This window comes from Streptomyces sp. NBC_00984, assembly GCF_045162475.1.
Lineage (GTDB): Bacteria > Actinomycetota > Actinomycetes > Streptomycetales > Streptomycetaceae > Streptomyces.
Genome location: NZ_CP108734.1, coordinates 8,701,750 through 8,817,092 on the forward strand (window position 1 = coordinate 8,701,750; position 115,343 = coordinate 8,817,092).

Here is a 115,343-nt window from a genome sequence, read left to right on the forward strand (position 1 = left end):
GATCCAGGTCTCCTGGACGGTGCGGTTGGCGGCGAGAGCGAGCAGACTGCGACCGGCGGTGTCGTAGAGGCAGCCGACGGGTGCGGAGGCGGGCAGGGTGCGCTCCCAGCCGGCGTCGGGGTGCCAGAAGCCCACGGCGTCGCCCAGTGGGACGTCCAGGCGCAGGGTCACGGTGCCGTCCGCCGTTGCCGTGACAAGAGCCTCGGTTCCGGCAGCGTCGTGCGACAGGGTCAGGGTGGCGCTGTCGGCGAGGGTACGCAGGCTGATTCGTGTGTCGCCCACATGGAGGGTGTTCGCGCCGTCTTCCCACTGGCCGGGGTCGAAGGCGGCCAAGTCGATGGAGTCGAGGGACGTGGTGTCCACGGAGGGGACCTCTCTGCGGGACGCGTGTGGTTGGCTGCCGCGCCTTGGGGTCGCCGGCCGACGGTTTCCGGCGGCCAGCGGTTTCCTGCCGGCGTCAGGTGGTCTGCGGCGTGAGGGAGTGGAAGGGCCGTCCGTCGAGCGTCCAGTGCAGGTCGGGCGTGATACCCAGGGCGGCGTAGACGTGGGCGGCGACATCGGCGTGGCGGAGGCTGTCCGGTGGGGTGGTGGAGGTGATGCCGGGGCCGTTCGCAGCGATCCAGGCGGTGCGCTCCAATGTGCTGCGACCGCCGTGGCCGCCTTCGTCGCGGTGGCCGTGGTCGGTCACCACGATGATGGTCCACTCCTCGGACCGGGCGTCGGGACGTTCACGTACGGCGGTGAGAAGCTGTCCGAGTTGCCGGTCGGCGGTCTCGATCGCGCTTCGGTACTCGGCTCCGCAGGCGAGGAAGTGGGCGGTCTCGTCGACAGCGCCGAGGTAGACGAAGGAGGCGTCGAGGTCTTCGCCGGAGCCGAGAACTCTTACGGCTTCGTCGGTCACGCTCTGGTCGCATTCCTCCCAGCCCTGCGGGGTGTCCTCGCGCGGGGCGATGTAGGCGAGCCTGCTCGGGGCCGCGAAGACCGGGCCGCCCTGCCGGGCCAGGAACAGGGGTTCCCAACCGCCGGCCGCGAAGGTCCGCAGCCCCTGCTCGGCGGCCAGCCGGGTGGTGAAGTCGGGGAAGACTCCAAGCCGGTTTCCGGTGAAGTTGTTGCCCCAGACTCCGTGCTTGGCCACGCCGACACCGGTGACGATCGTGGTCCAGCAGGGGCCCGACATGGTCGGTGTGTCGTCGTCGATGCGGACGGGCGCGAGGAAGCCGGCGTTCGCGAGTTCGTCGAGGTTGGGCGTTTCCAGCATCGGCAGCAGATCGAGGCGGACGCCGTCGATTCCGACGACCAGGACGCGGGGTGTGGGCATGTTCTCGGTTCCTTCGTGGGTCGGGCGGAGAAGGGGGGCGGGGGTCAGACGGTGCGGCGCAGCCGGATCAGGCGGCTGGCGTAGTCGCCGGCGGGTAGCCGCAGGTCGATGCCCCGGCGGGTCAGGACGGCGCCGCTGTGGGTGATGCCCTCGTCGATGTCGAGGTAGTGGGCCGTGGGGTCCAGGGCCGACAGGGCGAGCCCGGGGGCCGGGTGGCCGAAGCGGGTTGCCGGGCGCCAGGCGAGGACGGCGTGTTCGGTGTCGTCCTGGGCCGCGTAATGCACGGCTGTCACTCCGTCGGGGCCGTGGAGGCGGTACTGGCGGCCGTGCTGGACCAGGGGGCGGATCTGCTTGTAGCGGATGACGAGCGCGGTGGCCTCGTCGAGCTCCTCCTCGGACCAGGCGGTGAGGTCACCGCCGAGGCCGAGCACTCCGGCCATGGCGACATGGAAGCGGAACCGGAGAGGGGTGGTGCGGCCGGTGGTGACGTTGGGGTTGTCGGTCACCCAGGCGGCCATGGCCTGGGCGGGGAAGAGCTGGCTGAAGCCGTGCTGGATGCTGATCCGGTCGACGGGATCGGTGTTGTCGGAAGTCCAGGCCTGGTCGGTGCGGGCGAGGATGCCGAGGTCGGCCCGTCCGCCGCCGCCCGCGCAGGCCTCGATGCGAAGGCCGGGGTGGTCGGCGCGGAGGCGGTCCATGATCCGGTAGACGGCGCGGGTGTGGTCGATCCACAGCCGGTCGGGGTCCGGGTGGCCGGCCCATCCGGCTTCGGTGACGACCCGGTTGGCATCCCACTTGAGCCAGTCGATGTCGTGGTCGTGCACCAGCTGGTCCAGGGTCCGGCGGGCCCAGGCCTCGACGTCAGGGCGGGCGAAGTTCAGCATGAGCTGGTTGCGCAGTTCGGTCGCGTCCCGAGTCGCCGCATGGACGACCCAGTCGGGATGGGCACGGTAGAGGTCGCTGTCGCGGTTGACCATTTCCGGCTCCACCCAAAGTCCGAAGGCCATGCCCAGGCGGTGCACTTCGTCGGCCAGTGGGCGCAGCCCGTCGTGGAATGCCTCCGGCCGGGGTGTCCAGTCGCCGAGGCCCGCCCGGTCGCTGGTACGGCCGCCGAACCATCCGTCGTCGAGGACGAAGAGTTCGGCGCCCAGACGTGCGGCCAGCCGGGCCAGGTGCAGCTGGCCGGGCTGGCCGACGTCGAAGCCGGTGGCTTCCCATGAGTTGTAGACGACGGGCCGGTCGTGGTCGGGGGCGGGCAGGACGCTTGTGCGGATGTGGGTGTGCCAGGCGCGGCTGGCGGTGCCGAAGCCGTCGGGGGTGTAGAGGCCGGCGAAGACGGGTGTGTGCAGGCTCTGGCCGGGCTGGATGGCCCAGCTGAGTCCCTCGTGGCCGAAGCCGCCGGTCCAGGTGGTCCGGCCGACCGGGTCGCGGTGCACGGTGATGCGCCAGCTTCCGCTCCAGGCCAGGGCGGTGCTCCAGACCTGGCCGTGTTCCTCGTCGGCGGTGCCGTCGTCGAGGGCGAGCCAGGGGTTGGCGTGGTGGCTGGTGACGCCGCGGCGGCTGGTGAGCACGGTCTCGGCGACCGGGAGCCGGTCGCGCTGTAGCTGGAACTCGCTGTTCCAGCCGCCCACGAGGTGGCTGAGCCGGTAGTCGGGCAGTGCCGGCAGCGTCCAGGAGGCCGAGTCCAGCCGGTCGACGGTGATGGGGCCCGAGTCGTCGGCTCCGGTGTGGGTGAGTTCCACCCAGCGCTCGATGATGTCACTGCCGGGGCGGACGCGGTAGCCCAGTTCTGCGGCCAACGGGTAGCGCCGGTCGGCCAGTTGCAGACGGAGTTCGCCGTCCCGGACCGTGTGGCCGGTGAAGGACCACTGGGCGCCTCGGGTGCCGTCGGCGAACCGCACCTGGAGGCCGGCCGGCCCGAACCGCGCACCGGTCTGCGGGGCCAATTCGTCCGGGGTGGGGTCTGTCTCGAAGCTGCTCGCAGCAGGTGAGGTGGCCGCGGGCAGTCCACAGAGGGCGTCGGTGTCGAGCACTTCCCCCCAGTGCAGATGCCGGGGGCTGCCGTCGGCGCCGATGCGCACGGCGTAGACGCTGTTCGGGGTCCGCAGGACCATCAGCCCGCGTGCGGGGTCGAAGGAAACGGATGAGGGCGTGGGAGGCACAGGAGGTCCCGAGGGGTGTCGAGCGTCGGTGAGGACCCAGGCAAACGGAAACACCGAACGACGTTTGAAGTGGCCGGAGTTGGGCCAGAGCGTAGGGCCGCTCGAACGAGAAAATCAATACTGGACGAAGTTATTTATTTATCGTAGGTTGCCGCCGTGTTTCCAAACCACTCGCGACCACTGGTGACGGCACCGGCCGAAACCGCCATCCTCGCCCTGCTGTTGGCCGAAAGCCCGCTCAGTCGGGTGGAGCTGGCCCGCCGGACAGGTCTGTCCTCGACCGCTGTGACCAAGGCCGCGCGACCACTCATCGACGACGGCTACCTGCACGAACTTCCCCCGGAGCGCACCGCTCCAGGGGCCGGACGCCCCGTGAACCCACTGGCCGTCACTCCCGACCGGGAGTTCGTCGTCGGTGTGAAGATCAGTGCCGACACCCTCTACGGCGCGGTCTGCGACCTGCGGGCCCAAATGCGCACCACCGCCAGCCGGCCGCTGGGCGACCGCGACCCGGCCGCCGTGTGTGCGCTACTGGCCGACCTCGTCGCCGAACTTCTCGACGCGAGACCCGAGTACCGGGCCCGCACCCGGCACCTGGGCATCGCGGTCTCCGGCGACGTGGACCGTCCCTGCGGACGTGTCCGCTACTCTGTGCTTCCCAGTTGGCGCGACGTGCCGCTGGCCGAGACCGTCGCCGCGGCGACCGGCCTGACCGTCACCGTGGAGAACGACGTCAAGGCCATCACCGCCGCCGAGCACTGGTTCGGCGAGGGCATCGGTACCGAGTACTTCGCGCTGGTCACCATCGGAGCGGGGATCGGTTCCGGGATCGTCATCAACGGTGAGCTGGTCGCCGGCGCGTACGGCGTCGCCGGAGAGATGGGGCACATCAGCATCGACCCGGCCGGGCCACGGTGCCACTGCGGCCAGACCGGCTGCGTCGAGGCCATCGCCTCCAGCGACGCAGTCCTCGCCGCCATCCGCTGCGCCACCGACGACCCGGACCTGGACTTCGACGGCGCCGTTCAGCTCGCCCGTGGTGGAGACCCTGCCGCACAGGGCGTCTTCGCGAGGGCGGGCCACGCCATCGGCGTCGGCATCGCCACCCTTGTGAACCTCGTAGGTCCCGAGCGCGTCGTCGTCACAGGCGAGGGGCTCGACACCTACGACCTTTTCGGAATGCACATCAGGGAAGCCTACGAAGCGCACTGCTTCAAAGCAGCGGCGAAATGCCCGCTGACCCTGCGTCCGCTCCCCTGGGAGGAGTGGGCCCGCGGCGCCGCCGTCGTCGGCATCCAGGCCCTCTTCCCCTGAACGAGCGTCACCATCCCGTTCGCCGGCCCAAGCTTCCGGCGCAACCGATGTCCATCACCGTCTGCCAACTGTGAATGCCGGACACCGGCTGCGCCGGACAACAACACGTACACCCAACCCTCTCAACCTGAAGGATGCGAAGTGAGCGCACGGAGCTCCAAGCTTAGCCGCAGAGGCTTCCTCGGCGGATCCATCCTGTTCGTCGCCGGAGCGGCGGTCGGCTGCAGTACCGACCCGGCCGGCGGTGGTTCCACCGGGGCGAAGACCACCCTGAACGTCTGGTCCCATGCCTACGGCGAGGCCGGCACCCAGCAGGCCCTCACCCGTTATGCCACCGCGTTCACCAAGGCCAACCCGGACATCGCGGTCAAGGTCACCTGGACCCCGGGCGACTACAGCAGCAAGCTCAATGCGACCCTGCTCACCGACTCCGCCCCGGACGTCTTCGAGATCGGCGACTTCAGCGAGAGCCTTGCCCGGCAGGGCCAGATAGCCCAGCTGGACGACATCTACGGCAGCGCCAAGTCCGACTTCAACCCGGGCGCCCGCGAGATGGTGACCGTCGACGGCAAGCTCTACGGCGTCAAGACGCTCGACGACGTCATGATGCTCTACTTCCGCAAGAGCGTGCTGTCCAAGGCCGGCATCACCCCGCCCGACAGCTTCGACGCGCTCGCCGATGCGGCCAAGGCCCTGAGCTCCAAGAAGACCAAGGGGCTGTTCGTCGGCCAGGACGGCCTGGGCGACAGCGCCATCCTGTCCGTGTTCTCCAACGGCGGCGACCTCGTCACCGACGACGGCAAGGCGGGCTTCGGCTCTCCCCAGGCCGCCGAGGCCGTGGCCGGGCTCAAGCGCCTTCACGACGACCGGTCCCTGCTGCTCGGTTTCACCACCGACTGGTGGGATCCCGCCGCCCTCACCCAGAACGTCGTCCCGATGCAGTGGGGCGGCCTCTGGTCGATGCCCGCCATCAAGACCGCGCTCGGCGACGACTTCGGCGTCCTGCCGTGGCCCGCCTTCAAGCCCGGCGGCAAGCCCGTGGTGCGCGTCGGCGGCTGGAGTACCTGCGTCAACGCCAAGGGCAAGAACGTGGACGCGGCCAAGAAGTTCGTGCAGTGGCTCTGGATCCAGCAGACCGACCTTCAGACGGACTGGTCGCAGAGCTACGGCCTCCACATCCCGCCGCGCACGTCCGTCGCCGCCACCGCCGACAAGCTCACCCAGGGGCCCGCCAAGGAGACCGTCGAGCTGGCCGCCAAGTACGGCAGGAACAACCCCAGCACCTGGAACAGTGCTGTGAGCTCCCTCTTCACCGCGGCTGCGGCGAAGATCGTCAGCGGGAAGGGCGATGCGGAGCAGCTCCTGGCCGATGCGGCCAAGAAGGCCCAGGGCGAGATCGACAAGCAGCGCGCATGAAGAAGTCCGCACCTCCACCCACGCTTCACCACGAGCGTGTCGGGTGCCCCGCGTCCGAGCCGCGGGGCACCGCCCCCGTCCGCCGTTCCCGCCCGGACTGGCGTGCCTGGGGAGCGTTCGCACTGCTCGCCGGGCCCCTGCTGATCGGCCTGGGCCTCTTCAAGTACGTCGCCATCGGCTGGAGCTTCCTGCTCAGCCTCAGTGAGGCCCGCGGCAGCATCGCCCTGGGGCACTGGGTCGGCCTGGACAACTACCAGGCGCTGCTCTCCGATGCGGTGTTCCGCAAGTCGCTCGGCCAGATCCTGCTGTTCACGGTGTTCATCGTGCCGGTGACGTTCGCCGCCTCGCTGGGGCTGGCACTGCTGGTGCACCGGATCCGGCGCGGCCGGGCCGTGCTGCGCACCGCCTTCCTGATCCCGGCCGCCGTCTCCTACGTCGCAGCCTCCCTGCTGTGGAAGATGTGCCTGTTCAACGGGCTGCCGAGCGGCATCGCCAACACGATCGGCGGATGGTTCGGCATGGATGCCGTCCCGTGGCTGCAGACCACCTCGCCACCGCTGTACTGGGTCGTCCTCATCACCCTCCGCCTCTGGCTCCAGGTCGGCTTCTACATGGTGCTCTTCCTCGCCGGGCTCCAGGCCATCCCCAAGGAGATGTACGAGGCCGCCGCCCTCGACGGCGCCACCGGCCTGCGCCTGTTGCGCAGGATCACCCTGCCGATGCTGCGCAACACCTCGGTGGCCGTGCTGATGCTGCAGTTCATCGCCGCCTTCCAGGCGTTCGACGAGTTCTACAACCTGTTCAACAGCGGGCTTTCCGGGTCGGCCGCGGCCCCGATCCGAACCCCCCTGGGCTACCTCTACGACACCGCGATGGGCTCCCAGAACTACGGCCTCGGATCGGCCGGAGCCTTCGTACTCACCGCCCTCATCGTCGGTGTGACCCTGATCCAGGGCCGGCTCACCGGCTTCGGCAAGGGGGAGGAGTGAGCAACATGGCAACAACACGACAACTGCCGCAGGCAGTACGCCGGTCCGTGCGCGGCCTGCTGGCCGGCCTGTTGACGGCGGTGTTCCTGGCGCCCTTCTACCTGATGCTGCGCAACGCGCTGATGGACACGCAGGGCCTGACGTCACCGGACTGGACCTGGTGGCCGTCGACGATGCACTGGGAGAACTTCACCTCGCTCTTCAGCGACCCCACCCTGCACATGGGCCAGGCCCTCGGCAACTCGTTGCTGATCGCCGCGATCACCGCCCCGGTGTCGACGCTCCTCGCCTCGGCCGCCGGATACGCCCTCGCGCGCATCCCGGTACCCGGACGCGGCGTCCTGCTCGCCCTGGTGATGGCCACGCTGATGATCCCCGGCTCGGTGACGTTCGTCCCCACCTTCGTCGTCGTGGGCTCCATGGGCGGGGTCAACACTCTGTGGGGAATCATCGCACCTGGGCTGTTCAACCCCTTTGCCGTCCTGCTCTTCCGTAACTTCTACCTCCAGTTCCCCAGCGAGATCGAGGAGGCCGGACGCCTGGACGGGCTCGGCTGGCTCGGCCTCTACCGCCGGATCGCATTGCCGTCGTCCGGAGCGATGCTCGCCTCGCTCGGCGCGCTCGCCTTCATCGACAGCTGGAACGCCTTCCTGTGGCCGCTGGTCATCGGCCAGGACCCGTCCGCGTGGACGGCCCAGATCGCCCTGTCGACGTTCCTCACCTCACAGACCATCAACCTGCCCGGCCTGTTCGCCGGAGCCGTCGTGACCATCGCCCCACTGGTGGCCATGTTCCTGGTTGCCCAGCGCTACATCGTCGAAGGCATCGCCACCAGCGGCCTCAAGGGCTGAGCCGCACCTGACTCCGGACCACCGGTCCGGGCCGCACCACCTGAAGATCCAACCCCCACACCCACCCCACCCTTGGAGGGGACAAGCATGAGATCCGACAGGTCGGCTCCCGCCGTCAGGAGATTCTTCTCCCGAATCCTGCCTGCCACGGCAGCCGCGGTCACCCTCGTTCTCGCGGGAACCACCGGCTCCGTCGCAGCGGCCCCCAGCGCCCCCAGTATGACCACTCCAATGACCGGACCGCAGTTGGCAGCCTCCTGGACGGGACCGCTGAGTACCCGCGGGCGGTACATCGTCGACGCCAACGGCAACCGCTTCAAGCTGAAGGCCGGCAACTGGGCCGGTGCCCAGGGCACCTGGGAAGGCAGCGGCGACGTCAACGACCCCGCGAACCACCAGGCGGACCAGATGTCGCACAACATCCCGTTGGGCCTGGACCGCGCCCCGCTGACGCAGATCATGGCCGACTTCCACGAACTCGGGCTGAACAGCATCCGGCTGCCGTTCGCCAACGCGATGATGCGCGACACCACGGTCCTACCGGACTCCGCGGTCGCGGCCAACCCGCAGCTGAAGGGCAAGACTCCGCTGCAGGTGTTCGACGCGGTGGTGGCGGCCCTGACCGCCGAGGGGTTCGCGGTCATCCTCAACAACCACACCACCTCCTACCGCTTCTGCTGCGGCCTGGACGGTAACGAACGCTGGAACAGCGGACAGTCCGCCCAGCAGTGGCAGGACGACTGGCTCTTCCTGGTGAACCGCTACAAGGCGAACAAGCGTGTCGTCGGCGCCGACCTGCGCAACGAGATCCGCCGCGACACCTGGGACGACCCCAACTGGGGCTGGGGTGACGACCACGACACGTACGCGGCCTTCGAGCTGGCCGGCACCCGCATCCTGCAAGCCGACCCCGACATGCTGGTCATCATGGAGGGCATCAACTGGTACGGCATCCCGCTGGACGGGCTGAACTACGGCAGGCCGATGCTGACGCCGGTCCGTGAACTCTCCAACACCCTGATCACCTCGGGCAAGCTGGTCTACGCCGCGCACTTCTACGGCTACACCGGGCCGAACTACACGGGTGCCGACAGCGGGCCGGGGCACACCAACGACTGGCCGTACGAGGACTTCCCGCTCGACAAGCTGAAGCAACTGGTGCACGACGAAGCCCTGTTCGTCACCCAGTCCGGCCAGCACTTCACCGCCCCCGTCTGGATCAGCGAGTTCGGTGCCGCCGGCAGGGGGTCGGACGACACCAAGGAGAAGACCTGGTTCGACAACTTCACCGACATCCTGGTCGAGAACGACACCGACTTCGCCATCTGGCCGCTGGTCGGATGGACCGGCGCCAACGGCGCGCCGCAGGACACCTGGGCCCTGATCTCCTACGACACCGCCGGTAGACGACAGAGCCTCAATGACCCCGGTGACTGGCGGTCCGCCGACTGGAACAAGCTGGTCAACGCCCCGGGAACGACCGGTCCGGTCGCACAGGTCAACCACTGGAACATGCTCGACCTCGACTTCCGCGACCACAACGTCTCCTCCCGCATGCTCGCCCAGAGCGACTGGAGTCCCGGCTACCGCAAGGGCAACTGCCCCGACAGCCAGCGCCTGACCGGCCTCGGCCGCAGCGACAAGCGCGGCCTGTGCACCGACGCGAACCAGCCCGCCAAGGGAGCCGGTGACTGGGTGGCCGTCCATGACGAGCGCTACGTCACCCACGGCGACTGGGCCTCGGGCTACAACAAACTCCAGTGCCCCGACAACACCTTCGCCGTCGGCTACAGCGCCAACGGCAACTCCATGGCCGGCCTGCTCTGCGCGCCGTCCGCCGCACCGCTGCCGCTGAACGGCCGCAACGTCTGGTTCGACCAGGGCAACAACCGCCCGGCCACCGGCGGCTCGGTCGAAAGCGACTGGGCTCCCGGCTACTACAAGGGTCAGTGCGCCGACAACGAGTACGTCGCCGGCGTCGCCTTCACCTGGAAGTGGAACCACGGCGGAGTCCCCGACGCTCTGCTCTGCCGTCCGCTGAGCTGACCCACCTCCATCAGTTCCATCAGTTCCATCAGTTCCATCAGTTCCATCATCGAGGAGACCACGGCCATGCCACGACTCGAGGTTGCCGCAGACGGCTTCCGTCTCGACGACCGACCGCTGCGAATCATCTCCGGTGGGCTGCACTACTTCCGGATTCATCCGGAACAGTGGGCCGACCGGCTTCGCAAGGCGCGCCTGATGGGACTGAACACGATCGAGACCTACGTCCCATGGAACCTCCACTCGCCCCATCCGGGAGAGTTCCGGCTGGACGCAGGTCTCGATCTACCCCGGTTCCTCGATCTGGCCGCCGCCGAAGACCTGCACGTACTGCTCCGCCCCGGCCCGTACATCTGCGCCGAGTGGGAGGGCGGCGGCCTGCCCTCCTGGCTGCTCGCCGACGAGGACATCGAACTGCGCAGCCGCGACCCGCGCTACCTGAAGGCGGTGGACGACTACCTCGCTGCCCTGCTGCCGCCCGTCCTTCCTTACCTCTCCACTCGTGGCGGCCCGATCCTCGCCGTGCAACTGGAGAACGAATACGGCGCGTACGGCGACGACTCCGGCTATCTGGAGGATCTGGCGGAGCTGCTGCTCCGGCACGGAGCCGACGTACCGCTGTTCACCTGCGACCAGCCCTCCGACCTGGAGCGCGGCGGCCTCGACGGCGTCCTGCGCACCGTCAATCTCGGCAGCCGGGTGGACGCCGGGCTCGCCGAACTGCGCAAGCATCAGCCGTCCGGGCCGCTGATGTGCAGCGAGTTCTGGATCGGCTGGTTCGACCGCTGGGGCGGCACCCATGTCACCCGCAGCACGGCCGACGCCGCGGCGGACCTCGACCGGCTGCTCGCGGCCGGCGCCTCGGTCAACATCTACATGTTCCACGGCGGTACCAACTTCGGATTCACCAACGGCGCCAACGACAAGGGCACGTACCGCCCCACCGTCACGTCGTACGACTACGACGCGCCACTGGACGAGGCCGGCGATCCCGCCCCCAAATACGCCGCTTTCCGCGAGGTCATCGCCCGGCACGCGCCCGTCCCCGAGGAGCCGGTACCCGCCCCCGCACCCAAGCTTGCCCCGGCCGCCGCGGAACTCACCGCATGCGCCGGCCTCCTGGACCAGTGCGAGCGGCTCGGCAGCGCGGTGCACGCCGACCGCCCGCAGGCCATGGAACAGCTCGGCCAGTCCTTCGGATTCATCCTGTACGAGACGGCGCTCCCGGCGGCCGGGCCGACCGTCCTCCGCATCGCCGAGGTGCACGACCGCGCCCAGGTCTTCGTCGACGGCCAGCCGGTCGGCGTACTGGAACGCGAGAACCACGAGCACGCCCTCGCCTTCCACACCCCCCGGCGCGGTGCACAACTGGCCGTGCTGGTGGAGAACCAGGGCAGGGTCAACTACGGGCAGGGCATGCACGACCGCAAGGGACTGCTCGGCGAGGTCTCCGTCAACGCACTGGCGCCGGAGAGCTGGTACAGCCGGACGCTGCCTCTCGACGATCCGGGCCGGCTTTCCTTCACCGCGTTCGAGCCCGCCTCGCCCCCGGTCGGCCCCACGTTCCACCGTGGGCACCTGGACATCGAGCAGCCGGCCGACGGCTGGATCGCCCTGGACGGCTGGACCAAGGGCCACGTCTGGATCAACGGCTTCGCACTCGGCCGGTACTGGTCCCGAGGACCGCAGACCACTCTCTACGTCCCCGCACCGATCCTGAACGCCGGCCGGAACGAGATCACGGTCCTCGAACTGCACGGCGCCACCACCCGCACGGTGGAACTGCGGGGCACTCCCGATCTGGGCCCCGCCGAGGACTGACGTCCGTGACACCGGACAACAGGCCTCAGCCAGTTGGACCGACCGGCCACACCGACATGAACCTCCAGAAGGACCCAGAATGCCCCAGCCCCCTGCCAGCGCCCATGACATCGCCGCCCCGGCCGGGCCCCCGGCGAACTGGTGGAGAGAAGCCGTCGTCCACCAGGTGCGGGCGCACCCGGGGCTCGGCGCCGGAGACACCGTCGAATGGACCGACGCGCCTCGGGGCGTACTCGTCTTCCGCCGCCAGGGCTTCGTCTGCACGATGAACACCACCGATGAGGCGGTACACATCCCCGCACCCGGGCGTCTGCTGCTCGCCGGCTCCCCGGCCGACACCACCAACGGCTCCCAGGGCGCGAGCTTCGAGCTGGACGCGAACGCCAGGGTGTGGTGGACGGTCTGACGCCCCTGTTCGCACACCGCTCCGGTCGCCGAGCCGACCGCAAAGAGATCACCGTCCTCCACCGACGACAGAGGATTCCATGCACAGCAAGCGACGCCTCACCGAGCAGCGGCTCGACCGGGTGCTGAACCAGCGCATCCGGCCCGCGGTCCACGCCCGTACCGTCCCGGTCGAGATAGCGATCTGGAGCGTGCCGGGCGAGCCGGTCCCCGTGGCCGACGGCCTGGCCGCACCGTACGAACCCGTGGCGCTCGGGCACCGGTGGGGGCCGCCCTGGTCCACGAGTTGGTTCAGGATCAGCGGCAGGGTTCCGCAGGAGTGGGCCGGCCTGCGGGTCGAGGCGGTCATCGACCTCGGCTTCAACGTCACCGGCGCGGGCTTCTCCGCCGAGGGCCTGGTCTACCGGGCGGACGGCAGCGTGGTGAAAGCCCTCAACCCCCGCAACGCCTATGTTCCGGTCGCCGACCCGGCGGTCGGCGGCGAGGATTTCACCTACTACGTCGAGGCCGCCGCCAACCCCAACCTGGTCGACGACCACATCCCGTCGCGGACCGGGGACCAGCCCTCCTGGATGACGGGAGCCGGCTCCGAGAGCGGGCCCCTGTACCAGCTGCTCCGACTGGAGCTGGCGGTCTTCGACGCACAGGTGTGGGAACTCGCCCAGGACCTGGACGTCCTCGGGGGGCTCATGCGCGAACTGCCCGAGGCCGACCCGCGCCGCTGGCAGCTCCTGCACACCATCGAGCGGGCCCTGGACGAAGTCGACCTGCAGGACATTGCCGGCAGCGCCACCGCCGCCCGCGAGGTGCTGCGCCCGGCGTTCGCCGCCCCCGCGGCCGCGAGCGCCCACCGCATGTCCGCCGTCGGACACGCCCACATCGACACCGCCTGGCTGTGGCCGCTGCGCGAGACCATCCGCAAGGTCGCCAGGACGCTCTCCAACGTCACCCATCTCATGGACGAACACCCGGGCTTCCTCTTCGCCATGTCCCAGGCCCAGCAGCTGGCCTGGCTCAAGGAACACCGCCCCGAGGTCTACGGCAGGGTCCAGGAGAAGGCGGAGAAGGGGCAGTTCCTGCCTGTCGGCAGCCTGTGGGTGGAACCCGACACCAACATCACCGGCGGTGAGGCCCTCGTCCGGCAGCTGATCCATGGGAAGCGCTTCTATCTCGACGAGTTCGGCGTCGAGACCGAGGAGATGTGGCTGCCCGACACCTTCGGGTACAACGCGGCCATGCCGCAGCTGATGAAACTGGCGGGAATCCGGTGGTTCCTCACCCAGAAGATCTCCTGGAACACCACCAACAAGTTCCCGCACCACACCTTCTGGTGGGAGGGCATCGACGGCACCAGGATCTTCAGCCACTTCCCGCCGGTCGACACCTACAACGCCGAGATCACCGGCGCCGAACTCGCCCATGCCGTCCGCAACTTCCAGGACAAGGAGGCAGCCAACAGCTCGCTGCTCCCGTTCGGCTACGGAGACGGCGGCGGTGGCCCCACCCGGGAGATGCTGGCCCGGACCGAGCGTCTCGTCGACCTGGAGGGCTCGTCCAGGGTCGTCATCGAGAGCCCCGCGGACTTCTTCGAGCGGGCGCACGCCGAATACCCCGACGCGCCGGTGTGGCAGGGGGAGCTGTACCTGGAGTTCCACCGCGGCACACTGACCAGCCAGCTGAGGACCAAGCAGGGCAACCGGCGCAGCGAGCACTTGCTGCGAGAGGCCGAGCTGTGGTCGGCGACCGCCACCTTGCGCACCGGATTCGCGTACCCCTACGAGGCCCTGGACCGGCTGTGGAAGACGGTCCTGCTGCACCAGTTCCACGACATCCTGCCCGGCTCCTCCATCGCCTGGGTTCACCGGGAGGCGGAGCAGACCTACGCCGCCGTCACTGCCGAGCTGCGCGCGATCACGGACGCCGCCCAGCGCGCCCTGGCCGGCGAAGGCGATCTGCCCGTGGTCTTCAACGCCGCTCCGTTCGCCCGCGACGGTGTCCCCGCCCTCGGCGCCACGCTCCGCACCCGGCCGCCGGGCAGGCCCGTCGCCCCTGTCCCCTGCGGGGACGGTTTCGCGCTGGACAACGGCCTGGTCCGCGTCCGGGTCGATGCCCAGGGCCTGGTGACCTCGGCATACGACATCGCGGACGAACGCGAAGCGCTGGCCCCTGGCGCCGCCGCCAACCTTCTTCAGCTGCACCAGGACTTCCCCAACGAGTACGACGCCTGGGACATCGACGCCTTCTACCGCAACACCGTTCACAACCTCCTCGACGCCGACTCGGTCGGGGCACAGGAAGGCGGTGTCCGGATCGTGCGGACCTTCGGTGACTCCCGCATCGAACAGCTGGTCTCCCTGTCCGAAGGCTCCCGACGTCTGGACATCGACACCGAGATCGACTGGCACGAGAAGGAGAAGCTCCTCAAGGCATCCTTCCCGCTCGACGTGCGGGCCGACCACTCCAGCGCGGAGATCCCCTTCGGACACGTCCGGCGCCCCACCCACACCAACACCAGCTGGGACGCCGCCAAGTTCGAGATCTGCGCCCACCGCTTCCTGCACCTCGGCGAACGGGTGTGGGGCGCGGCCGTGGTCAACGACTCGACCTACGGGCACGAGGTCACCCGGGACGTCCGCGCAGACGGCGGCACCACCACCACCGTCCGGCTCTCCCTGCTCCGCGCTCCCCGCTTCCCCGACCCGGATGCCGACCAGGGCCACCACCGCCTGCGATACGGGTTCGTCATCGGCGCCGACATCGCCGACGCCGTCCGCGAGGGCTACGCGTTCAATCAGCCCGAGCGCAGCCTCCTCGGCTCGGCCGAGGTCGAGCCGCTCGTCACCGCGGACAACGAGACCGTTGTCATCGAAGTGGTCAAACTCGCCGACGATCGCTCCGGCGACATCGTCGTACGCCTCTACGAGGCATACGGGGGACGCACCCGAACCGTCCTGACCGCCGGATTCCCCCTGGCCTCCGCGGTCGAGACCGATCTGCTGGAGCGCGAACTCGGCCCCCGCGGGAACACGGACGCCGTACAAGCGGACGGCCGAAGAGTGCATCTGGCACTGCGCCCGTTCCAGATCCTCACTCTCCGGCTGAGGCCCCGGAAGCGTGACTGACCGAGGCTCTCCGGGAATGGAACCCCGGAGCCACCGACCTTACGAGTGATCAAGCAAGCCATGACCAAAGAAGGTAGGACCGCCGTGCCTGTACCCCCCTCCGCTGTCCTGTTCGACATGGACGGCACGCTGGTCGACACCGAGCGTCTCTGGCTCCGGACCACGGCCGATCTCGCCGCCCGTCTCGGCCACACCCTCACCGAGGAGGACCTGCCCGAGGTGCTCGGCCGCGCTGTCGACCACACCGCCGCCCACCTGTGCCGCATCGCCCGGACCAGCTTCACTGCGAACGCCTTGGCCGAGATTCTCAGGGACACGTTCAGCAGCAAGGTCGCCGCCGAGGTCGTCCCCCGGCCCGGCGCACTGGCGCTGCTCGCCGAACTGAGTGACGCCGCCGTGCCTACCGCGCTGGTCTCGGCCTCCCCTCGCCGCGTAGTGGACCTGGTCCTCGGCAGCCTCGGCGACCACTGGTTCACCGTCACTCTCGCCGCCGAGGACACCGAGCGCACCAAGCCCGACCCCGCCCCCTACCTGGCCGCCGCCGATCGACTCGGGTTGGACCCTGCGGCCTGCCTGGCCGTCGAGGACACTCCGACCGGGGTCGCCTCCGCGCGCGCGGCCGGCTGCTCGGTGCTGGCCGTCCCCTCCACTGTGCCGATCGCCAAGGCCGACCGGATCACCTTGCTGGACAGCCTCGAACAGGCCGACCTGGCATTGCTGTCCGCGCTGACCGCGCCGACGACGCCGACCGCCTGATGCCGCTTCCTCGGTTTGCTCGGCGACCTCGCAACCGCCGCCAGACCTTCGGGACTGCCGTTCCGAAGCCTTGATCCACCTTTGAGTGATCGCGCCACCGCGCGGACGCGGAAACTCGGTGGCAGCGGCGGACCTTCGGGTGGTGTAGTGGGCCGGACTGCTTCAACTCGCCTATCAGGAGTGCGAATTGTCAGGCATATTCCGATTCGGTGAGGATCTGCCGGTGCGGCGGCTCGGCCTCGGCACCATGGGACTGACGGGCCCGGGGGCGTGGGGCGAGCCCGCAGACCGGGACCGGGCGGTTCGGGTGCTGCGCCGGGCGGTGGAGCTGGGAGTCGATCTCGTAGACACCGCCGACGCGTACGGGCCGTATGTCAGCGAGGATCTGATCGCCCAGGCGCTGTACCCCTACCCGGAAGGGCTGGTGATCTCCACGAAGGGAGGCCTGACCCGGCAGGGCCCCGGCCGGTGGCAGGCAGTGGGGCGGCCGGAGTACCTGCGCCAGTGTGTCGAGATGAGCTTGCGCCGCCTGCGCCTGGAGCGCATCGACCTCTACCACCTGCACCGCATCGACCCGCAGGTGCCGCTCGCGGAACAGCTCGGTGTTCTCGGCGAGCTGCGTGCCGAGGGAAAGATCCGGCACATCGGCCTGTCGGAGGTCGAGGTGGACGACATCGTCCGCGCCCGCGAACTGGTGCCCGTCGCCAGCGTCCAGAACATCTTCAGCCTCACCCGGCAGCGCTACCGCGACACCCTCGACCACTGCACCCGTGAGGGCATCGGCTTCATCCCGTTCTTCCCGCTGGGCAGGGGCGAACTTACTTGCTCTGACGGCCCGTTGGGATCATTCGCCGCAGCCAGGGGCATGTCGCCTGCCCAACTGGCCCTCGCCTGGCTGCTGCACCAGTCGCCGAACGTGGTGCCGATCCCGGGCGCCTCCACCAGGGCCCACCTGGAGCAGAACCTCGGCGCGGCACACCTCGCTCTCACTCCTGCCGAACTCGCCGAACTCGGCGCCCAGTGCTCCGACATTCCTGCTCGACCGCCCCATGAACCGGGCGCCCGTACGTGCAAGAGGTGACAGAAAGGCCCGCCTCAAGGTGAGCCATGGCGGGGGCAGCGGCCTCGAACCCTTGCCGTTCGTACCGTCCGTGCGCGGCCAGCAGCCGATCGGCGGGGCGGCTAGGGCCTGTCCGGCGGATCATGGCCGGGGGCGTGGCGTCTGGCACGGCACCTCGCGGCGTTGCCGAAACGCCCGGACAGCTCCGCTATCAGGACGCTCCGGCGCCTTGCGATGCACCGCACCAGACGCCGCGCCCTGTCCGACCCTGATCCGCCGGACAGGCCCTAGCGCAGGACGAAGCCGGTGCCGAGGTCGTCCGCGGGATTGAGCTCGAAGCGGTGCTCGCCGGTCCGGTATGCCTTCCCCGTGACCTCCGCAACGACGGCGGCGTAGCCGTCGACGGCCAACTCCGCGACGATCCGTGCGTGGAAGCGGGTGCCGACGATCGAGTCGTGGACGAGGATCTGGCCTGGCCTGAGGCGACCGGTCGCAGCGAGCACGGCGACGCGGGAGCAGGTGCCGGAGCCGCATGGGGAACGGTCGACCTGGCCGTCGGCGAAGACGGTGACGTTGCGCTGGTGCGGGTTGCCGTCCTCGTCGATGCCGAGGTCGTCGTACAGGATGGTGCCGTAGATGCCGCTGAGGCGGTCGTCGACGGGGTGACGGGCGTACTCGCTGTCGTTCAGCGCCCATTTGACCTCGCGTCCGATCGCGATGAGGTCGGAGTAGTGCTCGGGGGTGACGGCCAGTCCCACGCCGGCTGCGTCCAGATGCGCGTAGATGGCGCCGCCGTAGGCGACATCGACGATGACGTCCCCGCAGGACGTGGCGACGGTGACGCGTTCGGCGAGCCGGTAGCTGGGGACGTTGACGAAGTCGACGCCGGTGATCTGTTCGCCGGTGGTGTGCACGCGCAGCGTGACCCGGCCTGAGGGCACGTCGATGACGACTGTGGTGATGCCGGAGGGGTCGCGGGCGACGCGGCCGGTCTGCACGGCCCAGACGGCGAGTGCGATCGAGCCGTGGCCGCAGGCTGTTGAGAAGCCGTCCTTGTGCCAGAACAGCACGCCGAAGTGAGCGCCCTCGTCGTCGGGCGGGGTGATGAATCCGCCGTACATGTCGGCGTGTCCGCGGGGCTCGAAGCACAGCAGCTTGCGCAGGTTGTCCACGTCCGGGTTGCCGATGGCGCGCATACGGCGTTCGGCGACGGTGGCACCTTCGATGGCGACCGGCGGTTCGGGAACGATGCGGAACGGTTCACCGCCGGTGTGATAGTCGGTGGTGAGTACCTGATGGGTGGTCATGAGTTCCTCCACGGAGCTGGAGAGGGCAGGGCGTGAGGCGGTCAGAATCGGCCGGCGTCGACGAACTCGGCCAGTCCGGGATCGCGTGAGGTTGAGGATCAGGGCGAGCACGGCGGAGAAGAACACAGCGAATCTGGTGCCGGTGTCAATGCTGCGAGCCCGCGAACCGGGTCATCCACGCCTCGACCTCGTCCGCCGACAGGTTCTCGTGACCGTCCTCGGTGACGATCAGGGCGCCCTCGATCCGGACGCCGATGCAGCCACCCTCGGGCGCAGTGAGGTTGTCCGGATGGGCCGGCGCCGCTCCCTCGGCGAGTCGGAGCTGGTGCTCGGTCAGCCCTGCCGGGACGTCCGTACGGCGGCCGATGACCTGACCGCCGCCTCCGGTGCGCCGACCGGGATCGTCCTCGGTCTCGACCCGTCGGTGAATCCGCGTGCGGTGGAGTCCACGGCCTTGCGGAGTTCGGCGATCTCCCAGTCGTCCTTGACGAAGCGGAGACCGCTGAGCGCCTCTTCGAGTTCGGCGTCACGTTCCTCCTCGGTGGTGACGACGGCCTCCCAGTGCAGCTCGGGTACCCTCACTGCCGCCGTTCGTCGGCGGCTCCCGGACGATATCCCGCACCGGCCGCGCTCGGCGCCCAGGAGTGCCACTGGCACAGATCGGCCACAGCCTTCACCGGAGTCGTCGACAACGAGACTTTCCGACCTGGCGGTTCGACGTCCGCCGACTGCCACCTCTGCCTGCCCGGTCCGTGCCATCGGGTCCGCTACCTCACCGAACTCGCCTCGCTGACCCACACCGTCGAAACCCTGCTGCGCCTGCTCCCTTGAACCACGCCTCGGCCGGGCGTCCGCGGAGACCCGGCCGCGTGGCGCTCGGCCTGCCCGCGGCGTGCGGTGAGCAGCACTACGTATGGGGTGCGGCCCTTGCACCCCGCACGCGGCAGGTGGGAGCCACGCCGCCGACTGCGCGGCTCCCACCCGGTCGGTTACTTCCGCACGCCGACCGCGCGGATGATCTCCTGCTTGACCGAGCCGCCCTTGTCATCGGCGGCCGAGGCCCGCACGGAGATGTACCGCGCGTCGTTCGGGACCCGCACCGAGCCGGCCCAGGCGGCGGACTTGCCGCGTACGCCTTCGAGTTCGACCGATGTCCACGTCGTGCCGTCGTCGAAGGAGACCTCCAGCGTGGAGCCGGTGATCCTCCCGGTGTCCGGCGCGCCCTTGACGTACTCGGAGAAGATCCCGAGATCGAGACGCTTTCCGGCCCGCACATCACCGTGCAGGTCGGTGTCGACGTCGAACCCGAGGTTGAGCATCGGCAGATACGTCCACCGGTCGGCCGGCGTGGCGGACGACTTGAAGGTCCATTCGGAGTGGCCCTTCGTGGAGAGCCGCCAGACGTCCGGGTCCATCGTGGTGTCGGTGACCACCTTGAAGTCCTGCTCGGTCGGCTTGACGTTCCGGGCGTACGCCCCCGAGCTTTGCCTCCGGTCGACCTGCACCCCGTCCACGTACACCTCGGTGAACTGGGTCAGCGACTTCTGGTTGAACACGTCGCCGAAGCCGGTGTGGTCCGGTCCCGAGTCGCCCCAGCCCGGCGTGTTGAACTCCAGGTCGTTGCCCGCGCGACGCTGGCCCCAGCCGAGACCGGTACCCAGCCACGGGTGCCAGACCGGCTTGAACCAGTCGGTCCCGGAGCGCGTGCCCCCGCGGTAGTGCACGATGCCGCTGCGCTCCTCCAGGGCACCCGGGCCGCTGGACATGGACTCGTGCCAGCCCTGGTCGGGGCCGGCGCTGACGTAGTCGGTGCGCTCCGCGGGGAACTTGATCTTCTCCTGGAATCCGATGCCATAGGGGAAGCTGTCGGTGATCGAGTAGCGGAACTCGCCGCCCTCGGCGGACTTCGGCGCGTGGAACTTGTTGTTGACCACGGCCAGTTCACTCTTGCCCGGCCGGTACGTCAGATCAGCGGGGATCGCCCCCGAGTACCCCTTGCTGAGGTCGTAGACATAAGGCGTGAACTCGGTGCCGGTCAGTTCCACGCCCCGGTCGAGCCGAGCGGTCTCGATCAGTCGCGCCCCGTCCTGCGCGTTCACCGTCGCGCTGTACAGGGGACGAGTCTCCCCGTCGGCCGCGCTGAAGTTGGCCATCAGCCGTCCGGGAGCCTCGTCGGTGACGAACAGAGCCTTGGCGCCCGCATCCCGTGCGTTCTGGGCCAGCTCGGCGGACGTGATCGCGTCGGTGCGACGCACGACGACCGCTTTGCCCGCCACGTCCTTGCCGGTGTAGTCGGCGGTGGATCCGGTGCCCGCGTCCATCAGGGCCATCCGCTTGTGCCCGGTGAACATGTCCGATCCGTACTGGACGGTTGTCTCGCCGAGCCGCTTGCCGCCTGCTTCGACATCGAGTTGCGGCTTGCCGAGTCGCCAGACGGTCCGGTACTCGAAGGTGCCCGTGGCGGGCTTGCGGGTCGGTGCGGCGAAGATGCTGTCGTACTTCGGCGGGACCTGCACGGCCGGCGCGAAGGACGTGCCGTTCGCGGACCGGTTGAACTTCATCAGCAGCTGACGGGTCTCGGTCCGCTGGTTCACCTCGGCCCGGATCTCCCGCAACTTCGTCCCGTCGAGGGTGACTTCGCGGTCACGGTCCATGGTGACCTCGGGCTCGGTGAGCAGACCGAGGCCGAGCGAGTCCTTGCCCTTGCTGCCACGCACGTCGAGGAAGCTACACAGGGTGTACATGCCGGGCTTCAGGCGCAGCTTGAGCGTGCCGGATTCGCCGACCGTGGCGGGGAAGGGGTCTGTGTCCTTGGCCAGCTGCTTTACGGTCAGGTTTGCGGCGGACGCCGCGCCCTCGCGGTCCTTGACGTGGACGGTGAGGGTGTGGCGCTCCTCCTCCTTGGTCAGGCCGAAGGCCGTGTGCGCCACCACTGTGTCGCCGTCCTTGGCGACGATCCGGCCGGAGGTGGAGCCGACGGGCGCGGCGGTGCCGTCACCGGTGACCGTGGTCTGCGCGGTGCCGTGTGCGGGCACGGTGAGGGTGGAGTCGGCGAGGGTGACCACGCCGGCGGGAGCGCCCTCGGCGGTCAACGCCAGGATGACCGGCCGGTCGGAGGCGTTGGTGTACGTCAGGGTCTTCGTGACCGGCTTGTTCCCCTCGTAGGGCCAGCTGATGAAGCCGAGGTCGGCGCTGCCGGTCGCGGTGATCTGCGCGGCAATGGCGGACGGGACGTCCACGCGGCCCGCACCCACCTCGTACGACGTGCCGCTGATCTGCTCGGACGTGCTCATCAGCCCGTCCTTGAGCTGCTGTCCGCTCCAGTCGGGGTGCTTCTCGGCGAGCAGCGCCGCCACGCCCGCGACGTGCGGGGTGGCCATGGACGTGCCGCTCATCGATGTGTAAGGGCCGCTGCCGCTCACGAGCTGCGAGCGCGCCGCGAGGATGTTCACGCCCGGCGCGGACAGGTCGGGCTTCAGCGCGTTGTCGCCGAAACGCGGGCCCTGGCTGGAGAAGGCGGCACGCCGGTCGGCGGAGTCGACCGCGCCGATCGTCAGTGCGGAGTCGGCTGCGCCGGGGGAGCCGATGGTGCCGGGGGAGTACGCGTTGCCGGCCGCGATCACGAACAGGGCGCCCGTGTCCTTGGAGAGGGTGTTCACCGCCTGGGCCATCGGATCGGTGCCGTCACTGCCCTGCGACGATCCGAGGCTCATGGAGACGATCTTGGCGTGGACGTCCTTGGCCGCCCACTCCATACCGGCGATGATCTGCGATTCGGATCCGGACCCCTGGTCGCTGAGAACCTTGCCGACGGCGAGCGTGGCGCCGGGCGCGACGCCCTTCTCCTTGCCGTCGGACGCGGCACCGCTGCCACCGACGGTGGAGGAGACATGGGTGCCGTGCCCGTTCCGGTCGGCGGCCTCCTGGCCGTCGATGAAGCTCCTGGTCTCGCTCACCCGGTCCTTGAGATCGGGATGGGTCAGGTCCACGCCCGTGTCGAGGACGGCGACCTTGACACCCTTGCCGGTCAGCCCGGCCTCCCAGGCCGCGGAGGTGCCTATCTGGGCGTTGCTGGTCTCCATCGCGGCGTCGACGCGTGCGTCCAGCCAGATCTTTTCGACGCCGCCCGACAGACGCACACGGCCCGAAGTCGCGTTGCGCGCCCCGGAGGTGAGATCCGGTGCGACCGCGCGCCAGAACTCCCCGGACGTCGACGTTTTCAGGGCCGCACCGCCCACGCTCGGCAGCCCACGGACCTGGCGGGCCCCATGGGGCGTCGCGCTGCGGGCGTTCTTCGTGTACGTCACGATGAGCGGGAGGCCGTCGGACGACGGGTCACCGAGCCCCTGCTCGATCAGAGCGGTGACGTCGAAGAGTTCGGCGTCGAGGACGCCCGCCTGGAGGTAGGGCCGGGCCTCGTCGGGAATGACGGTGATCCGGCCGTCGGACATCTCGCTGTGAACCGCTCCGGTCGCGCCCTTGGGACGCTCCACGGCGACCGACTTCCGGCCCGCGCCGAGGTCGGTCACGGTCACCTGGTCACCGGTGATCAGGGTGACGGTTTTCGCGGTGCCGGGTGCGTGCACGGGTGACGTGGCACGGTCGGTGCCCGCCCCCGCCGTGCCCAGCGCCCCGGCTGCGACGGCCTGCCCTGCCGGCAGCAGTACGAGCGACAGCCCCGCTGCGAGCAGCCGGGATCTCCGCCTCGCGGATGATCTGGTCATGGATGACTCTCCTCCACGCACTCGGTGAACGGGTGGTTCCGGGTGCTGCGAAGAGTTTTCGCGGCGGCAAGTTGCGTGTCGACCGTTCTGCGCTGGCGGATATCTGCCTTGGCAGAAACCCGTCAGTGACGGCCGCGGAGGACGGGACTCGCCCTACGCCCAGCCGTGGCAGCGGGCGTACCAGCCGAGTTGGACGCGGGTGGTCGCCCCGGCCCGGACCAAGCCCCTGGATGCGCTGCTGCACGGTGTGCGCCGGCATTTCCACCTGCGCGGCCACCGCGTGGTCGGTGAGACCGGCAACCAGAAGACGCAGCATGCAGGTGCCCGGGACATCGATCGTGTGGCGCGGTTCGCCGTACGGGCGGGCCCGTTCCCACGCGGCGTCGACGAGCGCCTGGGCGACATTGGCGAGCCCCCCGCAGGACGAGGCTGGGGGCGACCCTCGCCGCCGGAGCCCCGCAGCGGAAGCCTCGCCGTCTCGCCTTCGCAGTGCAGCTCTATGGGCTGTGGCCTCGTCGTTTGTGGGTCTGCTACCTCGCGACCGTCATCGATCTGTGTTCACGACGTCTGGCCGGATGGGCGATCGCCGACCACATGCGCACAGAGCTCGTCACCGACGCCCTGGCGGCTGCGATCCGGACCCGCGGCAGCCTCGCCGGAGCGGTGATGCAAACCGATCACGGGGCCCAGGGCGGATTCAATCGATCGTCGCAACACCGGCTTGTTGGAGTGATCGTAGTTGCTCGTTGAGTGCCTCCGCCGGTGTCTTCCAACCGAGTGTCTTGCGGGGCCGGTTGTTGACCGCTTCGGCGACGGCCTGGATCTCCTCGCGGCTCCACCTCGACAGATCGGTGCCCTTGGGGAAGTACTGGCGCAACAGCCCGTTTGTGTTCTCGTTGGTGCCGCGCTGCCAGGGGCTGTGGGGGTCGGCGAAGTAGACGGGGATGCCGGTTTCGACCTTGAACGCCGCGTGTGCGGATTTACGGCTCCTACCTGGGTGCCCTCTCCGTCGAGATACCCGACCTCGACACCCCGGAGGCCAAGGCCGCCCTCAAGGACGCCTCCGAAGCCGCTGCTGGCGCCGTCGCCTACGCCGCATACCACCCGCACTGCCGCTTCCAGGTCTTCCTGGAATACGTGAACTTCGGCATGAGCTACGACCCGGGCGAGGATGCTCCCAAGGAGAGCGTCACGCCGGGGGAGTGGATCGACGCGCTGTGCCTGTCGGTCCTCAGGGACAAAGCGAGGTGGCACGGCGAGGCCTTCCACTTCGCCCGGAAGAAGTTCGCCGAGCAGGCGCAGGGAACGCCTGTCGGCGAACTGGCCACGGGATTGATGGCCGTGGTCCTGGACGACACCGGCGACGACGAGGAGTGCCCGCCGAGCGCGCAGGCCAAGCTCGCCGCCATCGACGCGGCCCTGGACCGCATCCGTACCCGCGCCGGGGAGACCGGTGAGCCCTTCCTGGACCGGACGGACAGCGTGGCGCTGCGCACGCTGCGCGCCCTGGCCGCCGAGGACCGGGAGGCCTTCGATGTCGCGCTGGCCGATCTCCTGGTCAGGCATGCCACCCTGCATGGCCCTTCGGCCTCCCCGAGTACTCTCCTCCCGCTTGTCCCCATCGCCCTCGCCGCGCTCGCCTACCAGACCCTGGGCTGGGCACCGGCCGTCCGCACTGGCTACCTCCCGCACGCTCTGATCACCGGCTTCGAGAGCCGCGGCCCCCGGGTGGCGGGCTTCGGCAGGGATCGGCGGCCGGACGCCGTGGCCGCGCTTGCAGCGGGCCCGCTGGTGGTGGAGCGGCCAGCCTGCGAGCGGACGGTGACCCCGCAGGTGGAGGCCTTGTACGAGAAGCACGTCCAGGAGGCGTTCACCGCCGTCGACGGAGAACCCCTTGCCGTCTGGCAGCTCAGAAGCGTGATGAGCGACCAGGAGCGACTCTTCAAGTGGCGCGCGGAGGACTCCGGCCACGTGACGGACGCCCAGCTCGCGAACCTCAAGCTGGCCTCCCGGACGGGGGCGGCCCAGTTCCGCATCGCCCTCGCGGAGCCGGGTACCGAGGCCGAGGTGACCGTCGACGGCCGCGCACTGCGCTACCGGGCCGAGCGCGGCGAGAAGGCCGACGCCAGCAGTTGGCAGAACGCCACAGCCTTCGCCCTCATCACCGGCACACGTGAGGACCTCGCCCCGCTGGTCCTCACCGGCCCCGCCTTCGCCCGCCCGGACGGCTCCGCCTTCTCCGCGTACCGGGAGGCCCTCCACGCCTACCTGAAGGGCGCCGATCCTGAACCGGCCGCGCAGCGGGCGTTGCAGCAGGCTGAGAAGGCCAAGGACTGGGGCTTCGCCATGCCGCCGGCCGTGCTGCTGTCGCAGCTCGTGGAGGGCGACGAGGAGAGCTTCAACCTGGCCCTGGCCGACGCGCTCGAAGCCCACCGCGACTACTACCAGGTCGCCGACCGCGCCGACGATCCGGACGCCTCCGTCAACCTCGACATCCTCGCCCTGGCCTGCCACGCTCGCCGTCGCGGCTGGCGCATCCGCGTGGAATCCCCCTATCTTCCGCAGGGTCTCCTCAGGGCCGCGGAACCCTTCTAGGGACCCGGCAGCGGGTAGGTGTGGCTGTTCGGGCAGGTCCGCGTGATTACGGCCGCCTCGACCCGGCCGCCGCCGATCTGGCCGGCCCGTGGTTGGCCTGGGCGAAGTACCTCGCCTACCAACTCGCCGAGGTGCGGGGCTGGAAACGGGGCATCCGCGTCGCCGTCAACCGCGGTCTGGCCATCGAGGCTCACCGAGTACGTCGAGGGCGACGTCATCCGCCACAGCGAGATCTTCACCTCGCTCAGGGCCTCGACCTGAGATTCGGACAGACCTCCACAGCCCTTGAGGCGGTCCGGCCTGGTCTTCCGCAACCCCACCAGCCGCATCAAGGTCGGCCAGAACGAGTACAGCGTGCTCCAACCGCTCGCGCCCGGCCAGATCGACCGCTCCGTCGCAGCCGCCGCCACCCCCGCCGCGCGGTTGATCCTCGCCCTCGCCGCAGTTCACGCCGCCCCGGGTCGCCCGAATAGGCACCCTCATGCTCGACGACCTCGAAATCGGCAACCGCCAGCTGACCATCGCCGGACACACACGCCCGCTCGACGACCTCACCATGAAACTGCTGCTGGACTGGCTCGAACACCGGCGACAACGGTGGCCGAACACAGCAAACCTCCACCTGCTGATCAACAACCAGACCGCTACGAAGGTCGGCCGCGCCCGCAACCACTGGATCACTGCGACCCTGCGTGGACAGGACGCGACACTGGAGCGGCTCCGCGTCGACCGGCAACTCGAAGAGCCCCTGACCCACAGGCCCGGCCCGCTCCACCTCGCCGAGGTGTTCGGGCTCGACGAGAAGACCGCGATGCGCTGAGCGGACTGCGCACGGGCGCTGCTGCGCCAGGTCGCTGAACAGCCACTTCAGTGAAGTCTGCTTGACCGGTCCACGCTTTTGCTGAGGATAATCACGCCAGGCAGAGTCAGCATCCGGGGCCGATCGGCGGAGACACTGTCAGGGCGAGGGCAGCGTTCCGCAGCTGGGCCGCCCACGTCTGCTGGTCAAGCCCCAACGTGTACTCGATGCAGCAATCGCATTGCGGGATCAGCGCCACGAACGATTGCTCCGCCGCGGTCCCGACCGCCGTCTCCCACCAGTCGTCCGTCGCCAGGTCAGCGGGAGTTATCTCTCCATCGATGAGTCTCGCCGCCATCCGGCGCAGAGCGTGGCGCCGTGCCAGGCCCCGATCCGGCAACCCGATCCCGGACTCGGCAAGTGCTTGCTCGAACACGTCGCGAATATCGCGGGTATCCGCGTTGCGAGGCCAACCGGCGAGCTCGCGCAATGGTGTGCCGTGCGGTATCTGGCTGGATCGTCGCACGCGGCCCGCGCGAGGCGCACGAACGGGTTCCCTTTTCCGCTCACTGGCCCGTCTGGGGAGAGGGGAGCGGGATCCGGGGCGTGCACTCGAAGGCGTGGTGTCCGCTGGACAGCCGTGTGACCGAGAGCAGTTCGAGGTCCGCCTCGGCGAGCAGTCGCCGCATGTCCTCGGGTGTTTCGAAGTCACCGGCCCCGCTTCCGGAGACCACCGTCCGGAAGAGGGCGTGGACGGAATCGGCTTCCTGGTCCAGGAGGGGTTCCAGCACGATCAGGCGGGGTGGGGCGGCGCCGGGCACGTGGGAAGCCGCGGTGCGTGTCATCGCGTTTCGCGCGGACGCGAGAACGCGCAGGCAAAGGTGCCAGGGCCAGTCGTGCAAAACGTTCTTCAACAGGTACAGGTCACCGCCGTCGGCGACCGCCTCGAAGATGTTCGCGGGGTGGAAGGTGAGTCGCCCGCCGAGGGGATGACCGGCCGCCGCCATCCGGGCGGCCGACCGTGCGCACACACTGGGCCGGTCGACGCATAGGCCTTCCAGGTGCGGGTTCCCGGCCAGGATCGCGCTGAGCACCGTGCCGTTGCCCCCACCGATATCGACCACACGCCGCACCGGGGAGAAGTCGAACTCCTCGGCGACCGCCTCGGCCGCTGACCGCGCCAGCTCGGCCATCGCCGCGTCGAAGACCTGTTCCGCGTCCGGGGCGCCTTCGAGGTACTCGTACAGGGGGGCGCCGAAGACCTCGTCGAATCCGGGACGGCCGGTCCGCGCGGTGCTCAGGAGTGCGCCGAAGGCGTCGTCGTAGGTCTCCGCCAGCAGGATGCAGCGATTGCGTACGGAGTGCGGGTGATCTCTCCTGAGCGCGGCGAACTCCTCCGCCAGGGCGAAGGTCCCGTCCGGTCCGCGTTCGAAGATCTCGTACTGGGCCAGCACTTGGAGGATGCGGAACAGTACGTCCCGGTCGGTCCCGGTGCGCCTCGCGAGGTCGTCCGGCGTCATGAAGCCGCCGTTCAGGATGTCCGCGAGGCCCAGCCTGGCCGTCACCGCCAGCACGCGGGAGATGCAGCCGCCCGAGGCCAGCGCCGCGAGCCGGGGTCCGCCCAACGTGTCGTGCGTCTGATGCAATGCCTTATTCCTCACAAGTACTGATGCCCCTTTGTGCGGCACGGTCGTGGGCACGGTGACCGGCCGTCGTGTCAGCGGGTGCCCGCGGACGTGGTCCCACCGCTCGGTGGGTGAATGAACAACGAGATCGGGTCCGCCGCGGGAACGGGCCGTGGAGCCGATCCGGCGGCGAACACATGATCAGGAGCGCCACATTGGGATGAACGTGAGTGTTTCGGGTGGCTTCGCGGGCCGATGATCGGCACTCTGTTGGCGGGTCCCTCCGGCGGGCCGCGGGATGCCGACAGGACACCGCCACGACGGTGGGTCCGGGCCCCGCGCTCCCACCGTGTACCGGATCCGTGACCGGTCCGGCATGCGGTCCGGCAGAGGGCGAGGAAGATCGTGACAGTTACCCCGCAGGACACCGACCCGGCTCCCGCCTACCCGATGGACCGGACCTGCCCCTACCGGATGCCGCCCGGATACGCCTCGCTGCGGGAGCGGAGGCCGCTCTCACGTGTGACCCTGGACGACGGCCGCGAGGTGTGGCTCATCTCCGGGAACGCCGAGGGCCGGGCCCTGTTGCGTGATCCCCGGCTCTCCTCCAACACCAGCCGCCTGGGCTTTCCGTGCCTGGCCGGGCAGCAGGTGCCCGAACTCCCGCTGATCGGTACGGACGACCCCGAACACGCCAGGCAGCGCAGGCTGTTGGCCTCGGGCTTCGGTATCCGCCGGATCGCCGCCCTGCGCCCGCAGATCGAGCGCACCGCGGAAGAACTGATCGACGCCATGCTCGCCCAGGGCAACAGCGCCGAACTCGTCCGGGCCTACTCGCTGCCGCTGGCGTGCGACGCGTCCTTCGCGTTTCTCGGCGTGCCACGCGAGGAGCGGCACCTGCTCAAAGACCTGGTCCGGAGCACCCTTCTAGGCTCCCCGGAGGAGGAGACGCACGCCTCCGGGCATGCCTTCACCGGCATCCAGGACTATCTGCGGGAGCTGATCGCGCGCAAGGAGCGGACCCCCGGTGACGGGCTGATCGACGAGCTCCTCGCCGGTCACCCGGTCCGCGACGAGGCGGACCGGGACCAACTGGTGCTGCTCTGCACGGTTCTGGCGACCGGCGGAAACGAGACCACCTCGGCGACCATTGCCACCTCCGTCTTCGCCCTGCTCGAACACCCCGAGCAGGCAGGGATGCTGAGGACGGATTCCACGCTGACGGCGGGCGCTGTCGAGGAACTGACCCGGTTCATCTCGGCCGGTGACGCGCTTTTGCGAGCGGCGGTCGCGGACATCGAGATCGCCGGGCACACCATCAGGGCCGGAGACGGTGTGATCATCTCCACGATGCTGATGAACCGGGACCCCGGCGCCTGGGACGATCCCGATGTCCTGGACATCCGCCGCAGGGCCAGCCGCCATGTCGCCTTCGGCTACGGCATCCACCAGTGCGTGGGTCAGAATCTGGCCCGCGCGGAGATGGAGATCGCGCTGAACACCCTGCTGCGGCGTGTCCCCACACTGCGCCTGGCCGTCCCCGCCGGGCAGGTGCGGAGCACCCCCGCGGCCACGCAGGAAGGCGTGGCCGAACTGCCGGTCACCTGGTAGCGCGGGAGGCGGGGGAAGGAGAGGCGGGAGCGGATGAGTATCGACATCGACACCGATCGGTGCATTGGGGCGGCCATGTGCGTGCTGCACGCTCCCGGCGTCTTTACGCAGGACGACGACGGCGTGGTCGAGCTGCTGGCGGACGGCGGCGAACGGGAGGAAGACCCACGGACCCGGGAAGCCGCACTCGCCTGCCCGGTGCAGGCCATCACGGTGAGGCAGACCTGAAAGAGCGTTTTGTCCTGGCGGTCGTTCTGTTGGCGGGTAGGTGAGTTGAGGTGTTGGGTGTGGTGTGAGCTGAGGTGTTGCAGATCGGGTGAGAGCGGGTCGTGGTGTCCGTTCGTCCGGTGACGGGCTGACTGACCTGGGGTTGTGTCAACTTCGTTGAGAGTGCGAGGGCTTGTCGCATATAGCTTCTGCGCTCTAATGGCACCGACTGTGTTTTTGCTGTTCAGAGACCGCTACTGAACTTGAATGTGTGATGTCGGCCTGATCGTGTCAGCTGGTCAAGGTCAGGCCGGTGCCTATGAGGCAGCCGTCGATGAGGTGCGGTCGGTACTGGGTCTTCTTGAGGCTGCGCTTCACGGCGGCGGCGAGCTGGTCGAGGTTCGCGGCGGCGAGGTTGCCGATCGCCTGCGGCATGAGATGGGTGCGCAGGTTGTCCCGGACCAGGACGATGGGGCCTTTGAGCTGGTTGTGCGCCCGCACGATGAGGTCGCGGTTGTCCTGCCAGGTGAATCCCTTGGGCTCGCCCTTGCGGCCCCGGTGGACGCGAAAGCTGTAGATCAGCCTCGACCGGTCTCCGCGTCGGAAGCAGACCATTCCCGCCATCGAAACCCGTCCGGAACCCCTGCCCCGGACGCGGACGACCGGCGTCTGGCCGATTTGGCCCCAGGACCTCGCGCGTGGCGGCCTCAGCGACTGGCTTGCCTCGTCCTCACAGACGATCCAGGCCCCGCGGGCCGCCGCCGTACTTTTACCTGCGGCCACACCTTCTTCCTCCACAACTCCACAGCTCCGTCGTCACGTTCGATCGCCCGTCGGGCCGGCTGCTGCCACGACCAGCCACTGCTGTTGGCCGATTCCACAAGGCTTCGGAGGAACTTCTGAAATCGCGTCCAACGAAGACGCGTACCCACCGGTCCAGACTTTCCCCGTGGCAGCGACTGCACCTGCCGCGCCCCGCGGCCGGTGCCGCTTCCGGACATCAGCACCGCATACACGGCAACACGCAGCCGCAAGGCCATCGGACCCGATCCGCACTACCTGGACAGGGTGATCTCGCTATGAAGTCCATGTCCCATCCGCCGGCACCATCGCCCCTCAAGGCCGTCGAGACCGCCGAGCGTGCATTGCGCGAAGCGCCGTTTGCCGCCGGGCTGTCGATGGCCGTGACCGACCGCACCGGCGTCATGTCGTCGAGCGTGCACGGGCTCGCCGACATCGCCGCCGGGCGGCCGGTCACCGCCGACACGCTCTTCGAGATCGGCTCGGTCTCGAAAGGATTCACCTGCGCGCTGCTGCTGCAAGCCCAGGACGCGGGGCTGATCGACCTCGATCAACCGGTGGCCCGGTACCTGCCGTGGTTCCGGGTGCGCTCGCGCTTCGCCCCCATCACCGTACGGCACCTGATGACGCACACCGCGGGGATCATCGAGGGCTCGGACTTCTCGGGGGAAGCGGCGTTCGAGGTCTGGTCGCTGCGCGAAACTGAGGCGACGTCTCCACCGGGGACCTGGTTTCACTACTCCAACGTCGGCTACAAGGCGCTGGGCCTTGTCCTGGAAGCCGTCCACGAGCGGCCCTACCACCAGATTCTGCGAGAGCTCCTGCTGGCTCCGCTGGGCATGACGTCCGCGGTACCCGCGATCACCGACGGGGTGCGGCCCCGGCTGGCGGTGGGGTACGAACCGCGCTCCGGCGGCAGTGCCCCGATCGCAACCGAGGGTCTGATACCCGCGACCTGGCTCGAAACCGCCACCGCGGACGGCAGCATCGCCGCCACTGCGCTGGACATGACGGCTTGGCTGAGACTGCTGCTCGGGACGGGCACCGGCCGCCTGCTGCCGGACCACGGTCGAGAGGAGATGTTCCTCCCCGCAATCGCCCTCGACGACGACCACTCCGGCTCCTCCTACGGCCTGGGCATCAGGACGGGCGAGATCGACGGGCGCCATCATGTCTGGCATTCCGGCGGCATGATCGGCTACTACTCGGCAGTCGCCTGCGACCTCGACTCGGGGATCGGAGCCGTCGTTCTTGCCAACGGGCCCGGGCCCTGGCAGGAAGCAGCCCTGCACGCTCTCGCCGCCGCACGCGCCGAAGCTGCGGGAGCGCCGGTCCCCGAACTCACCGTTCTGCCGCACGACGAGGAGCCTCCCCGCGCCGATCCCCCGCCTCCGGCGTGGGCGCCGTTCGTCGGCCACTACCGCTGTCACAACCCCTGGCTGACCGACCTGCGCGTCATCGCGCGCGACGGCAGGCTGTGGGCCTTGCTGGGCGACGGTGACGAGCAGGTGCTCACCCATCTGCCGGACGGCAGCTTCCGGATCGGCGCGGACGAACGGTCACCAGAGCGTCTGCGGTTCGACACCGTGATCGGCGGCACCGCGACCCGCGCCACACACTCCGGGTGCGCTCTCTACAGGTCGTTCACCCCCTGAGGACGGAACCGGACGACCCCTCCGACGCAACGAGCGTCACCGGATTGCCGAGCACCGATCACCGCAGCGGTCGCGTTCCCCTCCCCGCAGGGCCACAGGATCTCCACTCCCACCCCGTACCCGAGGTGATGTCCCCATGAGACTCAGACGCATCCTCGCTCCTTGCCCTGCCCGGTCACGTGGACCGAGCCGCTTGCGGCGAAGTGGCGTTGCTGTCGCCGTCGTGGTGGCTCTCTGCTTCAGTGCCGCCTGCGACAGTGCCGCCACCCGGAACGTCTTCCGGCTCGGCGGCACCGAGCCGATCGACTCGATGAACCCGTTCGTGGCCGTGAACTCGTCGTCGTACTCGGTCTTCGAGAACATCTATCCGTCCCTGGTCCAGGTCGACCCCGCGCTGAAGACCGTGCCGGACTTCGCCGGCAACTGGCAGATGTCGCCGGACGGAAAGACCTGGACTTTCCACACCAAGCCCGGCTCGAAATGGTCCGACGGCGAACCACTGACAGCCGCGGACGCGGCCTGGACCTTCGAAACGGTCATCAAGCACCAGGAAGGGCCCACGGGCAGCCTGGCCGGCTACGTCGCCTATATGAAGAGCGCCACCGCGCCCGATCCCAACACCCTGGTGCTGAAGTACTCCCGGCCGGTCGCCAACGTCCTCGCTCAGATGTCGGGCATACAAATCCTGCCCGAGCATATATGGGCGAGATACGCGGTCGGCAACGGCAAGGGCCTGCTCACCTTCACCAATCCGGCACCGGTCGTTTCCGGCGGCCCGTTCACCCTGGTCAAGTACGCCCAGGGCCGCATCGCACTGCTGAAGCGCAACCCGCGGTACTACGGCCCCGCGCCGCACATCGACGGACTCGGCCTGCAATTCTTCGACACCGACGACGCGATGATCACCGCACTGAAAAGCGGCCGGCTCGACGGGGTGCAGTCGGTGGCGCCGACTTCGGTGGCCGCGCTGAAAGAGGCGGGCCTCGTCGTGGCGTCAGCTGCCGGAGCGGCGTTCGACGACCTCATCGTCAACGCGAACCCGAAGCAGGCAGCCGACCATCGTGAGCTGGTCAACCCGCTGGTCAGGGAGGCTTTCGACCGAGCGATCGACAGGAACGCGATCGTCAAGACGGCACTGCTCGGCTTCGGCCGGCCCGGTGCGTCGATCATCCCGCCGTCGACCGGGCACTGGAGTGACCCGACGATCAAGCCGACCCCGTACGACCCGGCCGCGGCGAACCGTTTCCTGGACGAAGCCGGTTACCGCATGGGGCCCAACAAGATCCGGATCGCGAACGGCCACCCGATGTCGTACACCGTGATCATGCCCTCCAGCATCACCAACGGGTACGGGGCCCGCTCGTTCCAGATCATTCAGGCCGGCTTCAAGAAGATCGGCGTCCAGCTCGTCCCGAAGCACATGGATGCCTCGGCTGCCAACGAGGCTCTCTTCGCCAAGAAGTACCAGAGTTTCGAGGCCGCGATGTGGGGCTTCTCGCTCACGACCGACCCGGACGGGATGCTCTCCTATCTGACCTGCCGGTCCCGGTACAGCCTCAACGACACCGGGTACTGCGCCAAGTCCTGGGACGGGCTGTACGCGAAGCAGGCCACGGCGATGAACCCGGCGGTCCGGCAGCGGATCGTCCATCAGATGCAACAGGCCGCCGTCCGGGAGCATTTGTACCTGGTGCTGGACTATCCGGATTCGATCGAGGCGCACTCCCCGTCCTGGACCGACCTGCCAATGATCGAGGGCGGTTCGTTCTCGGCAACCTCGAAGATCCCGTTCCAGACCGTCCACCGGGTCGGGTGAGCGATGAGCCACGAAATGCGGAGTCGGCCCGCCCACTCCCCGGCTGAAGGGGGAGGCTCGTGAACCGCACGGAACATCTGTTGAAGCGAGCGGCGTTCGCGCTGACCACGATCTTTGTGGCGGTTACGACCAATTTCTTCCTCTTTCGCGTGCTGCCGGGTGACGCGGTGACGAACATGGCCCGGGTGCCGCACGCCAGCCCCCAGCTCAAGCACGCGCTGACCGCGGAGTTCGGGCTGGACAAGTCGAAATGGGAGCAGTACCTGATCTATTTGCGCAACCTCTGCCACGGGGACATGGGTATTTCGTTCGCCCATCGGCAGCCGGTGCGCGAGTTGCTGTTCGCGGACCTGATGAACACGGTGCCGATGGTGCTGGCCGGTACCGTTGCCGCGATCGTCGCGGGCGTCCTCTCGGGAGTCATTTCTGCCTGGCGGCGCGCGTCAGTAGCCGATCACCTGAGCACGAACCTGGCGATCTTCGCGTACGCGCTGCCCAGCCAGTGGCTCGGTCTGGTGCTCCTGATCCTGTTCGCCGGGGTCCTCCCGTCGGGCGGGATGATGAACGAATTCCTCTTCGAGCCCGCGCCGTTCTGGCAACACCTGGGTGACATCGGTACACACGCGATCCTGCCGGTCGTCACACTGATGCTGACCGCCTACGGCGGCTACACGCTGGTCGTGCGCTCGTCGATGCTGGAGATCCTCGGAGAGGACTACGTCCTGACCGCGCGGGCCAAGGGCCTGCCGGCCCGGCGCATCATCTGGAGGCATGCGGTGCGCAACGCGATGCTGCCGATGGTCACGCTGATCGCTCTGGACCTCGGATACATAGTCGGCGGCGCCGTGCTGATCGAGGTGCTCTTCAGCTGGCCCGGTATCGGCCTGGCCATGTACACCGCGATCAGCCAGCGGGACTACCCCATGCTGCAAGGCGGATTCCTGATCCTGACCGTCTCGGTGATCCTGCTGAACTTCCTCGCCGACCTGGTCTATGCCCGACTCGACCCAAGGATCCAGCGATGAGTGTGCAGATCAGCAAAGCGTCACCCAGCGCGGAGGTCGTCGGTCCACACCGGTGCGGTTTCCTTCGCACCGCGTTGCGTGAGCACAAGGCCGCGGTCGCGGGCCTTGCCGTCATCGTGTTCTTCGTTGTTCTGTCCGTGATCGGGCCCTACATATCGCCGTACAGCGCGACAGCACAGACCTGCGCGGTCTACGCCCCGCCGTCGGCGCAGCACTGGCTCGGTTGTGACGACGGTGGCATCGACATGTTGTCGGAACTCATACAGGGCGGGCGTGTCTCGCTGCTGGTCGGCTTCGCCGCCACCCTGATCTCCATGGTGATCGGTGGCGGATTCGGGATCCTGTCCGGTTACTTCGGCGGCTGGGTCGATACCTCGCTGATGCGGATCACGGACTATCTGCTGGTCATTCCCGACCTGGTGCTCGCCATGGTGATCGCCGAAGTGTGGGGGGCGAGTCTGCTCCACGTGATCATGGTGATCGGCATCCTCGAGTGGACCTCCACGGCCCGGATCATCCGAGCCCAGGTCATGTCGATTCGCGAGCATGTCTACATCAAACGCACGCGCGGACTGGGCGCCGGCAACGCCCGCATCATCGGACGGCACATCCTGCCGCAGGTCGGCCCGCTCCTGGTCGCAAACACCGTGCTGACCGTGGCCGTGGCGATCTACCTGGAGACAGCACTGGCGTTCCTGGGCCTGGAGGATCCCGGCGTGACGACCTGGGGGACCATCCTGAACAACGCGTTCCAGCGCACCGCGATCAGTTCCGGCGCCTGGTGGGCGATCGTCCCGGACGGATTCGTGATCGCCGCGGTGATCGTCGGCTGCTTCCTGCTCGGCCAGGCCATCGAAGACACCCTCAATCCCCGGTTGAAGGTTGCCCATCTCTCAGTACGCCGCTGGCGGCTGCGCCCGCTGATCGGAAGAGGCGAGGACGCGATATGAGCCTTCTGGAGTGCAGGGACCTGCATGTCTGGTTCGACCAGCCGCACGGCGGCCAGGTACACGCCGTCAACGGGGTGAGCTTCGACCTGGACGCGGGGCAACGGTTCGGCCTCGTGGGTGAGTCCGGGTGCGGCAAGACCACGACGATCCTGGCGCTGATGGGACTGTTGCCGCCGACGGCCTCGGTGGCGGGCGAGGTCCGTATCAACGGCACCGACATTCTGTGCGGCGGCGAGGAATCGGTCCGCCCGTTCCGCTGGCGGGACATCGCCATGGTGTTCCAGGGCGCGATGAACGCCTTCAACCCGATGAAGACCGTCGCCTGGCAAATCGCCGAACCGATGATCTACCACGGCGTCGCGGACCGGGCAGAGGCCCGCAGCCGTGCCAGTGAACTACTGGAGCTGGTCGGAATCCCCGCAGCGGCCGGGAAACGCTATCCGCACGAGTTCTCCGGCGGCATGCGCCAACGTGCGGCGATCGCGATGGCTCTCGCCTGTGAGCCGAAGATCCTGCTCGCCGACGAGCCGACCACCGCGCTGGACGTGATGGTCCAGGCGCAGGTGCTGGAACTGCTGACCCGTCTTTCCGACGAGCTGGGCCTCGCGCTGATTCTGGTGACGCACGATCTGCCGGTGGTCGCCCAGACCTGTGAGCGGGCCGCCGTCATGTACGGCGGCGAGATCGTGGAGGACGGGCCGGTCGCCGATCTCTACCATGCCGCCCGTCATCCCTACACCCGGCTGCTGTTCGCCGCCACACCCGACCTCTACGGGGAGGAGAGGACCACCACGATCCCCGGGGGGCCACCTCGGCTGGACTCCGTCATCGCCGGCTGCCCGTTCCGGCCACGGTGCGACGTGCCGATGGAGCGGTGCGGCGGCGAGCACCCAACGCTGAGCATCACCGGCCCGGACCACCGTGCCGCTTGTCACCGCAACGAACTCCAGGGGGCGAAATGAGCACGCCACACGCGGCGGCACCAGCGGCGGAATCACTGCTGGAAGTGGAGGGACTGGCGGCACGCTACCCGGTGCGTCGTGGACTGACCCAAGTACTGGCACGCCAAACAAGGCGCTGGGTGCATGCAGTCGACGGAGTCAGCCTCAGCCTGGCCCGCGGCGAGATGATCGCCCTGGTGGGCGAGTCCGGCTGCGGGAAGACCACGACTGTCCAGACGATCAGCGGCATGGTCACGCCGTCCTCCGGCTCGATTCAGCTGGATGGGGCCGAGATCGTCGGCCTGTCCGAACGCAGGCTGCGCCCCCTGCGCAGACGGATGCAGATGATCTATCAGGATCCCTATGAATCACTGGATCCACGGTTCCAGGTCAGTCGGACGCTGGTGGAACCGATGCTCATCCACGGTATCGGCGGTTCTCGGAGCGACCGGGCCAGGCTTGCCGCCGAGGCCCTGGAAAGGGCGGGCCTCGCGCCGGCGGGGGCCTTCCTCGACCGCTACCCGCACGAGCTGTCCGGCGGGCAGCGTCAGCGGGTGGCGATCGCCGCGGCACTGGTCCTCGGCCCTGATCTGCTGCTCGCCGACGAACCGGTGTCCATGCTCGACGTCTCGGTCCGTGCCGGAGTGCTCGCCCTCCTCGACGCGCTGCGCCGCGACCCCGGGATGGGAATCCTGATGATCACTCACGACCTCTCCACCGCAGCCCACTTCGCGGACCGCATCGCGGTCATGTACCTGGGCCGCATCGTCGAGCAGGGGCCGGCGCAGACGGTGGTCCGCGCCCCGCGCCACCCTTACACCCGGGCCCTGCTGTCGGTGGTTCCCGACCGGGACCCCCGCAAGGCCGGGACGCCACAGATTCTGACCGGCGAGGCCCCCGACCCGGCCAACGTGCCGTCCGGCTGCCGGTTCCGCACCCGCTGCCCCGTCGCCGAAGCGCAGTGCACGACGGCCGATCCACACCTGCGATTCCCGCTGGACGCGACAGACCCGGCCCACGAGGTCGCCTGCCATCTCGCCTAAGGGCTGTCCGAGTACTGGATGTATTCGGGCGTTCCGACAACGCGGCGAGGTGCCGTAGCCGTCGTCGCACGCCCGCCAGGGATTACGGGACAGCCCTGAGGCCCTCACGCCGTAGGAACAACTGCTGATCTCGAAGATCCCCGGCATACCCTCCGACCGAGAAGAAGCCCATGACACTGACCAAGCCCTTGCGCGCGCCACGCCGCCAGCGCATCGACGACCTGACCACGTTCGCCGTTCCGGAGCAGCCGGCACTGTCGCCGGACGGCAACGAGTGCCTCTACGTGCTGCGCACCTGCGATGCGGAAGCCGACCGGAACGTGCGCGCCATCTGGCGCGTCGGCACCCGCACCGGCCGGCCGCGGCAACTGACCCACGGCACGGCCGACACCTCACCCGCATGGTCACCGGACGGCGGACGCATCGCCTTCCTGCGCACGCGGGACGAGGCACCGCAGATATGGCTGCTCCCCGCCGACGGCGGGGAGGCCGAGCAACTGACCACACTGCCACTCGGGGCCGGTGCGCCCGTGTGGAGCCCGGACGGCTCGAAGATCGCCTTCATGGCAGCGGTGGATCCGCTCGCGGCCGACTCGGACGGCATGTCGCCCGCGGCCCGTGCGAGCGCGCCGCTCGTCGCAGACCGGCTCACCTATCAGGAGGACGGCGCGGGTCTGCTGGGCGTCGTGCGCCGTCACCTGCACGTCCTCGACCTGGCCACCGGGCGGTGCCGCCAGGTGACCGAGGGGGACTGGCATGCCAACTATCCTGCCTGGTCACCGGACTCGACACGGCTGGCGTTCGCCGCGGCGACGGCTCCGGACGCGGATCTGCGGGCCCGCATGCCCGTGTACGTCCTCGACGTGACCGGCGAGCCGGCGAGGCCGGAGCCGGCCGGGCTGTCCGACGGGTTCGCCGGTCCCGTCCTGTGGACGCCGGACGGTACGGCACTCCTCGTCGTGGGGACGGTCGGCGAACCGGCAGGCCACGCCCGCCTCCTGCGCGTTCCGCTCGACGGCGGTACACCGGTCGAGCCGGCCGCCGCGCTGGACCGCAACGTGATGCCAGGTGCCCCGAGCTACCCCGGGGCCCTGCCGCAGTTCGGCGACGGCGGTCGCACGATCCTGTTCTGCGTCCGCGATCGTGGCTGTACCCACCTGTACGCGGTGTCCGCCGACGGTGGCACACCCCGCCCACTCGTCGCGGGCACCGGGCGGAACGTCCACGGCCTGTCGGTGGCGGGTGACACGGCCGTCATCGTGCTCGGCACGCCGACCTCGCTCGGCGAGATCGTCACCGTGGACCTCGCGACGGGCGCGGAAACAGTCCGGACCGAACACGGAGCGGGCCTGGCGGACATCGAACTGTTCCCGCGCGAGGAACGGGAGTTCACCGTCTCCGACGGCACGGTCGTCCACGGCTGGCTCATCCACGATCCGGCCGCGGAAGGACCACGCCCCCTGCTCCTGGACATCCATGGCGGACCGCACAACGCATGGAACGGTGCCGCCAACGAGGTGGAGCTCTACCACCAGGAACTCGTGGCGCGCGGCTGGGCCGTTCTGCTGCTGAACCCGCGTGGCAGCGACGGGTACGGCGAGCAGTACTGGAATGCCGCGCTCGGTGCCTGGGGCGAGGCCGATGCGAAGGACCTCCTGGAACCCATCGACGATCTCGTGGCAGCGGGGATCGCGGACCCTGCCAGGCTGGCCGTCTCCGGCTACAGCTACGGCGGATATCTGACCTGCTACCTCACCAGCCGGGACGACCGGTTCGCGGCCGCGGTGACGGGCGGAGTGATCAGCGACCTCGTCAGCCTGGCCGGCACCGCCGATGACGCCCACCTGTTCGGCCTGTCCGAACTCGGCGCCCTTCCGTGGACCGCCCCGGACCGCTACGCGGCGATGTCACCGCTGACCCGGGTCGACCAGGTCAGGACGCCGACCCTGATCCTGCACGGCGCGGCAGACCTGGGCTGCCCGGTCGGCCAGGCCCAGCAGTGGCACACGGCGCTGCGGGGGCGCGGCGTACCCACCCGGCTCGTGCTCTACCCGGAGGCATCGCACCTGTTCGTCCTCGACGGGCCGCCGTCGCAGCGGATCGACTTCAACCGTCGCATCGTGGACTGGGTCGAGCAGTACGCCGGGAGTAGCTCCGGACCTGTACGGCCCCGCCTCGACGCCGCGCACTGGCAGCGCCGGCTGACCACGCTGGCCGAGCACCACCACGTACCCGGAGCCACGCTCGGCATCCTGCGGATGGGTTCCGGCAGGGAGGACGAGCTCGTCGAAGCCGCGTACGGCGTGCTCAACAAGGACACCGGTGTCGAGACGACGACCGACTCCGTATTCCAGATCGGCTCGATCACCAAGGTCTGGACGGCGACGGTCGTCATGCAGCTCGTCGACGAGGGTCTGCTGCACCTCGACACCCCGATCGCCGAAGTCCTGCCCGAACTGCGGCTTTCCGAGCCGGATGTCGCCAAGCGCGTGACCACGCGGCAACTGCTCACGCACACGAGCGGCATCGACGGCGACGTCTTCACCGACACGGGACGAGGAGACGACTGCCTGGAGAAGTACGTGGCACTGCTGGCCGACGTGGAGCAGAATCATCCGCTGGCCGCGACCTGGTCCTACTGCAACGCCGGTTTCTCGCTGGCCGGCCGGGTGATCGAGAAGCTGACCGGCGACACGTGGGACGAGGCCATATGGAAGCGGCTCTTCACCCCGCTGGGCCTTGAGCGCACGGTGACGCTGCCCGAGGAGGCGTTGCTGCACCGCACCGCCGTTGGGCACGTGACCGACGGCGCGACCGAGCCAGTGCGTGCACCGGTGTGGGGACTGCCACGAGCGGTGGCGCCCGCCGGCCTGATCAGCTCGACCGTCGCCGACGTGCTCACGTTCGCGCGAATGCACCTCGCCGGCGGGCTGGCGCACGATGGCACCCGGCTGCTCGCCGAGGCGAGCGCCGCGGCAATGGCCGATTCCCAGGTGGAACTGCCGGACCACTGCGACCTCGCCGACTCATGGGGCCTCGGCTGGTCCCGTATCGGCTGGGACGGTCGCCGGCTCCTCGGGCACGACGGCTCGACGATCGGACAGGACGCCTACCTGCGCCTGCTGCCCGACGAGCGTCTTGCGGTCGCTCTGCTCACCAACGGCGGCAACACGACGGGGCTGTACGAGGACCTGTTCGGCGAGATCTTTGCCGAGCTTGCCGACGTCGCGATGCCGCCACCGCTCGGCCCACCGGCCCTGCCCGTGCCGCAGGACGTACGACCCCATCTGGGTACGTACGAGCGGGCGGGCGTCCGGATGGAGGTGTTCGACGGGGACGATGGTCCGATCCTGCGGACGACGGTCACCGGCCCGCTGGCCGAGCTGACGCCCGGTCCGCAGACCGAGCAGGCGATGGTGCCGGTCGAGGAGAACCTGTTCGTCGTCCACGAGCCCGAGGAGCAGTCCTGGGTTCCGGTGACCTTCTACGCCCTGCCGACCGGCGAGCGGTATCTGCACGTCGCCTCGCGCGCTACCCCGAAGGCGGACTGACATGGACCTCACTAATTTCTACGCCGACATGACCGCCGCGCTGCCGGAGATGCTCGCCGACATCGAGGCGCTCGTGACATGCGAGTCGCCGTCCAGCGACCTGGCCGCGCTCGCCAGAAGCGCGGACACGGTGGCACGGATCGGCGTACGGCGGCTCGGAGTGGCCCCGGAACGCATCGTCCTGGACGGGCGTACGCACCTGCGCTGGCGTCTTGGCGACGGGCCGCCCCGCGTGCTACTGCTCGGGCACCACGACACCGTATGGCCGATCGGGACGCTGACGACGCATCCGTTCGAGGTCGACGACGGCGTGCTGAGCGGCCCGGGCTGCTTCGACATGAAGGCGGGCCTGGTGTTGGCGATGCACGCCGCGGCCCGCCTTCCCGACCCCTCGGGCGTGACGATTCTGATCACCGCCGACGAGGAGATCGGCGCGCCCAGTTCGCGGACGCTCATCGAGACCGAGGCCACCGGCCTGGCCGCGGCTCTGGTGCTTGAAGCGGCAGCCGACGGCGGCGCGCTCAAGACCGAGCGCAAGGGCGTCTCGCAGTACGAGGTGGCCGTCTCGGGCCGGGCCGCCCACGCCGGTCTGGAACCCGAGCGCGGTGTCAACGCCACCGTCGAGACAGCTCATCAGGTGCTGGCAGTGACCGCGCTCGCCGCCCCGGACCGGGGCACGACGGTCACACCGACGCTGATGTCGGCGGGTCTCACGTCGAACACCGTGCCGGCCGCCGGAGAGTTCACGGTCGACGTGAGGGTCCGCGACGTAGCCGAGCAGCACCGGATCGACGCCGCGATGCGCGCCCTGCAGCCGACGCTGGACGGTGCGCGCGTGGAGATCACGGGCGGCCCGAACTGTCCGCCGCTGGCCGCGGAGGCGTCAGCAGCCCTGTACGCGCGCGCCGTGGCCGTGGCCGCCGACCTCGGACTGCCGCCACCAATCCGTGCCGCGGTGGGTGGCGGCTCGGACGGCAACTTCACCGCCGGCGTTGGCACACCCACGCTGGACGGGCTCGGCGCGGTGGGCGGCGGCGCCCACGCCGACGACGAGCATGTGCTGGTTGCCGAGTTACCCGCATGTGCCGCCCTGGTCGCTGCGCTCGTCGCGGGGTTGCTCGACGAGGTGTCGGCCGGTCCCTCCCCAGCGGGCCGATCACGACGTTCCCGGACGAGGTCACGAGAATGAGAATGGAGCGGGTGGTGGATTCGTACAGTCTCCGCGCCGGTGCGGATCCGGGCGCTGATGCCGCGGTGAACGCCGCAGACCTGGCCGCGCGCGCAGCGGGCGTTCACGTCCGGGAGGTCGTCGAACTCGGTGAACTCGAAGCGGTGCACAGGCTTTACGACACGATCTGGCGCCCCGACCCGTCGAGCCCGCCAGTGACGTCCGAACTCCTGCGAGCCCTGGCCAAGGCTGGGAACTACGTCACCGGCGCGTTCGACGGCCCCCAGCTGGTGGGCGCGTGTGTCGGCTTCTTCCGCCCACCTGCGGAGGAGGCGATGCACAGCCACATCGCCGGGGTGTCCGCGGCGGCACACGGCCGGAGCGTCGGCTTCGCCCTCAAGCTGCACCAGCGCGCCTGGGCGATGACGCGTGGCGTCTCGGAGATCGCGTGGACCTTCGACCCACTCGTCAGCCGTAACGCGTACTTCAATCTGGCCAAACTCGCCGCCGGGGCCCCGGAGTACCTGACCAACTTCTACGGCGGCGTGCACGACGGCATCAACGGAGACGACGACACCGACCGGCTGTTCGTCCGGTGGTCTTTGCGCACGCCCGAAGTGGCGGCCGCCTGCGCCGGAACAGTCCGGCCGTGCGACGCGGAGTCCGAGCAGCGACGCGGAGCCGTGGTGGCACTCGCCTGCTCCGACGACGGGTCGCCGGTGCCCGGCGTGCCGGATGGCGACACGCTGCTGATGGCCGTGCCGCCGGACATCGCGTCGCTGCGTGCGGCAGAGCCCGAACGCGGCCGGGCGTGGCGCACCGCGGTACGTGAGGTGCTCACGGCGGCGATGGCGGAGGGCCTCCACATCGCCGGATTCGACAAATCCGGTTGGTACGTCCTCAAGCGCGGCACAACAGAAGGGCAGCACGCATGAAACTGACCGGAGTGGAACTCCGCCGGATCCGCCTGCCACTCGTGGCACCGTTCCGTACCTCATTCGGCACCGAGACGGAGCGCGAAGCCCTGCTCCTGCGTGTGGTTGCCGACGAGGCGGAGGGCTGGGGAGAATGCGTTGCCGCGGTCGATCCGCTGTACTCCTCCGAGTACGCCGACGCCGCGGCGGATGTACTGAGCCGCTTCCTCATTCCCGCCCTCGCGGCGCACGATCGGCTGAGCGCCAACGCCGTCGCACCCGCACTGGCCCGGTTTAAGGGACACCGGATGGCCAAGGCGGCGCTCGAGATGGGCGTGCTCGACGCCGAACTGCGCGCCCTGGGCCGGCCGCTGGCGCAGGAGCTGGGTGCCGCACATGACCGTGTCCCCTGCGGGGTCTCGGTCGGCATCATGTCCTCCATCGGCGAGCTCCTCGACGCCGTCGGAGGCTACCTCGATGAGGGATACGTCCGCATCAAGCTGAAGATCGAACCCGGATGGGACATCGAACCGGTACGCGCGGTACGCGAGCGGTTCGGCGACGACGTGCTGCTGCAGGTCGACGCGAACACGGCGTACACACGCGCCGATGCACGCCATCTCGCAAGGCTCGACCCCTTCGACCTGCTGCTGATCGAGCAGCCGCTCGACGAAGAAGACATCCTCGGCCACGCCGAGCTGACCAAAGCTGTTCGCACGCCCATCTGCCTGGACGAGTCCATCACATCGGCCCGCGCAGCTGCTGACGCGATCAGGCTTGGCGCGTGTTCGATCGTCAACGTCAAGCCCGGACGCGTCGGTGGGTACCTCGAGGCCCGCCGCATCCACGACGTCTGCGTCGCTCACGGCGTGCCGGTGTGGTGCGGTGGGATGCTGGAGACCGGTCTGGGTCGGGCGGCGAACATTGCGCTGGCAGCACTGCCCGGCTTCACACTGCCCGGCGACACATCCGCCTCGGACCGCTACTACCGAACGGACATCACTACCCCGTTCGTCCTGGGCGACGGCCACCTTCCGGTGCCGACAGGCCCCGGTATCGGCGTCATGCCCCTCCCCGAGGAACTGAAGGCAGTCACCACCAGTACCCAGTGGCTGCCTCTGTAGGCCGCTGGACGCGATCTGGCCGTTCGCTGGGCAGTAGTTGGAGCCGCTGAAGCCCACGGATCGTCCGAGATCTGAACTCTGAATGTAGACCGGCTCAGCGGTTCCAAGATGCCGGGAAGGGCTGGGCGTACTCGTCGTGGGTTCCCGGGGCCTGGCCCCCTGAATGCTGAGGCCGGCCGCTGCTCCTCCCGCCGTCGCGGCCAGGTTGCCGAGCGTCGACGTCAGCACAACGCCCTCTGTTGATCCGGGCTTCGCCCCTGGAAAAAGACTGGCGGGTGCTGACGCTCGCGCTCGGCAACGTGACCGAGCACCTGATCCGACCGTTGACGCTTGTGGTCCGAGCCACCCGCAGGAACCACTGAGCCTGTTCCGCTTTGAAGGACACCGTTGGTGTGGTGGTCAGGCCGCGAGTGAAGTCCTTGATGGCGTCCCGGTTGTTCAGGTGGCCCGGGAAGCTGGGGCTCCTCGGTAGTCGGTGTACTCCTGGACCGAGCGCCGGCACACCGCCGTTACCAGAGAGAAGATCACCGCGCAGGTGCTCCGTACCCTGGCGAAGGAGGTGATGGTCCTCAACGAGTACATCGCAGAGGTAGACAAGCTCAGTGCGGCCCGGTTTCGCGAGCTGGAACTCGCCGAAGTGATCTCCAGCATGCCCAGCATCGGCCCGCTGCTGGGCGCGGAGTTCCTCGCCGCCACCGTCGGCGTCATGAGCCGATACGGCACCGCCGACCGCCGCCGGCACTACCGCCGCGGCCTGCAACGCGTCTCTACGCTCCGCGATCATCAGCATCCGCAACTGCGGCGCTTCTACAAGCGCGCCAAGGTACGCGGCGCACCCAGGCTCATCTCGCGCTGGCTCGGCGACGGGTGATCGTCCTGTGGGACCTGATCCGCGTCGGATGGTGCCCCCATCGTGAACTCCCGGCCACAGGTGCGGCTTGACAGCGTCATTGTGTGGCGAACCGGTCGCTGACCCGGAGCTGGATCCAGAGCAGGAGGCGCTCATCCTGGTCGGCAAGGCTGAATCGGAAGATTTCCTCGGCGCGCGTGATCCGGTATCGGCATGTGTTCGGATGCACGTTGAGCCGGCGGGAGGCGGCGGCGATGTCGCTGTTGGCGTCCAGGTACGTGAGCAGCGTTCTGGCGTAGGCCGTAGCGTGCTCGCGGTCGTAGACACGAATGGCAGGTCCCAGCCCTTGCATCATCCGGGGATTGCCGGCGAGGTCCTCGGTCAGCTCCAGAAGGGTCGCGCTCGCCCGGACCTCGTCGATCGTGGCGACGGAGGGCATGTCAGGCTCGGCCGGCCGCTCGGCGAGGACCTTTAGCACCACATCGGCATCCTGGCGTGAGCGGGCCGCAAGGTGCAGCCCGGCGACGTGGGAACCGAGTGCGGCATGGATGGGAATGCGAAGGGCCGACATCGCCCGCCGGGCGATGTTGGCCACGAAGTCGTGGTACGACTGCCCGGCAGGCCCCGTTGGCAACAGCGCGTAGACGGTGCCTTCGATCAGCGCGCACCCGTGCCGCCCGTAATGCGCCTCGACGTACACGCTGACGAGGTCCGCCAGCCGCGTGGCCGCCTGCGCGGTGGCGATGCCATCGCCGTCGCGGGGCACCACGACGAAGGCGGCCACGGCCACGGAGACGTCCGGGTTCAGGCTGAGCTGCGGCGCCACGATGTTGACGGCAGCCGGGTCGGCCAGCAGCCGTCGGAGCACATCGGCGCGCTGGCGGCGGGCGACATCAGCGGCTGTACGCGCCGCCAGCAGGTGCAACGCGGCAGTCGCCGCGGCCTGCGAGAGCGCTTGCACGGCATCGTGGTCGAGAGTGCCGGCGTCGACCACCCAGATCGACCCGAGCAGTTCGCTCCCGGCGTGCACACTGACGGCCAGGCGAGGCAGGCCACTCGGGTCGGTGAACCTCTGAACCAACGTGGTGCCGTGCACCTCGCGGTATAGTGCACCGTTCGCCGGGAGTTCGGGTACCTGCAGGCCGAGAATGCCCTGTCGTCGGTCTTCATCGATCGGCTGGTCGGGCAGAGTGGAGTACGCCAGGATTCGCTGGCGCGGGTCTTCTATGGTCGTCGCGCCGCCAACCATGGCCGCGATCGCGTTGGCCAGGGCGAACAGGTCCCCGACGGCTGGCGCACCAGCCCCAAGAACGGTGCGCCCGGTTTCCGCCAGAACGGAGGAGACCAGGGCATCAAGATGGTGCCAGGCGATGTCCTCGTCCGCTGCCAGAAGCGAGATCCCTGTCTCCGATGCGGTGGCCACCAGCTGGTCGGCTGACTCGCCATAGCGCTTGATGACCAAACATGTGTAACCTGCCAGCGCCGCTTGCCCGAGCAACTCGCCAGCTTCGAGGCTCGTCGGCCGCACGCCCACAGCGAAGAGCATGGCGTTTCGCATCGGTGGCAGCGGCGCACGCGGTTCGTGGATCAGCGCGCCGGACACCGGTACATCGGCTCCGTCCTGCGCAGTCAGAAGGTGCAGCGGCGCCGGTCCCAGCGCGTCGAGGATTTGTCTGAGCACCGATACCGTCATCCGAAGATGCACCCCCTATTTGGCTTGCTTCCCAGTATTCGTCCGGAACCTCTGGCTGCGGCCCGGCCGGAGCCAGACGCTCCCGCTTGGCTGACCCCAGTTGAAGCAGGGCAGTACCTTGCCGGCTGCGGCCCAAGACACCTTCGCGCTCACCTGAACCGCCCGTGACGCGCCACTACTTGAACGGTGCGCAAGAGGCTCACCGTACCCGTCGGCGGCGAGCGAGCTGGGGCCCAGCCGACGGGGGCGCCATTGTCCGCAGAGAGATGGGCATTCGCTGCGGCGGCAGACCGGCCCTCGCGCCGTGATCAAGAACCCTGCAAGCCTTCTTGGCTTAAGGCGGTGTGCCGCAACAACCGCTGAGCTGGCTGGCGTTGTGAGTATCTCGGCGGTGTCCAGGGCTGGATCGGTATCGAAGGGGACCTGTTGGGTTGCTTTCCGCGGAGCAGGTTCGATCGCTGCTCAAGTGCCAATCCCCTCGAACCGTGGAGATCTTCTGAGCGGACAGCTCCAAGGCGGGGTTGGCCCGGTGGTCGTGCTGGATGACCGCGCCCATTCGCAGGTCCGCCGCCACGTGGGCGAACCGGTGTACCGCCGCGACGGCGTCGTCGTCCGCTGCGTGGCTTCTTCGGTGGTGCTCTTCAGCCGAGTTAGATGCCGGAATTACCGCGAGAGGATCCCGGTGGACTGGTGTGGACTTTTTGTCTGACCTGGATGTACTGTCCAATTGTGGAGAACGTGGAAGAGGGCCGGGACCCTCGTGTGCGGATGTGGGCGCCGGTGTGCCGGGCCGTCGCGCTGTTGCTTGGCCCGTACGCCGAGGTCGTTCTGCACGATCCCGAGACCGACCGAGTCCTGGAGATCTGGAACCCGATGACTTCCCGCCGCCCGGGGGATCCTTCGCTGCTCGGCGAACTGGACGAGCTCGACCCGTCGGCGCGGGACGTGTACGGGCCGTACGAGAAGCTGCTCGCGGACGGCCGCCGTCTGTCATCGGTCAGCGCGGTCCTGCGGGATGCGCGGGACGAGCCGTCTGCGGTGCTGTGCATCAATCTCGACCGCACCCCGCTGGAACAGGCCGCGGCGGTCCTGTCGGCCTTCGGCGCGCCGACCGCGCAGAGCCCCGAGCCGCTGTTCGAGCAGGACTGGTCCGAGCGCATCCAGCATGTGATCGGCACCTACGTCCGCGAAACGGGCCGCCCCGTCGAGCGCATGACCCGCCAGGACCGCCTGGCCGTCCTCGGCCGCCTCGACGAGGCCCGGGTGTTCGCGGTGCGCCGCGCCACCCCTGCCGTCGCCGGGGCGCTGCGGGTGTCCCGGTCCACCGTCTACGGCCTGCTGGCCGAACTCAGAGCACCCAGCGCAAAGGACCGACAACCATGACCCGGCTGCCCGACTTCCGCCTGGAAACGTACTTCTCCCGCTGGGAATTCACCGCCCGCCACCACCTGACCGCCTCCGACGTCCAGACCATGACACTCAGCGAACTGCTCGCCCTGGCCGAGGACAAGGATCGCGAGGCCTTCGAGAACCTGTCCCTGGGCTACACCGAGACCTTCGGCGACCCGGCCCTGCGCGAGGTGATCGCCCAGGGCTACGAGCACGCCGACGCGGACGACGTCATCTGCTTCGCGGGTGCAGAGGAAGCCCTCTACCTGGCGATGAACGTCCTGCTCGACGCGGGCGACCACGCGGTGGTGGTGACCCCGAACTACCAGGCCGCCGAGACCGTGCCTCTGGCGCTGTGCGAGGTCACCGGCGTGGCCCTCGATCCGGACCGGGACTGGGCCCTGGACCTCGACATGGTGGCGGCGGCCATCCGGCCCAACACCCGGGTCGTGTCGGTGAACTTCCCCAACAACCCCACCGGCAAGGTCATCGACACCGCCGACTTCACCGCCCTCGCGGCCCTGTGCGACGAGCGCGGCATCTACCTGTTCAGCGACGAGGTCTACCGCGGACTCGAACGCGACCCCGCCCGCACCCTGCCGCAGGCCGCAGACCTGTCCGAGCGCGCACTGTCATTGAACGTGACCTCGAAGTCGTTGGGGCTGCCCGGGCTGCGCATCGGCTGGATCACCTGCCGTGACCGCACCCTGCGCTCGCGCCTGGAGCGGGCCAAGCACTACACCACCATCTGCAACTCCGCGCCCAGCGAGGTCCTGGCTCGCATCGCACTGAAGGCCCGCGAGACGATCCTGGCCCGCAACGGGGCCCTGATCACGGCCAACCTGCCGGCCTTCGAGGCGTTCTTCGCCGAGTTCGCGGACGACTTCGAGTGGCAGGCGCCGGACGGCGGATGCGTCGCCTACCCCCGCTACCTCGGCGCCGACGGGGTAACGGAGTTCTGCACCCGCCTGGTGGAGGAAGCCGGTGTCCTGCTGCTGCCCGCGAGTATCTACCGCTCCGAACTCACCGCCACCCCCGCCGACCGGTTCCGCATCGGCATCGGCCGCCGCAACCCGGAAGCAGGCCTGGCCGCCTTCGCCGAGTGGATGCGAGCACGCCGATGACCCTCCCCGTCTTCGGCACGGCCGCCGTCAAGAAGACCGCCACCTTACGACTGGTCCTCGACACCGTCCGCGACGCGCTGGTCGCGCACGCCGAGGGCCGCACCAGCGTGCCGCCGCCGCTGCACATGGACTTCCCCGAAACCGACGGGGACTGCCACGTCAAAGCCGGCTGGATCACCGGCGCCACCGACTTCACCGTCAAGATCGCCACCGGCTTCTACCGCAACCCCGCCCTCGGCCTTCCGGCCAACCACGGACTGGTCTGCGTCGTCAGCGCCCGCACCGGACAGGTACGCGCGCTCCTGGACGACCGCGGTCTGCTGACCGCCTGGCGTACCGCCGCCGCGGGCGCGCTCATCACCCATGCCATGGCCCGGCCCGACGCCGTCACCCTGGCCGTCTTCGGCACCGGCGAACAGGCCCGCCTCCAGGCGATCTGGCTGGCCGAACTCCGCCCGGTCAGCGCGGTGCTCGTCCACGGCCGCAACCCGCACAAAGCCGCCGCCCTGTGCAACGACCTCAAAGCGCGCGGCCTGCCTGCCCGGCCGGCTTCGGCACAACAAGCGGTCACCGCCGACATGGTCATCACCACGACTCCGGCGACAGTCCCCGTCCTGGATGCCGCCCAGGTACGCGAGGGAGCACACGTGACCGGCATCGGTACGGACATGCCGCACAAGAACGAGCTCCCGCCAGCGCTCTTCCACCGCGCTGAGCTCATCGCCACCGACGACCATGCCCAGTGCCTCGACCACGGCGACTTCGGCCACGCCGTCCGCGCCGGTGCCACCGCCCCGGACGGGGACATCGCGGCCGGCCTGCTGCTCAAAACACCCGTCGACCGGCCCGACACCGCGATCACGGTCGCCGACCTCACCGGCGTCGGAGCACTCGACGCGGCACTCGCCTCAGCCGTCCTCGACCAACTCCTGCTCTGAAAGCCCAACTGGATGGGAACGTGTGATTTTGACGGTATGAGACTTATGCGGAACAGGTCGAAGAGATCCCCCTTTGGCAGGTGTCAACCGGACCGTTCCCCAATACCTTTGGCCACCGCGGCGGCCGGTGCGGCGGTGCCGTACCCACAGGGAAAGCGGCGCATACGTAGGTACTCCCGACCTCAACACCCAGCATCTCAAGGAGACTTCGTGATCACCCCCAGTCCCGCCATGCGCCGCACCTCGGCCGTGGGCCTCGCCCTCGCCGCCTGCCTCGGCGCCGCCCCCACCGCTACGGCAACGGCGGCCCCCACCGCGCCGAAGTACGCAGCCGGGCTCGACCGTTACTACGATCAGCGCTTGGGCTGGGGCAACTGTGCCAAGGGTCCGGGCGACACCAAGGGCCGCGATCTGGACAAGGCAGACGTGCAGTGCGCGGACGTCGCCGTGCCGCTCGACTACGCCGACCCCCGGGGCCGTACGATCACGGTCGCGATATCCCGGCTCAAGGCCACCGACACCCGGCACCGCATCGGCTCGATCCTGCTCAACAACGGCGGTCCCGGTGGCACCGCTCTTGAGTCCCCGCCGGAATTCCACGCGCGGATGAAGGAGACCGGCCCGCGATACGACGTCGTCGGCTTCGACCCGCGCTTCGTCGGCCGCAGCACCCCGCTGGACTGTGGCTGGTCCGGCGGCACCAATCTCTTCTCGGCCGGTCTCAGCCGGGCGAGCTTCGAGCGCCAGGTCGCCCTCCAGAAGGATCTGGCCGACAAGTGCCGGGCCACCAACGCCTCCGTGCTGCCGCACGTCAGCACCCGCAACACGGCTCGCGACATGGACGTCATCCGCGGCGCGCTCGGCGAGAAGAAGATCTCCTACTTCGGCTACTCGTAAGGCACCTACCTGGGCACCGTGTACACCCAGATGTTCCCCGACCGCACCGACCGCATGATCCTGGACGGTGCCCTCGACCCACGCCGGTACGGCCCCCGGTTGCTCAAGGACGCCGTCGGCGAGAACGAGCAGGTGCTAGCCGACTGGGCCACTTGGGCTGCCGTCCGCAACGACACCTACGGCCTCGGCCGCACCCGCGCCCAGGTCCTCGCCACCATCGACCGCGTCATCGAGGCATCCGCGCGCGGCCCGCTGACCGTCGGCACCGCCCCGGAGAGCTTCCAACTCGACGACTCCCAGATCCCGTTGGTCCTACTCGTCGGGGGCGACAGCGACACCGACACCTCCCGGGCATCCCTCGCTGAGCAGGTGTCCGTGCTGAACAAGGCCGCGGCCGGGCAGCTGACCCGGCTGTCGCCGCAGTTCGCCGCGACCCTGCGGTTCACGATGACCGCCGAACAGTCGCACCACGGCAGCGTGCAGTCCGCGATCATCTGCGGGGACAGGGCGGCCCCGCGCGACCCCGAGGTCTACTGGCGGGACATCGAGCGCAGCCGTGCCGCGTACCCGCGCTTCGGCGCGCTGACCAACAACATCAGCCCGTGCGCCTTCTGGGACAGGCCCCGCGAGGAACCCACCGAGGTGAAGCTCGACGCCAAAATGCTGATCGTGTCCGCCACCGGCGACCCGCGCACCCCGCACAAGGGTGCCGTTTCCCTGCACGGCCTGTTGCCGAGCTCCAAGCTGGTCACCCTCAAGGGCGCCAACCGGCACGCGATCTACGGCGTCTACGAGAATCGCTGCGTCGACAACAAGGTCAACCGGTACCTGGCCACCGGCAAGCTGCCCACCAATGACCAGATCTGCTCCAAGCAGGCCGGATAGTGCTGTGACTGCATAGGTTCGCCGGGTTTTTTAGGACGCCGTTTCAAGAGGGCGTCCAAGGTCCCCGCATCCCCGAGTGGGCAGGGACGGAGGATGGGCGTGAACACCCGTCGCAGTCAGGGCCGTTGTCGTGTCGTCTGGCATGCAGACTGCGTGCACGTCGTGGCATGGGGCGGGCCGGGTGTTCTTGCGGTCGGGTGGTCGTCTCGTGCCGGGGCGGGAGGAAGGAGCACGCCTGCTCACACCGGTCACGGTCCGGAAGGTCGGGGTGCGGCCGTGGGGGTTCTTCCGACCGGGTAGACGCCGTGTTCGGGATGGAAAGCTCACGGCGGCCGTGAAGCCTCTTCGCGGGTCTGGCCGAGATTCCCGGTCGTGCAGAGTCACGCGACGTCACGATTGACGGTGAGCGTCGGCACGTCCGCGGCCCTCGATCGCAACAGGGTGATCCGGGTTTCATTTCTGTGCCGCCTGTATCGGAGCTCTATTGCGTCGGCAAACACCGCGAGCGCACGACGAGACAGTGCGTCTGGGAACAAAGCGAGGATTCACCGGACGCGCGCTCGGACGGAAACAGACGACCGCGGTTGGCGGGCACTGTCAGGTGGTGTGTGCGGCCCAGTCGCGCAGTGAGAATCCGTCCTCCGCCGCCTCATCGGGGCAAGGTGTGTTGCCGGATGCGAGGACGCGACAGGCGGCGAAGCTGTAGATCGTGATCTTCATGTCTGGGATGCGGCTTGTCGCTGGTATAGCTGGTGCGTGATCGCTGCCGATGGCGGCGTCGCCAGTCGGACCAGCCGAGTCGGTGGGCGATGTCGTGGAGGGGCTGGACGACGAGCGTGATGAACAGGCGCCGGATCTCGTTGCAGGAAAGCGGGACCAGCCCGTCCGGGGCGGAGTTGCGGGCGTGTTCGTCGGCGCGGACGACGGCCAGGAAGGCGTGGGCGAGCATCGCGAGGGTAACCCAGCGGGTCCAGGAGGGGTAGCGGCGGACTTGGTGCTCATCGAGTCCGGCCAGCCCTTTCTCGGTCTGAAAGGCCTCTTCCCCACGCCATCTGCATCCGGCGACCCGCACCAGCTCGGTCAGCGGCACCGGCTGGGGTGAGGAGCAGCGGTAGTAGGCGAGTTCGCCGGTGGTGCGGTTGCGGCGGATCAGGCGCTGGCGGCTGCCCGGCGCCGCCTCGGTGAGATCGATGACGGCCCAGTCGTAGAACCGCTGTCCCTTCGCACCGCGCCCATCCGAGAGCTTCTGCCAGGCCCGCTTCGGCACCTTCTTCACCAGGGCATCGGCGCGGAACGTGCCGGCTCCGGTGGCCACTTCGGCCGAACAGGCCACCGCGAGGACATAGCCGATGCCGCGTTCCTCGTTCCTCCAGAGCCGTGCGCAGTTTCGGGTTGCCGCCGTAGACCTCGTCACCGGTGACCCAGCCCACGTGGTGTCCGGCGCCCAGGAAGCGTTCGATCATCGTGCGGGCCAGTTCCGGCTTGGTGGCCACCTCGAACGCCTCCCGCCATTGGGCGGGATCTATGCTGTGGCCTGCGGCCACCGTCTCATCGTTAGTGTTAGTCCACACAACTCACGATGATCAGCGGTGGCCGCACCCCTTCGGTGTCCCCTGTCAGTCCCGGACGAGACAGAACGGGTGTCCTGCCGGATCCGCAAAGATGCGCCAACTCCGTTTTCCGTCACCCTCGTCGAGCAGTGTGGCGCCCCGATTGAAAACGTCTTCCTGGGCTCGTTCCAGGTCCTTGACCCCCAGGTCAAGGTGGAATTGCTGGGGGTGAGCGGAGTCCGGCCACCGCGGCGGCCGATGGTCTTCCACGCGTTGGAAGGCCAGCACGAACCCACCGTCGGTGTGGAGCGTCGCCCAGCCCTCGCCGAGCGACCACCGCGGATCCGGCTGGTTCACTATGCCGCCGAGAAGCGACTGGTAGAACCGGGACAGCTCAACGACATCGGCACAGTCCAACACCACACACTGCAGCTTGGCGATCACGAAGGGCAGCGTCTCACGACGCCTGATCACTATCTACAGCTGGAGTATTGGGCACGTTGGCTACGTCTGCTGTCCTGCATCGACACTACCGAGCTGAGCCGGGCAGATCGGGGTCCTGATCCGGCACGCCCTGGGCATTGTGTGGGCAGCGCTGCTCGATGTCGCCCTCGGCCGCCCGGCCGCGCTCGCCCTCACCGCCCGCGGATACGCACCCGTGCGGTTCGTGACCAGCCCGTGCACCGGACGACTGACGTCTCTCTGCGGCTTCCCGGTGATGGGGGTCCCCGTAGCACAGCCGACCGGCTCGACCAGAACGTTGCCTGCTGCGGGAGAACTACCGGGACGCCCCACCCGTGGACGGGTCGGCGACCAGGCGGAAGAGGTCGCGCATCGGGTGCACGTCGACCGGTATGCTCGTCCCGACTTCGATGATCTCCTCCCCGGAGACGAGGTGGCTCGTGGTAAACGGCGGCCGGCCCGGCACGGTGACCAGCATCCGGACCCTGGTGCAGCGGTCGTCCTCGCCGCACCACACGCGCTGTGCGGACGTGACCTTGCCCATGACGCGCACACCGGCCGTGTCCAGGTCGCGCCACACGCGCTGGTCCCGCACAGTGCCGACGATGGCCAGGACCAGGACGACCACGGTGAGAGGGGTCCAGACGAGGCCGGTCAGGACGACACCCAGCCTGTCGTCGTCGGGGACGTACCCGCTGATACCGGCCAGCAGGATCAGGGGACCGGCACAGACGACCAGGAGCCCGAGCCCGGTCCAGATCGGCTGCTCGAAAAAGCCCGGCGGACGATTCACCGGACCTTCGGCCTCGGGTACTCCACCGCTCGTAAAGCTGATGGCCATGACGCAACGCCCTTCCTGGCTCTGGTCAGATGGTCAGTCGCCGCCGTCGGCGTCGTCCGCACGGTGAAGGCCTTGTTCCCGTATAGCTACCGCCAGGTGGCGTGTAGCCCAGTGTCACTGCCGTGGTCCTCGTTTCTCAACTGGCCGTCGGAGCCTCGGCTTCGACCTGCCGGGCGCGCACGCCGGCGCTGCGGCCTGCCCGCTGCCGGGATCACGCACCACGGCACGCACTGCACCCCGGCCTCCAGCAGCGCGGCGACCGTGCCGCCTGACCGCCGGTCGCGCCCAGCACCGCCTACGGGCAGCCGTCCGGCGTCCGGCACGGACAGGCGTGGCGCGTCGCGCGGACCCGATGCCGTTGTCTCTTCCGGCTCGGCGTTCACGAAGCCGGGCCGTCGACTCATGACGGCGACGGTCTGAACATCCCTGGCTGTATTTGACCGTTGAAGACTCTGATCGAACCGCCCCTTCGGTTAAAACTGGCCGTTTCATGGGCGGGCAACAACTCATACACGTATCGGCGCCACACTGATGAACCATGCCCCACTCAAGCACCACAGCCAACAGCATCAGCCGCCGGTATCTGCTGGCCGCCTCGGGCGCACTCGCACTCACCGCCGCCTGCGGTTCCAACACCGGCCGTGCCGGCGGAGCGGGCGATCGCCCCGCCCTCGACCAGTGGTACCACCAGTACGGCGAGGCCGGGACCGAACAGGCGGTGAAACGATATGCGGCCGCCTACCGCAAGGCGGAGATCACGATCGAATGGCGGCCCGGCAACTATGACCAGCAGACGGCCGCGGCACTGCTGACCAAGAACGCACCGGACGTCTTCGAGGGCAGTCCGACCCTGGACCAGATCCGGAGTGGGCAGGTCGCCGATCTCACCGATCTCCTGGACGGCGTACGTGATGACTTCAACCCCGCGGTCCTCACTCCCAAGACGTACAAGGGCAAGGTCTACGGGATCCCCCAGGCCATCGACATGCAGATGCTCTATTACCGAAAGAGCCTGCTGGCCGCGGCCGGAGTCAGGCCACCGCAAACCCTTGACGAACTGGTCGACGCGGCAAGGGCCCTGACGACCAAGGATGTCAAAGGCCTCTTCCTCGGCAACGACGGGGGAGCCGGCGTGCTCGGCGCCACCCCGCTTCGCGCCGCAGGCCTGGAACTGGTGACCTCCGAGGGAGCGGTCGGATTCGACGATCCGCAAGCCGCCAGGACCCTCGGCAAACTGCATCGATTCCACAAGGAAGATTCCCTGCTGCTCGGAGCCCCCACCGACTGGTCCGACCCGTCCGCGTTCCTCCAGGGCCTGACCGCCATGCAGTGGACGGGACTGTGGGCTCTCCCACAGATCGAGAAGGCGCTGGGCGACGACTTCGGCGTCCTGCCCTTTCCCCGCGACGGGGCACAGGGCAGGCCTTCGGTACCGGTCGGTGCCTATGGGGCGGCCGTCAGCGCGCACAGCAGCCACATCGACGCGGCGAAGGCATATGTGAAGTGGCTATGGGTGGAACGGACCGACTACCAGGAAGACTTCGCGCTGTCCTACGGCTTCCACATTCCCGCCCGGATCTCGCTGGTGAAGAAGGCAGCCGGACTCGCCAAGGGCGCGGCGGCCGAAGCCGTCCGCTTCACGACCGAACACGGCTACGCACAACCCCTGTTGTGGACCGCCCGGAGCCAGACCGCCTACCAGGACGCCCTGAGCCGGATCATCACCGAAGGCGCCGACCCGGACGCCCAGATCAGGGCGGTCGTCGCGACGGCGAACGCCGAGCTGAAGCGGGTGCGGTCATAGCCACGCAGACAACTGAAGGCGCCAAAAGGCCGCTGGGACGGCGACTGCTGGGTCCCCAGAACCGCTACCTGTGGTTCTGGGTCTTCGTCGGCCCCTTCGCCGCCGGGCTCGCCCTCTTCACGTACGTACCGCTGCTGTGGAGCGTGTGGCTCAGCTTCTTCGACGCCCACAACACGGTGACACCGACCGACTTCGTGGGCCTGGACAACTACTCCGAGATCCTTGGCGACCCGTCCTTCATCTCCAGCCTCGTCACTTTCGTCGTCTTTTCGCTCTTCATCGTTCCGGCAACCTACGGGCTATCGCTCGCCCTCGCTCTGATGGTCGCCGGATTGCGCTTCGCCCAGGCGTTCTTCCGGTCGGTCTTCTTCCTGCCGACCGCCTGCTCGTACGTCGTCGCCGCGATGGTCTGGAAGCTGTCGATCTTCAACGGGGTACGGTTCGGGCTGGCGAACACGGTGCTGGGATGGTTCGGCGGCTCGGACATCGCCTGGCTGTCGACCACCAGCCCGCCCTGGTACTGGCTGGTCATCGTGACCGTACGCCTGTGGCTCCAGGCAGGCTTCTACATGGTGATCCTGCTGGCCGGACTCCAGCGAATCCCACGTACCCTCTACGAGGCGGCGGCCGTCGACGGCGCCCGCCCCGGCTGGCAGGTCTTCAGATACATCACCTTCCCGCAACTGCGTGCGACCTCCGTCGCGGTCGTCCTGCTCCTGGTGATCAACGCCTTCCAGGCATTCGACGAGTTCTACAACCTGCTGTCGACGGCACGCGGCTACCCGCCCTACGCCAGGCCGCCCCTGGTCTACCTGTACTACGTGGCGCTGGGGCAGGGACAGAACCTGGGCCTCGGCAGCGCCGGCGCGGTGATCCTCGCACTGATCATCGCGGTCGTGGCGGTGGTACAGGCGCGCTGGTTCGGTCTCGGACGCCAGGAGGACTGACGTATGCGACAGCACTCGACGGATCAGCCAACGGGGCTCTCCACGGCCCATAACTTCCGGCGGCTCGCGCGCGGACTGCGGCTCGTACTGCTCATCGCGCTCGCCGTGCTCTTCCTCGTCCCGTTCTACCTGCTGTTGCGCAACGGCCTGGCCACCGAAGCGGACATCACCGGGGCGGACTGGACGTTCTTCCCGCACAGCCTCCAGTGGGGCAACTTGCGGGAACTGTTCAACGACAGCAGTGTCCCCATGCTGCACGCCCTGTGGAATTCGGCTGTGATCGCCGTCCTCACGACCATCGGCACCCTGCTGCTCGCCTCGATGGCCGGATACGGGCTGGCCCGCATCGAGTATCCCTATGCGAGCCAGGTCTTCTACGCGTTCCTGGTCACCCTGATGATCCCGTCCGCCGTCACTTTCGTCCCGAGCTTCGTCCTCGTTTCGTCGCTCGGCTGGATCTCCACCCTGCGCGGACTGATCGTCCCCACCCTCTTCAGCGCGTTCGCAGCCTTCCTCTTCCGGCAGTACTTCCTCGGCTTTCCCCGGGAGCTGGAGGACGCGGCCAGGGTGGATGGGCTCGGCAACTGGCGTACGTACTGGCGGATCGTCGTCCCCAACACACGGCCGGTCTTCGCCGCCGTGGGGGCGATCGTCTTCATCGGCTCGTGGAACTCGTTCCTCTGGCCACTGGTAATCGGCCAGCAGCGCGACGCCTGGACCGTGCAGGTCGCTCTCGCAACCTTCACCACGGCTCAGACGGTCAACCTGCACGAGCTGTTCATCGCAGCCGCCGTGTCGATCCTGCCCCTGCTGGTGATCTTCCTGGTACTCCAGCGCCACATCGTTGCGGGCGCGGAGCGCTCCGGCATCGATGAATGATCAAGAGCCCGGGGCGCTGGCCCGGACCAGCGCCCGCACCGGGGTCAACGGTCGGCGATGTCCTCGCGGAGGCCGTCGGAGAATTCCCACCACGACAGTGGTAGCCAGTCGCCGTTGATGAAGGCATCGACAGTTGCACCGCGACCGCGGACAGTCACCGTCGTTCCCGGCGGGTACGTCGTGCCGGACAGGCCAGGCACTGGGACGAGCAGGGTCCCGAGGCGTTGTGCAGCCACTTTGCGCCCTCCCTTTTCGATTTCGGTGCGATGCCAGGGCAGTGGATACTCATCTATTCATCGCGATATTACCGGGTTGTCCATCGGTTCAAGCCGGAGAATCATGAGAGATGAGTCACGCGAAATGCAGCAGTCGGGGGCGGGTGAAAAGTGTGCATCGCCGAGCGGAGGTGGCAGCCATGAAGGCCGTCGTATACAAAGAACCGTTCACCGTGGCGGTCGAAGACGTCGAAAAGCCCAGGATCCAGCACCCGAACGACGTGATCGTAAAGATCACGTCCACCGCGATATGCGGCTCGGACCTGCACATGTACGAGGGTCGAACCGCAGCCGAACCAGGCATCGTCTTCGGCCACGAGAACATGGGGATCATCGAGGAAATCGGTCAGGGCATCACCTCGCTCAAGGCGGGCGACCGCGTGGTCATGCCCTTCAACGTCGCCTGCGGATTCTGCGCCAATTGCGTCGAGGGATTCACCGGATTCTGTCAGACCGTCAATCCTGGCTTTGCGGGAGGTGCATACGGATATGTCGCCATGGGGCCCTGGCCAGGCGGCCAGGCGGAATACCTGCGCGTTCCGTACGCCGACTTCAACTGTCTGAAGCTGCCGCCAGGAGAGGAGCACGAGACCGACTTCATGCTGCTTGCCGACATCTTCCCCACCGGCTACCACGGCTGTGAACTCGCCGGGGTCCGCCCAGGTGAGAGCGTCGCCATGTACGGCGGCGGGCCGGTCGGGCTCATGGCCGCCTACTCGGCCCTGTTGCGCGGCGCGAAGAAGGTCTTCGTCGTGGACCGCGTCTTCGAGCGGCTGGAAAAGGCCCGGGAGATCGGTGCGATTCCGGTCAACTTCGCCGAGGGCGACCCCGTGGAGCAGATCAAGGAGCAGACCCAAGGCATCGGCACGGACAAGGGCGTCGACGCCGTCGGCTACCAGGCGGCGGCGCGCGGCTCCGACCACGAGGAACCGGCGACAGTCCTGAACTCGCTCATCGGTACGGTCCGGGCCACCGGGGTGCTCGGCGTGCCAGGCCTCTACGTTCCGTCCGACCCCGGAGGCCCCGACGAGCAGGCCAAGCACGGCATGCTGCTCGTCTCGATCGGCAAACTCTTCGAGAAGGGCCTACGCATGGGGACGGGGCAGTGCAACGTGAAGCGCTACAACCGGTACCTGCGCGACATGATCATTGAGGGCCGGGCGCAGCCGAACTTCGTCGTCTCGCATGAACTGCCCCTGGACCAGGCGCCCTCGGCATACGACAAGTTCGACAAGCGGATCGAGGGCTACACGAAGGTCGTGCTGCACCCGTAGCGGGAGATCCGGCGGTGAGCCATCGACCAGCTCCAGTGCCGCATCACCACACTGGAACAGGAGCTCGCGGACGAGCAGGGCTCGCAGACAAGCAGGGCTCGCAGACAAGCAGGGCATACTCGACGAGCGAACCGAGGAAGTCGAAGCGTCCCGGGCAGCCAACCGCGAACTCACCCGAGCCCTGAACCACTGCGGATGATCGGCACCTCCACGGCGGTGACCGTCCGGCTCTCCGCCCTACCGTTCACGCCAGGTGTAGGGGGCGACGGCGGCGGTGTCGATGTCGGTGTCGGGCCAGCGGCGGCGCAGCAGGGCTGCCGTGGACCGGCACCAGGCCGCCAGGTGGGGGAGTACCCGGTGCGCCTCGGCGGTGCGGGCTCCGGATTCCAGCAGGGCCACCATCTGGGTGCGGGAATCGTCCTCGGCCTCGGGGACCGTCCGGGCAAGGGCTCGGCGGAACGCCTCGACCTGGCCCGGCCCCGACACTCCCAACCAGTCCGGGCCGGGGACTGTGAAGCTGGTCGTGGCGGTGAGGGCATGGCGGAAGCCCGCCCCCTCGAAGTCGATCAGCCGGCCGCCGCCGCTCGGCCCGGTCAGGAAGTTGTATGACTCGGTGTCGCCGTTGGTCAGGGCCAGGAATGGGCCGGGATCTGCCAGTTCGGCCACGGCCGCTTCCAGATCGCGTTCCGCGGCGGCGGGCAGCGGGACGCCGAAGGCGGCGGCCCGGGTGAGCCCGTTCCGCCAGAGGCCGGTGTAGGCGTGTTCCCAGTCGCCCAGTCGCCCAGTCGCCCAGTCGCCCAGTCGGTCAGCGCCGGTGCCCAGTGCCGTGCGGCGGGCGTTGAACAGCGCGGCGCAGGTCGGCGGATGCAGCGGCCAGCTCGCCCATCGAGGAGGCGAAGGCGGTCAGTTCGGCGTCCAGGGCCGGGGTGTGGCCGTCGCGGTGCAGCAGTTCGGCCAGTTCGGTGCGCGGGTGCAGGTCCTCCAGCACGAGCAGGCGGGAGTCCGGTGAGGCGGCGTGCAGGCCTGGTGCGAGGTCGAGGCGGAGGTCGTCGGCGATGAAGGCGAGCGCGGCGTGCTCGCACCGCGTCAGCTCCTCGGCGGAGCGGAGGCCGTATCCCTCGGGGCGGAGGCATTTCACGATGACCGTTTCAGGGAGCCCGGTCGCCTCCGACAGGTGGGCGCGCAGCACCCAGGGATGGTGCAGCGGCTCGATGCGCTCGATGGTGGTCCGGGCACCGACGGGGGCCGTGAGCAATGCCTTCGGGCTGATCACGGGCCAGCTGTCGTTTTTGGCACCCGACACCGTGGGCTACCTGTCGGCGCACCTCACTCAGGACTCACCCAACCCAGCTCGATCCCCGCGGGCATCCCACCCGCCTGGGACGACCTCGTGCTCACCCTGTTGCACAAAGCCCCCGGCAAGCGGTACCCGAACGGCCGGCCTCGCTCAGGTGCTACGACGACTCGACCACACCCAAGTCCCCGCAACCGTCTGGGAACGAGTGGAAGACCAGAGTGGGTTGGTGATCTGATGTCCGTTTGCGTCCGTTCACGTCCGGGCATGTCCGCGCAGGTCACAGCGCTGAAAAACCGGCTGAATTCCATGGACACGAGGACGGATTCGACCCTTACGAAGGCGGTGCTGTGCACGACGAAGAGCGGCCAACCCATCGGCTGAGGGCCCGGCATAGCCCGGGAGCGGGGGACACACCGCAGGCGGATGAGCTCGCGGAGTGACTACGTGCCCGGGGAGCCGGGCGGACTTTGCGGCAGTTGAATACGCGAGGTCGCCAGTTCGATACCCCCACTACGACGGAGTTGCGATCCTCGGTCGCTCTGAACTCTGAAGGGCGACCGCCACCCAGCCGTTCGGCTGCGCGGTGGTGAAACGGCGGATGTTGCGATCCTCGGTCGCCCCGGAGGGCGACCCCAGGGCCGCCACGTACCCGGGCCCGGGACTGCCGGACGCGGCCCGACGGCACGATCAGACTGCGGCAGGACCCGGGCTCCTACCTCACAGCCGCCGACGAGGGCGCCACGCTCGAGCCTAGCCCGACGAGGAAGCGCACGGCTCGGAGCACCGAGGCCAGCGCTGCCTGTGCAAGGACGACTCAGAGCTGCCCACCCGCTGGAACAAGGACCGACCCAGCCAGCCCTGGCCGGTCCGCGCCGGCTGCACCCACCGACCCGCCCCGAGCGGTCTGGCGGTTCGGCAAGGGAGCCGGACGACCGAACACATACTGCGCCGCCAGGACAGACTCGCGCCGGAGGGGGATTGCGGCGAAGTCCCGTACGAGCGGCAGCGAACCGTGGCACACTGCGCGCGACCGGCCTCATTCCAGCCGCGTCCGCGCGGCCGGTGCGCCTCCGAACAGCACATTGGGGCCGGTGTGTCCGGGCGACGGGCCCGGACGCTGCTGTTCATCCGCCGTTCGCCGACGAGCCCGCACCATCGGGCCCGCTGGTCGCGCCGCTCTCAAGGAGGATCCCATGTCCTCTCCCGCCGCCGGGAGACGAACGGTCGCGGCGGTCCATGCCGCGCCAGTGTTCATGGACACCGAGGCGACGGTCGACAAGGCCGTCGCCCTCATCGAACAGGCCGGCCGGGAAGGCGTCGACCTGCTGGTGTTCCCGGAGGCCTTCGTGCCCGGCTACCCGTACTGGATCGAGGCGTACGCCCCGCTGGACCAGCAGGCCGTCAACGCCGCCTACGCCGGGGCGTCCGTCGAGGTGCCGGGACCTCAGATCGCCCGGATCCAGTCGGCCTGCCGACGGGCCGGCGCCGGGGCGGTCCTCGGCGTCAGCGAACGCCTCGAAGGTACCCGCACCTGCTTCAACAGCCAGGTCTTCGTGGACCCCGACGGGACCCTGCTCGGAGTGCACCGCAAGCTCCAGCCCACCTACGCGGAACGGATCGTGTGGGCCCAGGGCGGCGGAGCCACGCTCCGGGTCTTCGACAGCGCGCTTGGCCGGATCGGCGGACTGGCATGCTGGGAGCACACCATGAACCTGGCCCGGCAGGCCCTGATCGCCCAGGGGCAGGAGATCCACGCGGCGGCCTGGCCCGGGCTGTCCACCATGGCCGGCTTCGAGACCGTGGCCGACGTACAGATCGACGCGATGATGAAGGCCCACGCTCTCACCGCCCAGGCGTTCGTGGTCTCCGCAGGCAACCCGGTCGACCAGACATGTCTGCGCTGGATGGCGTCCGCCCTCGGCCCGCAGGAGCACATCACCGCGGGCGGCGGCTGGTCGGCGGTGATTCATCCCTTCACCCAGTATCTCGCAGGCCCGCACACCGGCCCCGAGGAACGGCTCGTCACCGCCGCGATCAACCTCGACGACCTCGACACCGTCAAGGTCTGGGTCGACTCGCGCGGCCACTACGCGCGACCGGAGATCCTCGGCCTGCGTGTCGACCACCGGCCGCTCTGGCACGACGAGGGCGACCGCCGGTGGCCCGCCTCCCCGGGCGACGGGCCCGAGACCGCGGACGGCCGGCCGCTCGCAGGCGGACCTTGGCATCCCGAGCTGGACTGTCCGCGCGCATGAACTTGCGGACGGTTTTGGGCTCCAGGCGGAGCTCGGCGACGATGCCGGTGTGGTTGATGCCCTTGGCCATGAGCGCGTGCACGGCGGCATGCCGCTCACGGGTCTGCCGGGTGCGTGGGCCCTCGGGTTTCTCGGGCAGCGTGGCCGGCTGCTTCTCCGGTGACGGTGAGGTCCAGTGCGGACGGAGCCGTTTGACCAGGCGCTCGGTGGCGTCGCCGAGGTTCTTGCAGAGGTGAAAGCGGTCTGCGACTTGTGTTGCGGTGCCAGCACCGCGGTCGGCGTCCTCGGCGTAATAGCGGGCGCGGTCATGGCAAATGATCTCGGCACCGGGGTGTGCGGTGAGCCAGTCGGCCAGGGATTCGGCGGAGCGTTCGGGCAGGACATCGACTGGGCGTCGGCCCTCGATGTCGACCAGGACGGTGCCGTAGACGCTGCCCCTTTTCAGCGCGAAGTCGTCAACACCGAGCACCCGCACGGGTGCCGGTTTTGGGTCGGGCAGGGCCTGTATCAGGCGGAGCGGGGCGTCCTTGCCCAGGCCGATGGCCTGGGTCTCGGTCAGCCGAGCGGCCGCCCGGCCACCGAGCGCGAGCGCGATGGCCTCACGGACGGTCCGCAGCAGCACGGTCGACCTTCCGTAGCAGAAGGTCAGATTGGGGATCTGCTCGGCGAACGACGCCCTTGCACAGGCCCCTGTGTCGCAGAAGAACCGGCGTTCGCGGCTGGGGGGTGGCAGCGGCTGGCTCGGAGAGTGTCGGGGGGTTCCATGTGGCGGTGACCGTGAGGTGGGCCTGGCCGTTGCCGTTGACGATGCCCAACTTCAGGTCCTGGCTCAGCTGTACGCCGAACGTGACGCTGATCTCGGAAGGGGGTGACGGTACGGACCTCAGCGCGTCGTGGACCTCCTGGACCAGGGGGCCGAGAGGCCTGAGGGTGCCGCGCAGTGCGTTCGAGGCGACGCTCGCGATGGCCTCTCGGCGTCGGCCGACGGGCACGACGGGCCCCAGCCTGTCCGGGCTCCGGCCCCGCCCACTCCGACCACGACCTCGTCGTCTTCCTCGAAGCCGCCGGCATCCACGACCCCGACACCACGCTCGACGACCCCCACGAGTGGAACGCCAAATAGGAGGAATCGCATCTCGCGGCCCCGTACAGGCGAACTCCGCCGCTCTTTCTACGGGTGGCGACCGCCTTTCCCTACTCTGTGGGCATGCCAGACCTGACTGAGCAGCAAGCGAATGACCTGGCTCTCGCCGCCGAAACTGCCGCCGTGCTGCCATCGCAACGCGCCGTGATCCCGGACCTTTGGGCCTACGCCGACACCGTTGAACAGCCAAGGACTGCTCATGCTCCTCGACCCTGACGCGACGCTCGAAGCCGTCGCATCAAGCCTGCAGGACCTGCCGTTCCCGTGGAGTGGGGATCCCGTCGGAATCGTGGGCTGGGGCTTCTCGAACGTCGTGCTCCGGGTCGGCACCGACGTCCTCATCAGGGTGCCGCGCACTCCCGAGGCCAAGGACAGAAGCAAGCACACTGCCGAGGTCCTGCGGCGACTGCCGCCCCTGCCGCTGGCCGTCCCCGAGGTGCTCGGAATGCTTCCGACCGGGCCGCGGCTGCCCTTCGGCGCCGTGCTTCTCAGGAGGCTGCCAGGCGCTGTCGTGGACGACGACGTCGCTCGCGCGGATCGTGAAGCGTTCGCCGGCGACCTGACCGCTTTCGTCTCGGTGCTGCACAACTGCGGCGACGAACCGCTGCTGGGCATCCTCGGGGCGGACGGGGCCGGACGCGCGATCGACGCCCTCGATGCCGAGACGGCCGCAGCCACCGCGGACCGGCTGGCCGGTCGCGAGCGGCAGGTGTTCGAACGGTGGGCCACAGCCTATCGGCGGTGGCTCGCCGGTGCCGAGGTCGTGCCGATCCACGGCGATGTCTGGCCCGGCAACCTCCTGCACACCTCCGGGAGGCTGTCCGGCGTCCTGGACTGGGACGAGGCGAGGGTCGGCCCGCGGGCGGTCGATCTGTGCGGCGTCTGGTACCTGGGCCGCGGCTTCGCCGAGGAGATGATGAGTGCCTATGCGGCCCGGAACTCCTGTGACTACGAGGTATTGCACGAAGAGACCAGGCTCGCCGGAGTCCGACGTGAACTGCGGGGCGTCACCTGGTCCCTACGCCACGACGACCCCGAGGAACTCGAGGAGTCCCTGGACAAGGTGCGGCGGTCCCTGCATGAGTTCCTGCTCCCGCCCGCCTAATCCCTTGTTACTGACTTCGGCTCGTCAGGGTGAACTTTTCCCAAGTCCCTGACGGGCTTGGTGTGGTGGCTGTATTCGATGGTGTGTGAGGTATTCGGATGGGGGCGGGCTGACCGTTGCGGGACGGGTGCGTCGGGAGTCGGTGCGGATGCAGGCGGCCGAGCTGTTCGAGCAGGAGGTCAAGCCGCCGGAAGTGGCACGGCGTCTGCGGGTGAGTCTGAAGTCGGCTTATCAGTGGCACCAGTTGTGGCGCGAGGGCGGGGTCGGGGCGCTGGCGTCACGCGGTCCGAGTGGGTCGCGGTGCCGGCTGTCTCCGCGCTGCTTGGAGAAGCTGGCCGCGTATCTGGAGCAGGGTCCGGCCGCGCACGGCTGGGTGGAGGACCAGGTGTGGACCGCGGCGAGGGTGGCCATGCTGATCGGGCGGAAGTTCCACGTCTCGTACAGCGTCTCGGGCGCCACGAGGCTGATGCACCGGCTCGGCTTCAGCCCGCAGGTCCCCGCGCGCAGGGTGGCCGAGCGGGACGAGCAGGCCGTCACCGCGTGGAAGGAGGCGACCTGGGCGGAGGTAAAAGGGCCCGGGCGGCCTGCGGGGGCTACATCTGCTTCGAGGACGAAGCAGGCTTCACCCGCCGACCGCCCCGAGGCCGGACCTGGGGACGACGCGGACACACCCCGGTCGTGACGGTGAGCGGACGCCGCTCGGGGCGGCTGTCGGTGGCCGGGCTGATTGCGATGCGGCCCGGCTCACGGACCCGGCTGTGCCACCGCCTGCGCACCCACCCCTCGGGCAAGGGCAAGCGCCGCAGCATGAGCGAGCGCGACTTCATCGCTCTGGTCGACGGCGTGCACCAGCTCGTCAAGGCGCCCATCGTGCTGGTCTGGGACCGCCTGAACACCCACGTCTCCCACGCCATGCGCGAGTTGATCGCCGAGCGAGCCTGGCTGACGGTGTTCCTGCTGCCCGCCTACTCGCCCGACCTCAACCCCGTCGAGTGGGTATGGGCGCACGTCAAACGCAGCCTGGCCAACCTCGCCGTCATGGCCCTCGACCGACTCGAGGCCCTCGTCCGCAACCGGCTCAAGCGCCTGCAGTACCGCCCCGACACCCTCGACGGCTTCATAGCCGGCACCGGCCTGACCCTCGACACCCTGACCTCACCCTGACGAGCCGAAGTCAGTAAGGGCAGTGCTGGAGGAGATCGATTCCTTCAGTCTGTTCGAGTACAGGGTTGTGACATCTTTCGATTCCCGGGCTGCAGAAAGCCTGGGACTGCTGCACGGATAGGTGACAGTGGGGTTTCATGCCGCGAGGGCTGCGGCGGGTTTCACGCCGAGTCCTCAATGATGAGACGGCTCTGCTGGAGCTGATTTCAGACGTTCTGGCGCTTTCCGGCGAGACGCTGTGGGCGGTGGACATCAACCATGGTGGCGCCGCGTTGCTGATCGGCCTGCTACTCAGCCACGACCAGCCGATGGTCTATATCACTGGCCTGGCGGTGCACCAGGCGTCGACCGCGTATCGGGGCCAGGGCAAGACGGATGAGAAGGACGCCTTCGTCATCGCCGATCAGGCCCGCATGCGCAAGGATCTCGGTCCGTTGCGGCCCGGCGACGAGATAGCCGTCGACCTGCGCACTCTCACCGTCCGTCGCACTGACCTGGTCAACGCTCGCACCCGGCAGATCAACCGGCTCCGAGCTCAACTTCACGAGATCTTCCCGGCGTTGGAACGGGCGCTGAACTTGAGCAAGAAAGGCCCGGTCGTCCTGCTGGTCGGCTACCAGACACCGGCCGCGATCCGCCGCATCGGTGCCCGCCGGATCGGGACCTGGCTGAAGAACCGCAAGGTCAAGAACGCGGACGCTCTCGCAGAGACCGTTGTCGAGGCAGCCCATTCTCAGCACACCTCACTGCCCGGCGAGAAGCTGGCGGCTGCCATGGTGGCTCGCCTGGCGAAAGGGGTGACGGCGCTCGACGCGGAGATCGCCGAGCTCGACGCACTCATCGAGGCTCGGTTTCACGAACATCCGCATTCCACAGTGATCCGCAGTCTGCCCGGCATAGGGGCCCTGCTCGGCGCCGAGTTCATTGCCACCGCCGGGGGAGACATGGCAGCTTTTGGCACCCCCGACCGCCTGGCCTCCTTCGCCGGCCTTGCCCCCGTTCCTCGTGACTCCGGCCGTGTCAGCGGCAACATGCGCAGGCCCCGCCGCTACCACCGCGGCCTGCTTCGGGCCTTCTGCCTCTCCTCGATGGCCAGCCCGAGATCGTGCCCCGCATCGCACCGCTACTACTGGCGCGAGCGGAACGAAGGGAAGTAACACAAGCAGGCTCTGCTTGCCCTTGCCCTTGCCCTTGCCCTTGCCCGTCGCAGAGCCAACGTTCTGTGGGCAATGATCCGCGACGGAGCGTGCTACCAAGCACGACCGAACATCACAACTACGGCTTGACATCGTCATTGGGAAGTTCTTTATCTACCAAGATCTTCCGGGTTTGCGGATGGCCTTGAGAGTCTCGGGGTGTTTGACGGTCTTGCCTCTGGCCTGGGACTATAGGCGGTCCACCACTGTCGCCAGCAGGGGCCGGGACGGCCCCGGTGCCACGGCTGCGGTCCCGCTCGCTCTGCTGTTCCTCAGCCCAGTGACAGGCCGCCCTGATCGTCCTTGATCTTCACCTTGACCCAGGCATGGCCGCTTCTGCTGCCGTCGCCGACGCCGTCGACCTTGCACTCGAACTCCCGGCCCGCCTCGACGGGGATGGAAGCGGGGCAGCTGACATCGTCGATGGTCGGGGGCTTGGCGAAGTCGGCGGAATTGACGTTGTTGAGCACGGCCCGCGCCAGCGCGTCCTGATCCAGGACGCGCTGCGGCTGCACGGCGGGACTCCCGGCCAGCAGCATGATGATGAAAGTGAGCGCACAACAGGCGATCACGGCCAGGGAGAGCGCAATGACGGTACGGGCGAAGCTGCGTTGATCAGTCACGCGGACAGTCCTATCCGGCTGTCCGTGCTCATACAACCCCCTGTGGTGACGTGAAGTCGCCTCTCGGTCCCTGCGGAGTGCTCCCGCACCACTGCCTGCGCGGCAGGAGAGGAGCTTGTGCACCCCTGCAGGACGAGGAGTGGGGCGGGCGCCGCTTCTTGTTCGTTATCTTCCGGCATCGAGCCCCACTGCCGCCCCTGCCTGGACCCCCGCGTCCCGCTCGGTGGGCTGGGACCGACAGGAGGCTGCTGCGTGGTGGGGCCGCTGCTGCTGGAGTGCTCGCTGTGCGGCGCCACTGGGCCGCTGCACGTCCTGGGCGACGACCTGGACGAATTGGCCGTCGACGGAGCCGGCGGCAGCCGGCGAGCCAGGTCATGGTGCGTTCGACGGTCCAGCGGTGGCGGCCCAGTCGCTGTGAGGACTCGACTCCTTTCCTCGCGGTGCGGTGCTGAATGCCACGCTGGTGTAACCATCGTCGCAGGTGGGAGTAGTCGTAACCCTTGTCTGCGTGGAGCTTTCCGGGCTTGCGTCGTCGGCGTCCGCGGCGGGAGCGGATCGGGGGTATCCCTTGCACGAGGGGGATCAAGGCTGGCTGTCGTGCAGGTTCGCCCCCGAGATTCCGACGGAGAGGGGCAGACCGGTGCGCTCTGTGATCAGGTGGATCTTCGACCCCGTACTTGCCCCGGTCGACAGGATTCGGACCTGGACCTGTCAGGTCCCCCTTTTCAGGGCGCGCATGTTCACCGAGTCGATCGCGCACCGGGACCAATCCAACTGGCCGCGGGCGCCGAGCTCGTCGAGGACCAGGCGGTGGAGCTTGGCCCACACCCTGGCCTTCGTCCACTCGGAGAAACGCCGATGAGCCGTTGCCCCCGATGGCCCGAAGGAAGCAGTGGGCAGCTGCTGCCACGTGCAGCCTGACGTGGCCACAAACACGATCGCCGATGTGTCTTCCGGTAGTTCGCGAAGTGCGCCACCCACAGATCACTGCGAGCCGAAGCGGACAGCGCGCCGTAAATGGCGCGCCGATAGTCCGCGGGGTAGGAGGCGAACTCGGAGTAGCCGGAGGGCAGCCGGCCGAGGTTGGCCTTCACCCATCGCGACGCCTTACTGCCCTTGGCGCGGGTCACAGCCTGCGCGGGTGAGGCTGCCAGGCCGCCGGTGACCAGAAATGTTCCCAGGGCCAGCCCCGGCACGGCCTTGAGGATTCCTCGGCGGCTCGGGGGCCGCAGCACATCGAGGTCGCGGAGCGCACGCACCACCCGCAGCGAGTCCGACGGCCCCAACAGCCGCGCCAGGCATAGGGACAGTGCGGTTCCAGTCCAGGCCCGCACCTGGTCGCCGTTGACCGCCAACAGGGTCGGGACCACTCGGCCCCTTCCCCACAGGTCCCCGTGCGGCAGGTCGCCGAACGCGACGAGGAGGCGGTGAAGGTGTGGAAGGAGGCGACCTGGGCGGAGGTAAAAGGGCCCGGGCGGCCTGCGGGGGCTACATCTGCTTCGAGGACGAAGCAGGCTTCACCCGCCGACCGCCCCGAGGCCGGAGCTGGGGACGACGCGGACACACCCCGGTCGTGACGGTGAGTGGACGCCGCTCGGGGCGGCTGTCGGTGGCCGGGCTGATTGCGATGCGGCCCGGCTCACGGGCTCGGCTGTGCCATCGGCTGATCGCCCACCCGGCGGGCAAGGGCAAGCGCCGCAGCATGATCGAGCGCGACTTCATCGTTCTGCCCGACGGCACCCACCAGCTCATCAAGGCACCGATCATGTTGGTCTGGGACCGGCTCAACACCCATGTCTCCCGCACGATGCGAGAGTTGATCGACGCACGGGAATGGCTGACGGTGTTCCTGCTGCCGCCTACTCGCCCGACCTGAACCCGGTCGAGGGCGTGTGGGCCCACGTCAGGCGCAGCCTGGCCAACCTCGCTGTCGTCGCCCTGGACCGCTTGGAGGTCCTCGTCCGCAACCGGCTCAAACGACTCCAGCACCGGCCCGAAACCCTCGACGGCTTCACAGCCGGCACCGGCCTCACCCTCGGCAACCCGACCTCACCCTGACGAGCCGAAGTCAGTAACCTCACGGCCCGGCCGGGCGGCCTCCCGCGACGGGTGGCTCGCCCGACCGGTCAGGGCCTTCCTGCCGATGTGCTTGCTCGTGCGTGTGTCCAAGATTCTGGTGAACTCCGGCACGTCGCGCTGATGCCTCGTCACCCCTCCGAGTGTGTGCCCTTCCGTCCGCCGGGTGGGGTGCGGGTCTCACATGGTTGCGATGCCCGGGTCACTCACACCGGCTTGACCGTTCTCGACGTGCCCGGCCAGGCGCCGCAGGTATCCGGCGTTGCCCTCGACGACGACCGTCAGGTCGTACCAGCGCTTGGTTGCGCGCAGGTCGACGTTCTGCACGGCTGTGGCGCCGGCGCGGACCGTGTAAGTTTGGCGCTCGCCGCCGTACGCGTTGGTCACGGTGAGGTGCGCGTCGGCGGTCGACGGGTTGGTCAGGGTGAGCTTCAGGTTGCCGGCGTCGTGGCGTGCCGTCACCTCCGGCTCGGCGGCTTTGTTGTTGCCCTTGAAGGTGCGCAGGAAGCCGTTCGGACCGTGGGCCGTGAGGTCGTAACTGCCGCCGGAGTACACCGAGTTCCAGCTGTCGAAAACGGGCTTTCCGGCTGCCGCAGTGTACGTCCACGGGCCGTCGGTGCGCTTCTGCGAGCGCACCTGGAAGGCGGCGCCCGCCTGGTCCCCTGCGCTGAACGTCAGCTTGTACTTGCCGGTCGTGAGGTCTGCGGCCCCGTCGACGTAGGGAGCGTAGGAGAGCGGGCGGCTCGGCCGCGCCCCGGCCTCTTGCCTGGGCAGGGTGCCCAGGGCGGGTGGCCTCGGTACGTAGCTGTTGTGGCGGTCGCGGTCCGGAGGGGCGTAGCCCGCGGTGTCCGGCAGGTCAGCCGGGTCTGTGATCTTGAGGGAGAAGTCGAAGGCGGATGTGAGGTCACCGCAGATGGCCCGCCGCCATGGCGAGATGTTGGCCTCCTTCACTCCGAACCGGTTCTCCATGAAGCGCAGGATCGAGGTGTGGTCGAAGGTCTCGGAGCAGACGTATCCGCCGGTGGACCATGGCGAGACAACGATCATCGGGACGCGCTGTCCGAGGCCGTAGGGGCCCGCGGCGTATCCGATACTGCCCTTGTAGTGGTCGAGTGTGGTGTCGACGGTGGACAGGCCTTGGCCGGCGGAGGCCGGCGGGTAGGGCGGTACGACATGGTCGAAGTAGCCGTCGTTCTCGTCGTATGTGATGAACAGGGCGGTCCTGCTCCATACGTCGGGGTTCGACGTGAGTGCGTCAAGGACGTGTGAGATGTACCAAGCGCCGTAGTTTGCAGGCCAGTTGGGGTGTTCGGAGAACGCTTCGGGGGCGGCGATCCAGGAGATCTGCGGGAGCCTGGCGGCCTTGACATCGGCTTTGAGGATGTCGAAGTATCCGTCTCCCGCCTTGGCGTTCGTGCCGGTGCGGGCTTTTTCGTACAGGGGGTCGCCGGGCTTGGCGTTCCGGTAGTTGTTGAAGTACAGCAGGGAGTTGTCGCCGTAGTTGCCGCGGTATGCGTCGTTGATCCAGCCCCAGCCGCCGGCCGCGTCGAGGCCGTCACCGATGTCCTGGTACACCTTCCAGGAGATGCCTGCCTTCTCGAGGCGTTCGGCGTATGTCGTCCAGCCGTAGCCCGCTTCCTGGTTGCCGAGGACCGGGCCGCCGCCGGTGCCGTCGTTGCCGACGTGTCCGGAGAGCATGTAGTAGCGGTTCGGGTCGGTCGCACCCATGAACGAGCAGTGGTAGTCGTCGCAGATGGTGAATTTGTCGGCGAGGGCGTAGTGGAACGGGATGTCGTCCCGTGTCAGGTACGCCATGGTGCCGGTGCCTTTGGCGGGGATCCAGTTGTCGTACTTGCCGTTGTTGAACGCGCTGTGGCCGCCGGCCCAGTCGTGGTCGAGACCTGCGATGAACTGCATGCCCAGGTCGTCGGCATCCGGGTGGTAGGGCAGGGTTTCCTTACCGCCGCTTGTCTGGTGCCATACCGGTTTGCCGCTGGGCAGTGCCACCGGGCGGGGGTCGCCGAAGCCCCGGACACCCTTCAGCGACCCGAAGTAATGATCGAAGGAACGGTTCTCCTGCATGAGGACGACGATGTGTTCGATGTCCTGGACGGTTCCGCTCCGGCGCGCCGCGGGGATGGCTGCGGCGCGGTCGATGGAGCCGGACAGGGCGGCGAACCCCGTGGTGGCTCCGGCGATTTGAAGGAAGCGACGCCGATTGATTTCGGTCATGGCTGTGGGGATCCTCCTGTTGCTTCGGTGATGTCCGTCCACGAAGAGGGGCAGACGGAGTATTCAAGAGGACCCGGGCCTGAGGAAAGTGGGCTGAGGTGACGGTCGCGCAAAATGTGGGTGGATGGTGTGCGGGACGTCAGCGCGTCGCCGCGCGTCGTGTCAAAAGTCCCGTTCCACTGCCCTCGGATCGGCCTTCGTTCGGTGGGCCCAGGCGTCGCACACCGTCGCGGTCTGCATTCTTTTCCGGATGTGTGTCGGTTGATGGTCCGCTCGACCTCGTTGCGGCGACGGTTGCACTCACGGTCGAAGCCGGTGGGTGTAGGACTTTCTCCAGCTCAGCCGGCAGCAGAGCCGTGCAGAGGGCCCGCAGGACGTCGACCGGGCGCACCTGGCCGGTCTGCTGAACAAGGCGGCGCCCGCCGGCAGTGAGGAGATCGGGGTGGTACGGACGCTGTACGGCCGTGGCAGCGCCGGCTGGAGCGGGCGCTGTGTTCATTCCTGCGGTCGCGGGACGGCTTGGGGGCCCATCGGTTCCCGGGCAACCGGGAGGGCCGCTGTGAGGCGATCGAGCCGCGCGCAGAGGGCCCGCACGAGCCGGGCGCGGTTCTGGGCCCAGCGGGCGGCGCCTTCCAGGGATGCGGTCAGGCATCACGAAGTGATGTTGGTCACGATTGCTTCGATCGCGGCTCTGATCAGGGCGCGGGCCGGGGCTCCGAAGACGGCCAGTTGCTGGAGTTCGGCGAACGCCTTGGCGTACACGGCGATCTCAGAGGGGCGGGTGATGGCGATCTCGGCGGACAGGGGTCTCGACCAGCACACGGTCGGTGTCAAAGACCATGAACGTCTCCAGCAGCCAGATGGCGCGCTGGGCGACGACCACGGCAGGCTGCTCTGCATGGACTTCCCACACTCGGGTGGGCGGACCACCGACGACGAGGACCCGATGCCGGTGGCGCTGTTTCGTCGGGATGTCCTGTACTCACCTCTGGTGGCGTCGGCGTAGGCGCGCGGCCCGCCACGGGGTCGGTCGGCCGCCGGAGTACTGCCGTGTGCGGCGCCGGACCGGTGGCTGCTTCGGGGTCGGGTACAGCGCCGTTCGCAACCGGGACGCGTCAGCAAACTACTGAAGGCGCACTGGCGAGCGGTGCGGCGGAATCGAGTCAACCATGTGGGTCTTCGCGCTCAAGGGACCGGTCCCCGCACCCTCGCCTCCCGAACGGCTCCGGGGCCGGGCGGCCGGTCGCGCCGCGGCGTCTGGAGCGGTGACTTCCTCCCCGTCCCCCAGCGGTGCTTCCGCCTCACCCGGAGCCTGATCCAGAACGGAGGGGCCCTGCCGGTGGTTCCCAAGGTGATCGTGCAGGGCGAAGACCTCGGACGATGGGTCACGGCGCAGCGGCTTGGGTGGGCGCAGCTGCTGCCCGTGCAGCAGTCACGCCCGTCCTCGCAGGTGCCTACGTACGCACCCGTCACGTCCGAGGCGCCCATACGCTCCGTGATCTCGACAGCAGGCGTGGGAGCACCCCTTTCCGGTGGGGTGCTCCTCCCCATTTCCCGGCGATGGCCCCGTCAGGGGGTTGGCGTTGCGGGCTCGTGTCCCTAAGTTATGAGCAGAACATGAGTCCCGCTCATATTTAAGGATCTATGCGATGACCATGGTTCAACCTCCGCGCCGCAGACTCAGATCCCTCACGGTGGTGTCATTGCTCCTCGCCGTGATGGCCCTGGCACTCGGCCCGATACCCAGCTCCGCGGCGGAGCCCAACTGGTGGGATCCGACCGCCCGGCCCACCCCCGACGCGCAGATCGACGTCACGGGCGAGCCTTTCAAGGGCACCGACACCCAGGGACGTGTAAGGGGCTTCGTCGACGCCCACGACCACATCATGTCCAACGAGGGCTTCGGCGGTCGGCTGATCTGCGGCAAGCCGTTCTCGGAGCAGGGCGTCGCCGACGCGCTCAAGGACTGCCCCGAGCACTACCCCGACGGCACGGGCGCCGTCTTCGACTTCATCACCAAGGGCGACGGGAAGCACGACCCCAACGGGTGGCCCACGTTCAAGGACTGGCCCGCCCACGACTCGCTGACCCACCAACAGAACTACTACGCCTGGATCGAGCGGGCCTGGCGCGGCGGCCAGCGGGTGCTGGTCAACGACCTGGTCACCAACGGCGTGATCTGCTCGGTCTACTTCTTCAAGGACCGCAGCTGCGACGAGATGACCGCCATCCGTCTTGAGGCGCAGAAGACGTACGACATGCAGGCCTTCATCGACAAGATGTACGGCGGCCCGGGCAAGGGCTGGTTCCGGATCGTCACCGACAGCGCGCAGGCCCGCGAGGTCATCAAGCAGGGCAAGCTGGCCGTCGTCCTGGGGGTCGAGACCTCCGAGCCGTTCGGCTGCAAGCAGATCCTGGACGTCGCGCAGTGCAGCAAGGAGGACATCGACCGCGGCCTGGACGAGCTGCACCAACTGGGCGTGCGCAGCATGTTCCTGTGTCACAAGTTCGACAACGCCCTGTGCGGGGTGCGCTACGACTCCGGCGCCCTCGGTACGGCCATCAACGTGGGCCAGTTCCTGTCGACCGGCACCTTCTGGAAGACGGAGACCTGCCGCGGCCCGCAGCACGACAACCCCATCGGCAACGCGAAGGCACCCGGGGCGGAGAAGCAGCTGCCGGCGGGGGTGGCCGTCCCCTCGTACGCCTCGGACGCGCAGTGCAACACCCGCGGGCTGACCGGCCTGGGTGCGTACGCGGTGCGCGGCATGATGGAACGTCACATGATGCTGGAGCTCGACCACATGAGTGTCAAGGCCGCGGATCAGGCCTTCGACATCCTGGAGTCCGAGTCGTACCCGGGCGCCATCTCCTCGCACAGCTGGATGGACCTGGGCTGGACCGAGCGGCTCTACAAGCTCGGCGGGTTCGCCGCCCAGTACATGAGCGGCTCCGAGGCGTTCAGCGCGGAGGCCGAGCGCACGGACGCGCTGCGCGAGAAGTACAAGGTCGGCTACGGCTACGGCACCGACATGAACGGTGTCGGCGGCTGGCCCGCCCCGCGGGGCGGGGACACCCCGAACCCGGTCAAGTACCCCTTCCGCAGCACGGACGGCGGCTCGGTGATCGACAAGCAGACCGCCGGCGAACGCACATGGGACTTCAACACCGATGGTGCCGCGCACTACGGCATGGTCCCGGACTGGATCGAGGACATCCGGATCGTCGGCGGCCAGGGGGTCGTGGACGACCTCCTCTCGGGCGCCGAGTCCTACCTCCGCACCTGGGGCAACACCGAGCAGCACACGTCCGGGGCGAATCTGGCCTCGGGCGCCACCGCCTCGGCGTCCTCGTCGGAATGGTGGAACCCGTTCGTCAGCTTCGCGCCCGGCAAGGCCGTGGACGGCGACAACGGCACCCGCTGGGCCAGCGAGTGGAACAACGACCAGTGGCTGCGGATCGACCTCGGATCCTCGAAGCCGGTCGAGCGTGTCACCCTCGACTGGGAGGCGGCGTACGCGAAGTCGTACCGCGTCGAGCTGTCGGATGACGGCACGGCCTGGAAGACGGTCTGGTCCACGACCGCCGGTGACGGTGGCCTGGACACGGCGCGTTTCGCCGGAACTCCGGCGCGCTACATACGGATCAAGGGGCTGGAGCGCGGCACCCAGTGGGGCTACTCACTTCGCGAGGTCGGCGTCTACGCCAACTGACGCACCCGTGAGGCGGTGTCCAGGGCCGGGGCCGGCCGAATCAGCTCTCCTGATCCGGCCGGCCCCGGCTGACTTTCCGGCGCGTTCGCCGACCGAGCCGCGCAGAGCGCAGGGAACCACACGCCGCGAAATTCGATAGCCCCCGTCAGGGGCTTGGCGTTGCGGGCTCGCATGCCTAACGTATGAGCAGAACATGAGCCCTACTCACGTTTGAGGATTTTCGTGATCACTCACCACTCCGAAGCCCGCCTCTGGCTCCTGAGCACCCCTGGCACCTCGTACGCCTTCCGGCTGGACGCCGACGACGTCCCCCGGCACGTGCACTGGGGCCGGCCGCTGACCCCGGAGCAGGCCGTCGCGATCGCGGCCGACCTGCCCGACGAGGACCCCGGCAGCGACGACCCCGGGGGTGAGGAGTACGTGGTCGAGGGCGGCCTGCGGTTCGGGGCGCCGTCGCTGACCGTCCGATTCGACGACGGTGTCCGCGGCTTCGAGTGGCGGTTCCTCTCGCACACGGTCGAGAACGACCTGCTCACGCTCTCCTTCACCGACCGTGTCCGCTCCCTCGGTCTCGACCTGCATTACCGGCTCCGGGACGGCCATGACCAAATCGAGCGCTGGGCCGTCCTCACCGCGGACGAGCCGGTGGACGTCCTGCGGTTCGACTCCGCCGCCTGGACGCTGCCCGCCCGCGACGACTACCGGGTCAGTCATGTGGTGGGGGAATGGGGCCGGGAATTCCAACTCCAGCGCGACCGGGTGCCCGTCGGGGAGACCATGTTCACCAGCCGCCTCGGCATCACGGGACAGCACGCCGGGCCGTGGCTGATGCTCGACGCGCAGGACGCCGCCGAGGAGCACGGCGAAGTCTGGAGCGCGGCCCTGGCCTGGAGCGGAAGCCGCCGGATCACCCTGCGCCGCGACGCCTACGGCCGCGCCTCCTGGACGGGCGGGTTCGGCCACGAGGGCCTGGTCTGGAAGCTTGCCGCCGGCGAGCGTCTGGAGACCCCCGTCTTCACCGGGCTGTATGCCCCCGACGGCTTCGGCGGCACCAGCCGCCGCTGGCACGCCTACGTCGAACGTCAGGTGCTGCCCGCCCGCCCTGCCGAACGCCCTTTGGTCTTCAACTCCTGGGAGGCGACCGAGTTCGACATCAGCGAGAAGCAGCAGACCGAGCTGGCCGACCTGGCCGCGGGTCTCGGCGTCGAGGTCTACGTCGTGGACGACGCCTGGTTCGGCGCCCGCACCAGCGACATGGCCGGGCTCGGCGACTGGTGGCCCAACCCCGACCGCTTTCCGAACGGCCTGGGCCCACTCGCCGACCACGTTCGCGCGCTGGGCATGGGCTTCGGCCTGTGGGTCGAGCCCGAGGCAGTCAACCCCGACAGCAACCTCTTCCGTGCGCACCCCGACTGGATCCTCTGCCAGGAAGGCCGTACCCGCACCCAGCGCCGCCACCAGCACGTCCTGAACTTCGCCCGCCGCGACGTCCGGGAATGGGCGGTCGACTGGCTGGTCAGGACCGTCACCGAGCTGGACGTGGTCTTCCTCAAATGGGACATGAACCGGCCCTTCAGCGAGGCAGGGCAGCCTGGGGCCGCCGACCCCGACCGGGTCTGGATCGAGCACACGCGCGGGGTCTACGAGGTGATGGACCGGCTGCGCGCCGCCCGTCCCGGCCTGTACCTGGAATCGTGCGCGGGCGGCGGCGGCCGGGCCGACCTGGGCGTGCTGGCCCGCGCCGACCAGATCTGGACATCGGACAACACCGACGCCGCCGACCGGGTCGCGATCCAGCACGGCCACAGCCAGCTACTGCCCGCCCGGACCATGGGCGCCTGGGTCACCGACAGCCCGCACAGCTTCACCGCCCGCCCGACCTCAGTCCGGTACCGCTTCCATGTCTCGATGGCTGGGGCGATGGGCATCGGCGGCAACCTGCGGAACTGGAGCGAGGAGGATCTGGGTTGGGCCCGGATGCTGGTCGAACAGTACAAGCGGATCCGGCCCGTGGTGCACGGTGGCGTCCTGTACCGCCTGGAGCACGACGCCGTGCAGTACCTCACGGAGGACGAGGTCGTCGTCTTCCAGTTCCAGCCGTCCGCGCTGACCCGCTCGGTCGCCCGCACCCGGCTGAAGGGCCTCGACCCCGAAGCCCGCTACCGGGATGAGACCACCGGCGCCGTCCACGAGGGCGCTGTCCTGCTCAGCCACGGTCTCCCGCCGCTGCTGTCCTTCGACTGGACGAGCGAGCTTGTCCACCTCAAGAGAGTGCCCCGATGAGCCTCGCCCCGGAGCGACCCGAGGCCCTCGCCGAGCCGACCCGCAAGGTCGGCCCTGGCTGGGTCGCCCTGTACGTCCTGGCCAACGTCGGGATGTTCATTCCCATGCAGGCGCCGACCACGTTCCTGATGCCCGAGCAGATCGCCCAGATCGACCCGGCGGGGAAGGTCGGCAGCTACGCCTGGGTCAGCATGATGGGCGCGATCTCGGGAATCGTCCTCGCGCCGCTGACCGGCGCACTCAGCGACCGCACCACCAGCAGGTTCGGCCGCCGCCGACCGTGGATGATCGGGGGCTCGCTGGTCTGCATGGCGACACTGGTCTGCATCGGCATCCAGACGACCGTCGCCGGGGTCGCGCTCGGCTCCCTCGTGCTGTCCGCCGGCTTCATGATCATCGGTGCCGGACTCTCCCCAGTGGTGCCCGACCAGGTCCCGGTCGCCCAGCGCGGAGCAGTGCTGGGCTGGGCCATGGTCCCGCAGGCCGGCAGCATGATCGCGGGTGGGCTACTGCTCGGGCTGGTCACGGGCTTCTCCGCGCAGTACATCCTGATGGCCGCTTTCCCGCTGCTGATATTGCTGTTCGCGACCACCATGAAGGATCCACCGCTTCCCAGCCGGCACCGCGAGCCGTTCTCGCTGCATACCTTCCTGGACGGCTACCGAATCAGCCCGCGCAAGCACCCCGACTTCGCCTGGGCGATGAGCTCCCGGTTCATCATGGGGCTGGGCTACGGGATGGGCACGCTCTACTTGCCGTACTTCCTGGACGACGTACTGCACTACGAGCAGTTGTTCCCTGGCCAGTCGACCGAGGACGGCCTGCTCATCGTGATCGGCGTCAACTGCCTGGCCACGATCTCGACGGTCGTCCTCAGCGGCTGGCTCTCCGACAAGCTGGGCAAGCGGCGCATGCTGGTCTTCCTCGGCGGCGTCACGATGGCCGTCGCCGCGGTCCCACTCGCGCTGTCGCCCACGTGGGCCATGACGCTGGTCGCAGCCGTCATCCTGGGCCTGGGCTACGGCGTGTACCTGGCCGTCGACACCGCCCTGGTCACCGAGGTGCTCCCCGCCTCTGCGGACCGCGGCAAGGACATGGCCCTGGCCAACCTGATGACCTCCCTGCCCTACGTTCTCGTTCCTCCGATCGCCTCAGTCGTGCTCGGCGGTCCGGGGGGCTATCGCTCACTGTTCCTCTGCTCCGCGGCCATGTCCGCGCTGGGCGCGGTATTGGTCTGGAAGGTCAAGGCCGTCCGATAGGGCCTGTCGTCAAACTGCCGTCGTCGCCCGGAACAGACGGCAGTTTGACGACAGGGCCTAGCACTCAGGAGGACGGCGGCGTCCTCCGGCAGATCCAGGGCATCACCCGACGTGGCCCGCAACAGCGCCCGGGCGGCTCCAGCCATTCGCACCTCCGGCCGCGAAGCACGCCTTGACCACTACTACTTGCCAGTCACCGGCGTCGATCGTTCAGATAGTTGTTGAGGACTCGCTTGCACTCAGCGATCAACTGGGCGTCGCCCTGCGGATCGATACGGAAGGCGAGTTTCAGCACGCTGTCCGCGCACTCCAGGGCCACCCGCACCGCGATCTCAAATTCGGCGTTGTCCTGGGCCCCGATCAAGGAGGCGGTCAGTGAGCGCAGCCTTCCGGCGACCGCAGTGTTGTTGTCCAGAGTCGGCTCCAGGATGTGGTCCTGTCCCGCCGCGCCGAAGTCGACCACACCGAAACCGGTGATCGTCCGGCGCATGGTGACGAACTCGTCGACGGTCACATCCACGATGCCCGAGATGCCTTCGGGCTCCTCTCGCTCCAGCCGGTCCGCGACCCGCCCCAAGAAGGACTCCAGATTGCGGGCGGCGAGCGCACCGATCAGCCCCTCCTTGTCGGAGAAGAACTGGTAAAGGGTACCGATGGGCACCTCGGCCCTGCGGGCCACCTCCTTGGTGGTCAGTCCTGCATAGCCGACCTCGTCCAGGAGTTCGGCGCAAGCGTCCAGCAGCCGTTCGAAGCGCTCGGCGCTGCGCTTCTGGACTGGCAGTCGGCGCAGCGTCCCTGCGATGCGATCTTGATTCACGCTTCCATCATCCCATCGAACAGGTTAACGTGAGCCCTGCTCATGTTTCAGGAGGTTAGACGTGACACTGGACCATCTCCCTGCGGACTTCATCTGGGGCGCCTCGACGGCGTCGTATCAGATCGAGGGCGCCACCAAGGAGGACGGCCGCGGACCCTCGGTATGGGACACCTTCACCGCCCGGCCCGGCACAGTCCGCGACGGGCACACCGGCGACGTGGCCTGCGACCACTACCACCGGTACGAGGAGGACATCGCGCTGATGGCCGAGGCGGGTCTCACCGGCTACCGCTTCTCCATCGCCTGGCCCCGGATCCAGCCGACCGGCACAGGTGAGGTCAATCTTCGGGGGCTGGATTTCTATGACCGGCTGGTCGACGGCCTACTCGCACACAGCATCGAACCTGTCCCGACCCTGTTCCACTGGGACCTCCCGCAGGGCCTCGAAGACAGCGGCGGCTGGCTGAACCGCGACACCGCGCACCGCTTCGCCGAGTACGCCGCCATCATGGCCGACAGGCTGGGCGACCGCGTCCAGAAGTGGATCACACTCAACGAGCCGTTCATCCACATGGTCTGGGGCTATGGTCTCGGCACTCATGCGCCGGGCCGCACCCTGTTCCTGGACTGCCTGCCGGTCGCCCACCATCAGCTGCTCGGCCATGGCCTGGCGCTGAGGGAGCTGCGGGCACACGGCCTCCAGGTGATGATCGCCAACAACTGCACCCCGGTCTGGCCCGCTTCGGACGCCCCCGCCGACCGCGCCGCCGCGCGAGCCTATGACAACCTGCACAACCGCCTGTTCAACGACCCGATCCTCACGGGCACCTACCCGGACCTGTCGGACTTCGGCGCGGACGCAACCCTTGGCGGCTCCGTCCGGGACGGCGATCTCGAACTGATCTCGGCCCCCTTGAGCGCGCTCGGCATCAACTACTACAACCCGACCCGGATCCAGGCGCCGACGTCCGAGGGGCTGCCGTTCGAAGAGGTCCCCATCGAGGGCTACCGCCGCACCGCCTTCGACTGGCCCGTCGTCCCCGACGGCCTACGGGAACTGCTCGTCGACCTCAAGGAGCGTTACCCGGCACTCCCGCCGGTTTACATCACGGAGAACGGCTGCTCGGTCGAGGACGTCGTCAACGCGGACGGCATCGTCCTCGACCTCGACCGCATCGACTACTTGGACACCCACCTCCAGGCCGTCGACGCCTCCGTGGCCCAGGGAGTGGACGTGCGCGGCTACTTCACCTGGACCCTGATGGACAACTTCGAATGGGCCGAGGGCTTCCACCAGCGCTTCGGTCTCGTCCACGTCGACCACGACACCCAGGTCCGCACCCCGAAGGCGTCCTTCGCCTGGTACCGCGACCTCATCCGCGCTCAGCGCGGATGAATCGGCAGGAACATCACATCCCTCCGCCTCAAGGCGACGTCAGGTGGGAGTTGTCAGCCGGGACGTCGAAGACTCCGTCGGGTTGGTTGGCCAGCGAGTGACGGGTGCGGGCCGAGCCGGTGGTGTGCCGCCCCGCCTCCATTCGCTCGAACAGGCAGTAGAAGGTCGCCCGCACGGGCATCACCACCGACGGACCCTCCAGTTTCCTGGCCTCCTGGCCGACGCGCGTGAAGTCGGGCTGTCCCTGTCCTGGCCCATCAGCGTCCGCAGGATCTCCAACACCCACGTATCCACCGGGCCCTGGACGGGGCGTCACGGGCCTTGAGCCGTCCGCGCTGGTGAACCGCTGCCAGTTCATCGCGGATCACCAGCGCCGTTTCGGCGTCACGCGGTTGTGCTCGTTGCTGGGGCTCTCCCGCTCGAACTTCTACCACTGGCGCCGCACCGCGGCCGCGCGGACGGCCCGGCAGGCCGCCGATTCCGAGCTCGCGGCCCGGATACGCAGGAAGGAGACCGCCGGCAAGCTCACCGAGCAACGCCGCGCGGACCTCGACCGACTCGGCATTCGCTGGTAACCGATGAGAGGGAGGAGCAGCGTGAGTATCGATCTGCACGACGCGTGCGGAAAAGAGCTGGCCCGGGTCAGCAAGCATCGGAGTGATGCGGTGACCGCGGACTTCAAGGTGTCGGTCCCCCATGTCCCGAAGTGCCGGGCGACGGGGACGTCCCTGGCGCTTGATGCGAAGGAGGTCCTGGCGGCGGCGCTGCGGTGCACGTGGGCCTGTGCCACCCGGGCGGCTTCCTTGTTCCCGGTGCCGCTCCGACCAGTCTGGGTGGCCGGTACAGCGAGAGGGGTTCAGGTATCTGATGTCGGCGGGGCTGTCCATGGCAACGGTCCTGTGTCAGGGGTCTTCCGTGTTGCTCCCCTTGCCGGGGAGACGACGTCGTCGCTGATTGAACGCATCGCGGTCCGCCACGGGATGCAGCCGAAGGCCCTGTGGTCGCTTTGGCGGCGGCGTGGTTCGCGGCCCCGGCAGGAGGGCGGGGGGTGCGGGCGGATGGCGAGGTTGTGCTGAACGCGGCGGGGCGGGAGGTTCTGGCCCGGTTGTGCGGGGCCGGGCAGGTGGTGCTGGGGTGGGCCTTGCCCCCGCCCAGTTCTGCGTGACCATCGGTAGTTGACTGCTTCAATGATGAGTAGCGACGTCAGATGACCGCGAGCCGCGGAAGGAGATTCACCGCGCTGTAGACGTCCTCAGTGAGCGAGCGATCTTCGAGATCTGCGGGCAGCTGTTCTGCGGCCAGCTCGTACGCTGCCCGTGCGGGAATGTCGGGCAGTTCGGCGGCGCGCATACGCAGCGCGCGTACGGCAACCACGAGTATGCAGGCGAGCACCTGCCGGAATGCCTCCACCGTGGTCTCGGTCAGCCGGGCTGCGTGTGATGCGAAGCCCGCGTGGTCCTCCAGCCCACGGGAGACGACGGCGCTGGCGAGGCCCGACGGCGGGCCGAAGCGGCGCCACCACTCCACCCAGTACACGGTCCGGGCCACGATCCCCATCAGGGAACGCTCCGGCATCCTCGCCTTGATCTCCTGCTCCAGCCGCTTCGCCGAGGGCCGCTGGCCGTCAGCCCTGAACGCCTTCAGCGACGGGATGCCCGTCTCCGGATCGATCACCAGGCCGTCGTTCTCCGGGTACCCGGCATCCGCCGCGGCGGCGGCGCTCCGCAGCTTGTCCTCCAGCTGCAGGCGGAAGAACTTGGCGTCGAACTCGGCACTCTCGCCCGGCTCGGCGAGGCCGACCTCCACCAGGTAGGACCCCAGCGTCTCCTGGACGACCTCCCAGACCAGCAGCTGCTCGGACCAGTCGGCGTACTCCTCCGAGCCGACCACCGCGATGTCGCCGGTGCGCAGTTCCTCGGCGAGCGCGGTGAAGACCATCGCCTCGAAGTGCTTACGCACGAACAGCCCGGCCCGGGTCTTGTCGACCACCGCCTTGCGCCAGTTCTGGGTGGCGAAGGAGATGTCGACCTCCTCGCCCTCCTCGTTGAAGGTGGTGATGTACTCGCCGTGGGCCGCATGGTACCGCTGGGCGTGCGCAAGGGCATCCAGTATCCGGCTGTCCTCGCTGGTCGCGGTGAACTTCAGCTTGTCGTTGCCGGCCAGGTCGAACATCACCGCCCGGTCCCGGCCGATCTGCCCGTACAGCAGCACTTCCCAGAAGTTGCCGTGGTGAGCGGAGACCTTCTCGATCTGCTCGTACTGCTTCGCGAAGCCACCGAAGCCCTCCACCGCGCGGGTGACCGTGCCGAACCCGCCGGCCTGCACCACCTGGGCCTTCACCAGGGAGAGGACCGCCGGGGAGACCCTGCCCTCCAGCCGCGTCGCGACCTCGTCCACCGACGCCTCCTCGTCCAGGCCCTCCAGGGCCTGGCGGGCTTCGGCGGTCATGGCCGCGGCCTTCGTGAGCGCCTCCTGGGCCGGGCCGCCCTCGTCGATGTGCTTGAGCACCGTGCACCGTGCGGTAGTTCCCAATCAGGGACTCGACGATCTCCCGCTCGGCGAGCCGGATCTCCTCCAGCTCCGCCTTGGCCTTCTTGATCTTCGTCGCCACACGCTTGCAGAACATCGTCGCCAGGTCGTCCCGCACCCGCATCCGCGCCTTGTGCGTCAGGGCCGCGACCAGCGCGATGCGCTTGACGGGGACGAAGTCCCGTAGCTCCGAGGCATCCGCCGCGTCCGCCTCCCCGGCGAAGAGGGTCCGCACTCACGTAGCCGGCACGCGAGCATTCCAGGTGGTGAACGGCAGCGAGGTGGTTACGGATGACGTCCTCGTAGTGGCGTCGGGGAAGCGTGTGCTGTGCCCGGCAGACCGTGCACTCCAGCAGGTGCTCGACACTTCCCGGCCGGTTCACGAAGACCATGCCGTTTCCCTCGAAGGTGTTGCAGCTTGCGCATACCGGCCCCCGGACAAGACCGTGATCGTGGCAATGGTCCCAGTAGTAGGCCCGTTGAGGCGTGGTGCACAGCCAGCACAGATAGTCGTCGGCCCCGCCGGGTACGGCGGACGGACTCGTACGCAGCACCCCGCAGGTGTCCGGCGTACGGGCGGAACTCCGCGGCGGTGCACTCGGAGCACAGGGTCACCCAGCCGCCGGACCCGGAGCTGCGACGCTCCCAGCGCTCGCCTGACTTCCCGCAGCCCGCACAGATGCCCGCCTTCTCGTTCTTCTCCCGGACGGCTTCTTCCCATTGATCGAGCAGGACGGCGTAAGCGCGTGGCACGAGCCACTTCTTCCCGTCCCAAATGAGCGCGGCGAAGGGAAGGGTGCCCGCGATGACGAGTCGGCCGCACGTCTCCCGGAAGGCGTCCCCCGTCAGGCCGCACGGCAGCCCGTTCTCCAGCAGTCCGCTGCTGCGCCGGCAGGTGTCCGGCGGCCCGCAGGGGCAGCCGTCCCGGTCCCTGGCACTGAGAGCATTGCTGGGCATCGTGCCGCCGGCGATCGCACGCCAGTCGGGCCACTCCTCCTGGCCGGTGAACAGCCGGGCATCCACCAGATCGTCAGGATTCCACTTCACCTGGACAAGAGCCCGGGCGGCCTGCCGCACTTCCCGCTCGTCGAACCGCCACTTCGCGGCGGAGGTCGAGGTTCTCGCCGTGGGCCTGTTCGAGCGCGTCCCGCAGTGCCTGTACTTCTTCTCGGTGCCGCTTCTTGAGGCGGGTGATCTGGCCGGTCAGCGCGAGGACGAGGGTGCTTTGCTCGTCGGCCGGAGAGGCCGGTGCGGGGGCAAGACGGGCTTGGGCCCGGAGTCGTTCGATGCGTCCTCGCAGGTCGGGGTGGCTATAGAGGAAGGCGTGGGAAACACCGGCCTCGCGCTGGACGGCCTGGAAGGTGATCGGCTCACTGCGTTTGACCAGGTTGCGGTAGATCACCACAGCTCCGGGACCCTCTTCGGCCGGCACTCGGAACGCCGGCCAGCGTTCGGGATCGAAGAGGACCTCGGACATGGCATCGGCATCGGCGCCGTCATCGCCGAACCACTCCGGAGCCGGCCGCTCGGCACATGCCCCGTCACTGCACATCGCCAAAAGGTAGTTCGACCAGAAGCCCCGGCGGGCCAGCAGCGACTCGCCCGCCACCAGCGGGCCGTCGTCGTATCCCTTGATCAGCACCCTCGGATCCTGTCACCAGGCACTGACATGGTCCGATCCGGGATCGGTACGGGCGCCACCCTGTTACGGGACAAGTCTCGGGCAGCCACCGGACGCCCACCCAAGCTGGACGACACCCAGGTCGAGACGGTCCGGGCTGCGTTGGAGCAAGGTGCCCAGGCTCATGGTTTCGAGGCCGACCTGTGGACCCTGGAACGAGTCGGCGCGGTCGTCACCCGGGCAATGGGGGTGGTGTTGTCGAGGGCGTCGGGCGAGAATCGCTCCGGCTTCCTCGCGGCGCTTCTTGACCAGGGTGCTGATCTCGGTCAGGTCGTCCTCAGCCAGGCCGCACAGTTCGGTGACGGCCGTGCTGGTCGCCTCGCGGTCCTGGGCGGCCAGGGCGGTGAGTTCGGCGACCTGGCCGCGGGCGCCGGAGACGAGGCGTTCGGCGTGGCCGCGGGCGTCGGCCAGGAGCCGGTCGGCCTCTCCGCGCGCTGGGGGCGGCTTCCTTGTCGGCACCGGCGGTGGTCTGCAAGGCGCGTGTCTGCGCGTCGGACAGCATCGCGGTGATCCGGTCGTGGGTGGTGGTGACGGTGCGGGCGGCCGCGTCCTCGATGCGCCGTGGGCACGGCCGCCGACGACCGGTCGGCCGGTGGGCCTCTATGCCTGGTAGGCCGCGGAGATCTGGCCGACCAGGACGGCGAACGGCATGTCGAGGGCAGCGTAGAGGTCACCGGCCTCGGGGCGCGCGTTGTCGGCCAGGGCCTCGACCATGAAGGTGGCGTAGTCGCCGACGACGACGCCCGCCTGCTGCATGCGCAGCAGTCCGGCCTCCCGCTTGGCCTGGCTGAAGGTGCCGGAAGCGTCCACGGCGATGTACGCGTCGTACCCGGCGGCCGTCGCGGAGATCGCGGGCAGTGCCGCGCACACCTCCAGGGACACCCCGGCCAAGATCAGCTTCTGTCGCCCGGTGGCCTCGATGGCCTCGCGAACCCGGTCGTCGTGCCAGGCGTTGACCGTACTCCGGTCGATGATCTTCTGTCCGTCGGGCAGCGCCTGGACCAGCTCGGGGATGGTCGGCCCCCACATGCTGTCGGCCGCGGTGGTCGTGGCGACCAGCGGGATGCCCAGCACGGTCGCCGCCCGTGCCAGCGCCACCACGTTGTGCTTCAGCTCGCCGACCGGGATGTCCCGCACGCCGGACAGAAGGCCCACCTGGTGGTCGACCAGCACCACGGCGGCGTTCTCTCGAGTGATCGACTCAAGGAACTTGCTGCGCTCGATCATCTTCCGCTCCTTTGGGAATGAACCACAGCGCCATTGGTCGTCAGACTTGATAGTCAATTTTGATGACAACTTGAAGCTAAAACTCGGAGGATTGCCCCGCGAGCGGGTTCTGGTTGCCGTCCGTGGGCCATACGGGTCATGGATTGCCGCCGTTCGATGGATGCGGCGGTCGGGTCCGATGCGGCTTCCTGCCGGCTGGGACACCTTCTTTGCGGGCGTACTGGGGGATACGCCCCGGCCTGAAGAGGAACCCGGTGTCGTGCGGGTTCCGAACCGCTTGCCCGTCGTTCACCCGGGTGGTTGCAGGAAGGATCCTTGACGTGTCTGATCCCGTTGTCCTCATCACGGGCGCGCTTACCGGTATCGGCCGCGCCACCGCCTTCGCTTACGCCCGTCAAGGTGCGAACCTTGTGGTCTCCGGCCGCCAGGAGGACGTGGGTGAGCAGTTTGCCGGGGAGCTCTCCGACCTCGGCGCCCCGGCCGAGTTCGTGCGTGCCGACGTCCGCTTCGACGCCGATGTGAAGGACCTCGTCGACCGTGCGGTGGCACGGTTCGGGCAGATCGATGTTGCCTTCAACAACGCCGGCACCGAGGGAACACCCGGCCCTGTCACCGAGGTGACCGACGAGGCTTACCAGGCCACCTTCGATACCAACGTCAAGGGAACGCTGCTGTGCCTGAAGCACGAGTTCCGGGTCATGAGGGAACAGGGCGGCGGCAGCATCGTCAACGTCAGCTCCAACTTCGGCCTGATGGGTTATCCCGGGGCGACCTTGTACGTCGGGAGCAAGCACGCCGTCGTCGGTATCACCAAGGCGGCCGCGCTCGAAGGCGCCGCTCACGGCATCCGGGTGAACGCGGTCGCGCCCGGCTACACCCGGACCGCTATGTACGAGCGGTTCACCGGCGACGACACGGCTCGTGCCGCGGTCGATTCGGTGCTGCCCATGCACCGGGCGGGTACCCCGGAGGAGATCGCCGAGGTCGTCCAGTTCCTGGGTTCGGACAAGGCGAGCTACGTCACCGGGCACATTCTCCTGGCAGACGGTGGCCTCATGGCGGGTGGGCCCCTGTTCCCGAGCTCTTGAACCGCGAGGCCAGCGGTGGCAAGCGGTCGGTCTGGCCGGGCCGCAGGTCCATCTGGCTGACGCGCACGGCAGCGACGAGTGAACCTGTGGGGCTCGAAAAGTCGTCGTTGCAGGTCACGCGGCGTATCGATACTCGTTGATGAGGCCGCCGAGGGCCCTGGTGCGGAACAGGCTTCGGTCGTCGAGGTCGTGCACGATTGCGGGCTGCTCGGTCGCGCTGGGCGGTAGCTGTTGCCGGGATCGGTGCGGCCGGTGTCCGTTGTAGTGGTCCTGGTAGTCGGTCAGGACCTTCCTGGCGTGGCTCTCGCCCAGGATCAGGACGTGGTCAAGGGCTTCGCGGCGGATGGTGCCGATCACGCGTTCGCAATGCGCGTTCATGCGCGGTGCCCGGGGCGCGCTGAGTAGCACCTCCGTGTCCTGGGCGGTGAAGACGGCATCGAAGGCGTCGGTGTACTTGCTGTCGCGGTCGCGTAGCAGGAACCGTGGCACGGCGCCCCGCTCGCCGAGGTCGGCAGCGATGTTCCGGGCCTGTTGTACCGCCCACTGCGCGGTGGGGTGCGCGGTCACCCCGGTGATGTGCAGTCTCCGGGTGCCGTGCTCGATGAACGCCATCGCGTACAGGCGTTTGCCCCGGGCCGTGTCGATAGGGAAGAAGTCCGCGGCAAGGATCCCCTGAGCCTGCGCCGTGAGGAAGTCGCGCCAGGTGAGGCCGGAGCGGCGCAGGGCCGGGTCGATGCCTGCTGCGTGCAGGATCTCCCAGACCGTGGAGGCCGCGATGGGGTGCCCGAGTCGGGCCGGTTCGCCCTGGATGCGGCGGTGACCCCAGCGGGGACTTTCATCGGCCAGGCGCAGCACGAGACTCTTGAGCGCGGCCGCCGTCGGCGGCCGTCCGGTGCGAGAGCCGCGGTAGTCCCACTTCCTGGCGATCAGTTTGCGGTGCCAGGCCAGCAAAGTGCCGGGGGTGACGGAGAAGGCGGCGGCCCAGCGGCCACGCGGTATCAGCGAGCTGAGGACGGCGAGCCAGAATCGATCGGCCGGCTCATAGCGCACCCTGCCCCTCACATGCCTGCGCAGGATGGCATTCTCGTGCCGCAGTTCGGCATCCTTGGCAGTGTCTCGGCACAGTAGGACCGCGGGGACGGACAACAGCGCGCAGGCGGTGCGGTAGAGCAGGGACACGATCATCAGAGCAGCATTACAAGTCCCCACCAACAACCCTGGAGGCGGGTGCTGACCAGCAGCAATGACTTTACGAGCCCCACAGGCTCACCTGCGGGCGGCCCGCCGCCGGGGCATCCGCCCCTTCCCGCCGCCGGGTCATCCGCCCCTTCGCCGAATGGTCCGTGCTCCGTGAGGCACGTCGGGAGGCCTCGCAAGGCCGATACAGCGCCAACTCGGCTTCCGCCAACCGCAACGACGTCCGACCGCGCAGTGACCGCTCCTGTTAGCCTCCGTTTCCGGTGCTGACTGTACCCACGGCATGGCTCAGCACGAAGTCGCGCGCCAGGCGTGCGGCCTGCTCACGGGCCTCGATGGTGATGCCGTGCCGAGTACGCGGCAGGATCACCAGACGTGCGCCAGAGATCTCCGATGCCATGAGTTCGGCGACCTGAGCGCGGACGATGGGGTCCTCCGCGCCATGCAGCACGAGAGTAGGAGCCGTGATTTCATGCAGCCGGGCAGTGCAGTCGTGGTTCTGAATCGCTGTCATGCGGCGTGCGTCGGCGTCTACGGGACGCCCCTGCAGGGCGCGCTTGGCGTCGGCGACGAGCTGCGGGTCGTTCGCCTGCCCCTCGGGTGTGAGGAGCAGGTCCAGCACGAACTGCGCCCGCGCGTCCGGCCCCATGGCGGCGATGCGGTCACCAAGGCTCTCGGTCATGGTCCAGCTCGGGGTGGCGCCTGACAGTATGAGAGACGCGACCCGCTGGGGGTAGTGGATCGCCAGGTGCATGGCGATCGCTCCGCCGTACGACACTCCCATAACATGCGCGCGCTCAAATCCCAGCGCGGCAAGGAAGTCGGCGCAGTCAGCGGCTTGCCGAACGATGTCGTACGGCTCGGGCCCGTTGAGTGTGTCGCCGGTGTCACGCTGGTCGAAGCTGATGGCCAGGATTCCAGCGCCTAACAGGGGGCGGAAGGCATCAAACTGCCCCCTATGGCTCTCCCCGCCATGCAACAGAACCAGCGGTTCACCCTGGCCGGACTCAACGTAGGCAATATCGATGTCGCCGACTTTGACGTGCTGAAACCCCTCAGAACTCACGCGCTCACCTCCACAGGCGTGCATCCATCGCCTCGGCGAAGACAGGATCGGCACAGGACGGCGGGCTCGCTGCCACCGAGCGGTGGGAACGCTCGATCATCTGGTCACTCACTCTCCGATCGCCTCAAAGCTGAGTACAGCATGGGAACCGGGTATCGCCCGGTCGCTGGTTCACCTCTGCCCCGACCACTACTCCACAAACGAAGGCACTCTCAAGTGATCAACGCACCACCCCCCCCGGGTGATCACGTGGTCGTGGAGGCACAGGTGCGTGACTACGGGTTCTCGCCGGCTCAACAGGATGAGATCTGGCGACGCTGGCGCGAGGGGCAGTCGTTCAGCTTGATGGGGCGGGCGCTTGGTGCGCCGATGCACCATGTCCGCCCGGTTTCTGTACCAGAGCGGCGGGGTTCGCCTCGCTCCGCAGCAGCGGTCAGAGCTCCATCTGACCAGCAGCGAGCGCGAGGAGATATCCCGAGGTATCGCGGCGGGTGAGTCCGCCCGGCAGCTGGCGCGACGGCTTTGTCAGGTTGAGCGAGTGCTCGAGGGTGTGAGCCGGTTCGACGCGTTTCGGCTTCGGTGGTGACAGCGCCGTATCAGGTGGTGTGCGTCGACATCAGCGACCCCGAGTTCCACCAACTGCGCCAGGAAGCCGGGCTCGGATCAGACGCCGCACGCGGAGCACGGCTCGCGGCGTTGCAGACCGGTCTGGTGACCGCGGCCGCCGAGGAGAGCCTGCGGAAGGTGTTGACGTTCCACAGCCGGGTCAGTGAAGCCGAAGCCATGGCCGCAGGCGTCGTCGACGCGGCCAGGAAGCTGTGGGAAGACGATCCGCGACACTACCCGGAGCCGGGGCGGGTATGGGCGGACTGGCTGTACGGCGAACACTCACCCGCCCACGGACGCGCCGTCCTGGAGGAATTCGCCTCCGACACCATCACAAACCAGGCCCAGGCCCAGGGCCAGGTCCAGGGTCAGGCGCAGCTGGTCGAGGGTGGCGTCGGGAGGCGCACCGGGGATGGCAGGGGTGGCGGGCGCGGCAAGGGTGAGCGGCGGTCGGGGAAGAGCCTGGTGCCGGCGGCGTTGCGGGTGCTCAGCTCGGTGAAGGTGCTGGGCGAGGGCGTCGATACAGCGAATTATGATTCCGTCGCATTCTGCGATTCGCGAGGGTCGATGATCGATATCGTGCAAATGGCCGGACGCGCCCTGCGAATCAAGCCCGGTGAAGGAAAGATTGCTTCTCTGGTCGTTCCGGTATTCCTTGCTCCGGGGGAAAGCGCGGACGAAATGCTGACCTCACCGGCATACGGAACCCTCGCGAAGATCCTCGGAGCGCTGCGGGCGCACGACACCGAAACGATCGAGAGCCTCGCTGATCCCCGTATCCGCAGCGGCAGTTGGGGGCCTGAGGAGGGCGCGGAAGGCGAGATAGTGGAGCCGACTGGTGAACGGAAGCCGAGTGCGCCCGCGCGGGAGCTGCTGAAGTTCAGCACACCCAGGGATCCGGCGTTGCTGGCGCAGTTCGTGAAGCTGCGGGTCATCGAGCCCGAGAACACGTTCTGGCGCCGGGGCATCCAGGCATGCGTGCGGTATGTGAAGGAGACCGGGGCAGGGCAGTTGCGGGTGCCGTACGACTACGTCACCCCCGATACCTGGGCGCCGGCCGGGTTCCCCCCTGGGGACCTGGCTCGCCGACCAGCGGAAATCCCACAAGGCAGGGCGCCTGGATGCGGGGTGGGTGGAACAGCTCGATGGGCTGGGCATGGTGTGGTCGCACCAGGACGTCGCGTTCGAGGAAGGCCTCACAGCCGCCCGCGCCTGGGCGGCCGTGCACGGTCACCTGCTGCCACCCGCGACCGCGGTCTGGGACGGGTATCCGGTCGGGGCCTGGGCCAAGAACCAGCGATACGCCGCCCGGGCAGCAGACACAAACGCGCGGCGGCGGGACGCCGGCCTCCTCGTCCCTTCCAGTGCGGGTGCCTTGACCGAGGCGCGGCGCGCGGCGCTGGAAGAGATCGACCCGGGATGGTGCCCGGTATGGGACACGGGGTGGCAACGGTGCTTCCGCCTCGTCCAGAACCTTCTCCAGGACGGCGGGGTCTTGCCGGTGGTGGTCGGCAAGGTGATCGTGCAGGGCGAGGACCTCGGGAGGTGGGTCGCGGCGCAGCGGCTCGGGTGGGAGCAGCTCCTGCCCGCGCAGCAGTGGCTGCTGGAGAACGTCCTCGGGATCGAACCCGCCGAAGAGGCAGAGCGGCCGGTACGGCGCACGCAAGACGATATGTGGGCACTCAACCTCACGGCCGCACGGCAGTTCCATGGCCGTGAGGGGCACTTGCGGGTACCTCGCAAGCACGCCGAGCACTTGGAGATGGAAGAGGGCCCGGGAGGTCGTCAGGGCGGCGCTGAAGGGGTCGTGGTGGTCAAGCTCGGCATGTGGCTCGACAACGTCCGCAAACGCGCCGACAGGCTCACCGAACAGCGCCGGGCCGACCTCGACCAGCTCGGCATGCGCTGGTAGAGGAGGATGCTGCCGTTGGACGAGCAAGGTCTCCGAGGCGGTGGGCACGACAGTGATCTCCGCCAAGGCCTTGGTGGAACCTTTCACCCACGTGGGGAGGAAGACTTCGCGGGAGTTCGTGTTCCAGGCGCTGGAAGCCGGTTGATCAGATGATGCGGGGGATGGTCTCGTTGCGCTTGGTGGACCAGTTGGTGACGATGGGCTTGTCCACGGTGGCCATGTCGGGAAGTTCGAGCTCGGCGGGGTTGGGGTCGTCCTCGGTGGTGGCGATGATGACGTTCCCGAACTCCGTGCCGCCTTCGCCGTCGGTGGTCTTGGGGTTGATACCGGTGTACGCGACGGCAGAGCCGGAGAGCTTGATGGGGTCTTCGCCGCCCTGCCCGACGGGGGAGGCAACGCCGTCGGCGTTGGAGCCGAAGGAGACGCTGGGGGTGTTGACGTCCAGATAGCAGGTCATACCGGACTTGGCCTTGGCGGTGACGAGGTAGTAGCTGATGGGCTGAGCCTCCCAGGTGACCGTGAAGTCCAGGTCGTTGGTGCCGCAGGACTGCCCGTAGGCGCTCTTCCCGCCGTCGCCGGAGTCGGTCTTGACGGTGGAGCCGCGGGAGCTGGAGCTGCCGGTGGAAGGGCTGTCGCTGGAGGAGCTGTCGCTCCCGCCGCTGCCGGTGGAGGCGACGGCGGAGGGTGCCGCAGGGCTGCCGGTGTCCGCGACGTCGTCGGGGTCGCAGGCGGTGGTGGTGGCCGCGAGGGCCGTCACGGCCGCGGCGGCAAGGACGAGACGGGCGGCGAGACGCGAGCGCATCATGATCTCCAGCGGCTTTCGGTTGCGGTGTTTCCTGCTGACACCGACGACACTAGGGGCGCGTCGATCCTGAAATGATCTCGCGAGTGTCCAGGTTCTGTCTCAGCGATTCGGTTCCATGAAACGGCATTGGGTTTCACGAACCCAGCTCAAGAAGCCCGTACCTGACTACTAGTCAGGAACACCGGTCGGCGCCGGCAAGGAGAAGACAACACCGCGATCACCGCGCCACCAAGATGACTGGCGCCCCGGAGAAAGGCCTCCGCCGCCGTCGGCACCGCGAAGCTGGAGGCCGGCGGCAACTACTCGTTCTTCTGCACCTTCCCCGGCCACATCTCGATGGAGAAGGGCAAGGTCATCGTGAAGTGACGACCTCCTACATGAGCGCCAGCGCCCTGAGCCGGATGCTGGACAGCGCACCCGACCGCCGCGAGCACCGCCCGGTTCCCTCACCCGGCACCCGGCGCCGGGCCCGCCCCGGGGGGCGATACCTCAAGGGCAGCACCAGAGACACCGACCGTGCCGCCCCTGGGCACCTCTGTGGCGGACCAAGGACCTCGTACCTCGCCGGTCCGCGAGTGCAGCAACGGCGAGCCGCCCCGGCGCCGAACCGACTCCTCCGCCTTGCTATACGAGCAGCACCCGTGTGCCGACTGAACCGCTTCGGGCGCCGTGCCCGGATACACCGCCGCGGGTCCGGCCCGATCGCGCCTTCCGGAGAGGCCGGAGCCATCTTTGACAACAAGGAGGAGATCCGGCGACAACTCGTCCCCAGGAAGGACGCCATCACGAACATGATCGATCAGGATGACCTGGATATATTCGGACACGAAGGAAGGGACTCCCCTTGCGCCTCCTCCGGATAACCGGAACCGTCATCGCCACCACCCTGTTACTGACCGCTGCCGCACCCGTGGCCTCAGCCGGTGCCAGACCCAGTGCGGCCGCCGCGTCCGCGCCGTCGTCCCCGCCCGGGAAGGCCCTGGACCCGGCAGCGCTCGGCAGCTCCCTGCTCGCCGTCCACGAGGCGGGCATGTACGGCGTCTACTCCAGCGTCCGCGACGGCGCCCAGAGCTGGACCGGCGCCTCAGGGGTCGCCGACGTGGACACGGGCCGCCCAGTGAAGCCGGGGATGCGACAGCGAGTGGGCAGCATCAGCAAGACCTTCGCCGCGGTCGCCGTGCTCCAACAGGTCGAACGCGGCCGTATCCGCCTGAACGCCCCCATCGGCGACTACCTGCCGGACCTGATACCCGGGCAGCGCGGCCGCCAGATCACCGTCCGGATGTTACTGAACCACACCAGCGGCATCGGCGACTACATCACCGGCGCCTTCCCGTCCCTGGCGCGCGGCTCGACGGCCAGCCTCGACGAGGAGCGCTTCCGCTTCGTCAGCCCTCAGGAACTGGTCCGTCTGGGGCTCACGGCCCCGGCCACCGGAACGCCCGGGGCCCAGCCCGGCCACTACTCCAACACCAACTACATCATCGCCGGCCTGCTCCTCGCCAAGGTCACGGGCCAGAACCCAGAGACGTACATCACCCAGCACGTCATCGACCGCGCCGGACTGCACCACACCTCCTACCCGAGCAGCCCCGACATCCAAGGCCCGCACGCCCGGATGTACGAGAACTTCTACGGCCTGATCGACCCGCCCCGCGACTACAGCGTCTACGACATGTCCTGGGCCTACACGGCGGGCGCAGTCGTCTCCACCACCGGCGACCTGAACCACTTCTACCGCGCCCTGCTGACCGGCCGGCTGATCGGCCCAGCGGCACTCAAGGAGATGCAGCGCACGGTGTCGGTGAACGGCATGGACTACGGCCTCGGCCTGTACGCCGTCGACATCCCCGGCTGCGGCCGCTTCTGGGGCCACGACGGCGCGGTGTTCGGTGCCGGCACCATCGCGCTGGCCAGTCCAGACGGCAGGCGCCAGGTGGCCGCAGGCTGGAATCTGATGAAGTACCAACGGATCGACGCGGACGGCACCGGCTTCGAGTCGAGCCCGATCGACGACGCCCTCAACCGCTACGTCATCGGCTCTCTGTGCCCGGCGTACGCCACAGCCCCGTCAGCGGCTCTGTCGGCTACACCAACCCCCACGGTACTCACCGGCGCCGACCTCTCCCCGGAGTCCTGGGCGGCGGTCCTGCGCTGAACCGATCAGCTCAGTGAGACTCAGTTCGCCGGGCTGAAACGGGAGTTGGATCGCGGCCCGCCGGCCCACGGCCGGCGGGACGTGGACCCCGCGCAAGGTGACGATCAGGTCCGGGAAGCAGTCCTCGCGGCGGGCCGAGCGAGGTGGACGGGTGCCGGTACATCGACGGAGTGTGCGGCAGCACCGCCTCGGAGGCCAGGCGGTACATGACCTGGCGCAGCATGACTCCACTCTCGTAGCCCTCCACGACCTCCCGGGCCCGGTCCACGACAGCCGGACACCGGATCCGCTGACGCGTCATACCGGTACTTGCACTTGTACTCATCACGTCGGCGCCGACCCTACGGGAAGCTGCCTTTCCCACGGCCATCACGGGGAAAGGCACCTCATGCGGCCAACGGGTCAAGTTGACCTTGTCCTGCGTGGGGTCGGCCACCGCGAATGCGGACAGCAGGGTGTCTGCCCGGAGCCCCAGCACCAGACGATGAGATCCGCAGTCGCGAGGAGTTGGTTGCGCTCGTCTGCTCGCCGGGCTCGCCGCCGCCCGCGAGTACGCCGCCACCCACGGCCACTTCCTCCCTCCGACCACCGCGGTGTGTGGGGGGGCATCCGATCGGGGTGGGGGCGAAGAACGCCCGCGCGGCGGCGCGTAGGGCGCGGGAGAACGAGGAGCTGCGCGCGGCCGGCCTCCCCGTGCGGTCGGCGGCCGGGGCGATGACCGAGGCGCGGCAGGATGAACTGGACGCGATCGACCCGGGGTGGTGCCCGGCCTGGGACACCGCGTGGCAGCGCTGCTACCGGCTCGTCCAGAACCACGTCCAGGCCGGCGGTACGCTCCCGGAGGCTGCGGGCGACGTCGTGGTCCAGGGCGAGGACCTCGGACGGTGGGTGAACGCGCAGCGGTTCGGGTGGGAGCAGCTGCTGCCGGTACAGCAGTGGCTGCTGGAGAACACCCTCAAGGTCACACCGGCTGGGGAAGAGGAGCGGCCTGTGAAACGGACGCAGGACACCATATGGGCCCTCAACCTCACGGCAGCACGACAGTTCCACTCCCGTGAAGGGCACCTGCGAGTCCCCCGGAAGCACGTCGAGCACCTGGAGACCGAGGACGTGCTGTCGGGCCGTCAGGGCGGCGCTGACGGGCCCGTGGTGGTCAAGCTCGGGACGTGGCTCGACAACGTCCGCGAACGCACCGCGAAGCTGCCCGAGCAGCGCCGTGCGGACCTCGATCAGCTCGGGATGCGCTGGTAGACGCTGCGGAGCGTGACGTAGGGCCGTCATACGCGCCGGTAGAGGCCGATTCCGTGGCGGCTGGACGTCACGCTGTCCCCCTCGCCGGACTCGCGCCGGGGTGAGGCGTCCCGGTGCAGCGGCCCTTTCCCAGGGACGGCGGAGGTCGGCGGCGAGCGGTCGGGCGAGACGAAGCTGGGTGTGGGCCGCGCTCACGAGCCATGTCCAGCGGTCTCGCCGCTCGTGACATATAGCGGTGCCGTGAACTGTGGTTTCTCCGGTTGTCTCACGACTTGACCGGAAGGTGCTGTCTCACGATCGTGTCATTTCCTCAGGAGCCTTCAGCCTACGCGTTGTTCGGCGAGGTCCAGCCAGTGCTCCACGTCCGCTGGGGTGAAGTGTCTGGTGGTCTAATCGAAGGCTCATGTGAGCCCATGCGGGCCGCAGAATGTCCTCGGGCAGCGTTTTGAGGACAGCGTCGAGACGTAACGCTTCGGTATCGGCGAGTGGTCCTGCCTGCATGCCCGCCGCCTGGCTATGTGGTGGGACGAAGCGGTGATCGTCTGGCCAGCGCACATAGGCTGCACCTACTTGCCCGCCTGGGCAGGGGCCGTCCAGAGCAAGCGGACACCGGTCTGGGTATGAAGGGCGTCGACCGTCCGCGCGGCATCGAGCTGCTCAGCACGCGCCCAACTCTGAAGTAGAGAAGTCACTGGGCCGACTGTCGCTGCCCGCCTCGCAGCCGTCAGTGGCCGAGGTGATGTCAGGCGGCGCGCTTCACGTGGCGGACCAGCCACATCAGCAGGGCGTCCAGGTCAGCGGCGGCTGAGAGGACCCGGTCGACCGCCTCGGGGGTGTGCAGCCACTCCTCGCAGCCGAGGGGACGGGCGGCGATCAGCGAACGGTGGCGCAGCAGGTTCGTACGGGAGTGGTCCGTCGGATAGCCGCGCGGCGGGCGTTTCATCACGTCCCCGGAGATGTCGTAGCCCTTCTTCCGCACGTCCTCGACGATGGCGCACAGTTCGTGGCCGCTTCCCTCGGAGGCCACGGCTTTACGGAACATGTCCACCTGGCCGGGATCGGGGTACCACCAGGCGCCTTGGATCCGCAGGCCGTCCAGGGAGAACCGGAGACCGATCTCGATCTTGCGGCCGAGTCGGATCACCGCGCCCTGGTGCTGCCACCACCAGGAGTTGGTGCGGTAGTGCCAGACGGAGAAGTCCTCGTACCGGTGGTCGGCGTCCGCGACCTCGTTGAGCAGGGCGATCATCGGCTGCCGGACCAGGCGTTCGCGGTCCGCGCGGTAGCGCTCGCGAGTCGCGCGGGTCGGTTCGCCCTGGAGCTGCCACAACACGTCCATGGCCTGCTCCGGCCAGCCGGTGAACTGTTCACGCATGCGCGGAGGGTAGCTCACCGCCGCTGCCCCGGAGCACGACGGCGGCGATGCCTGGGACGGGCGTTGTCACGTTGGTGCGGTGTTGATCGATTGAGGGCGCGTCAGGGTGTGTAGGGGTCGGGTGGGGGCCTGGCTTACGCTGCGATGGGCTGGTCGGTGGCGCCGGCGATCTCGTCCCAGATGGCGAAGCGGGTGGTCATCTCGGTGCGGTATTGGGTGGCGGTCATCAGGTGGCGGCGTGGTCGGAAGTGGGGTGAGATGCCGCTGAACGCGGCCAGGAACCACTGGGCCCCGCCGAGGGCTTGTAAAGAATCAACGCGTTGCTTTGGGGGCTCTGGCGCGTTGGTCTGGTATGCGCATACCGAGTGAGGTTCGTGATCAACTCGCCCTGAGGTTCGGGTGAACCAGAGGCGGAAACCAAGCCCAGCACACCCCCGCACACCCTCAAGTAACCGCACACCAACAAGTTGACAATGCCCGCCGGGGTGTTGAGCTGTTGTCGCGGTCTCAATGCAGGGCCGTGGACGATCCGTTACTGGGGATGGCCGCACCGGGATTGGGGGGACAGCCGTAGTGAGTGGGGCTACTGCTGCGCATAGCGTCTACGGTGTGGAACATATACGGAACGGGGCAAAGAGATCCCCCTTCGACGGGCACCGACCGGCCCGGTCTGCAGCGGTGTCGGCTGTCCCGTCGGGCGTGGTGGCGGTTGCCGTACCCACGGCGGACGCAGCGCATACGACTGGCACTTCCGACCACAACACCCAGCGCCCCAAGGAAGCTTCGTGATCACCTCCAGCCCCGTCGTGCGCCGCACCTCGGCCGTGGGCCTCGCCCTCGCCGCCTGCCTCGGCGCGGTCCCCACCGCCGCGGCCGCGCCGGCCCCCACCATGTCGAAGTCCGAGGCCCGGCTCGACCATTATTACGATCAGCGCCTGGGCTGGGGCAGTTGCGCCAAGAGCTCGGGCGACACCATGGGCCGTGATCTGGACAAGGCCGGCGTGCAGTGCGCGGACGTCACTGTGCCGCTTGACTACGCCGACCCCCGGGGCCGTACGATCACGGTCGCGATATCCCGGCTCAAGGCCACTGACACCCGCCACCGCATCGGCTCGATCCTGCTCAACAACGGCGGCCCCGGCGGCACCGCCCTCGAATCCCCGCCGGAATTCCACGCGTGGATGAAGAAGGTCGGCCCGCGTTACGACGTCGTCGGCTTCGACCCGCGCTTCGTCGGCCGCAGCACCCCGCTGGACTGCGGCTGGTCCGTCGGCACCAATCTCTTCTCGGCCGGTCTCAGCCGGGCGAGCTTCGAGCGCCAGGTCGCCCTCCAGAAGGATCTGGCCGCCAAGTGCCGGGCCACCAACGCCTCCGTGCTGCCGCACGTCAGCACCCGCAACACGGCTCGCGACATGGACGTCATCCGCGGCGCGCTCGGCGAGAAGAAGATCTCCTACTTCGGCTACTCGTACGGCACCTACCTGGGCACCGTGTACACCCAGATGTTCCCCGACCGCACCGACCGCATGGTCCTGGACGGCGCCATCGACCCACGCAAGTTCGGCCCCCGGCTGCTCCGGGAGGTCGTCGGTGAGAACGAGCAGGCGCTCGCCGACTGGGCCTCTTGGGCTGCCGTCCGCAATGACACCTACGGCCTCGGCCGCACCCGCGCCCAGGTCCTTGCCACCATCGACCGCGTCATCAGGGCATCCGCGCGCGCACCGCTGACCGTCGGCAGCGCCCCGGATGCCTTCCAACTTGACGACACCCAGACCCCGTTCCTTCTGCTCGCCGGCCTCGACAGCGACACCGACGCGTCCCGCGCGGCCCTCGGCGAGCAGGTGTCCGTGCTGAACGAGGCCGTGGCCGGGCAGCCGACCCGGCTGTCACCGCAGTTCGCCGGGCTGCTGCGGTTCGCACTGACCGGCGAGCAGTCACACCACGGCAGTGTGCAGTCCGCGGTCATCTGCGGGGACGTGGCGGCCCCGCGCGACCCCGAGGTCTACTGGCGGGCCATCGAGCGCAGCCGCGCCGCGTACCCGCGCTTCGGCGCGCTGGCCAACAACATCGGCCCGTGCGCCTTCTGGGACCGGCCCCGCGAGAAGCCCACCCAGGTGAAGCACGACACCAAGGCGCTGATCGTGTCCGCCACCGGCGACACCCGCACCGCCCACAAGGGTGCCGTTGGCCTGCACGGCTTGTTGCCGAGCTCCAAGCTGATCACCCTCAAGGGTGCGAACCGGCACGCGATCTACGGACTGTACGAGAACGCATGCGTCGACAACAAGGTCAACCAGTACCTGGCCACCGGCCGGCTACCTGCCAACGACCGGACCTGCTCCAAGCAAGCCGGGCTTCAGCCCAGGTGAGCAGCACACATTCCTTGATCAGGAACTTCCTTCAAGAGAAGCCACACCCATCTTGAGCGGGCCCTCGAGCGACTTTCTGACCCAGTGTCCGGGTTCGGGGGCCCGCAGCAGCACAGTGCGGATGAATATCGATCGGGGCGAACCTGTCTGGGCCGGGCGCGATTTCCAGTGGGCTTCCAGGGTGTTTCTGACGGCTCTTGAAACATCTGGTGGCTGTCACGGGTGCGCGCGCTCAACCATACGAGGCCGTGCCGGACAGGTGAGGTGCTCACGGGTCACCTGAGCCGTTCGGTCAGTCCGCCATCATGACCCGGTCGGGTTCCGGGGCAGGTGTGTTCGCACGGTGCTGCGGGTGGCTGCGCTTGGTGGGCCGTGGGCGGACCGGCCACCAGATGCTCCGTCCGAGGAGTGCGGTGAGGGCGGGGACCAGCACCAGCGAGAGGACGAGCGCGGAGAGCAGGATTCCGAGCGTCGTTGCGAAGGCGATCTGCTCGTTGCCCGGGGTCGTGGCGAGGGTAGCGAAGGAGCCGGCAAGGACCAGGCCTGCGGTCGCGATGGCCGGTGTCGTGTGCTGCGCCGCGCGGGCCACGGCGGCGCGGGCCGGGCCCGGTCGCTGCATTTCCTCCCGGATCCGGTCGCTGATCAGGATGTTGTAGTCGGTGCCCAGTGCCACGACGAACAGAAACAGCACGAGCGGGAGGGAGAAGTTGACGCCCGGCTTGCCGAGGACGTGCTGGAAGAGCAGGGTGGCGGCGCCGAGGGTGGCGGCGAAGCCGAGCCCGACGGAGAGCATCAGGATCACCGGTGCGAGCAGGCTGCGCAGGAGCAGCAGGAGGATCAGCGCGATCAGTACGGCCGCGACCGGGAACACGATCTTCAGGTCGTGGTCGACGGCGGTGGAGATGTCGGCGTAGATCGCCGCCGTTCCGCCCACGTGTGCCGTCGTTCCGGCGGGTGTGTGCTGGGCGACCGCTGCCCGTACGGGTCCGGAGGCCAGGTCGCGGGCCTGCTGGCTCTGCGGGTCCGCGGTCGGGTAGAGGTCGATCCGGGCGGCGCGGTGGTCCTTGTTCAGGACGGTTGGTGCGACCTGGCCCACGCCCTTGACCTGGGTGAGAGCACGGGAGAGGCCGTCGAGCCGGCCTGCGGTGAGGGTGCCGCCATCAGTGGCGGTGACGAAGACGCTCGTCGGGTCCGACACTCCGGCCGGCAGCGCACGGGATATCTCGGTCTCGGTGGCCGCCGCAGGGGTCTTGGCAGCGGCGTTGCCCTGGCCGTAGTCCATGCGGATCCCGATCAGTCCGGCGGCAAGCGCGGCAAGCAGGGCGACGGAGGCGAACGTCATCGTCATCGGTCGTCGTGCGACCTGCGCCGCGAAGCGGGCGGCACGGCCCTCGCCGGGCTTGTGGCCAAGGGCCTTGGAGGGCCAGAACATCTTGCGCCCGGCGGCCGCGAGCAGCGCCGGCAGCAGGGTGAGGCTGCCGAGCAGCATCACCAGGACCGCGATGGCGATGGCGGGGCCCAGCGAGCGGAACTGGCCGAAGGTGGCCACGCCCAGCGTGGCGAACCCGGCCACGATGGTCAGCGCCGCCGAGGTGATCGCGGTGCCCACCCGTCCCGAGACCTGCCCGGCCGCCTCGCGGGCGGACTGCTCCGGCCGGGCGCGCAGTTGCTCGCGGAAGCGGAACAGCAGGAACAGCAGGTAGTCGATACCGATGCCGAGCAGGACCACGCTGATCAGATCAGGAGTGCCCGCGTCGAGCTTGCGCCCGGTGAGTATCGCGGCACCCGCGACGGCTCCCCCCGCCACGCCGATGATCATGGCGACCGCGACCAGCGGCAGCAGGGCCGCCAGCACGCTGCGGAACACCAGTACGTTGATCAGCAGGATGAGCCCCATGAGGAGGGCGCCCCCGACCTTCGCGGCGGTCTCGTGGGAATCGGTGGTGTCGACGGTGTCAGCGAGCCTTCCGGTGAAGCCGGTACGCATCCCCGCCTCGGAGAACTGCGTCCGGGCGGCGTCCCGGAAGGCCCGGTAGACGCCCTGGACCCCCTTGTCCGTACGGTTCCCGATCAGCTCGACGGAGAGCAGTTCAAAACTCCGGTCGGGTGCCACCATCGCCGGGGCTATCCGGGGTGTCTGGGAGCGGTCCGGGACCAGGAATTTCGGCCTGTCGTCCTCCCTGGGCATGATCACCCGGCGCTGCGCCAGCTTCGCCGCCTCGGCCTCGACCCGCTTCTGGTCGGCGGCGCCGAGAGCCTTGCCGTCGGACCGGGCGACCAGCATCGTCACGGTGGTGGCGTCGGGGTTCACCCCGAACTGTTCCTCGGCGATCTCCAGGGCGGCGGCCGAGTCGTAGCTCTTGGGCAGGAAATCCCCGGTCTGGTTCTGGGTGACGCGGCCGATCAGTGTCGGGGCCAAGGCGCTCAGCACGACACCCAGCACCGCCCAGAGGGCGATGACTTTCCACGGGTGTCTGGTGGAGTATCCGGTCAGGGCGCGGATCACGATGTCCTCCGGCGGACGGACTTGCATGCGGACGTCTGCCGGGGGCTCCCGGCCGGTATCCAGACCATCACCCCGAGGGGCCGGGAAGCGTCCTGGCAGCGGATGATCCTGGCCGGGGCCCTGGGTCCTGCCCCGGCCAGGGACCAGGACCCAGGTCCTGGTCCCCATCCTGGTCGCGGGCCGCGAGCTGCAGCTGCTGTGCAACTCTGTACCGGAGGCCGTAGGGCCGGACACAGGGAGAACAGACATGCGCAGGCGCCGACACATCGGGCCCGGCGATGCCCGGGAGCCGCTGCACATCGACAGCGCCGGGCCGCCGTGGTCCCGCAACGACGCGCTCGTGACCGGCGGGGCCTGCGCGATGAACCTGCTCAGTTACGTGTTCTTCGACGACCCCGGCGGCCGATACGCCGTGAGCGTGGCCGGGTTCCTCCTCGTCGCGCTGGCAGCCCTGCCGCTGCTCGTCCGGCGCAGTCACCCGGTGGTGGCGCTCGCTGCCGTACTGGCACTCGACACGACAGCCACCCTGACCGCGCCGCTGCCCAGACACTTCGGTGCCGTCCTGCTGGTCGCCCTGTACTCAGTCGCCAGGGCCTGCACCGGCCGGGTGACAGCGATCGCGGCCGTCGCGACGGTGTCGCTGACGTTGCTGAGCCAGAGCCATGGCCGGATTCCGCCCTGGCAGGACGCCGCTTTCACGCCCCTCTCCGCCCTGATCGTCGTCGGCACCGCCATGGCGGTCAACCGCTGGCAGCGGGAGGTGGCGGCGAACCGCAGACTGCTCGCCGACCGTGCGGTGGCCGACGAACGCCGCCGCATCGCACGGGAGCTGCACGACATCGTGGCCCACCACATCACCACCATGCAGCTGATGGCCGGCGGAGCCCGGGCCAACCTCGCCCGACCGGAGGTGGTCCGGGACGCCCTGGTCACCCTGGAATCCTCCGGGCGGCTCGCCCTGCGCGAGATGCGCCAACTCCTCGATGTGCTGCGGGCCGGTGACGAACCGGAGTCCGCGCCGTCGCAGCCCCAGCCGGGCGTCGACGACCTCGACCGTCTGGTGGCCGAATCCCGCCTTGCCGGACTGCCGACCGAGTTCAGCGTCCACGGGCCGCAGCGCCCACTGCCGCCGACCGTCGGCCTCACGGTGTTCAGGGTCACCCAGGAAGCCCTCACCAACGCCCGCAAATACGCGGGGACCGCCCACGCGTCCGTACGGCTGACGTATGGCCAGGATCGGGTCACCGTCGAAGTGCGGGACGAAGGTGGGAGCACACCGCCGCAGGAGGGGGCGTCGTCGGTGGGTTCGGGCGGTTACGGCCTGATCGGCATGCGCGAGCGCGTCGCCCTGCACGGCGGCACCCTCGCCGTCGGCCCGCAGGCCGACGGTGGGTTCGCGGTGGTTGCCGACCTGCCGCTGACCACGGACGAGGCGGCCGAAGCAGCCGTTCAGCACGAGGGGGCACACCGATGACCAGGACCCGGCCGAACACATCGAGGATCAGAGTGCTGATCGCGGACGACCAGCCGCTGGTCCGGCGCGGCCTGTCACTGATCCTCTCCCCCGACCCGTCCTTCGAGGTCGTGGGAGAGGCCGAGGACGGCGCGCAGGCTGTCGCCCTCGCCCGCCGGCTGCGCCCCGACATCGTGGTGATGGACATCCGGATGCCCGTCCTCGACGGTGTCGGCGCGACCGGGGAACTCGCCGCTACCGTGCCCGGCTGCCGGGTCCTGGCCCTCAGCACCTTCGACATGGACGAGTACGTCGTGGGTGCCCTGCGCGCCGGAGCCTGCGGGTTCCTGCCCAAGGACAGCTCGCCGGAGGACCTGAGCGCGGCGATCCGCACCGTCCACGCAGGGGAGGCCGTCGTCGCGCCGCGTCTGCTCACCCGGCTGATCTCCACCTACGTACGGGCCCCTCACGGCGCGTCGCGGCCACTCCCCACCGACCTGGGCGAACTCACACCCCGGGAGGTCGAGGTGTGGCGTCTGATGGCCACCGGTCTCGACAACGCCGAGATCGCCCACGACCTGCACATCAGCGTCTCCACAGTCAAGAACTACATCACCAGCATCTTCTGCAAGCTCGACGTCCGTGACCGTGCCCAGGCGGTCATCGCGGCCTACGAATCGGGGCTGGTCACCGCCCGCACGGCAACCGGCGACCCGCGCGGAGACGGAAACACCGCATAGCCGGGCCGACCTGTGCGCTCACTGCTTGCACAGGGTGGTGTCGAGGAGGGCCGGGCCATCGGCAGTGCCTCCCGAAACCCCTACGCGGCCGACTGCTCCCGCCGCGAGGGCGGGTAACTCCCCAAGTTCCCATAGCTGGGCCTGCCTTGGGGTCGGGAGGGCACTGTCGCGTTGGCGGGCGGCGTGGGAGGATCCTCGACGTTGATCATGCTGGAGGGGGATCGTCCGTGGTGAGCGCGTTGCCGTCGTATAAGGGGCACCGGTACCCGGTCGAGGTCATCTCCCCCCTGCGTGTGGCTGTACTTCCGCTTTCCGCTCAGCTTCCGTGAGGTGGAGGAGCTGGTGCTCCGGCGCGGTGTCACCGTCTCGTACGAGACGGTCCGCCGGTGGTGTGTGAAGTTCGGGCAGGCCTACGCCGACGGACTGCGCCGCCGACGGCCCCGGCCCGGGGACAAAAGGGCATCTGGACGAGGTCTTCATCAAGATCAACGGCGAGCGGAAGTACCTGTGGCGGGCCGTCGACCAGGACGGCAACGTGCTCGGCATCCTCGTCCAGGGGAAGCGGGACAAGGCCGCGGCCAGGCGCTTCTTTCGCAGGCTGATGAAGAAGACCGGTGCGGTACCGTGGGTGGTCGTCACGGACAAGCTTCGCTCCTACGGTGCCGCTCACCGCGAGGTCATGCCCTCCGTCGAGCATCGCTCCCACAAGGGCCTGAACAACCGGGCCGAGAACAGTCACCAGCCCACCAGACAGCGTGAACGCGCGATGAGAGGCTTCCGCTCCGCCGGCGGAGCACAACGCTTCCTGTCCGCGTTCAGCGGCATCTCACCCCACTTCCGACCCCGCCGCCACCTCATGGCCGCACCCGACTACTGCGCGGAAATGACCGTCCGCTTCACCATCTGGGAGCAGATCACCGGCGCCACCGGCCTGCCCACCACACCCTGAACACACAGCCGGAACCCGGCCGCACCACACCCTGTCACGCCGTCAGACGCCCACCCAACAACGTGACAGTGCCCTTCCCTCGCCTGGGCGGCCGTGCACGGGCATCTCCTGCCTCCGGCAACTGCGACCGCCGGGTGACGGAGGGGACCAATGCGCCGCCGCGTCGGGTGCCGGCACACGAGCGGGCCCTGCGCGCACAGGAACGGGTACTCGAATCGGGCCATCGGCGAACAGCGGGTGACCATGCCCGCGTCTTCGAGGGAAAAATATGAGCCTAAGAGGCGACCGATGACCGTTTCACCGAGCGTCGGAGTCCACCGTGCCGAGGGCACGGACGAGCGGTTGGACTCCGACGCCTCGGTGATCGAACGGTCCTGGGACGAGCCCGATGCCTTCGCCGTGCTGTTCGACCGCTACGCCGACGACATCCACCAGTACGCGGCCCGGCGGCTGGGTGCCGACGTGGCGGACGATCTGATGGCGGAGACCTTCGTGATCGCCTTCCAGCGACGGCGCCGCTACGACCTGTCGAGGGCTCAGGCGCGCCCGTGGCTGTACGGGATCGTCACCAATCTCGTCGGTGAGCACCGGAGGGCCGAGGCGCGCCATCTCCGGGCGCTGGCGCGGGTCGCCGCCGGCGTCCCGGACGAGGGAGGCGGCGAGCCGATGGCCGAGCGGGTGGCCGACCGGGTCACCGCCGAGAGCGCCCGAGGTGCGCTGGCGGGCTGCATCGCCAAGCTGCCGCCCCGCTATCGGGACGTGCTGCTGGTGATCGCCTGGGGTGATCTCGACTACGTGGAGGCCGCGGAGGCCCTGGGGGTGCCGGTGGGCACCGTCCGCTCACGGCTGCACCGGGCTCGAAGGAGACTGCGCGACGCATTGGGCGGGTCCGATCCCACAGCCCTGCAAGAGTTCCAGGAGGAGCCCGATCATGGATGACCTCACCTCCGTGAAGGAGTTGGAGGCGGACACGCCTCCCCTGACCGCCGAGGCCCGTGCCGCCGCCCGCACCCGGCTGATGACCGCCATCGGCCGGGAGAGCCGCAGGGGGGTGCCTCTATGTTCTTCGTCAAGGCGGTGCTGCCGCATTTGTGCTGTGTGTCTTGGTTATGCGGCGAGGGTGATGGTGGGGGTTCGGGATTCGTAGAAGGTGCCGTCTCGGAGCATGGCGAACAGGACGCTGGTGCGTTGGCGGGCGAGGCGGAGGAGGGCCTGGGTGTGGGTTTTGCCGCGGGCGCGTTGCTTGTCGTAGTAGGCGCGGGAGGCGGGATCGGCGTTCATGCAGGCGAAGGCGGAGAGGAACATGGCGCGTTTGAGCTGCCGGTTTCCGCCTCGGGGTGCGTGCTCGCCGTGGATCGATGTGCCGGAGGATTTCGTGGTGGGGGCGAGGCCGGCGTAGGAAGCGAGGTGGGCGGCGGTGGGGAAGTTGGTGCCGTCGCCGACGGTGACCAGCAGGACTGCGGCGGTCCTGACTCCGACGCCGGGCATCGACGTCAGGACCGGGGAAAGAGGGTGAGCCTCCAAAAGGGTGTTGATCTGGGCTTCCAGGGCCCGGCGCTGTTCCTGGACGGCCGCGAGCGAGCGGGCCAGGGAGGGCACAACGATGTCGAGGGTGCCGGTCCCTGGCACGACGACGGTCTGCTCGTCGAGTGCGTCGAAGACGTCGTCGATCAGCCGGGTGGCCATGCGTGGGGCCTTGGGCCGGATGAGTTCGACGAGGCGGCGGCGTCCGGCCTTTCGCAGTGCGGCCGGGGATCCGTGGCGTTCGAGCAGCCAGGTGACGGCCTGGTGGTCCAGGCGTGGTCCCAGGACGCGTTCGAGGCTGGGGTGGAACTGGGTGAGCAGGCCGCGTATCCGGTTGGATGTGCGGGTGGCCTCGGCGGCGAGGTCCTGATCGAAGCCCACCAGGACGGTCAGTTCGGCGGTGATCTCGTCGGTCAGTTCCAGAGAGCGCAGGGTGTGCGGCAGGGTGCGGGCCGCGTCCGCGATCACCGCCGCGTCACGCGCGTCGGTCTTCGCCTTGCCCGGATACAGGTCGGCGATCCGGCGCATCGCCAGGCCGGGCAGGTAGGCGACCTGGCAGCCCGCGTCCCGGGCCACGGCCAGCGGGAGAGCGCCGATGGAGGCGGGCTGGTCCACGATCACCAGAACGGTGCCGAACTTCGCGGTCAGTTTCTCGAACACGGCCCGCAGCTTCGGCTCGCTGTTGGGCAGCTGCTTGTCGAAGACCTTCTTCCCGGCCGGGGTGAGTCCATGGCCGTGGTGAGCACTCTTACCGACGTCCAGGCCGAGGAACACGCCCACGTCTTCGGTGTCGAACATCGCACCTCTCCATACGAGTTGACGGCGCCGGCCTCGGCAGTGGTGTCGTACGCGCGCATCCACGTTATGCAGACCTGCTGCCCGCGAGCTGTCCGGCATTGCGCCGGACCGGGCAGCGGCCGGACCTCTCATCAGCGTCTCCGACGGCACCTCCCGGGCCCGGTGACACCACCCCCCAGGTCATCCGTTCGACAGGGGGACACAGTCATGCCGGGCCCGGAGGCCAGCGGCCCTCTTGCAGGACCGCGAAAAACATAACGGGGGCGCTCTCGCTCTGCCCAGGCGGACGGTTTTCCGTGTCGCGGTGGCCGCGACGGTCGCTGCGGCAGTGGCGGGAACCGTACTGGTGGTCTCGGCGGACGGCGGGGACCCCCGTTCCCCGAGGATGACCACCCTCAGCGCGGCGCAGGTGCTGCACAAGGCCGCGGACAGGACGCGGTCCACTGGTGCCGGCCTGCCGATCCCGCGGAAAGACCAGTACTTCTACACCAAGACCTACATCACGCGAACCCCCGTGAAGGGCGGGAAGACCAGGACGTGGACGGACGAGAGCTGGCTGTCGGTGGACGGCTCCAGGCCCTCGCGCCGGCAGGAGCACGGCAAGATCCACAACGATCCCCCGCTGGGCGAGCACGAGGTGCAGTGGCCGCCCAATGAATACGCGAAGCTGCAGAAGTGGCCGACCGACCCCGACGAGCTCCTCAGGTGGCTCGGCCGCGGGCGCGTCGAGGTCGTCGAGCCGTCCGGGGCGAAGGGGGGCAAGGCCGGCGGGCCCGCGCCCGACCCCGACAGGATGGTGTTCGTGGAGGCATGTCTGCTCATGCAGGGGCCGCGGGTCATGCCGCCCGGCCTGCAGGCCGCCGCTTTCGAGGCCCTGGCGAAACTGCCACGCATCAAGGTGGACGAGGACGAGGTCGACGCTCTGGGCCGGCACGGGGTCAGGGTGTCGTACCCCCACCTGACCTTCACCTTCGTCTTCGACCGTGAGACCTACGACTACCTGGGCATTCGTCTCGCGGATCACGGCTGTCAATATACGTCGATCAGGCTAACAACTCGCCTGCTGCGATCGGGAGTTCAGGCGTCCATGGGCTCGGTCGGAGACTCGTACGACAACGCCCTCGCGGAGAACCTGTGGATGATCACCAAGACGGAGTGCATCCGCGGCCGCGTCTTCGCCACCCGGGCCGAGACGAACCTGGCGCTGTTCGAGTACATCGATGGGTTCTATAACTCCCGGCGCATCCAGAAACGGCTCGGCTACCTCAGTCCGATCGATTTCGAGGAGAAGCACTACGCCGACCAGGCAACGGCCGAACGAACGAACCTGAAACCCCGTCAACCCGCCCTGACCAGCTGATCAGCACCTCCCGCACGCCGGGGGAACCTCACCTCGCCGTATTTGGGATACCCGGGCTGTTCTGCCAGCGGCAGAACACCGGCCGGACCGGGCTCGACGATCACTACAGTCCAGACTCATGACAACGATTACGACGCGTACGGTCGAGTATCCGGCCGACGATTTTACGATGATCGGGCACCTCGCGCTCCCGGCCGGTGTCGACCGCCGGCCCGCGGTGCTGCTCGGACCAGAGGGCATGGGGCTCAGCGACGTCGAGCGCTGCAGGGCCGATGCTCTCGCCGAGCTGGGATATGTAGCGCTGGCCTTCGACCTTCACGGTGGGCGCTATTTGGGCGACCCCGAGGAGATGCTGGCCCGTTGCATGCCGCTGCTCGCCGACCCCGACCGGATGCGAGGCATCGGCCACGCGGCGCTTGACGTGTTGCGCACCGAACCGCGGACCGACCCCGACCGGATAGCCGCCGTCGGCTACGGCACCGGGGGCGCCATCGCGCTGGAACTCGGGCGCGATGGCGTCAACCTGCGCGCGATCGGGACAGTTAACGCAACTACCACGGGCCGACCGGGCGAGGCGGCGCGCATTCGCTGCCCGGTGTGGGCCGGGGTCGGGTCGGAAGACCCGATCATGCCGCCCGCGCAACGGAACGCGTTCACCGCTGAGATGCAGGCCGCGGGCGTCGACTGGCGCCTCGCGGTCTACGGCGGCGCCTTGCACGCCTTCCACCACCCGCCGGTCGACCACCCCATGGTCCCCGGCGTCGGCTACCACCCACAGCACGCGCAGCGAGCCTGGCGCGACGTCGTCGAACTGCTCGCCGAGTGCCTGCCCGTGACGGAGGACCTGGGGGTATGACCCAGGCAAACACGCTGGCGCCTGGCCTGGTCGGCGTCGGGCACTGACAGTCCCCTCCCCTCAAGTCCGCACAGCAGAACCGCATTCGGGCAGATGCTCGATTGCGGAGAGGTATGCACAACTGCCGCAGTAAATCCGGTAATTTACTGCGGCAACACCCTGACGGTGCGTCAGAGCCCAGAAGTCCGATAAGCCAACCTCGAAGCGGAGTCACTTCTACCGCTATCCGCTGCTCGTTTGGCCCTCACCCCGAGCCAGTGACCGACCGTCACATTGACTACATAGCTACTTGCCACTTGGATCGCCGCTCGTTAACGGCACCCCAACGAGGAAGTCCGCCAGTCGCCTGGGCCCGCGACCGGGTCGAGAAGCAGTACGAGAGCCAGGCTGCGACGCATCCTGGCCGTCGCCATGGACGAGGGGGTGCCGGTAGATCGTCCGAGCGCTGACGTCGAGGGCTCCGGCGACTCCCACGACGGTGGTGCAGCAGGCCTGGCGAGGAGCCTCCCGGCGCGGACGATCTTTGCAAGGCTCCAGCGGGCCCGCCGCGGAGTCGGGGGCCCGCAGGAGGGCACTGTCACGTTGGCTGACGGGTGGGATGATCTTCGGGTTGATCATGGTGGAGGGGGTGTCCGTGGGCAGTACGCCGCCGTCGTACAAGGGGCACCGGTACCCGGTCGAGGTGATTCCCACTGCGTGTGGCTGTACTTCCGCTTCCCGTTGTCATTCCGTGAGGTGGAGGAGTTGATGCTGCAGCGCGGTATCAGCGTCTCCTACGAGACGGTCCGCCGCTGATGTCTGAAGTTCGGACAGGCCTATGCCGACGGACTGCCCGGCCGTCGGCCACGGCCGGGGACAAGTGGCACCTGGACGAGGTCTTCATCAAGGTCAACGGCGAGCTGAAGTATCTGTGGCGGGCCGTCGACCAGAATGGCAACGTCCTCGACATCCTCGTCCAGAACCGGCGGGACAAGGCCGCGGCGAGATGCTTCTTCCGCCGCCTGATAAAGAAGACCCGTACGGTGCCGAGGGTGGTCGTCACCGACAAGCCCCCAGGGCGCGAAACGCTGGCCCGGAGCCCGCGCCGCCCGCCTCTCGGTCTTCCGCTGGGTCACCCGCTACAACACCAGACGACGGCACTCCGCCCTGGACGGTGCTTGCGCAGCAGCATCAGCCAGAGGTGGCAGCCCGCCGTCAATGCCCCCGCCTGGCATGCGATCCGAGCGCAACTCACCGGTGACGACAGGGTTTGACGCCTATCAACTGTTAGCTTCGGACCAGCCGTTGAACGCGACAGCCCAGGCCATGACGTCCTGCGCCTTTTTGGCCGAGACCTTCACCGTTGTGCTGTCTCCGTCCCTTCCACAGATCACGACAGACAGTGCACCGGTCTTCTTCTTGAGCGCGAAGGCAAACAGGCCAGTCGCGAACAGTCGTGTCACGGTGATCCGCTTGCCTGTGCCGTCGATGGTCTGGACGGTTGCGCCGCTCGCGGGAGTATGCCACTGGCCGACTGTCAGGGTTCCGTTGCTGTCGAGGAATATCGGTGTACCGCGAGGCGGCTGAGGTGGATTCGGAGATGACATTCAGGCCCCATTCGCTGGTCGGTCATCCAAATGTGCCAGCGTTACGGAAAACATGTGTGGACATTGCCGATCCGTGACCCTATGTTTCCGCCGTTGCCTCGCATCGCTGCTGATGTGGGTCTGACATTTCCACGGGTGAGTCGCGCGCCCGCCACGCGGCATCCAGCCCTTGGGCGTCGTACGGATCGCGATGGCATCGGTCTGGTCTACGCCGCCCTGGCCGCCCGACGCCTCTTCCCGGCGCTGTCACGTTGTTGGGTGTGTGGGTGTCTGATGGTGTGTCGGGGCATGGTGGGGCCTGGTTCGGGGCCTGTGCTCAGGCCGTGGTGGACAGACCGGCGGTGCCGGTGACCTGCTCCCAGGTGGTGAAGCGGTGCTGCATCTCGGTGCGGTAGTCGGGGGCGGTCATCATGGCGGCGGGGCCGGAAGTGGGGTGAGATGCCGCTGAACGCGGACAGGAACCGCTGCGCCGCGCCAGCGGAGCGGAAGCCTTTCATCGCACGTTCACGCTGCCGGGTGGGCTGGTGGCTGTTCTCCGCCCGGTTGTTCAGCCCCTTGTGCGAGCGGTGCTCGACCGAGGGCATGACCTCGCGGTGGGCGGCGCCGTAGGAGCGGAGCTTGTCCGTGACGACCACTCGCGGCACCGTACGGGTCGTCTTCACCAGACGACGGAAGAATCGCCTGGCCGCGGTCTTGTCCCGCCGGTTCTGTACGAGGATGTCCAGCACCATGCCGTCCTGGTCGACAGCCCGCCAGAGGTACTTCTGCTCGCCGTTGATCTTGACGAAGACCTCGTCCAGGTGCCACTTGTCACCAGGCCGGG

Annotated in this window: 91 protein-coding genes and 15 pseudogenes (2 of these 106 only partly in view); 64 read left to right on the plus strand and 42 right to left on the minus strand. The window is 68.6% G+C overall.

What is annotated here, in order from left to right:
* The 3 genes from OG520_RS38885 to OG520_RS38895 all read right to left on the minus strand — a co-directional run.
* A protein-coding gene (locus OG520_RS38885; protein ID WP_406016280.1) for a glycoside hydrolase family 36 protein crosses the window boundary here: on the minus strand, positions 1 to 363 show its beginning. Its footprint begins 1,461 nt before the window's first position; only the first 363 of its 1,824 coding nucleotides appear in the window; its start codon is at positions 361 to 363; the stop codon falls past the left edge of the window.
* 94 nt (positions 364 to 457) lie between these two features.
* Positions 458 to 1,318: an alkaline phosphatase family protein gene (locus OG520_RS38890; protein WP_406016281.1), complete on the minus strand. Its 861-nt coding sequence runs from the start codon at positions 1,316 to 1,318 to the stop codon at positions 458 to 460.
* 44 nt (positions 1,319 to 1,362) lie between these two features.
* Positions 1,363 to 3,480 carry an alpha-galactosidase gene (locus OG520_RS38895; protein ID WP_406016282.1) on the minus strand — a complete coding sequence of 706 codons (2,118 nt, stop codon included), beginning with the start codon at positions 3,478 to 3,480 and terminating at the stop codon, positions 1,363 to 1,365.
* A 156-nt stretch (positions 3,481 to 3,636) separates the two neighbouring features.
* On the opposite strand from OG520_RS38895, the gene OG520_RS38900 reads away from it, so the two are divergent.
* The 10 genes from OG520_RS38900 to OG520_RS38945 all read left to right on the plus strand — a co-directional run bounded on the left by OG520_RS38900 (position 3,637) and on the right by OG520_RS38945 (position 17,281).
* Positions 3,637 to 4,794 carry an ROK family protein gene (locus tag OG520_RS38900; RefSeq protein WP_406016283.1) on the plus strand — a complete coding sequence of 386 codons (1,158 nt, stop codon included), beginning with the start codon at positions 3,637 to 3,639 and terminating at the stop codon, positions 4,792 to 4,794.
* 141 nt (positions 4,795 to 4,935) lie between these two features.
* Positions 4,936 to 6,210, plus strand: a complete 1,275-nt coding sequence (locus OG520_RS38905; RefSeq protein WP_406016284.1) for an ABC transporter substrate-binding protein — start codon at positions 4,936 to 4,938, stop codon at positions 6,208 to 6,210.
* Positions 6,207 to 7,199 (plus strand): carbohydrate ABC transporter permease, encoded by a 993-nt coding sequence (locus OG520_RS38910; RefSeq protein WP_399335759.1) that lies wholly within the window; start codon positions 6,207 to 6,209, stop codon positions 7,197 to 7,199. Before OG520_RS38905 ends, OG520_RS38910 begins: the two co-directional genes overlap by 4 nt.
* Before the next feature lie 5 nt (positions 7,200 to 7,204).
* Positions 7,205 to 8,050 carry a carbohydrate ABC transporter permease gene (locus OG520_RS38915; protein ID WP_399335761.1) on the plus strand — a complete coding sequence of 282 codons (846 nt, stop codon included), beginning with the start codon at positions 7,205 to 7,207 and terminating at the stop codon, positions 8,048 to 8,050.
* 231 nt (positions 8,051 to 8,281) lie between these two features.
* On the plus strand, positions 8,282 to 10,096 hold the full coding sequence (locus OG520_RS38920) for a glycoside hydrolase family 5 protein (RefSeq protein ID WP_406016285.1): 1,815 nt from the start codon (positions 8,282 to 8,284) through the stop codon (positions 10,094 to 10,096).
* Positions 10,097 to 10,162: 66 nt separating this feature from the next.
* Positions 10,163 to 11,917: a glycoside hydrolase family 35 protein gene (locus OG520_RS38925; protein WP_406016286.1), complete on the plus strand. Its 1,755-nt coding sequence runs from the start codon at positions 10,163 to 10,165 to the stop codon at positions 11,915 to 11,917.
* A 79-nt stretch (positions 11,918 to 11,996) separates the two neighbouring features.
* On the plus strand, positions 11,997 to 12,323 hold the full coding sequence (locus OG520_RS38930) for a hypothetical protein (protein WP_406016287.1): 327 nt from the start codon (positions 11,997 to 11,999) through the stop codon (positions 12,321 to 12,323).
* Between the two features lie 79 nt (positions 12,324 to 12,402).
* On the plus strand, positions 12,403 to 15,444 hold the full coding sequence (locus tag OG520_RS38935; RefSeq protein ID WP_406016288.1) for an alpha-mannosidase: 3,042 nt from the start codon (positions 12,403 to 12,405) through the stop codon (positions 15,442 to 15,444).
* 84 nt (positions 15,445 to 15,528) lie between these two features.
* A complete protein-coding gene (locus OG520_RS38940) occupies positions 15,529 to 16,200 on the plus strand; it encodes an HAD family hydrolase (protein WP_406016289.1) in 672 nt (223 codons plus the stop codon).
* A 187-nt stretch (positions 16,201 to 16,387) separates the two neighbouring features.
* Complete coding sequence (locus OG520_RS38945) at positions 16,388 to 17,281, plus strand: aldo/keto reductase (protein WP_406016290.1); 894 nt, start codon at positions 16,388 to 16,390, stop codon at positions 17,279 to 17,281.
* A 266-nt stretch (positions 17,282 to 17,547) separates the two neighbouring features.
* On the opposite strand, the gene OG520_RS38950 is transcribed toward OG520_RS38945, so the two are convergent.
* The 3 genes from OG520_RS38950 to OG520_RS38960 form a co-directional block, all read right to left on the minus strand.
* Positions 17,548 to 18,567, minus strand: coding sequence for a proline racemase family protein (locus OG520_RS38950; protein WP_406016291.1), 1,020 nt, complete (start codon positions 18,565 to 18,567; stop codon positions 17,548 to 17,550).
* 333 nt (positions 18,568 to 18,900) lie between these two features.
* Positions 18,901 to 19,149, minus strand: a complete 249-nt coding sequence (locus OG520_RS38955; protein ID WP_399335776.1) for a hypothetical protein — start codon at positions 19,147 to 19,149, stop codon at positions 18,901 to 18,903.
* Positions 19,150 to 19,556: 407 nt separating this feature from the next.
* Positions 19,557 to 23,291 carry a S8 family serine peptidase gene (locus OG520_RS38960; protein ID WP_406016292.1) on the minus strand — a complete coding sequence of 1,245 codons (3,735 nt, stop codon included), beginning with the start codon at positions 23,289 to 23,291 and terminating at the stop codon, positions 19,557 to 19,559.
* Positions 23,292 to 23,822: 531 nt separating this feature from the next.
* Here OG520_RS38960 and OG520_RS38965 point away from each other — a divergent pair.
* Positions 23,823 to 23,978, plus strand: a pseudogene (locus OG520_RS38965) (DDE-type integrase/transposase/recombinase); the annotation flags it as partial.
* 10 nt (positions 23,979 to 23,988) lie between these two features.
* Here OG520_RS38965 and OG520_RS38970 read toward each other — a convergent pair.
* Positions 23,989 to 24,270: pseudogene (locus OG520_RS38970) on the minus strand (IS30 family transposase); the annotation flags it as partial.
* Here OG520_RS38970 and OG520_RS38975 point away from each other — a divergent pair.
* Positions 24,264 to 25,886: an immunity 49 family protein gene (locus OG520_RS38975; protein ID WP_406016293.1), complete on the plus strand. Its 1,623-nt coding sequence runs from the start codon at positions 24,264 to 24,266 to the stop codon at positions 25,884 to 25,886. The pseudogene OG520_RS38970 and the gene OG520_RS38975 overlap by 7 nt on opposite strands.
* Here the strand turns inward: OG520_RS38975 and OG520_RS38980 are convergent.
* Complete coding sequence (locus OG520_RS38980; protein WP_406016294.1) at positions 25,883 to 26,296, minus strand: hypothetical protein; 414 nt, start codon at positions 26,294 to 26,296, stop codon at positions 25,883 to 25,885. The genes OG520_RS38975 and OG520_RS38980 overlap by 4 nt on opposite strands.
* A 71-nt stretch (positions 26,297 to 26,367) precedes the next feature.
* Here OG520_RS38980 and OG520_RS38985 point away from each other — a divergent pair, with 71 nt between their 5' ends.
* Positions 26,368 to 26,706, plus strand: coding sequence for a hypothetical protein (locus OG520_RS38985; protein ID WP_406016295.1), 339 nt, complete (start codon positions 26,368 to 26,370; stop codon positions 26,704 to 26,706).
* Positions 26,707 to 26,812: 106 nt separating this feature from the next.
* Here OG520_RS38985 and OG520_RS38990 read toward each other — a convergent pair whose 3' ends face one another.
* Positions 26,813 to 27,175: a hypothetical protein gene (locus OG520_RS38990; RefSeq protein WP_406016296.1), complete on the minus strand. Its 363-nt coding sequence runs from the start codon at positions 27,173 to 27,175 to the stop codon at positions 26,813 to 26,815.
* A 76-nt stretch (positions 27,176 to 27,251) separates the two neighbouring features.
* Complete coding sequence (locus OG520_RS38995; protein WP_406016297.1) at positions 27,252 to 28,331, minus strand: methyltransferase; 1,080 nt, start codon at positions 28,329 to 28,331, stop codon at positions 27,252 to 27,254.
* A gap of 384 nt (positions 28,332 to 28,715) precedes the next feature.
* On the opposite strand from OG520_RS38995, the gene OG520_RS39000 reads away from it, so the two are divergent.
* Together OG520_RS39000 and OG520_RS39005 are read left to right on the plus strand one after the other, a co-directional pair.
* Complete coding sequence (locus OG520_RS39000; protein WP_406016298.1) at positions 28,716 to 29,921, plus strand: cytochrome P450; 1,206 nt, start codon at positions 28,716 to 28,718, stop codon at positions 29,919 to 29,921.
* A gap of 33 nt (positions 29,922 to 29,954) precedes the next feature.
* Positions 29,955 to 30,149 carry a ferredoxin gene (locus tag OG520_RS39005; RefSeq protein ID WP_406016299.1) on the plus strand — a complete coding sequence of 65 codons (195 nt, stop codon included), beginning with the start codon at positions 29,955 to 29,957 and terminating at the stop codon, positions 30,147 to 30,149.
* A gap of 270 nt (positions 30,150 to 30,419) precedes the next feature.
* Here OG520_RS39005 and OG520_RS39010 read toward each other — a convergent pair whose 3' ends face one another.
* Together OG520_RS39010 and OG520_RS39015 are read right to left on the minus strand one after the other, a co-directional pair.
* The gene (locus OG520_RS39010; RefSeq protein ID WP_406016300.1) at positions 30,420 to 30,743 is read right to left on the minus strand and encodes a DDE endonuclease; all 324 of its coding nucleotides are present in this window, start codon (positions 30,741 to 30,743) and stop codon (positions 30,420 to 30,422) included.
* 92 nt (positions 30,744 to 30,835) lie between these two features.
* Positions 30,836 to 31,168: a winged helix-turn-helix domain-containing protein gene (locus OG520_RS39015; RefSeq protein WP_406016301.1), complete on the minus strand. Its 333-nt coding sequence runs from the start codon at positions 31,166 to 31,168 to the stop codon at positions 30,836 to 30,838.
* A 39-nt stretch (positions 31,169 to 31,207) separates the two neighbouring features.
* Between OG520_RS39015 and OG520_RS39020 the strand changes: the two genes are divergently transcribed.
* The 11 genes from OG520_RS39020 to OG520_RS39070 all read left to right on the plus strand — a co-directional run bounded on the left by OG520_RS39020 (position 31,208) and on the right by OG520_RS39070 (position 45,987).
* Positions 31,208 to 32,584 carry a serine hydrolase domain-containing protein gene (locus OG520_RS39020; protein WP_406016302.1) on the plus strand — a complete coding sequence of 459 codons (1,377 nt, stop codon included), beginning with the start codon at positions 31,208 to 31,210 and terminating at the stop codon, positions 32,582 to 32,584.
* 223 nt (positions 32,585 to 32,807) lie between these two features.
* Entirely contained in the window at positions 32,808 to 34,400 is a 1,593-nt protein-coding gene (locus OG520_RS39025; protein ID WP_406016303.1) for an ABC transporter substrate-binding protein, read from the plus strand.
* Between the two features lie 59 nt (positions 34,401 to 34,459).
* The gene (locus OG520_RS39030; protein ID WP_406016304.1) at positions 34,460 to 35,425 is read left to right on the plus strand and encodes an ABC transporter permease; all 966 of its coding nucleotides are present in this window, start codon (positions 34,460 to 34,462) and stop codon (positions 35,423 to 35,425) included.
* Positions 35,422 to 36,375: an ABC transporter permease gene (locus tag OG520_RS39035; protein ID WP_406016305.1), complete on the plus strand. Its 954-nt coding sequence runs from the start codon at positions 35,422 to 35,424 to the stop codon at positions 36,373 to 36,375. Before OG520_RS39030 ends, OG520_RS39035 begins: the two co-directional genes overlap by 4 nt.
* Entirely contained in the window at positions 36,372 to 37,337 is a 966-nt protein-coding gene (locus OG520_RS39040) for an ABC transporter ATP-binding protein (protein ID WP_406016306.1), read from the plus strand. The genes OG520_RS39035 and OG520_RS39040 overlap by 4 nt, the downstream gene beginning before the upstream one ends.
* A 119-nt stretch (positions 37,338 to 37,456) precedes the next feature.
* Positions 37,457 to 38,359, plus strand: a complete 903-nt coding sequence (locus OG520_RS39045; protein WP_406016307.1) for an ABC transporter ATP-binding protein — start codon at positions 37,457 to 37,459, stop codon at positions 38,357 to 38,359.
* Positions 38,360 to 38,529: 170 nt separating this feature from the next.
* Positions 38,530 to 41,910 (plus strand): serine hydrolase, encoded by a 3,381-nt coding sequence (locus OG520_RS39050; protein ID WP_406016308.1) that lies wholly within the window; start codon positions 38,530 to 38,532, stop codon positions 41,908 to 41,910.
* Position 41,911: 1 nt separating this feature from the next.
* Entirely contained in the window at positions 41,912 to 43,099 is a 1,188-nt protein-coding gene (locus OG520_RS39055; protein ID WP_406016309.1) for a M20/M25/M40 family metallo-hydrolase, read from the plus strand.
* Between the two features lie 14 nt (positions 43,100 to 43,113).
* A complete protein-coding gene (locus OG520_RS39060) occupies positions 43,114 to 44,013 on the plus strand; it encodes a GNAT family N-acetyltransferase (protein WP_406016310.1) in 900 nt (299 codons plus the stop codon).
* Positions 44,010 to 45,116 carry an o-succinylbenzoate synthase gene (gene menC / locus OG520_RS39065; protein WP_406016311.1) on the plus strand — a complete coding sequence of 369 codons (1,107 nt, stop codon included), beginning with the start codon at positions 44,010 to 44,012 and terminating at the stop codon, positions 45,114 to 45,116. The genes OG520_RS39060 and menC overlap by 4 nt, the downstream gene beginning before the upstream one ends.
* A gap of 475 nt (positions 45,117 to 45,591) precedes the next feature.
* Complete coding sequence (locus OG520_RS39070) at positions 45,592 to 45,987, plus strand: hypothetical protein (protein WP_406016312.1); 396 nt, start codon at positions 45,592 to 45,594, stop codon at positions 45,985 to 45,987.
* Between the two features lie 76 nt (positions 45,988 to 46,063).
* On the opposite strand, the gene OG520_RS39075 is transcribed toward OG520_RS39070, so the two are convergent.
* The gene (locus OG520_RS39075) at positions 46,064 to 47,659 is read right to left on the minus strand and encodes a PucR family transcriptional regulator (RefSeq protein WP_406016313.1); all 1,596 of its coding nucleotides are present in this window, start codon (positions 47,657 to 47,659) and stop codon (positions 46,064 to 46,066) included.
* A gap of 729 nt (positions 47,660 to 48,388) precedes the next feature.
* On the opposite strand from OG520_RS39075, the gene OG520_RS39080 reads away from it, so the two are divergent.
* From OG520_RS39080 to OG520_RS39095, 4 genes and pseudogenes are all read left to right on the plus strand, one after another.
* The gene (locus tag OG520_RS39080) at positions 48,389 to 49,042 is read left to right on the plus strand and encodes a transcriptional regulator (RefSeq protein WP_399335820.1); all 654 of its coding nucleotides are present in this window, start codon (positions 48,389 to 48,391) and stop codon (positions 49,040 to 49,042) included.
* Positions 49,039 to 50,172 carry an aminotransferase class I/II-fold pyridoxal phosphate-dependent enzyme gene (locus OG520_RS39085; RefSeq protein WP_406016314.1) on the plus strand — a complete coding sequence of 378 codons (1,134 nt, stop codon included), beginning with the start codon at positions 49,039 to 49,041 and terminating at the stop codon, positions 50,170 to 50,172. The genes OG520_RS39080 and OG520_RS39085 overlap by 4 nt, the downstream gene beginning before the upstream one ends.
* A complete protein-coding gene (locus OG520_RS39090; RefSeq protein ID WP_406016315.1) occupies positions 50,169 to 51,110 on the plus strand; it encodes an ornithine cyclodeaminase family protein in 942 nt (313 codons plus the stop codon). Before OG520_RS39085 ends, OG520_RS39090 begins: the two co-directional genes overlap by 4 nt.
* Before the next feature lie 231 nt (positions 51,111 to 51,341).
* Positions 51,342 to 52,892 (plus strand): annotated as a pseudogene (locus OG520_RS39095) (alpha/beta hydrolase).
* A gap of 597 nt (positions 52,893 to 53,489) precedes the next feature.
* On the opposite strand, the gene OG520_RS39100 reads toward OG520_RS39095, so the two are convergent.
* The 4 genes and pseudogenes from OG520_RS39100 to OG520_RS39115 all read right to left on the minus strand — a co-directional run bounded on the left by OG520_RS39100 (position 53,490) and on the right by OG520_RS39115 (position 55,697).
* Positions 53,490 to 53,612, minus strand: coding sequence for a hypothetical protein (locus OG520_RS39100; protein ID WP_406016316.1), 123 nt, complete (start codon positions 53,610 to 53,612; stop codon positions 53,490 to 53,492).
* Positions 53,609 to 54,460 (minus strand): annotated as a pseudogene (locus OG520_RS39105) (transposase); the annotation flags it as partial. The pseudogene OG520_RS39105 and the gene OG520_RS39100, both read right to left, overlap by 4 nt.
* A 48-nt stretch (positions 54,461 to 54,508) precedes the next feature.
* Positions 54,509 to 54,886 (minus strand): VOC family protein, encoded by a 378-nt coding sequence (locus OG520_RS39110; protein ID WP_406016317.1) that lies wholly within the window; start codon positions 54,884 to 54,886, stop codon positions 54,509 to 54,511.
* Positions 54,887 to 55,220: 334 nt separating this feature from the next.
* Positions 55,221 to 55,697: a hypothetical protein gene (locus OG520_RS39115; RefSeq protein WP_399337937.1), complete on the minus strand. Its 477-nt coding sequence runs from the start codon at positions 55,695 to 55,697 to the stop codon at positions 55,221 to 55,223.
* Positions 55,698 to 56,283: 586 nt separating this feature from the next.
* Between OG520_RS39115 and OG520_RS39120 the strand changes: the two genes are divergently transcribed.
* Genes OG520_RS39120 through OG520_RS39130 form a run of 3 tightly spaced genes read left to right on the plus strand, consistent with a single transcriptional unit; the run spans position 56,284 to position 59,375 of the window.
* The gene (locus OG520_RS39120) at positions 56,284 to 57,549 is read left to right on the plus strand and encodes an ABC transporter substrate-binding protein (RefSeq protein ID WP_399337943.1); all 1,266 of its coding nucleotides are present in this window, start codon (positions 56,284 to 56,286) and stop codon (positions 57,547 to 57,549) included.
* Entirely contained in the window at positions 57,546 to 58,496 is a 951-nt protein-coding gene (locus OG520_RS39125) for a carbohydrate ABC transporter permease (protein WP_406016669.1), read from the plus strand. The genes OG520_RS39120 and OG520_RS39125 overlap by 4 nt, the downstream gene beginning before the upstream one ends.
* A 3-nt stretch (positions 58,497 to 58,499) precedes the next feature.
* On the plus strand, positions 58,500 to 59,375 hold the full coding sequence (locus OG520_RS39130; RefSeq protein ID WP_406016318.1) for a carbohydrate ABC transporter permease: 876 nt from the start codon (positions 58,500 to 58,502) through the stop codon (positions 59,373 to 59,375).
* A gap of 44 nt (positions 59,376 to 59,419) precedes the next feature.
* On the opposite strand, the gene OG520_RS39135 is transcribed toward OG520_RS39130, so the two are convergent.
* Positions 59,420 to 59,611 (minus strand): hypothetical protein, encoded by a 192-nt coding sequence (locus OG520_RS39135; RefSeq protein ID WP_093545857.1) that lies wholly within the window; start codon positions 59,609 to 59,611, stop codon positions 59,420 to 59,422.
* Positions 59,612 to 59,790: 179 nt separating this feature from the next.
* Between OG520_RS39135 and OG520_RS39140 the strand changes: the two genes are divergently transcribed.
* Positions 59,791 to 60,924: a glutathione-independent formaldehyde dehydrogenase gene (locus OG520_RS39140; RefSeq protein ID WP_406016319.1), complete on the plus strand. Its 1,134-nt coding sequence runs from the start codon at positions 59,791 to 59,793 to the stop codon at positions 60,922 to 60,924.
* A gap of 237 nt (positions 60,925 to 61,161) precedes the next feature.
* Here the strand turns inward: OG520_RS39140 and OG520_RS39145 are convergent, their stop codons facing one another.
* Complete coding sequence (locus tag OG520_RS39145; RefSeq protein ID WP_406016320.1) at positions 61,162 to 61,590, minus strand: hypothetical protein; 429 nt, start codon at positions 61,588 to 61,590, stop codon at positions 61,162 to 61,164.
* A 139-nt stretch (positions 61,591 to 61,729) separates the two neighbouring features.
* The gene (locus OG520_RS39150; protein ID WP_406016321.1) at positions 61,730 to 62,227 is read right to left on the minus strand and encodes a hypothetical protein; all 498 of its coding nucleotides are present in this window, start codon (positions 62,225 to 62,227) and stop codon (positions 61,730 to 61,732) included.
* Between the two features lie 1,187 nt (positions 62,228 to 63,414).
* Here OG520_RS39150 and OG520_RS39155 point away from each other — a divergent pair.
* Positions 63,415 to 64,476 (plus strand): carbon-nitrogen hydrolase family protein, encoded by a 1,062-nt coding sequence (locus OG520_RS39155; RefSeq protein WP_406016322.1) that lies wholly within the window; start codon positions 63,415 to 63,417, stop codon positions 64,474 to 64,476.
* A gap of 184 nt (positions 64,477 to 64,660) precedes the next feature.
* Here OG520_RS39155 and OG520_RS39160 read toward each other — a convergent pair.
* Positions 64,661 to 65,098 (minus strand): annotated as a pseudogene (locus tag OG520_RS39160) (transposase); the annotation flags it as partial.
* Positions 65,076 to 65,468 (minus strand): CU044_2847 family protein, encoded by a 393-nt coding sequence (locus tag OG520_RS39165; RefSeq protein WP_406016323.1) that lies wholly within the window; start codon positions 65,466 to 65,468, stop codon positions 65,076 to 65,078. The pseudogene OG520_RS39160 and the gene OG520_RS39165, both read right to left, overlap by 23 nt.
* Here OG520_RS39165 and OG520_RS39170 point away from each other — a divergent pair.
* The 5 genes and pseudogenes from OG520_RS39170 to OG520_RS39190 form a co-directional block, all read left to right on the plus strand.
* The gene (locus OG520_RS39170) at positions 65,417 to 65,599 is read left to right on the plus strand and encodes a hypothetical protein (RefSeq protein ID WP_406016324.1); all 183 of its coding nucleotides are present in this window, start codon (positions 65,417 to 65,419) and stop codon (positions 65,597 to 65,599) included. The two genes, OG520_RS39165 and OG520_RS39170, sit on opposite strands and share 52 nt — an antisense overlap.
* A gap of 220 nt (positions 65,600 to 65,819) precedes the next feature.
* Entirely contained in the window at positions 65,820 to 66,725 is a 906-nt protein-coding gene (locus OG520_RS39175) for a phosphotransferase family protein (protein WP_406016325.1), read from the plus strand.
* Positions 66,726 to 66,834: 109 nt separating this feature from the next.
* A complete protein-coding gene (locus OG520_RS39180) occupies positions 66,835 to 67,407 on the plus strand; it encodes a winged helix-turn-helix domain-containing protein (RefSeq protein WP_406016670.1) in 573 nt (190 codons plus the stop codon).
* Positions 67,323 to 67,889, plus strand: a complete 567-nt coding sequence (locus tag OG520_RS39185; protein WP_123469483.1) for a transposase — start codon at positions 67,323 to 67,325, stop codon at positions 67,887 to 67,889. The genes OG520_RS39180 and OG520_RS39185 overlap by 85 nt, the downstream gene beginning before the upstream one ends.
* 146 nt (positions 67,890 to 68,035) lie before the next feature.
* A pseudogene (locus OG520_RS39190) lies at positions 68,036 to 69,175 on the plus strand (IS110 family transposase); the annotation flags it as partial.
* A 182-nt stretch (positions 69,176 to 69,357) separates the two neighbouring features.
* Here OG520_RS39190 and OG520_RS39195 read toward each other — a convergent pair.
* Complete coding sequence (locus tag OG520_RS39195) at positions 69,358 to 69,708, minus strand: DUF4333 domain-containing protein (RefSeq protein WP_406016326.1); 351 nt, start codon at positions 69,706 to 69,708, stop codon at positions 69,358 to 69,360.
* A 337-nt stretch (positions 69,709 to 70,045) separates the two neighbouring features.
* Positions 70,046 to 70,662, minus strand: a pseudogene (locus tag OG520_RS39200) (IS5 family transposase); the annotation flags it as partial.
* 481 nt (positions 70,663 to 71,143) lie between these two features.
* Here OG520_RS39200 and OG520_RS39205 point away from each other — a divergent pair.
* Positions 71,144 to 71,766 (plus strand): annotated as a pseudogene (locus OG520_RS39205) (transposase).
* Between the two features lie 198 nt (positions 71,767 to 71,964).
* Here the strand turns inward: OG520_RS39205 and OG520_RS39210 are convergent.
* Both OG520_RS39210 and OG520_RS39215 read right to left on the minus strand, forming a co-directional pair.
* Positions 71,965 to 74,016, minus strand: coding sequence for a phosphocholine-specific phospholipase C (locus OG520_RS39210; RefSeq protein WP_406016327.1), 2,052 nt, complete (start codon positions 74,014 to 74,016; stop codon positions 71,965 to 71,967).
* A gap of 651 nt (positions 74,017 to 74,667) precedes the next feature.
* The gene (locus OG520_RS39215; protein WP_406016328.1) at positions 74,668 to 74,850 is read right to left on the minus strand and encodes a hypothetical protein; all 183 of its coding nucleotides are present in this window, start codon (positions 74,848 to 74,850) and stop codon (positions 74,668 to 74,670) included.
* An 815-nt stretch (positions 74,851 to 75,665) separates the two neighbouring features.
* On the opposite strand from OG520_RS39215, the gene OG520_RS39220 reads away from it, so the two are divergent.
* The 3 genes from OG520_RS39220 to OG520_RS39230 all read left to right on the plus strand — a co-directional run bounded on the left by OG520_RS39220 (position 75,666) and on the right by OG520_RS39230 (position 81,271).
* On the plus strand, positions 75,666 to 77,729 hold the full coding sequence (locus tag OG520_RS39220; RefSeq protein WP_406016329.1) for a discoidin domain-containing protein: 2,064 nt from the start codon (positions 75,666 to 75,668) through the stop codon (positions 77,727 to 77,729).
* Between the two features lie 222 nt (positions 77,730 to 77,951).
* The gene (locus OG520_RS39225; protein WP_406016330.1) at positions 77,952 to 80,012 is read left to right on the plus strand and encodes an alpha-galactosidase; all 2,061 of its coding nucleotides are present in this window, start codon (positions 77,952 to 77,954) and stop codon (positions 80,010 to 80,012) included.
* Positions 80,009 to 81,271 carry an MFS transporter gene (locus tag OG520_RS39230; RefSeq protein WP_406016331.1) on the plus strand — a complete coding sequence of 421 codons (1,263 nt, stop codon included), beginning with the start codon at positions 80,009 to 80,011 and terminating at the stop codon, positions 81,269 to 81,271. The genes OG520_RS39225 and OG520_RS39230 overlap by 4 nt, the downstream gene beginning before the upstream one ends.
* Before the next feature lie 193 nt (positions 81,272 to 81,464).
* On the opposite strand, the gene OG520_RS39235 is transcribed toward OG520_RS39230, so the two are convergent.
* The gene (locus OG520_RS39235) at positions 81,465 to 82,088 is read right to left on the minus strand and encodes a TetR family transcriptional regulator (protein WP_385332175.1); all 624 of its coding nucleotides are present in this window, start codon (positions 82,086 to 82,088) and stop codon (positions 81,465 to 81,467) included.
* Between the two features lie 61 nt (positions 82,089 to 82,149).
* On the opposite strand from OG520_RS39235, the gene OG520_RS39240 reads away from it, so the two are divergent.
* Positions 82,150 to 83,484, plus strand: a complete 1,335-nt coding sequence (locus OG520_RS39240) for a GH1 family beta-glucosidase (protein ID WP_406016332.1) — start codon at positions 82,150 to 82,152, stop codon at positions 83,482 to 83,484.
* A 28-nt stretch (positions 83,485 to 83,512) separates the two neighbouring features.
* On the opposite strand, the gene OG520_RS39245 is transcribed toward OG520_RS39240, so the two are convergent.
* Positions 83,513 to 83,671: a hypothetical protein gene (locus OG520_RS39245; RefSeq protein WP_406016333.1), complete on the minus strand. Its 159-nt coding sequence runs from the start codon at positions 83,669 to 83,671 to the stop codon at positions 83,513 to 83,515.
* 151 nt (positions 83,672 to 83,822) lie between these two features.
* Here OG520_RS39245 and OG520_RS39250 point away from each other — a divergent pair, with 151 nt between their 5' ends.
* Entirely contained in the window at positions 83,823 to 84,059 is a 237-nt protein-coding gene (locus tag OG520_RS39250) for a hypothetical protein (RefSeq protein ID WP_406016334.1), read from the plus strand.
* A 628-nt stretch (positions 84,060 to 84,687) separates the two neighbouring features.
* Here the strand turns inward: OG520_RS39250 and OG520_RS39255 are convergent.
* The 5 genes from OG520_RS39255 to OG520_RS39275 all read right to left on the minus strand — a co-directional run bounded on the left by OG520_RS39255 (position 84,688) and on the right by OG520_RS39275 (position 88,921).
* Complete coding sequence (locus OG520_RS39255; RefSeq protein ID WP_406016335.1) at positions 84,688 to 86,016, minus strand: aromatic amino acid lyase; 1,329 nt, start codon at positions 86,014 to 86,016, stop codon at positions 84,688 to 84,690.
* Positions 85,929 to 86,567 carry an endonuclease domain-containing protein gene (locus OG520_RS39260; RefSeq protein WP_406016336.1) on the minus strand — a complete coding sequence of 213 codons (639 nt, stop codon included), beginning with the start codon at positions 86,565 to 86,567 and terminating at the stop codon, positions 85,929 to 85,931. Before OG520_RS39260 ends, OG520_RS39255 begins: the two co-directional genes overlap by 88 nt.
* Positions 86,568 to 87,043: 476 nt before the next feature.
* A complete protein-coding gene (locus OG520_RS39265; RefSeq protein WP_406016337.1) occupies positions 87,044 to 87,622 on the minus strand; it encodes a DUF6262 family protein in 579 nt (192 codons plus the stop codon).
* Positions 87,623 to 87,718: 96 nt separating this feature from the next.
* On the minus strand, positions 87,719 to 88,153 hold the full coding sequence (locus OG520_RS39270) for a hypothetical protein (RefSeq protein WP_406016338.1): 435 nt from the start codon (positions 88,151 to 88,153) through the stop codon (positions 87,719 to 87,721).
* 141 nt (positions 88,154 to 88,294) lie between these two features.
* Positions 88,295 to 88,921 (minus strand): isochorismatase family protein, encoded by a 627-nt coding sequence (locus OG520_RS39275; RefSeq protein ID WP_406016339.1) that lies wholly within the window; start codon positions 88,919 to 88,921, stop codon positions 88,295 to 88,297.
* 320 nt (positions 88,922 to 89,241) lie between these two features.
* On the opposite strand from OG520_RS39275, the gene OG520_RS39280 reads away from it, so the two are divergent.
* Complete coding sequence (locus OG520_RS39280; RefSeq protein WP_399336823.1) at positions 89,242 to 90,009, plus strand: SDR family NAD(P)-dependent oxidoreductase; 768 nt, start codon at positions 89,242 to 89,244, stop codon at positions 90,007 to 90,009.
* A gap of 114 nt (positions 90,010 to 90,123) precedes the next feature.
* On the opposite strand, the gene OG520_RS39285 is transcribed toward OG520_RS39280, so the two are convergent.
* The gene (locus tag OG520_RS39285; RefSeq protein ID WP_406016340.1) at positions 90,124 to 91,194 is read right to left on the minus strand and encodes an integrase core domain-containing protein; all 1,071 of its coding nucleotides are present in this window, start codon (positions 91,192 to 91,194) and stop codon (positions 90,124 to 90,126) included.
* 259 nt (positions 91,195 to 91,453) lie between these two features.
* Positions 91,454 to 92,272, minus strand: a complete 819-nt coding sequence (locus tag OG520_RS39290; RefSeq protein ID WP_406016341.1) for an alpha/beta fold hydrolase — start codon at positions 92,270 to 92,272, stop codon at positions 91,454 to 91,456.
* Between the two features lie 376 nt (positions 92,273 to 92,648).
* On the opposite strand from OG520_RS39290, the gene OG520_RS39295 reads away from it, so the two are divergent.
* Positions 92,649 to 92,858: a helix-turn-helix domain-containing protein gene (locus tag OG520_RS39295; protein ID WP_406016342.1), complete on the plus strand. Its 210-nt coding sequence runs from the start codon at positions 92,649 to 92,651 to the stop codon at positions 92,856 to 92,858.
* Between the two features lie 10 nt (positions 92,859 to 92,868).
* Here the strand turns inward: OG520_RS39295 and OG520_RS39300 are convergent, their stop codons facing one another.
* Positions 92,869 to 93,057 (minus strand): hypothetical protein, encoded by a 189-nt coding sequence (locus OG520_RS39300; protein ID WP_406016343.1) that lies wholly within the window; start codon positions 93,055 to 93,057, stop codon positions 92,869 to 92,871.
* On the opposite strand from OG520_RS39300, the pseudogene OG520_RS39305 reads away from it, so the two are divergent.
* The 3 genes and pseudogenes from OG520_RS39305 to OG520_RS39315 form a co-directional block, all read left to right on the plus strand.
* A pseudogene (locus OG520_RS39305) lies at positions 93,056 to 93,430 on the plus strand (hypothetical protein); the annotation flags it as partial. The gene OG520_RS39300 and the pseudogene OG520_RS39305 overlap by 2 nt on opposite strands.
* A gap of 517 nt (positions 93,431 to 93,947) precedes the next feature.
* Positions 93,948 to 93,992 (plus strand): annotated as a pseudogene (locus tag OG520_RS39310) (hypothetical protein); the annotation flags it as partial.
* An 18-nt stretch (positions 93,993 to 94,010) separates the two neighbouring features.
* A complete protein-coding gene (locus OG520_RS39315; protein ID WP_406016344.1) occupies positions 94,011 to 94,790 on the plus strand; it encodes a helicase associated domain-containing protein in 780 nt (259 codons plus the stop codon).
* 145 nt (positions 94,791 to 94,935) lie between these two features.
* Here OG520_RS39315 and OG520_RS39320 read toward each other — a convergent pair whose 3' ends face one another.
* Complete coding sequence (locus OG520_RS39320) at positions 94,936 to 95,592, minus strand: hypothetical protein (RefSeq protein ID WP_406016671.1); 657 nt, start codon at positions 95,590 to 95,592, stop codon at positions 94,936 to 94,938.
* A gap of 285 nt (positions 95,593 to 95,877) precedes the next feature.
* Between OG520_RS39320 and OG520_RS39325 the strand changes: the two genes are divergently transcribed.
* The 3 genes from OG520_RS39325 to OG520_RS39335 all read left to right on the plus strand — a co-directional run bounded on the left by OG520_RS39325 (position 95,878) and on the right by OG520_RS39335 (position 99,004).
* Positions 95,878 to 95,961, plus strand: coding sequence for a hypothetical protein (locus OG520_RS39325; protein WP_406016672.1), 84 nt, complete (start codon positions 95,878 to 95,880; stop codon positions 95,959 to 95,961).
* 478 nt (positions 95,962 to 96,439) lie between these two features.
* Entirely contained in the window at positions 96,440 to 97,753 is a 1,314-nt protein-coding gene (locus OG520_RS39330) for a serine hydrolase domain-containing protein (RefSeq protein WP_406016345.1), read from the plus strand.
* Between the two features lie 597 nt (positions 97,754 to 98,350).
* The gene (locus OG520_RS39335; RefSeq protein ID WP_406016346.1) at positions 98,351 to 99,004 is read left to right on the plus strand and encodes a helicase associated domain-containing protein; all 654 of its coding nucleotides are present in this window, start codon (positions 98,351 to 98,353) and stop codon (positions 99,002 to 99,004) included.
* 742 nt (positions 99,005 to 99,746) lie between these two features.
* On the opposite strand, the gene OG520_RS39340 is transcribed toward OG520_RS39335, so the two are convergent.
* A complete protein-coding gene (locus OG520_RS39340) occupies positions 99,747 to 100,379 on the minus strand; it encodes a DUF2461 family protein (protein WP_406016347.1) in 633 nt (210 codons plus the stop codon).
* Positions 100,380 to 101,164: 785 nt separating this feature from the next.
* Here OG520_RS39340 and OG520_RS39345 point away from each other — a divergent pair.
* Positions 101,165 to 102,748 carry an alpha/beta fold hydrolase gene (locus tag OG520_RS39345; RefSeq protein WP_406016348.1) on the plus strand — a complete coding sequence of 528 codons (1,584 nt, stop codon included), beginning with the start codon at positions 101,165 to 101,167 and terminating at the stop codon, positions 102,746 to 102,748.
* A 292-nt stretch (positions 102,749 to 103,040) separates the two neighbouring features.
* Here OG520_RS39345 and OG520_RS39350 read toward each other — a convergent pair whose 3' ends face one another.
* Positions 103,041 to 105,281, minus strand: a complete 2,241-nt coding sequence (locus tag OG520_RS39350; protein ID WP_406016349.1) for an MMPL family transporter — start codon at positions 105,279 to 105,281, stop codon at positions 103,041 to 103,043.
* A gap of 220 nt (positions 105,282 to 105,501) precedes the next feature.
* On the opposite strand from OG520_RS39350, the gene OG520_RS39355 reads away from it, so the two are divergent.
* The 4 genes and pseudogenes from OG520_RS39355 (at position 105,502) to OG520_RS39370 (ending at position 109,335) form a co-directional block, all read left to right on the plus strand.
* The gene (locus tag OG520_RS39355; protein WP_406016350.1) at positions 105,502 to 106,728 is read left to right on the plus strand and encodes a sensor histidine kinase; all 1,227 of its coding nucleotides are present in this window, start codon (positions 105,502 to 105,504) and stop codon (positions 106,726 to 106,728) included.
* A complete protein-coding gene (locus OG520_RS39360; protein ID WP_406016351.1) occupies positions 106,725 to 107,447 on the plus strand; it encodes a response regulator in 723 nt (240 codons plus the stop codon). The genes OG520_RS39355 and OG520_RS39360 overlap by 4 nt, the downstream gene beginning before the upstream one ends.
* Positions 107,448 to 107,696: 249 nt before the next feature.
* Positions 107,697 to 108,396, plus strand: a pseudogene (locus OG520_RS39365) (IS6 family transposase).
* Positions 108,397 to 108,684: 288 nt separating this feature from the next.
* Positions 108,685 to 109,335 carry an RNA polymerase sigma factor gene (locus OG520_RS39370; RefSeq protein ID WP_406016352.1) on the plus strand — a complete coding sequence of 217 codons (651 nt, stop codon included), beginning with the start codon at positions 108,685 to 108,687 and terminating at the stop codon, positions 109,333 to 109,335.
* Between the two features lie 168 nt (positions 109,336 to 109,503).
* Here OG520_RS39370 and OG520_RS39375 read toward each other — a convergent pair whose 3' ends face one another.
* Complete coding sequence (locus tag OG520_RS39375) at positions 109,504 to 110,718, minus strand: IS110 family transposase (protein ID WP_331748053.1); 1,215 nt, start codon at positions 110,716 to 110,718, stop codon at positions 109,504 to 109,506.
* Between the two features lie 223 nt (positions 110,719 to 110,941).
* Here OG520_RS39375 and OG520_RS39380 point away from each other — a divergent pair.
* From OG520_RS39380 to OG520_RS39400, 5 genes and pseudogenes are all read left to right on the plus strand, one after another.
* Positions 110,942 to 111,712, plus strand: a pseudogene (locus OG520_RS39380) (CU044_5270 family protein); the annotation flags it as partial.
* A 144-nt stretch (positions 111,713 to 111,856) separates the two neighbouring features.
* A complete protein-coding gene (locus OG520_RS39385) occupies positions 111,857 to 112,078 on the plus strand; it encodes an IS3 family transposase (RefSeq protein WP_406016673.1) in 222 nt (73 codons plus the stop codon).
* A gap of 118 nt (positions 112,079 to 112,196) precedes the next feature.
* Positions 112,197 to 112,934, plus strand: a complete 738-nt coding sequence (locus OG520_RS39390) for a dienelactone hydrolase family protein (RefSeq protein ID WP_406016353.1) — start codon at positions 112,197 to 112,199, stop codon at positions 112,932 to 112,934.
* Positions 112,935 to 113,532: 598 nt separating this feature from the next.
* Positions 113,533 to 113,983 (plus strand): annotated as a pseudogene (locus OG520_RS39395) (IS6 family transposase); the annotation flags it as partial.
* 4 nt (positions 113,984 to 113,987) lie between these two features.
* A pseudogene (locus tag OG520_RS39400) lies at positions 113,988 to 114,095 on the plus strand (integrase core domain-containing protein); the annotation flags it as partial.
* A 98-nt stretch (positions 114,096 to 114,193) separates the two neighbouring features.
* Here OG520_RS39400 and OG520_RS39405 read toward each other — a convergent pair.
* Together OG520_RS39405 and OG520_RS39410 are read right to left on the minus strand one after the other, a co-directional pair.
* The gene (locus OG520_RS39405) at positions 114,194 to 114,520 is read right to left on the minus strand and encodes a hypothetical protein (RefSeq protein WP_266366282.1); all 327 of its coding nucleotides are present in this window, start codon (positions 114,518 to 114,520) and stop codon (positions 114,194 to 114,196) included.
* A gap of 316 nt (positions 114,521 to 114,836) precedes the next feature.
* A pseudogene (locus OG520_RS39410) lies at positions 114,837 to 115,343 on the minus strand (IS6 family transposase) (it continues 251 nt past the right edge of the window).

Coding starts and splice junctions, on each gene's coding strand:
- OG520_RS39100 (WP_406016316.1), bottom strand. CDS start 53,612: ATGAAGATCACGATCTACAGCTTCGCCGCCTGTCGCGTCCTCGCATCC.
- OG520_RS39220 (WP_406016329.1), top strand. CDS start 75,666: ATGACCATGGTTCAACCTCCGCGCCGCAGACTCAGATCCCTCACGGTG.
- OG520_RS39040 (WP_406016306.1), top strand. CDS start 36,372: ATGAGCCTTCTGGAGTGCAGGGACCTGCATGTCTGGTTCGACCAGCCG.
- OG520_RS39010 (WP_406016300.1), bottom strand. CDS start 30,743: ATGGTCTGCTTCCGACGCGGAGACCGGTCGAGGCTGATCTACAGCTTT.
- OG520_RS39370 (WP_406016352.1), top strand. CDS start 108,685: ATGACCGTTTCACCGAGCGTCGGAGTCCACCGTGCCGAGGGCACGGAC.
- OG520_RS39020 (WP_406016302.1), top strand. CDS start 31,208: ATGAAGTCCATGTCCCATCCGCCGGCACCATCGCCCCTCAAGGCCGTC.
- OG520_RS38925 (WP_406016286.1), top strand. CDS start 10,163: ATGCCACGACTCGAGGTTGCCGCAGACGGCTTCCGTCTCGACGACCGA.
- OG520_RS39120 (WP_399337943.1), top strand. CDS start 56,284: ATGCCCCACTCAAGCACCACAGCCAACAGCATCAGCCGCCGGTATCTG.
- OG520_RS39090 (WP_406016315.1), top strand. CDS start 50,169: ATGACCCTCCCCGTCTTCGGCACGGCCGCCGTCAAGAAGACCGCCACC.
- OG520_RS39320 (WP_406016671.1), bottom strand. CDS start 95,592: ATGCGCTCGCGTCTCGCCGCCCGTCTCGTCCTTGCCGCCGCGGCCGTG.
- OG520_RS39075 (WP_406016313.1), bottom strand. CDS start 47,659: ATGACGGTATCGGTGCTCAGACAAATCCTCGACGCGCTGGGACCGGCG.
- OG520_RS39210 (WP_406016327.1), bottom strand. CDS start 74,016: ATGACCGAAATCAATCGGCGTCGCTTCCTTCAAATCGCCGGAGCCACC.
- OG520_RS39350 (WP_406016349.1), bottom strand. CDS start 105,281: ATGCAAGTCCGTCCGCCGGAGGACATCGTGATCCGCGCCCTGACCGGA.
- OG520_RS39360 (WP_406016351.1), top strand. CDS start 106,725: ATGACCAGGACCCGGCCGAACACATCGAGGATCAGAGTGCTGATCGCG.
- OG520_RS39300 (WP_406016343.1), bottom strand. CDS start 93,057: ATGGCTTCGGCTTCACTGACCCGGCTGTGGAACGTCAACACCTTCCGC.
- OG520_RS39285 (WP_406016340.1), bottom strand. CDS start 91,194: ATGATCGTGTCCCTGCTCTACCGCACCGCCTGCGCGCTGTTGTCCGTC.
- OG520_RS39035 (WP_406016305.1), top strand. CDS start 35,422: ATGAGTGTGCAGATCAGCAAAGCGTCACCCAGCGCGGAGGTCGTCGGT.
- OG520_RS39015 (WP_406016301.1), bottom strand. CDS start 31,168: ATGGCCTTGCGGCTGCGTGTTGCCGTGTATGCGGTGCTGATGTCCGGA.
- OG520_RS39405 (WP_266366282.1), bottom strand. CDS start 114,520: ATGTCATCTCCGAATCCACCTCAGCCGCCTCGCGGTACACCGATATTC.
- OG520_RS38985 (WP_406016295.1), top strand. CDS start 26,368: ATGCTCGACGACCTCGAAATCGGCAACCGCCAGCTGACCATCGCCGGA.
- OG520_RS39230 (WP_406016331.1), top strand. CDS start 80,009: ATGAGCCTCGCCCCGGAGCGACCCGAGGCCCTCGCCGAGCCGACCCGC.
- OG520_RS39050 (WP_406016308.1), top strand. CDS start 38,530: ATGACACTGACCAAGCCCTTGCGCGCGCCACGCCGCCAGCGCATCGAC.
- OG520_RS39340 (WP_406016347.1), bottom strand. CDS start 100,379: ATGCGTGAACAGTTCACCGGCTGGCCGGAGCAGGCCATGGACGTGTTG.
- OG520_RS39355 (WP_406016350.1), top strand. CDS start 105,502: ATGCGCAGGCGCCGACACATCGGGCCCGGCGATGCCCGGGAGCCGCTG.
- OG520_RS38910 (WP_399335759.1), top strand. CDS start 6,207: ATGAAGAAGTCCGCACCTCCACCCACGCTTCACCACGAGCGTGTCGGG.
- OG520_RS39085 (WP_406016314.1), top strand. CDS start 49,039: ATGACCCGGCTGCCCGACTTCCGCCTGGAAACGTACTTCTCCCGCTGG.
- OG520_RS39275 (WP_406016339.1), bottom strand. CDS start 88,921: ATGATCGAGCGCAGCAAGTTCCTTGAGTCGATCACTCGAGAGAACGCC.
- OG520_RS39175 (WP_406016325.1), top strand. CDS start 65,820: ATGCTCCTCGACCCTGACGCGACGCTCGAAGCCGTCGCATCAAGCCTG.
- OG520_RS38930 (WP_406016287.1), top strand. CDS start 11,997: ATGCCCCAGCCCCCTGCCAGCGCCCATGACATCGCCGCCCCGGCCGGG.
- OG520_RS38950 (WP_406016291.1), bottom strand. CDS start 18,567: ATGACCACCCATCAGGTACTCACCACCGACTATCACACCGGCGGTGAA.
- OG520_RS39375 (WP_331748053.1), bottom strand. CDS start 110,718: ATGTTCGACACCGAAGACGTGGGCGTGTTCCTCGGCCTGGACGTCGGT.
- OG520_RS38890 (WP_406016281.1), bottom strand. CDS start 1,318: ATGCCCACACCCCGCGTCCTGGTCGTCGGAATCGACGGCGTCCGCCTC.
- OG520_RS38920 (WP_406016285.1), top strand. CDS start 8,282: ATGACCGGACCGCAGTTGGCAGCCTCCTGGACGGGACCGCTGAGTACC.
- OG520_RS39005 (WP_406016299.1), top strand. CDS start 29,955: ATGAGTATCGACATCGACACCGATCGGTGCATTGGGGCGGCCATGTGC.
- OG520_RS39385 (WP_406016673.1), top strand. CDS start 111,857: ATGATCACCAAGACGGAGTGCATCCGCGGCCGCGTCTTCGCCACCCGG.
- OG520_RS39055 (WP_406016309.1), top strand. CDS start 41,912: ATGGACCTCACTAATTTCTACGCCGACATGACCGCCGCGCTGCCGGAG.
- OG520_RS38915 (WP_399335761.1), top strand. CDS start 7,205: ATGGCAACAACACGACAACTGCCGCAGGCAGTACGCCGGTCCGTGCGC.
- OG520_RS39130 (WP_406016318.1), top strand. CDS start 58,500: ATGCGACAGCACTCGACGGATCAGCCAACGGGGCTCTCCACGGCCCAT.
- OG520_RS38935 (WP_406016288.1), top strand. CDS start 12,403: ATGCACAGCAAGCGACGCCTCACCGAGCAGCGGCTCGACCGGGTGCTG.
- OG520_RS39155 (WP_406016322.1), top strand. CDS start 63,415: ATGTCCTCTCCCGCCGCCGGGAGACGAACGGTCGCGGCGGTCCATGCC.
- OG520_RS38960 (WP_406016292.1), bottom strand. CDS start 23,291: ATGACCAGATCATCCGCGAGGCGGAGATCCCGGCTGCTCGCAGCGGGG.
- OG520_RS39295 (WP_406016342.1), top strand. CDS start 92,649: ATGTCCGCCCGGTTTCTGTACCAGAGCGGCGGGGTTCGCCTCGCTCCG.
- OG520_RS39140 (WP_406016319.1), top strand. CDS start 59,791: ATGAAGGCCGTCGTATACAAAGAACCGTTCACCGTGGCGGTCGAAGAC.
- OG520_RS39390 (WP_406016353.1), top strand. CDS start 112,197: ATGACAACGATTACGACGCGTACGGTCGAGTATCCGGCCGACGATTTT.
- menC (WP_406016311.1), top strand. CDS start 44,010: ATGAAACTGACCGGAGTGGAACTCCGCCGGATCCGCCTGCCACTCGTG.